This is a genomic window from Methylobacter sp. (assembly GCF_030680395.1).
GTDB lineage: Bacteria > Pseudomonadota > Gammaproteobacteria > Methylococcales > Methylomonadaceae > Methylobacter_A.
The window spans coordinates 57672-173014 of sequence record NZ_JAUXVR010000025.1 but is presented as its reverse complement, the minus strand read 5'-3'; the positions used below and the strand labels follow the sequence as shown (position 1 = coordinate 173014).

Below are 115343 nucleotides of genomic sequence, written 5' to 3'. Positions count from 1 at the left end.
TTTTGTTTTTAATGTTGAAACCGGATTAACTGTTTAACGCATCCGCATAAGCCATATCAAAGTTAGGGATGTGGCTATCTAACCAGCCCTTAACCAGCTGACCGACGCCCTCGTCAACTTCTGCCTGACCCGCATGAAACTTTGCTTGCAGACCGCCGCAGATACCTACCAAAGCCTCATGCTCTTCCTTGTGGCGATCGTAGCCTGCATAACCTTTTGCCAGCATTTCTTTTTCTTCATGAGCAAAATGATCGACAACATATGAAATCAGATCATCTAGTTGCGCACCTATGGCAGAGCGCTCCGCTCCACCTGTTGCTAAATCATACAGCTTATTAAGCTTATCAAACAAAATCTTATGCTCATCATCTGCAAAGCCAACATTTGTGCCGTATTGACCAGCCGTCCAAGTAATTAAAGCCATAACGTCTCTCCTGATATTTTTTATATTATTGATTATTTACCGCACAAATATTATGGATTATATCCACCTCTAAATCCATATTTAATTTATGGTATAAATCAACTTATGACCGCCTATTTTTTGTTTCTTTCCAAGAGGTAAAGTCTATATCAGAACAACATTTACGTTAGTGTAACTTTGCCAAAAAAGAAAGATCAATTCGACATCCGCCAATTTCCGGCCGATCCAACAGATCCTGCTCGAAATCCCGGTAGGTAGACAACTGAAAAGCAATGCGCGTAATCTTACCAGCTGCAAATTCAAACTCCATAGCCCCACCTTTAACATGCGGACCGCCTTCTTTAATGGTGAACAATAAAAGCCCCGCATTGCTCACATATTTTCCCAAGCCGTCGGGGACCGGTCGCGCACAACTCAGCTCGTTGATCGACAGCCCTGAAAAAACTTGCGCTAATTGACGAGCACTGACAATAACGCCCTCGCCTGGAATAGCCGTCGATGCAGGTGCTGCTGCCACAACGGGAGCCGTCTTGGTAGTTGATACGTCCGCCGGAACAACGGGCGTTACAGGCGGATTGAGTAATAACTCCAAGCCAAAGTCACCTAAATGATTTTGTAGTAACACGCTACCGTCGCCATTTTTTGCCGTGTTTAGCAAGGGAAACAGCTGTTGCTCCATTTCCACCTTGTTTGGATTTTTCAGCACTGCGACCAACTGCCTCTCAATCGATTTAAGCGGCGTAAACAATTGCTCTTTTTTGTAGCTCGCCTCACCCATTTGGTCCCAGTCGGACTGCGTATTAACCGGCAAACCCATTGATTTCATAACCACATAATCATCGACTGCCAGACAATTAGCAAAATTTTTGCTACGATAATTTTCTATGACTTTGGGGCGTATTTCTTCACTCTGAGTCTTTTGCCGATTGATATTGTAGTTATTCCAATCTCCATTTTTAGCCAGAAAATAGTAAATCACCGCATTACGATCAAACTTGTTGAAACCCAAATCCTTCATCACCAACTTCAATTTCCGGCAGTTACCCTCCACTTCATGGTAATTATTCCAGTCAGGCTTTAAATTCGGCTTTGCCGGATGTTTCGATTGCTCAATCAATTGCTGAAGGTTTATTTCCCCAGTCGCTGATTTTATTGGCGAATAGCCTATTTCTTCGAACGACAAATCGCGCGCATCAGGAATGCCATCAGCAGTAGTCTTTAATAGCAAAGAAGACAAAATTTCCGGATAAATTTTTAGCTCACCCAACTGTTTGGTGTCTGAGCCAAACAGATTAAATCCGCCTTCCGCCACATCATAGACCTTAAATATTGTCTGATTAAGCGTTCCTGTCTTACCGGAAAAAGTTGTGACCGCGGGTAGCGAATGCGACTCCGAGCTATGCTTGGCTGATTGATGAGGCGCAGGTGTTGCTACAGTCGCTTGCTGATTACTCTTTACCCATTGCCCGGCAACCTGTCCCATGATGGCAACACCCATACCGACACCTGTTAAGGCCAGCAAATTGCTGGCCGTATTTACATCGCCAACCAAACTTGATACATCCACATCGCTATTGGCGTTAGTGTAAAAGTTATAATCGACCATAGTTTCCTTGCCAGAATCCAAACGTATCCACGGCGTCAGGTAAAGCTTTTTGGCATCGAAGGTAAAGTTACACTTGCCTGTCGTCGCCTGATACAAAAAACCCGTGGCTTCACGGCTAAGCTTAAGCGCCTCGTTACGCACGCTGTATATAAGAGCCGCAGATAAATCGCCTTTTTCATAAGACGGCGCCATATTGTTACAGCCGCTTTTTAAGACATTGTCGCCTTTAAAATCAAACTCCGAAATCAACCGCACATAGTAATCATCGCCATCAATGGACTGAAAACCTTGCAAAGGTTGAAACTGGCTCGCCTGAGTCGATGGATGATCAACCACAATTTGCCGGGTCGGCGTACATCCGGACAACAGCGTGCCGGCAACTAAAATTAATTTTACTGATGAGATAGTGCGAATCGACATGCATTAACCTTGTGCCGTAAGTTAACGGCGAATCTAACTGGAAAAAAACGAAAATAATAGGGCTATCAGAGAGACTTTGTCATGTTTTATTTTTAGTTAGTCGCCCGATAAATCATTCCTGTAACATTTATCAAGTGCGGTTACATCCTTACTTGCTCCGATAGAAAATTAAAATCGGCAACGTCCATGTAAGGCAACACAGCCAGCAAAGGTGCATCCACAGAGGCTTTTATGGCTTGGATATTCTCGCCTCTGCTTAACAAATCCGGGTCCGTGCAGACTGCAATCCAGCCCGCACAATTTACGCCCGACTGTTTTATCGCCTGATGAGTCAGTCTTGCATGATTAATACACCCCAATTTGATGGCAACTACCATAATGACCGGCAGCGCCAGCACCTTTGCCAAATCGCTGATAGCTTCCCGCTCATTTAAAGGCGTGTACCAGCCTCCGGCGCCTTCAACGACAACGATGTCGGCCAGGGTTTTCAATAGCTCGAATTTGACAGCCAAAAGATCCAGTCTGACCGGGTCTTTTACACCCGCAATATGAGGAGAAACCGGCAGTTCATAGGCGTAAGGATTGATCAAGTCGTAATCAATCTGCAATGATGCGTTTTCTTGTATCAGCAACGCATCTTCATTTTGCAGCCGCCCGTCCAGCATTAAACAACCGGCGGCAACGGGCTTCATGCCTACAACCGATTGCCCCTGACTTTTAAAATAACGCATCAGCGCAATCGTCGCCCAGGTTTTGCCGACGTTGGTATCGGTGCCGGTTATAAAGTAACCCTTTTTCATTAGCTTGCCGTGACCATAATGGCCTCGTAAGTCGCAGGAATCCGATCGTCGCTTCGACACCGCTCATAAGCCGCAATCATGCGCTGCATCTGGGTCTTGGTAGTGATGTTTTTATTGCGCCCGGCAATCATGTTATGCGCGCCGATGTGCTTTAGCTCCTTCATCAGCGCCAAAACCGAACCATAGCTCGACATATAGAGCTTGGTTTCAATTTTTATCTCGGTGTAACCCGCCAACTGGAGAAAACGGGTCAACTGCTGCTCGCTGTAAAAGTCATTAACATGATTGTAATCGTCGACTTCCGCCCACGCGGTTTTTAATTCCTGTAACGTTTGCGGGCCGAACGTTGAAAAAACCAGCCGACCACCCGGTTTCAATACCCGTTTAATATCGGTAAATACGCCATCGAGATTTATGCACCACTGCAATGCAAGATTGGAAAACACGCCATCGGCGATTTGTCCGGCGAGCGGCAGTTGTTCGGCATCGGCACATAAATAGCTGACATTCGACATATCGGCCAGTTTTGTTCGCGTTACCTGCAACATCGGCAACGCAATATCCAGCGCGATAACAGGCTGAGCAAACGCCAATAACTTTGCGGATAAAAAACCGGTACCGCATCCCAAGTCCAACAGCGGCCCAGCCAGGCTTTCGGTATCGATAGTATCCAGCAGAGCCTTACCGACAGTACGCTGTAGTTCGGCAACACCGTCATAAGTAACCGAAGCCGCCGCAAACGACTGCCTGATTTTGGCTTTATCTAACTGCATTGTTCATCCATAAATCGGGAAATAATCGCCAGCGTTTCCCGGCTGTGCGACAAAAACGGCACATGCCCTGCCCTGTCGATAATGTTTAACGTCAGGGTTGGCAGTAACTGTTGCATTTCTTGACCTACAGCCACAGGAACCAAGGTATCCAGGCTGCCTAAGATGACCGAGACAGGAATAGTCAATGCGGATAAAACCCGCCTCAAATCAGCTTCTTTTAGTATTTTCAATCCACCCTGCAAAGTATTTTCATCAGGCGCATCGCATTCAAATACCGATGCTTTAAGCGCTGTCAACAGGACTTTCCGGTTGGGCAAGCCGTTTACCTGCAAGGATAAAAAACGCAGCAAAGTCGCCTGACAATTTTTATTCAAATGATCGGCAAAATCATCCAGCAAACTTACATCCATGCCCGGCCATTGCTCTGTTTGCGTATACAAGGGATTGCCCGCCAGCAAAACCAGAGAAGACACCCGCTCCGGATAACGATCGGCTATATCAAGCACCACAGAAGCCCCCAAAGACCAACCCAGCCAGCAACAGCTCTGCTCGGGAACCGCATGAACCAGCTCGGCACTAATCAGTTCCAACGTAAACGGATCGATTTTGCCGCTACGCCCGTGTCCCGGCAAATCGATGCAAGTGACACGGTAATTTTGCGCCAATTGCTTTGCGAACTCGCGCCAGATACCGGTATGCATAGCCCAGCCATGGACCAGCACAATAGGCTTGCCTTTGCCGAATGTTTCCAGATGAATATTTGCCACTTGCGCTCCCCAGGTTATGCGATTGTTTTAGCTAGCGCGTCCAGCAACCGGTCGACATGCTGCTCCTCGTGCAGGGCTGAAAAAGTCACCCGCAACCTTGCACTGCCTTGCGGCACTGTCGGCGGACGAATCGCACTGACCAGAAAGCCGGCATTTAATAAAGCATTGCTGATGTCTACGGCCGTTTGACTGTCGCCGATCAGGATGGGTTGTATAGCCGACGATGATTGCATCACCTGCAATCCAATCTGCTCCGCGCCCAACCTGAACCGCTCCGACAATATTTTAAGCTTGTCCCGACGCCAGCTTTCTGCGACGACAATTTTCAAGCTTGCCCGAGTCGCTTCGGCAACCGCTGCCGGTAACGCAGTGGTATATATATAAGTACGGGCTTTCTGGATCAGAGTTTCAATCAGCACCTCGGGGCCTGCCACGAACGCGCCGAACGTGCCCAAACCCTTGCCTAAGGTCCCCATCAGTACCGGTACATCATCTTGATTAAGGCCGAAATGTTCAACAATACCGCCGCCGTGCTGACCGATTACGCCTAACCCGTGCGCATCGTCAACCATCAGCCAGGCATCATGGCTTTTTGCAGCAAAGGCCAATTCTTCCAACGGCGCAAAATCGCCATCCATACTAAATACACCATCGGTAACGATCAGTTTGTTGCCTGTAGCTTTTTCCAGATTTGCACTGAGATCGGCCACATCGGCATGGGCATAGCGCTTAAATCGCGCGCCGGACAACAGGCCGCCGTCCAGCAATGAGGCATGATTTAACCGGTCTTCAAATACCGTATCGCTACGACCCAATAAAGCCGAAATCACGCCGATATTGGCCATATAACCCGTGGAAAACAATAACGCTCGATCGCGACCCGTGAATGCCGCCAGCTCTTCTTCCAGCGCATGATGAGCAGCACTATGCCCGCAAATCAAATGCGCCGAGCCGCTACCGACCCCGTAGTGATTCGCTCCGGATTTAAACGCATTGACCACATCCGGATGGTTAGCCAACCCCAAATAATCATTGCTGCAAAAATTGACTATATTCCTGCCGTCAATTTCCAGATTAATACCTTGAGGGGATGCTATGGTCCGCCGAGAGCGATACAAGCCTTGCTGAGCAATATCGCCTAGGCTGGCTGCTAATTTCGGGAATGGGTGTGTCATTAGATTTAAAGCCTCTGTCCACGAAAAACACGAAAGTCAAAAGCAGGCGACTCCAGACGACACGAAATAAATTACTTTAAATATTTTCGTGCTTTTTGTGCTTTTCGTGGACTAATTGATTTTTCTAGGATGAAGCGTAACTTGAACCGCCAGAATAGACGCCCAGTCGCTCAAACAAAGCCAAATCATGGTTAGTCATCGGATTATCGGTAGTCAATAACTTATCGCCGTAAAAAATCGAGTTGGCTCCGGCCAAAAAGCACAGCGCCTGCATTTCATCGCTCATATTATTACGCCCTGCGGACAAACGCACCCGCGACTTGGGCATCATGATTCTGGCAACGGCTATGGTTCTGATAAAGATGATCGGATCCAGCAACTCTGTGCCCATCAGCGGCGTACCCTCAACCTGCACCAGCATATTGACCGGCACGCTTTCAGGATGCTTGGGCAGGTTTGCCAGTTCGATTAACAGCTTGGCGCGATCGACATCGCTCTCGCCCATACCGACGATGCCGCCGCAACACACGTTAATCCCCGCGTCCCTGACTCGCGCCAGGGTATCCAGACGATCCTGATACGTCCGCGTGGTGATGACTTCCGAATAATAATCTTCAGAGGTATCCAGGTTGTGGTTGTAATAATCCAGGCCACCCTCTTTTAGCCGGGCCGTTTGGACATCCGTCAGCATTCCCAAGGTTACGCAAGTCTCCATACCCAGCGCCTTAACGCCCTGAACCATTTCCACCACTCGCTCCACATCCCTGTCTTTAGGCTGGCGCCAGGCCGCACCCATGCAAAAACGCGATGCGCCTTGATCTTTAGCCAGCTGTGCCGCCTTCAGAACCGCATCAACCGGCATTAACGCCTCGGGCGTCAAATCGGAATCATAGCGGGCGCTTTGCGGACAGTAGCCGCAGTCTTCCGAACAAGAGCCGGTCTTAATACTCAGCAGGCTACTAATCTGGACTTCATTGGGATCGAAGTTCTCGCGGTGTACGGTTTGCGCCTTAAAAATCAGGTCATTAAAAGGCAACGCATAAAGCGCTTGCACTTCGTCCAACTGCCAGTCATGGCGAATTGCAGGGTTTGCAGACATTCTGTTAAGCTCCAGTTACTGTAATACTCAAACAAAGACAATCGATAATCTTGTCAACCTGTTTAAATGAAAATGGTATACAACTGGATCAATATTATACAGGATTACCTGCTGCCGCCTACCTGCATCTTATGCGGCAACCCAGGACATAATTCCCGCGACATTTGCCATTCGTGCTATACGCACCTGCCTCGAAATAGTCTGTGCTGTTATCGATGCGCCGAAATACTGGAAACCCCCACTACCGCTCCCGTGTTGTGCGGCCGCTGTCTGAGCAGGCATCAGGCTTTCGACGAGACTTACGCGCCATTCATTTATCAAGGAGCCATTCGGCATTTGGTCAGCACCTTAAAATTCGGAGCCAATTACAAGAACGCACGCTTACTCGGCATGTTATTGGCCGAACACCTGAAACAAACCGCCGAACGGCCCGATTTGATTCTACCGGTTCCACTGCATAAAGCCCGCTATCGCCAACGCGGCTTCAACCAAGCCATAGAAATCGGCAGAACCGTAGCCAAAGAATTGGAGATACCATTGGACCTGAGCAGTTGCAGACGGCACCGCGACACGCCCCATCAAACCCAACTACCCGCCAAAAAACGCCGAAAAAATCTGAAAAATGCCTTTTCCATCATTCAACCTATCCATGCCCGGCATATCGCGATACTTGATGACGTTATGACCACCGGCTCAACAGCCCATGAACTGGCCCACGTGTTGAAAAAAGCAGGCGCTAGCCGGGTCGATATTTGGGTTTGTGCGCGGGCTTGATTTGCATTCATGCTGCGCATATTTCTTAACAGCGGAGGGAGGCTGGAGATCCTCAGCCGACAGTTAAATCATTACTCATCAGGCGCCGACTCTGTTTCGCCACTAGTTTCCTGCCCAATGCTGTTGACTACGCGTTTCGTACCATGCCCGATTTCCTTGGCGGCATCCCGAGTACCATGCCCAATTTCCCTAGTGACATTGCGCGTCGTATGGCCTATTGTTCTTCCAGCCTCTTTAAACTCGGCACAAGACGACAATAATCCTGTAGAAAATATAACGAATAAGGCAACTAATTTTATAAATGAAATGGTCATTTTCAGCTATCGACATTAAAAAGTAAATTTTACAATATCACTAAATAGCATAATATCGCCGCTAATTTATCGAACAAAGAATTCACTCCAGGATATTTTGGGCAATAAAAAACCCGCTAAGCCTTATGACTTGCAGGTTTATGTACTTCTTTGAGTCTGTTGCGGGCTCTACCACAATAGCCTCTACATGGATTGGTTTTAAAGGCTTTGATTATTTCGATTTTTAAATATACCCCCAAAAATACCCCCATGCGCCCAATGCTGCCATGCATTTTCTTCACTATTTAGAAACACAAAAAGCCGCTTGATAGCGACTTTTGTGTTAATTCGAGCCGGTTATTTTCAAGGGGCACGGAAACCGGAAAACGTGCGCTATGACTGACGGAGTCGAAGCCGCCAGTTATTTAACTCAGCAACGCCATGATATGCGTTGCTTCTTCATAACTTTTGCAAACAAAATAAACGCCGTTATCGATCACAACAACAGGTCTCAAGCCTGCATGTTCCAGGCCTTTTATGATGCCGTTTGCTTCACTTCCTGATACTGATGTAATCATGACTATCCTTTGCTCAATTAAGCCGCGTCGCCTGTCGATTTAATCATGGCCAGCGGTGATAATGCTTTGGCGCCACAATCAAGGCGAACCTTCATATTCATGGCGTCAGTGCTAAAGTTGTTTTCAGTCTCGAAGCTGATGCCGTTATCGTTCAATTGCCCGACTTCGATTCTTTCAACGCCTTCACCCAACAAATACCAATCTGTTGCCGACTCAATGCGCGGCTCAACGATCAGTTTTATTTTGGCAAAGTCAGAACCCGGTACTGCGTTGGCGTTAGCCGTAGGGTTGCTTAGACTGGCCAGAATCTGCAACGCGGCAAGCTCTTGGTCTGGCGATACAATCAACCAGGCAGGACGTAAGCCCAAATAACCACGGTTGCCAATATCTTTGGCTTTTCTCAGAATGCTGATTGCAGCGCCAAGGCCCACGGCATCAAGAACATCATCAATCAAGTTTCCCCGTGACGCATGGAATAATTCAATCGTATCGGCCATCACATGGCTATCGGTAAGAATTGAGTAAACCAGGTCTGATTCGGTCCGTTTCGCTGAGGCGCCCATGCGAGCAGGCATATCGGTAAGCTGCGACAAATCATCATTAATCAGCATTTGGCGTGAGAAGCTGATTGCCCGTTGATAGCTTTTAATTTTGTAAGTTTCTTTAGAATCGGTAAGACCCGAATACTGAACTTCAGATAGTTCAGGGGTTTCCTGCAAATTTTCAAATGAAGACAGGGCAAGGCGGCTTTGCTCCTTAAAGTCTATAACTTGGCGGAAACTAACAAACTGGTCATGTGTAGTCGCAACCTCGGCAAAGCCCCCGATCATTGCTTTGTTAGCTATATTTTCAAGAATATAGGGCAAATCACTGGCCGACATTGCCCGTTTCAAAATATTGCTTGGCGATTGATCAGAACCATAATCACCACGATCTCTAAGCAACATTCCTGCTATTTGGACAATACTGGTGTTTTGGAAGTCTCGCGAGGCGACGTGTGGCTTTTCAACTTTAATTCCAGCCCTTAGCAAGAGGCCATCGGTAATGGCTTCGCGAACATCACCGTGACCGCCAAATGATTCAACCGAACCAATGCCAGCGTCTCCACGTATGCATTCACTATCAACTTCTTTTGACCAGGATTCAAGCATCCGTTCTCTTGCCGTATCCAAATCAACGCCTCGCGTTATAAATTCTTCGATAGTGGCCTGACTTGAGCGCGACATCTTACCGAATTTACGGATCGCATTAATGCGCTCTCGCTCCATGGTGGCGGCCCGCTTCATTATTTTGGGATCGATGACTTCATTTTCATCGACTACTGTATTTACTGGATCTGGCATTTGTTTATTCCTAAAAAAGCCCGCGTTTTGATCCGCAGGAACTGAAACAATGGAAACCTCTAGTGGTTGCCATCGGGTAACTTTGATTGTTTTGCCTTGCTCTTCGACATACTCCAGCCATTCGTAGCCCACACTAAGGCCGGTAATAATGCCGGTTTGAACATCAGAAAAAATCTGTTTTGCTTGATCTGATTCGCCGAACCTGATGTTTGCACGTAGCTTTCCGCCTGAAATAGCGGGATTTTCAGCAATGGCAATATTTAACTGGCCTGAATCATGGGAAACCAGCACAGGCAGGGGAAAGCGACTTAAATCAATCGAACCGGACGCGTGTTGTAGTATCTCTGTGTAATCGCCGCGCTGTACGCCGGTATCAGTCGATAACACTGCCGGAATAGTGCGCTGGTCTGTGTTGGCTGCTTCACGGGTAAACGAGGCATAGATGGTTTTTTCGGTCATGGCGGATTAAGAGAAAATTTACGATGCTTAATAATCGCCTACTGAAAATAAAATGAAAACGACTTAATTAATTTATTTGAGTCAATATCTTATGGATCATATTCTTGGTGGTTGGAATATTTACGCCCAATGAATGTAAGTAACCATAAAGCGGTTTTTCCTCGGCCGATATGTACGGCCATTTTTTGAGGCATTCGGCCACTGATCTAGCCTGATCCCATTCACTGCCGTCATACATTTTTGCAATTGAAGTAATACAGTCATTCCGGATTTGTAGTTTTTCGCGAGTGGCGACAGATGATTGTCCACGTTGACCGCGCAAGCCTAAAGCACCGCAAAGGGTTTTACAGTCGCCACTTTGAAACGCGTTAATACCGTTAACGATCCAAGCCGCTAAATCGGGTGGTAATGGCATTCCTGAGCAAAGCAATGTTTTTACTCGAATTAAATCATTCTGTGATTTCACTTTAAAATCCTATATAAACTTATCAATATCTCATTCCCCCACGCCCCGGTAAATTACGCCATATAGTAGCGGGCAGTTGTTTAGCACTGGCTACCAAAGTCTCCAGTCATAAGGCCAATAATCATAAATATACATTAATAATCAATGGATTATGAGAATACCCATAGCCGGTAGTCGAGACCTATAGAGACACAAAAACTCAAAAAATGTGCGGTTCGAATCACCCGCGACAGGCAACGCCGCTGGAAGTACCTTTTGCTCGCCCGTTTGGGCGAGCTGATTATGAAGTCGGGATTTTCCGACTTGAAAGGAATGGTTCAAAATCGTACCTTTCACTCCCCAGTTTTGGGTAGTCGATAAAAACATATACCCCCCTCATGTCTGGAAAACGTGGGGAATGCGGGGAGATATGCCTTAAGCCCATGCGCGGCGTGGCTTTCAGGCTCCCCGCAACCTTTTAAAACGTGGGATTTTTCCCCACAAACACCCCTCAATATCCCCACAAAATGGCATTTTCTGTGCACTTTCAATCACCCGGCGCTCTGTTTTTCTCTTTGGCTTATGTTTAATGCTCCCCACTTTTTGCGGGGAATCTCCACACGAATAAAACATACGCGGGGAGCTTGAAAACCATGCTGTATAAGGCTTATAGCTATATCTCCCCACATTCCCCACAAAATATATATAACCCCCTATCTATTTTTTAATCAGACAACCAGCCCAAGCTGTGAGTCGAGCAATATGCGACCCATAACAACCCGGTGGTGTAAGATCATGGGGTGCGGGGAATCTAATAGATAAGCCGTTATGACCGGTTAACCCGATTCGATTAGGTCGGCGGCCAGAATCATCACGCGCTTACTTTGACCGGCAACCGTCCTTTTCACCGCGAGACGCGGCTTGTTACGCATTGCGTCGGGCTCTGTATGCACTATCAAACCTTTCTCATGCATTCGCCGCCATAGACTGGCAGGACTCAACAAGAAAGCATCGCCTTGGCTTCGGGCAAACTGCTGAACGATCTTAAAGGCGGTGTCCTGCTGTAACCAGACTTCGGCGTGAGTATTATCTTTAGGGGCGGCGTAATAGCCGATACAGTCGCCCATCGGGTTGAAGTTCTTATCACCGACCATATCGGTGCCCGCATCCCGCCAACCCCAGGCGTAAGGCCTCGTTTCCGGTGGCCCTAGCTTCAGACGACAGGCAATATGGGCATTGCCTGAACTAAGCGCCGCCCGTAACAATTGCAGGAAGCGTTCTGATTCATCTTGGTCAGCCTGATAAGCGCCTTGCTCGCCGAATGCCTGCTGTAATCCCGTCTCTATCAACGATAACAGCACGTTGCTTTGCTCACTGCTAACAGCGCCGGCGCTTTCTAAAAACTCAAGAAAGGTTTCCGCACCCGCTACCAAGTTGGCATAGATTTCAGGCGCGCGAGGGTGGGAAGAGGCCAGACCATCACGAATAGCCGCATCGCGGCAGACCTCTACATTTTTGGGGAAGTCCTTTTTCAATTGATCCAGACGCGGCGCTAACCATTGCAAGTAAGCCGACATCAAGCCGGTAAAGTTTCCGCCCGCTGCGGCCTGCTGCAACCGGGTCAAGGTATTGTTATCGACATCGGTACCGGCCAATTCCAGAATCAACAAACGACCCAGCAACGATTGACCGCGCGGCAAATCCTCAGCCGTTATCAGCATCAGCGACCGGTTATAAGGCGCTGACTTGGCTTGCATGTTGGAGTCGCGCCTACCTCGTCCGGCTTGATTGCCGGTGTTTCTAACCAAGCGCTCGGCCATTGCGTGCAACTTACTGGCCTCGGCTTGACTGACACTCGGCTTAAAGTCATCCACGACAAACACCGCATCTTTGGCCTGGTGGCTCTTGGTCTCGCAATCATTGACAGAATCAGACCAATTACTCGGGAAGCTGCGGGCGGTGAAGTTGCCGAAAAACGCCAGGGCAATAGCGGCAATAGCCGACTTTCTCGAACCGGTCAGGCCATGCAACCAAACGGCAAAGTCTGTCGGTTGGCATTCGCCCAGCGGCGCACGGGCTACCGCTGCAAACAAGGACACGCCGATATGCGGCTTATTGGGACAAACATCCAGTAAAGCCAGGGCATCAGATACGGCTTGTTTGAGCGGCTCACCGGTTAATGGCTCCGGCAATTGATAGCGGCTCATGTGTCCAGCGCCTAAATCAACCTCAACGCCGCCGATCAAACTATCAGCCGTAATAGCGCCCGATCCGGTCAGGTAATGCCATTGGTCATTAATCTTTTTCCAGCCGGTAAACTTGAACACGGTACGGCGTGGAACATCACCATTCAATTGTGAATACAAGTGAATACATGCCCGCAAGTTATCCTTTTTGGCGGCTCCAGGATAGATAAACGGCAAAGTACCCCAATGGTCATTTGCCCAGTTGCCTTGTGACGAATAAAAGTTTTTCGCCGGAACATCCACCAACGGCAACGGCACCCCGTTAATCCGGCGCCCTTCAATACGCAAAAAAGTGGCATCAGCCAACCCATCATCAGAAGTAATCTCTTCCACGATCCGGCAGGTGAAGTCACATAACGGAAACTCAACGGTTGCGCTACTATCCGGACCAGCCTTAACCGCTTTAGTTTGGTAAAAAGCGCCATTCTTGATGATGTAGTCACCAAAGCGTTGCTCCTTGCTCGCGCCATTACCCCCACTTCCGCCCGTATTGCCGGGCTTCTTGCCGGTTGGTTTCTTGGCTGAATTAACCACCTCTAAAATGGGGCGGTTAGTTTTCTGTGTCATGATCCAACCCCTTTAAGAAAATGAAGTAATCGTTAAAATCGCCATGAATCGTCGGCGCTGCAAGCGAACCACGCACGGCTATCGCCGCTTCGGTGGCTTTGGTCAGTCCGGGATTGCCGGGCGTTTGGGTGTCGTTGTCGGCACAAAAAACGATTCCTGCATTGGGCCGTTTTTCACGAACAATGTTTCCGACCGCCATTAAGTTGTTAGCGGTGAAAGCAAAATAGACGCGATAACCGCATTCGTCGTACAACGTTGCCGCCGTGGCGAAACCTTCGGCAATCAGCACCAGGTCAGTTTTTATCCCGATCCATCCAAACAACCCGGCAATAGCACCTCCAGGCATAAAGTCCTTGTCTCGGTTAAGGATTGGGTGCTTTTCTGGGAATATAGCTTGTAGGCTTCTGATTGCGCCGGTTTGGTCAAACATAGGCAAAAGTAGCGCGTTTTCGATAATGAGCAGGTGATGCTTGCCTTGGTCATCTTGAACGGTACGCTTCCAGGTACCAACACGCGCACAGTGCGGCTTAATCTGCTTACGGATGAGGTAGGGATGATCTTCAGGCGCGGGTTTAGCTTCCTGCCAGATTGCCCGAGCCCTACGCGCCGCCTTGTCTTGTCGTGCTTGCTGCTCCACTTGGCGGCGTTGCTGTTCGCGCTGTATGCGCTCACGTTCGACAGGCGGGATGGCTTCGCGTGATTCACGGTTATTGTTAACGAAGAACGTTTGCTGTTCGTTGCTCTTGTGATTCCACACGATACCGCCTTGACGATCCGAGAAAATTTTTATTCGGCCATCGTTTTTGCCCCGGTGATCGTCGGTCAGGTCGGCCACATGAAAGCGGCCATCAGCGGGAACGCTTTTAAAATCTACGCCAATGCTTTCACAAGCAATGCGGCAAGCGTCTTCAATCGATTGAAAACTCATTTGAATATCTTCCTTGCCGGGTATGCAATCCGCTCCGCCATGAGTTAGAATAACCCTGCGATTGGTGGCAAACGGACTGCACAAAACCCCGGCTTTAATTATTAAAGTCGGGGTTTTTTATGCTTTGCTTTTTGGTTGTTCAGCTAGGCTAACGGGGATAACGTTAGCTTGCTTACTGAACACCAGCAACGAGTGCACTATCTCTTGATTCTCCATGACCAGTTGCGATAAAAGCTCACCAAGTCCAGCTACCAACCAGGAGTGATTGCTCAGGTGTTTATCACCTACTTCCCCTCGATCAACATATGCCAACATCATGCCCAGGGAGCTGATGGTATCGGCTATTGTGCGTATGACTTCACCACTCTTTAATTCCAAGCTTTTTAAACCTGCAATATCGGTGGCGTATTCATACCATAAGGCTTCACTGTTGTATTTGCTGGTTTTTGTTGATGCAAAAGCGCCGATCATAAGCAGGTCGCTAAAAACGGTAGCGCCTGAATTAAAATCGATCGCTCCACTTGCTGCATGTGTGAATTTTATTGCGCTGGTGTTAGGCTGGATTTGCTCTGAATTTTGAGCAGAATTGTTTTGTGAAATGTTCATGCTGCGGCTCCTTTGAAGATGGAATAACCGCCACGCAATATTGAGATGTATTGGGTGGCAGACTGTATCGGGTTCTCAACACCGGCAAAGGAACCGGCCGACCTTTTAAGGGGCCGCCCTATACAGCCCGCCATAACAGATAACACACGGTATAATGCCGCCTGTCTTTTTGGTGGGCACAAAAAAACCACTTTGTTAAGTGGCCTAATGTCTTGGCCTTTGCGCGGGATTGAGAAAGTCCCGACTTTCGTTTTTTGCGAAAGCAAGAACAGATTAGCTACTCGATAACAATCTGTCAAACCTGATTTTAATAAATTGGTAATTTTCCTGCGTTTCTTCCTGCGGCGATTTATCCGGGTTGGCTTGGTCAATGGCTCGTTCATACTGCCGCCTTTTGCTCAATCGAAGCCAGCAATGCACGAATTTCTACAACATTCCAAACGCGACAGCGCGGCGATAGTAGTTTTCCGGCTGGATATTTATCTTCCCTTATACCATCGAGAAAACTCGTTTTTGAAATCCCAAGCACAGCAAGCACACTTGGAAGCCTTATGTAGCCTTCTTCGGGAAGTGCCGTAGCAATGTATGTTTTTTTATTGCGGGGTTTTCGTTGGGCGTTTGCGGCATTGGTTGACATTTACAGTACCTCATTGATTGATTAATAAGGTTCTGCATTGTAGGCATATATTCTGCTTTTTGAAGAGGCGGACTTTTTAATTATTCACTTCAAGATGGTTTAGGCGTTTTTTGGTATCAGGATGATTTTAGGCTTTTTTCATCCCGGTTACTTCTTCGTAAGTTAATTGAGTTGATAGCGCGTTGTGTATCTCATTTTCGATTAACCATGTTGCAGTCGGCTTTGTTACCTGACGCAATCGGCCAGCAATTTCTATTTCAAAATCATTAGGGAAGATTAATTGGGCCATTTTATTTTGGGTGATCTTCTTATCTTCTATTTTGGATATAATAAATAAATCAAGGTATGGAATAACGCCATGCTTAACCCAATGATCAAAATCTTTCTGGGTGAATAACTTTTTGGGACTTTGGTAGCCTATTTCCTGTCGATAATGTGTTAGCCATTTGGCAAAATCATTTTTAATCTGCTCATCAGTTGCAGATAAATCAGCTACCAAGTGCGCTAAAGGATAAATATAAGGATGCTGATTTTTCTTAATATGAAAATCAATCGGCGTAAATGCTGTTTTTAAGCAATCACTATTGGTGTCATGTTCATAAACGGTGTCATGCGCATATTGGCAAGCATCCCATACAGGGAGAAGGTCTTTGTTTTTGGTAAGTCGCCATAGGTCAGCAGATGCAAGACTGTTAATTGACGTGGTATAAAACGGCTGGCCTTTTATTACTGAATCGGCTCTATGATGGTGTCTGTCATAGGGATATTCTTGATTATCTGGAATAGTGATACCGGCTTTTAATTCGGTTGCCATCAATAACAGGCGCTTATTTTCCTCATCATCTCTAAGGTGTACCGGGTTATGATGAGCGGCCAGGTAAGAATAATGCCGTATTTCAATTTGCCATACCCAATCGGCAACAGACATGGTTTTCAATGCTTCGTAATTTTTTAAATTAAACCAGCTTGTATCAAGCTCTCTAGTCACAAATAACACCTCGTCAAAGTGCAAGCCGTCCTTAATGGAATAACCGGAAGCGGGGGACGAGTCCCGCTTGTTGTTCCGTCGAACTATCCGGTTAATTTGGATTATATCAGGTGTTTTCACCCGATCTTCTTAAATGCTATCACTTGCGCGCCATTCTTCAAGCCGTCCAGATAATCAGACCATCGCTGCATCATCTTGTGACGTTCCGGCAGGTGCGCTGTTCTATTGTAGGCTCTGCCGTTCGGGTCTTTAACGGCGTGGGCGAGTTGATGCTCGATAAAGTCTGGCCTTACCCCAAGCACTTCATCAAGAATAGTACGCGCCATTGCTCTAAAGCCGTGTGCGGTCATTACGTCCTTACCGTAACCCAATCGTTTTAATGCGGCGTTAAGGGTATTGTCGCTCATGCACCTGTCACCGCGCGGGGTGCGCTCGGACGGGAAAATAAAGCGCCCATGCCCAGAAAATGGGTGCAACTCTTCCAATATTGCCACGGCTTGGGTCGATAGCGGGACGATGTGTTGAACGGATGTTTTAGATACGTAATAACGCCATTCTTTAGCGTCAAGGTCTATATGCTGCCATTCAGCCGCCCTTAACTCGCCAGGGCGAACAAATACCAATGGCGCAAGCTTTAACGCGCAAACGGCAGGCAATGAGCCTTGATAACTGTCGATTGCTCTTAATAGTTCCGCTACTTGTTTCGGCTCGGTAATGGCTGCGAAGTGCTCACCTTTGGCCGGCGGCAATGATCCGCGTAAATCCGGGGTTATGTCCCGCTCTGCCCGGCCCGTTGCGACCGCATAACGGTAAACCTGCCCGCATATCTGAAGGGTTCGGTGCGCCGTCTCGATAGTTCCCCGATCTTCAACGCGTCTTAAGCATTCCAGAATATCCTTAGGCAAAATGTCAGTGATAGGCTTGCTGCCCAGCCAGGGGAATATATTTCTTTCAAGCATCCGCTTGGAACGGTTATTTTTATCCGACCAGGTATCAACTTTTCTTGCACCCCACTCTCTGGCAATTATTTCAAAACTGTTTGCCGCACTTTCTGCCTTTGATGATTTGACCGCTTTTCTGTTCTCGCTGGGGTCGATACCATCAGCCAGTTGCTTTCTGGCTTCGTCTCGCTTTTCTCTGGCCTGTTTTAAGCTGGTATCGGGATAAACGCCAAGCGCTAAAACTTTTTCTTTACCCCCAAAACGATACTTGAGCCTGAAATATTTTGAACCGTTAGTATTAACCAGCAAATACATACCCTTTTCATCGGGTAGCTTGTAAGCCTTATCTGGATTGGGTTTGGTGTTCTTTATGGTGGTATCTGATAGCGGCATGGGGGTATCGACTCCGGGAAATTTGGATATACCCCCGTTTATACCCCCGCGAATAGATGAGTGTCAATACACCCTATTGCACTTCGTTGGACAATAAAAAACCCGCTAAGCCTTATGACTTGCAGGTTTATGTACTTCTTTGAGTCTGTTTGAATCCACTAATGGAGGCTGCGGGCGGAATCGAACCGCCGTAGATGGCTTTGCAGGCCACTGCATAACCATTTTGCTACGCAGCCCTAAAAGTGAAATAAAAAAGCCGCGATAGTTCGCGGCTTTTTTTAAAATTAATTGGAGCGGGAAACGAGATTCGAACTCGCGACCCCAACCTTGGCAAGGTTGTGCTCTACCACTGAGCTATTCCCGCGCTTCAATTTATTTGGTCATTATAAGCTCTTTTTAAATCTTGTCAACCTTTATTGAACGTCAATTGCCAAAACCCAACCAGAGCTACCTTTACACTCACCATCTTCAACCTGAACTTTAACAAATGCATTTTTCTTTCCTGCAAAATCCTGGAAGTCTACGATAGTTATTGGCGTTCCCTGCGCTATACGTCTGCAAGATTCAACCTTGCCTTTTTCTACATCTTCACTATCATCAAATGCCGCTATAGCTCCAGGCACTGCAAGCAATTGAATAGGGGATTCAATTTCGTAAGTATTGGGATTTTTCAAAACATATCTCTGCCCGGCAACAAGATTTTTGGCCGAAGGACCGGAAACAACGCCTGAATCACCGCCACTCATCATCATGACAATAAACAGTAAAACTATTCCCCCTATAACACCAAAAAATACTTTTGGATTTTTTTCTTTTAAGCTCATCATTGATGAAAACAGCTTGCCAGCCGTTTCTTTTGCTGCATCTACCGTTTTTTTAGCGTTTTCTTCATTACTCATTTCGTATCCTCACAATTGTAATTTTTTATTATTTTCAGGTTCTTGCTCGAAGCATATTACCTGATTGCCTCGATAACTCATATACATAAACAATCTAACGACGAGTTAGTATCCTGAGCTTTATTTAACTATCCACTTTTAAAAGCCGATAATTCAACACCAATAATCAACTTGACATGTCAACTTACCACGATAAAAAAACTTTTCAAGTGCTATATACATATAACATTATATTTCAACAGCATGCCTTATTTAAATGAAATCGTAACCTTTTTTAGCCTGTACCGATATAGGCTTACTCTTTTCCGCTACCCGTCGACATTCAAACTGCCAGTAACCCAGCCCGACATTTTTCCTGTTACTCAATACAACAGGAAAGTCTTCGTTATTCATAAACATCCGAATAATATCGCTATCTTTCAACATAAAACTATCGGTAATGATGTAGTTTTTTTCATCCTCCAATTCTTTCGCGCTATAAAACAGGCCTTTTTGCGGGCTATCTTTCCCCGCCTCATCCACTTGAACATAGGTGACGGCAATGGATTGATGCGCCAATAGCTGCATACCAAAGTTTATTCTGCCGCTTTGCTTATCGACAATAACCTTGTTGACAATCCCTAATGAACGCTTATGTTCAGGACTGTCTGTTTTTCTAAAACTAACCAAGCTTCCTACCGACAGAACACCTGTTTTCTTAAAAACACCGGACAATAATCTGTCAGACGCCGATTGAACCAGAAACTCCAGATCTTTTTCGCCGACGGATTCCATCGCATTTTGCAGCTCATGGGTTGACTCCAAACCTACGGCAATATATCGATCCGTTCTATCGCTAAAAAAGGGCACGCCTTGCAAATCAACTCCCAACCATCTTTGTTCAAGATAGTCGAGTAACTCCGCCGAAGGTTTTCCGATATCGTTTTTCAATACATGCATCGAACTAAATCTAGCCTCTACAGCATTAATCAACTTTTCTTTCTGCTTAAGCGCTTTGAACAATTTGGTAAAGTCCAGATACAACATCGCTGAATCGTTTTTAGCGCTAGCTTCAAATTGGTAATGCGGCGCTTTATCTTCGTCTGTTAACACAATGCACTGTATTGGCTGACCATTAACCGGCTCCCTTTTTAGATCTACCAAAGAACCTATCGTTTCTATAAAGCTATAAACAAGCAAAAGTTCCTTTTGCATTAAGCCGGTCGGATCAGCAAGACTGAGCAACAGAATCCGTCGATAGCACTCTTCAGGACTACTGGCTTTACTGGACTGGCTTATATTGTTGGCGACTTTGGTGGTGCTGTTTTTTATTGTCACACTCAGGTTGTAAAGTGAATGCAGATCTATCCAGACCCAGTCAGGAATCGGCATCCCCATAATAAAATGACTGACAATAATACTGCCCAGCCCTTTAATACAGCGCTGGATCGCTAATGCCGCATTCTTCCCTTGAAACCAACCGACATCACGTTTGGTTAACTCCTTAAGCACTATCCAATAGCCGATAGTGAACTCTTTTTCAATTGAGATCAGTACAGTTAAAATTTTCTTGTCATTCTCCTCTTTTGGGAAACCCGCTTTAATTAGTCTGGATCGAAGATAATCTTCAATGACATAAACACTTGGGCTTAAAAGCTCCAGCGCATCCAGCCTTAACTGGACATTCATTTCAACAGCATTGAAATCTATAAGGAAATCGTGAAGCAGGCGCGTGGCTAACCCAGGATTAGCCGTAGGCAATTCAGCCACCCAATGTTGTAGCGCCTTTGCTTCAAATTCTTTAAGGCGTTGGGGATTATTTTGTTGCGTTGGAATAACCAGAAAAAAAGAGTTCTTCACATATTCACCGAATTTATTTTAATGCTTTACGTTGCCTACAGGGACAGATATTTGCTCCTGCAATATCCGCATTCACCACATCCCTGCGGATTATGTAGGTAAGGGGCGCGAGCACGACTGCATGGATGCAGGAGGTAGAGCCACGCAGGAGCAGTTGCCGAGGAGCGGAAGCTTTGTCTAATAAAAACTTGCGATTGTCTTACCCATCAATATCACTATCTATTGCTTAAGCTATCAAGCCCCGCCTTTTCTCATCATCATCCCTTTTGATGGATTATAGCCAATGATTGCCGCTGTCATGAATACGATAAAGGCGACAAACGTATAAATAAGCGCCTGGCTGTTAAGCTGACCGTACAAGGCAAAGCGGATCAACTCAACGGCTTGGGAAAATGGATTATATTGCGCCAGATTATAAAGCAGCGCACTGGACTCTTTGATTTTCCATAAAGGATACAGTGCGGTGGACATAAAAAACATAGGGAAAATCACAAAGTTCATCACACCGGCAAAATTTTCCAGTTGTTTGATAAAGGACGACAACAATAAGCCCAGAGCACCCAGCATTAATCCTGACAATAACAGAGCCGGCAGCACCCATAAATAACCCTGCCACGGCGCCTGGATGTCATAAAACCACGCAATCGCCAAAAACACATAGACTTGCAAAACCGATACTCCGGTACCGGCCAGTAATTTACTGAGCAATAAAAACCAGCGCGGCAAGGGGCAAACCATCAATATGCGCATACTGCCCATTTCCCGGTCGTAAACCATTGATAATGAACTCTGCATGCCATTAAATAACTGAATCATGCCGATCAGGCCGGGGGTAATATAAACCTCGTAAAGAATATAGGTTTCGTAAGGCGGCGTGATCGCAAGACCTAATGCAGCTCTAAATCCGGCCGCAAAAACAAACAGCCAGACTAAAGGCCTGACCAATGCGGAAATAAACCGTTCGCGCTGAGTTACAAAACGCCATAGTTCACGCCAGATGATGCCCCACATGGCGCGCCAATAATGAACCACATTCATGCCTGCTCTCCTTGCGTCAACGTATAAAAAACGTCTTTAATTGTTAAGGCATTGTTTATTTTAAGAACGTCATCAACCGTTCCGTTGGCTTTGACCTGTCCTTTATGGAGCACGATTAAATGATCGTCCGAATAAATTTCGTCAATTAAATGACTCGCCCATAAAACCGCCAATTTTTCTTCGACGGCTAGGCGATGCACATATTCGACGATGGAAAGCCGACTGGGCACATCCAAACCGACAGTGGGCTCATCCAGCAACAGCACCGACGGCTTATGCAATAACGCTCGGGCAATCTCTACGCGCCGTCTGTGTCCGCCATTTAACTGTCGTACCTTCTCAAAACGCCGGTCATACATATTTAAACGCTCCAGCTCCTGCTGAATCCTTTGCATAGCCTGTTTTCGGCCCATGCCATGTAAAGACGTGTGATAGCGCAGATTTTGCAGCACTGACAAATCCATATCCAAGGTGGTTTGCTGAAAAACTACGCCCAGTTTTGCCAGCGCCAACAGCGTTTGTCGCTTAATATCAAAACCGCACAGCTCGATACGCCCGTCGCGCGTGTCATACAACCGCGTAATCAAGGAGAATAAAGTACTTTTACCTGCACCGTTAGGGCCTAACAAAACCGTGCATTCGCCCGGCCGAATCTTGAAATTAACTTGGGTCAGTGCTTTTTTTCCGCCATAGGAAAAACTCAGATCTTCGACGGACAATGCTATGGACGAGTTCATGGTTTTACTGCAACTCCCCACGGATAAGTGCCCACGCCAATCGATTTAGTGACTGTTTGAGTTTCAAGGTCAATTAGCGAAATATCGTTACTGGTGCCGTTAGTGGTATAAAGCCTTTTTTGATCAGGCGAAAACGCCAGATTCCAAACCCTCTGACCCACCAGCAAATATTTTTCCACTTCAAAGGTCTGGGCATTAATCACTGCGACACGGTTTGCGGGCCCCAATGCCACATAGCCGCGCTTTCTGTCTTTGTCGATAACCACGCCTACCGGCTGGATTTTATCGGCAGTAACGCCTTGCACATCAAACTTGATAGTTTTGACGATCTGCTTGGTTTTAACGTCCAGAATCATCAAGGTGCCGGCCATTTCCGAGGTGACCCACAGCTGCTGGCTATCGGCAGTAAAACCCAGAGCGCGGGGACGCGGATCAACCAGCGTGTTTTCTACGATAGCGTTGGTTTTGGTATCGATCCAATGCACCATATTGGTCGTTTCGGAAGCACTGGCCACCCATAGATTATCAGGGCTCACGATAATGCCCTCAGGCTCCACGCCCACCTTAATCTGTTTGACCGCTTTTTTATGCTTAATATCAATGACGGTGACCAGACTGTCATCTTCATTTGAGACATAAAGCCGGTCACCCGCAGGATTTAATGCAAAGGTCTCCGGGTCTTCGCCGGACGGCAACTTTCCCGTTTCCTTGAGTGTCTCGGTATCGATAATTTTAATGGTGTTATCATCGCTGACTGCCACATACAAAAACTTATTGTCGGGACTGATGGCGATGCCTCGGGGGCGCTGACCGATTTCCACCGTTTTGATTAACTTGCCGGCGATCGGGTCGACAACCGCCAGCGCATTATCTTTTTCAAGCGTAACAAACACAGTTTCGGCTTGCACGGCTCCGGCCAGCACAACCGCCGTAAACAGTCCCAATACATTCTTTTTCATCATTTACTCCATTTACAGGTCGATTCAGGTTGATCGTAACCCAAGGTATCAAGTTCGGTTTTAGGATGCAAAAAACCTTCAATCGGCGCGACCGCAACCGATGATCTGGGCGCTGCCAGCAAAACCGGCTGCCGCAACTGCCCGTCCCAGGATCGAAAAGACAAAGGATTGCCTTTATAACCCTGCAAGGCAAACGCATCGCTCAACATATAATCCTTAAGCCGATTTATATCATTAGATTTGGTACGGGTAGCTGCTTCGCCGATAGCCCTAACCGCCAGATAGGCGGCATAATCCTGCTCTTCCATCCAACGCCCTGCTTGCTCCTTGAAACGATTTTGAATCTGCACCGCCCCCCATTGTTCATGAGTTCGATGCCATGCCACAGCAACTAATCCCTGAGTACCAATCACCGGCCTTGCATTCCAGGTTCTGTATTCAAGATATTCACCAAACTGGCCTTGCTCATCGGCAACGACCAGCACATCATAATCATCCACCTGGGTAAATACCGCCACATCCGATTGCGCCGTACGCCGCGCATCGTAGGTGTGTTCCCAGTTTTTTTCCTCGACTATTTTCATGCCGAAACGTTTAGCCGACCGCCTGAGAGCATCGGCAAATAAACGATCTTCCTCTGTAACACCTATGACTAAAAACCACTTATTCCAGCGTTTTTTCATCATATACTGAGCCAACGCATCGGCACGCATTGCCCTGTTAGGCAAAAGATGCAAAACGTTATTGCGGCATTGCTCATTGCGTAGCGCATCATCAACCGTTGCCACGTCAAACAGCAGCTTATTTTTTGCAGCCGGTAAATCAGCAACGCTTTTTATTTGTTCGGCAGGCAAGTTAACGACAACATACGAATATTGATCGCCAATACCTTTATTAAACGTATCGACAACATTGCCGTCCAGCGGCACGATAAATTTTTTCAGCACAAACTGCTGCCCGGTAAACTGGCCGGTCGTATTATTGTCATCAACCGCCAATTGCACGCCCAGAACCCCCTTATCTTTAATAAAAGCATCCAGGTTAGACAACGGCGGAGGGACTTTCCGGTCTTGCGTTAAGTAAGCAATATTGATCGTCTGTTTAGCTTCGGCATAGACAACACTCACACTAAGCAAATGAATAATAAATAAAAATCTAATAGTTATTCGGAGAGACAAGTTAATTGACCGCATCGTTTCCTAACAATAATAAAATGCACAGACGCTAATTTTAACGGATTCATTAACTTTGTTTTGTTTTTCGATGAAGCTCGCTAAAACCGGCGAGTGTAATCATAAAATAATTTACGCTAATGTTCCCACATCCTCCTGTAACAACAGTCTGTTTAGCCTTGTTTTATTAGGCTAAACAGCTCAACTGTAAATAGGGTATTGACTTCGATCAACAAAGAGCTCAGCATCAATAAAAACAATCCTGATTCCAAGGTTGAATTTTAAAATCAGGACACATTCCCCGCCGTTTCTTTACGGCCTTCAACCAATCTAAAAGGACATAAAAATGGACGCCAGTACAATACAATCACGACAAGGCACACTCATTACTCCGGCATCATCCCAGAGACCGAAAAGCGTGGAAAACAACGAGCCGTCCATAGAAACCAGGTCGGATAACGATCAGAGCGACAGCCTGCAAGTTTCCAAGGAAACAGTAAAGCTTTCCGATACATCATTAAAGCTATCTACATCTTCACCGGTAAAAAGCAGTGACCAAGCCGCCTCAATAGAAAATAAAGACCAAGCTCAACAAGCGCTTAGTCAGCTTATCGCTAACATTCAAAGCAACCCGTCTCAGGCACAAGGAGCTCATAGCAACATATTTGACGGCGCTGTAAAATCATTATTAGGCTAATAATCCTTGCCAATGAGACACTTCATATTAAGTGGGATATACCTCTATCCCGTAAAATCATTAGCAGGAATTAGCGCAAACAGCTGGCCTGTCACTGAAAAGGGTTTTCAGCACGACAGAAAATGGATGATTATCGACAATGACCGGCAATTCCTCAGCCAGCGGAAATTGCCGAAAATGGCTTTAATTAAAACCGCACTGACCGATAAAAATCTGATCTTGTCCGCACCGGGCAAGGAAAACCTATCTCTTCCCCTTGAACCTGTTGACGGCCACATCATTAACAGCACCATCTGGCATGACCAGTGCGACGCCCGTAGCGTTTCAACGGAAGCCGACCAATGGCTCAGCGATTTTTTAAAACTGGATTGCCGACTGGTTTACCAGCCCGACGAAGTCGTTCGACCGGTTGATCCCGATTATGCCAAACCTGTCGATAAAGTAGCATTTTCCGACGGCTTTCCCTTCCTGATTATTTCAGAAAACTCGCTGGTTGCATTAAATCATGAAATGCAGCTGAATTTGCCAATGACCCGTTTCAGACCCAATCTGGTTATTTCCGGTTGCCCCGCCTATGCAGAAGACAGCTGGCGCGAAATCAGGATTGACGTTATAGACTTCAGACTCCCCAAACCCTGCTCCCGGTGTTCCGTCCCAACCATCGACCCTGAAACCGCGCAAATCGGCAAAGAGCCGCTCACTACACTCAATCGCACCAGAAAATGGCAAAATAAAGTCTATTTCGGACAAAATGCCCTGCATGATCAATGCGGCCAATTGACTGTCGGCGATGCTGTATATATCAAATTGACAGGCGTAAAACAACCGCCTATCTAGCCTGTTTGGGCGAACAGTCCCATCGTCCTTCATTTAAAATAAATCTTCCAATAACCATGCATAAAGTCCTTTTGCTGATTGTCATCCCGTTATTGTCTTACGGCTTTTGGCTAAGCGATGCATTTAAAGGCATCGCGGCAGGCGTCTCGATTTTCCTGTTCGGTATGTTATCTCTGGAACAAGGATTTAAAGCCTTTACCGGAGGCGTGCTGGAGCGAATTCTACAAAAGACCACAGACACTGCCTGGAAAAGTTTCGGCTTTGGTTTTGTGTCGGCTGCATTGATGCAGTCCAGCGGCTTGGTCTCAGTCATCACCATTTCATTTCTGAGTGCGGGTTTGCTTGATTTAGTCGCCGGCATCGGCATTATTTTCGGTTCCAATCTGGGTACGACTACCGGCGCCTGGCTCATCGCAGGGCTGGGGCTGAAAGTTAATATTGCCACCTACGCCATGCCGCTGCTGGTTTTTGGCGTTTTATGCGTATTTCAAAGCGGCAAACAGTTAAAAGGCATAGGCTATATCCTGACCGGCCTGGGCTTTCTGCTCCTTGGCATACACTACATGAAAGAAAGCTTTGAAGCTTTCGAAAACACTATAAATCTGGCCGAATACGCCATGCCCGGCATCAAAGGACTACTGGTCTACACTGCCGTAGGAATCATCGCCACCATTATCATGCAGTCCAGCCACGCTACGATGCTATTAACCATTACCGCGGTTTCCGTGCATCAAATTACTTATGACAATGCGCTGGCGCTGGTGATAGGCGCCAATATCGGCACCACCGTCACCGCGATCATTGCTTCTTTCGGCGCCAACATTCAGGGCAAACGCCTGGCGGGCTCACATCTGTTCATTAACCTGTTTACCGGCATCTTTGTACTGCTGTTTATTAAACAATTCGGCATCGCTGTCGACGTCATCAGCGCAAATTTGGGTATTGCCGTCTCGGACAATGCTATGAAACTGGCCACATTTCATAGCCTGTTCAATCTCGCAGGCATTATTCTATTTTTTCCGTTTATCAACCGACAGGTTATGTTGTTAGAAAGAATATTCATAGAAAAACGCCCCGCTATTTTTAAACCGAAATATTTGGATTCCTCCGCCATGGATTTCCCTGAAACAGTCGTTGAATCGGTCAGACTGGAAAGCATTCATTTATATGAAAATGCTATCCATATTATTTTGCGCACTTTTGGCCTGCGTAAACCTGATCTCCAAAAAAACGACTTACTCAAGCAACTCATAGAACAACATAATCATCCCATTGAATACGACATTGATGCCGGCTATGAGAAGAGAATAAAAGGCATTTACAGCGCCATTATTGCTTTTATCAGCCAAGCCAACTTTACTTGGGAAATGACCCAATCTTCGAAGCTTTCCTGGCTACGCGAGGCTAATAAGCACACTGTAGAAGCCATTAAAGACACCAAGCACTTGCAAAAAAACTGGACTCGCTTCAGAACATCAAACAATCAAGCCACCATAAATGAGTACAACAAAATCGCCTACCAAATAGTCTTGCATATCAAGCAGATTGAAAATTTCAGACGTGAAATTGAAAGCAACGAATTACCGTTATTATCGTTAGATGCATTAAAAGCGACTATTAGAAATGACGACATGCAAATGAATCGTGCCATTGAGACACTGATTAGAGAACAGAAAATAACCCCAGAAACCGGCTCTTCTTTGATTAATGACAGCTCCTATATGCGCAGCATTAAAAAAAATCTGCTAAAAGCCGCCGAAACACTGTTTTTACACGGCGACACCGGTACTCCCGGGGCTGAACAACAATTAACCCTGAATGACACTGAAATTAACGATGTTGTACAAACAGTCGATACGCAATAGAGTTATCCATACACCTGTTAACTACTCCCCTACTCTGTCGGACCAGCCATGAAAATAGAAAAGTTACTCCATAAATTACAGGCATTCTTTAACACCGACAGACACAAAAAAAGGCAACATATTGAGGAGTTAAGAAAAATCCTGCTTAAACTCAAGAAAAAAGAGAGAAAAATTACCCTCGCCCTGCACCAAATTGACGACGATGATTTAAGCAAACATTATCAAACTGAATTGGAAGTTATCAGGATACAGCGTAAAAAAGGCATTGAAGTTTTGCAACAACTTAAAGAACGAAAAAAAACCTAACCCACCTGGCACTTCCAACACCCGTTCTACCACGGCTGCTCACTTCTCGCTCCGGTCATTTATTAGCACAGGCCGATGCTGTTTCAAATATAATAATACTGATTAAATTAGTCTAGAATCTCCACTTTCCCGCTAATCTTTTGTACTTTTGTGAGTTACATATGCAGATTGAAGTATTTTTATCCGTTTTTACCTTATTGATACTTACATTATTGCCCATCAAAATAAACATGCCGGATATAAACAACTTTACTGTATTTCATGGCCGGCCTTTTAAGTTGCTGAAAATGGCGCTTTGCTCAAAATATAATCCGTTGTTGCTTATCCTGCTTTTTCCTTCCCTCGCAATGGCCGCAGAAGAGTCGGGGACTGCCAGCCAAATGCAACCGTTGAATCTGACTCAGCATTGGGCCGGCTATTTGGCTTTGATAGTTTTTGCTGTTGCCTACATCCTTGCCATGACCGAGGAAGTGACCGAGTTAAAAAAATCAAAACCTATGGTGTTTGCGGCAAGTCTTATCTGGATATTTATTGCTGTTTTTTATACCAAGGCCGGGTTGAGCGAACAAGCCGGAGTTGCGTTTCGCGCTACGCTTGAAAGTTATGGTGAACTATTTTTGTTCATCATGGTCTCGATGACTTACTTGAATGCAATGGAAGACCGAGGCGTATTTGACAGCCTGCGGGTCTGGCTGTTGAGCAAGAACTTCAGCTACCGGCAATTATTCTGGATTACCGGTTTCCAGTCGTTCTTTATTTCGTCCGGTTGTAACAATCTCACTACCGCACTGCTGATGGGTTCGGTTATTCTGGCTATGGGCAAAGATTGTCCGCGTTTTGTTGCCTTATCCTGCATTAATGTTGTGGTAGCCTCCAATGCAGGCGGCTCATTCAGCCCCTTTGGCGACATCACCACGTTATTGGTATGGCAAAAAGGCGTAGTGCCTTTTACCGATTTCTTTTCGCTGTTGATTCCAGCCATCGTCAACTTCGCCATTCCGGCAGCAATCATGCATTTCTTTATTCCGCAGGAAAGACCCGCAGCGGTCATGGAAGCACAGGATATGAAGCGGGGCGGATGGACAATCATCTTTCTGTTCGTATTGACCATTATTACCTCGGCTTGCTTCGAAAACTTCCTGGGCCTGCCGCCCGCTGCCGGGATGATGATGGGACTGACCTATTTGAAGTTTTTTAGTTATTACCTGCAAAAAACCAGCGATTCCCACCCCGTATTGATACCCGTGGATTTGACCGATATCAAAATCGATCATTTTGCGCCGATGAAATACATGAACAATCCGCAAGCAGAGACCAATCAACAACTGGCGAAGGAGCTGCCTTTTGATATTTTCCAGAAAGTCGCCAATCTGGAATGGGACACCTTGCTGTTTTTTTACGGTGTGATGGTCGGTGTCGGAGGCTTGAGCTTCATTGGCTATACGGAAGTGGCATCCCACCATCTATATGGCAGCATCGATCCTACTATCGCCAACGTTCTGGTGGGCTTTGCCTCGGCGCTCGTGGATAACGGCACCATTATGCTGTCTGTGCTGACGATGGCGCCAGATATTTCCCAGGGCCAGTGGTTGCTGGTAACATTGACGACCGGTGTGGGCGGCAGCATGTTGGCGGTCGGTTCCGCAGCAGGAGTGGGCTTGATGGGACAGGCTAAAGGAATTTACACCTTCACCAGCCATTTGAAATGGGCACCGGTCATTGCGCTGGGGTACTTCGGCAGTATCGCTGTCCACTTTCTTATCAATGGTCGCTATTTTTAAGCCTATCCTGAAATAGCGAATACAATTGCCTGGATAGAGTGATCACGATTTTTATCGTTTATCCAGGCAGCAATAGCGGCTCTCCGATGATGCTACAAACCCATCATCAAACTGCTTCCATGTTTTTTCAGCCAGTGCCTTCGGCTTTGATAGTCCGGCAAATGTTCAGCGACCAAAGCCCAAAAATGCGCAGAGTGGTTCCTGATCTTGATATGGCAAAGCTCATGTACCACCACGTATTCCAGAACTTCGGGAGGGGCTATGATCAGCAGCCAATTGATATTGATGTCGTTATGAATGCCGCAACTGCCCCATCGGCTTTTTTGCGTTTTGATTTTAATGGTCTGGGGAAACAGCTGTTTTCTTTCCGCATGCTGTTTTACCACCTGCTCTACCTGACTTTTCGATTCCTTTTTCATCCAGCGCATTAACGCTTCTTTTATCTCGGCACTGTGCTCTTTAATCATCAATGCCTCAGGCATGTGGACTATAAATTCCCGGCTAAACTCTATTTTTATTCTTTTTAATTTTGAGGGTAACACTGCCAATTTATACGATGCCCCCTGATAAGGAATTTCAGCGCCATGCCCGTAAACAGCCGGAGCCAATTTTTTATGATGTAGGCTCTTGGCTTCAATTTTAGCCAATGTTTGGACTATCCACTGTTGCTTGCTCTGAACAAACTGATGGATTTTATGTTCGGCGACTCTGGGTGGAGCGACAACTTCGACTTTGCCGAGCGTTACGATAATTCGCATCTGCGTGGCCCGTTGACTGCGCCGGATTTGGTAGGAAAATGCTGGATTAGAAATGACGGCTCTCGATTTTATTGGGGACAACACATTTTTGCTAAAATTTAATCATCCTGATTAATCATATGGGTTGCCAACTGCTGCAATGCCTGGCGTAAATTTTCCCTTAAATTTACGTCCATGGCTATTTCATTCAGGGCTTTATTCATGCATAACATCCACTGATCTCTTGCAACCTCGTCAATTGCAAAGGGAAAATGCCGCTGCCGCAACCTTGGATGCCCGTATTCCTGAATAAACAGATCGGGACCGCCCAGCCAGCCCGACAAAAATTTAAACAACTTGGTGCGCGCATCCGACAAGTTCGCCGCGTGCATAGCTCGAATTCCGGCGGCTTCAGGCAAAGTGTCCATGAAAAAATAAAACCGTTCAACCAGACTGAGTATTGTCGCCTCTCCGCCTGCCAGTTCATAAGGCGTAGTTTGTATGTTTTCTGTCATAATCCAGTGCTATAAAAAATCATTCTTTCAATAATCTGATATTCTACTAAATATTCTTACCAAGACAGCCAAACTCTTGTAAGATTTAGAGGTCTATCTTTTCTGTTAACCATTTATTTTAAGGAATTCAAATAAAATGAGCTTAAATACCGCTATTTCACGCCCGGAAGCCGATATTCTGGCAACCAATAAAGTACTGAGAAACACCTATTTGTTATTATCAATGACATTGATTTTCAGCGCTATGACAGCAGGCGCCGCAATGGCTCTGAATCTGCCGCATTTTAGCCCTATCATTACCCTGATCGGTTATTTCGGCCTGCTGTTCTTAACCACCAAATTCAGCAACAGCGCTTTGGGCCTGGTTTTTGTTTTTGCATTGACCGGCTTTATGGGATTAACTCTCGGCCCTATTTTAACGATGTACATTAAGGCCTTCAGTAATGGCCACGAACTGATCATGACGGCATTAGGCGGCACAGGCGTTATATTCCTGGGTCTTTCAGGCTATGCCTTAACAACGCGCAAAGATTTCAGCTTTATGGGCGGCTTCCTGATGGTGGGCGTACTGGTGGCATTCCTGGCGGGTCTGGGCGCGATGTTTTTCGCTATACCGGCTTTATCGCTGGCGGTGTCGGCCATGTTTATCCTGCTGATGTCCGGCATGATCTTATTCCAAACCAGTGAAATAATTCACGGCGGCGAAACCAACTACATTTTGGCGACTGTTTCTTTATACGTGTCTATCTACAACCTGTTCCTGAGCTTGTTGCAGTTATTAGGCGTATTCAGCGGCGACGACTAAATCATTTTTTACAAGCGTCCTACATAAAAAAGCCCGGCTTACTGGGTAAGCCGGGCTTTTTTATGTATTGCTGTTTTATGACTTTGTTTTGGAACCATGTAAACGAATCAATAAAGCGGCCTCATCATGACTTAATCCTGAGTTTTGCATTAATTCATTAACACTCGCCCCGCTTCTTACTTTTCGGATATCTCCACTGTACGGGTGGGAAGACTGGTCGCTTTGCTCAACTTCAGCAATCTTTGCCGCCAGATCATCGATTTGCCCGTCGGTAACGGCTATCCGACTATCCACTGTGGCTATCCGGCTATCGACTGTCAAAGCGGCCGAACACAAACCGGCAATGTCATTACTGTTGCCGTGAACAATATCATTAAGAACCTGATAATCGTGTTTAAGTTTCAGTTGCGTACGCACCAGCCAAAAAAGCACCACGAGCATAACAACAATAGTTACGCCCTCAATGATAAGAACGACCATCAAAGGATTAGTCATTAAACAATTTCATCAATATGTTGAATGGGTTCAGCATCTTGTTCTTCCACTTCTTGATTTTTTCTACGTTGTTGTTTCTCTGGGCGATGGTCATCCCGGTCAATTCTTTTGGGCTTTACGACTGGAAAAGAAGGTGCTAAAGGTTGTATTTCTAACATACCGGCCTCTTATAACTGATATTGGCGCGCGAGTAATGATTCCGTTTTTTAATATTAGCAGTCATTTCATTTTATGTTAATTAAATCAGTATTATGGTTGACCAACAGCGGCGGCTGTCGGAGCCAGATTTAATAACTTGGCGCGTTCTTCATCATTAGCGCCATAGCGGGCAAAAGCCTGCGACATTAAAACCAGGACCACTCGCCTGTTTTTAAACCGCCCCGCTTCTATTTTGTTATCGTCAATAGGATGAAATTCTCCATAACCGATCGCTGACAAGCGAAGAGGATTGATACCCTCCTTAACAAACTCATGCACAACACTGGTTGCCCGAGCGGATGACAAATCCCAATTCGACCTGAATTTTATGTTATCGATAGGAATATTATCGGTATGCCCTTCAACATTAATCATATTTGGCAATGGATTAATCACTTCAACAATCTTTTTCAGTACAGGTATCGCCTTTTTGGATAATTCCGCCTCACCACTCAAGAACAGCATTTCGCTGTTCATTTCCAGCTCTATCCAATAGTCATTTTTCTTGACGGAAACCAGATTGTCATTGATAAAAGGCGCTAAAACCTGTTCGAATTGGTCTGACACTTGACCCAACTGTTTTCGTTCTTTTAATATTTCTTCACTCAGCTCGCGTCTTTCCTCAACTTCCATCGTTGCTGGATTTTCTAATGGAATAGGCTGAATAGTCGTCGGCAAAGCGCCTATCGGAACGGGGTCAATCTCATTACCCTGTTGCTCTTTGTTTGAAAACGCGTCGCCTAATGAATCGGCCAGTGTCTTGTACTTCCCTTCATTAACCGAAGAGATCGAATACATGACCACAAAAAAGGCAAGTAATAAGGTTATGAAATCTGCGTAAGACACCATCCATCGATCATGACTATTAGTCTCCACTATGCGTCTTTTTCTACGCCTCGCCATAGCCTAGTCTTTATATGAGCCATGCAGATAGCCGCCCAATTTCAGCTTGATATTTCTTGGGTTTTCGCCTTCTGCAATAGAGATAATACCCTCAGCCAGCATTTCTCTGGCCTGGGTCAATGCAAGCACATGAGCTTTTAACTTATTGGCAATCGGCAAAAAAACCAGGTTGGCTGAACCTACGCCATATATTGTCGCGACAAAAGCTGTGGCTATTCCTTGCCCTAAAAGCTCAGGGTTAGTCAGGTTCTGCATCACATGAATCAAGCCCATCACGGCACCGAGAATACCGATGGTCGGCGCATAACCGCCCATCGCCTCGTATAATCCTGCCGCCTGTAAATCCATGCTTTCCTTTGAATACATATCCAGATCCAATATGTCGCGTATGGCGTCAGGATCATTTCCGTCAACCAACAACTGTAAGCCTTTTTTTATAAAGGGATCCTTTTCATTGGGTAGCGCATTTTCAAGACCTAACAAACCCTCTTTTCGCGCCAGCAAGCTCCAGTAAATCACCTTGTCAATTTGCGCTGAAAGATTCATTTCTTTTGATATTACCACCCACGAAAACATTTTCATGCTTCTGACAAAAGTAGCCGGTGGGAATTGCAAAAGTGTCGCCCCGAATGTACCCCCAAACACAATAATAAGCGCAGGTACGTTGACCAATGAGTTGATGTCGCCACCATCCAGCATGATCCCCAACAAAATCGCACCGATACCGATACAAATACCCGCAATACTTAAAATATCCATTTTTAGTTTTCAGATTGCCAGCTAAAAACCATCAATCATTTGTCCATTCGGATAGTCTTGAGCGTAATCTCAACACGGCCTGCGTACTGATTTGGCTGACTCTGGATTCACTAATGTTTAAAACTTCACCGATTTCGCGCAAGTTAAGTTCTTCGTCATAATAGAGTGAAATAACTAGGCGCTCGCGTTCGGGTAATCCCATGATGGCGTTTGCCAATGCCTGCTGAAATCCTTCACGACTCAAGCCGTCTGCCAGTCCTTCTTCATGATTCAGGGCTTCATCCAGATAATGATCTCCATCTTGCGCCAATTCTTCGACGCTAAACACGCGGCAGCTGCTTGAATCATGAAGAATGTGATTATATTCGTCAATAGCTATGCCTAAATGCTCAGCTACATCGATGTCTCTTGCCTCGCGCCCGGTTTTATTTTCGATCGTCCGTATGGCGTCAGAAACCATTCGCGATTTTTTATGCACGGAACGAGGCGTCCAGTCACTGCGCCTGACCTCATCCAGCATGGAACCGCGGATGCGAATACCGGCATAGGTGTCAAAGCTGGCCCCCTGCGAGGAATCATAATTCTTGATAGCTTCCAGCAAGCCGAGCATCCCTGCCTGAATCAAATCATCGACTTGAACGGAATCGGGCAGTCTGTTCAATAAGTGGTAGGCAATGCGCTTAACTAACGGGGCATGCTGTATGACACGTTCATCGGTGCCTCCAGCCTGTACCGAAGTGTACATTGCCACGCCGCTCATGCGACATCCTTTTGGGACCCGTATTGGATCATTCTTTCAATAAAAAACTCGATATAGCCGCCCGCTTGGGATTTCAGCGGCCAACTGTCAATTCTTGCGGCTATCGTTTTCAGCGCGAGAGATGCCTTGCTTCTGGGAAAGCCCATAACAACCGGCGTTTGTTTTTGAACTGATTTTCGTAAATATTCGTCGTACGGTACTGCGCCTGCAAACTTCAGGGTAACATCCAGATAGCGATCCGTTACTTTACTTAATTTCTGGAATAATGCATGACCTTGCTGAACGGTTTGAACCATATTGGTTATCACATGAAAATTGGACAGCCCATAATCTCTGTTAAGCAACTTGATAAAGGCATAAGCATCGGTTAACGAGGTCGGCTCATCACAAACAACAACGATAATCTCCTGGCAGGCGCGGGCAAAATTGACCACGCTTGCCGATATGCCGGCCGCAGTATCGACAATCAATACATCGATATCCTGATCGATCTCGCTAAAAGCATGGATCACTGCCGCTTGCTCAATTGTGGTCAATTCAGACATCTTCTGAATGCCGGATGCGCCGGGGATCACCCTCAAACCCGACGGTCCGGCAATCATGATTTCATCTAATGTTTTTTCTCCTGACAGCACATGCGAAAGGTTGAACTTGGGGTACACGCCTAGCAAAATATCGACATTAGCCAATCCCATGTCGGCATCCATTAACACCACCCGCTGCCCCATTTGTGACAGCGCTATGCCGATGTTAACCGACAAGTTTGTTTTGCCTACCCCACCCTTGCCGCTGGTGACTGCGATAACCCGAACAGGTTTTATTTTATTCATTCTTCTTATCCCCGCTGCTTGATCAGGTTGCTTATGCATAGCCTTGCGCCGCCCAAGCCTCATTATTGACATCGTTATAATCGCTTTCCTGATCCAACTCAGCCACACATTGTGCGATTAAAGTCCGGGCGCAAGGGCTATGCATATCTTCAGGCACTTGCTGACCGTCGGCAATAAAGGACAGCGGCAGGTTATTCTCTATGATTGAAGAAACTGCCGAACCAATCGTGGCTGCTTCGTCAAGTTTAGTCAAAATACTCGCTTGCGGTTCAAAAACCTGGAAAGCTTTGATAATTTCATTCATAGCCTTGTATTCGGTGGCAGCCGACATCACCAGATAGGATTTAATGTCGATGCCGCTTTGTTGCAAGGTATTAATCTGCTCAACCAACTTCATATCACGTTGGCTCATGCCGGCAGTATCAATCAAAATAAGGCGCTTGTCCGAAAAACCATTGATAAGATTACGCAGTTCTGCGGCGCTGGATGCCACCCGAACGGGAACGTCAAGTATCCGACCATAGGTATTAAGTTGCTCATGTGCGCCAATACGGTAATTATCGGTGGTAATCAGGGCAACCTGCCTTGGTCCGTGTTTTAAAATAAACTTGGCAGCCAACTTGGCAATCGTTGTAGTTTTTCCTACGCCGGTAGGTCCTACTAAAGCGACAATGCCGCCATGTTGCAGCAAGTCATCCTCAGCTACAGGTAACACTTTAGCCAACAACTCTTGAGCCTGGGCAAAAACAAGTTCGGGATCAGTGTGATTAGTAAAGCGGTTAGCAATTTTAACACTCAATTTTCTTGAAATGCTCATTCCCGCCAAACGCTGTAGCAAATCCGCCCTGACCGGGTTGGTTTGCGACATTGCACCCCAACTAACGCTGGACAGTTTGGAGTCCATCGCAGACCTTAGGGATTTAAGTTCCTTGCTCATTTCCATTAGCAAATTATCAGACGGACTGCTCTGCTTTTCGGCTGGAATAGCTATTTGCATGGGTCTTTCTACTGGCTTGGGCCTTTGTGTTACCGCAGGTGCAACCGGCTTCGCGACTTTTGCCGTGACTGTTTCCATATTTCCGCGTAGATGCACCTTTTCTGCATAGCCGACATATTGGTCAATATTCCGGCGACTGCCGGGGATGGCGGAAGTGTCGCGATCGGTAGAGAACCGTTGTTGCGGCCGTACTGGAGAACGCTCAGGCAGAAAACCATCGGCACTTTGTTTTCTCTGGCTGCTTAATACGTGCAAACGATTTTTTTCCGCTTCAAAGTCAGGCAAATCCATTTTTCTAGTTTCACGATTGCCTGAAGTTTCGCTGTCGGCAGGGAATCGCTGCGAACGCTCAGAAGCCTGTTGTTCTGCGGCCTGTTTTTGCAACTTGCTCTGGATCAACTGCTCATCAAAGTCTCGCGCGGCGACAATTTCAACACCGCCATCAACGGATCTGTTTGACATGATGACTGCATCTGCGCCCAATTCCTCTTTAACCATTCGCATGGCCTGACGTATATCTGGTGCAAAAAAACGTTTAATTTTCATAACTTAGCCTCATGTACTATGTTCTTCGTCCGACAGTTGAAACCACTTTGATCTGACGATCAGCAGGTATTTCATTGTATGCCAAGACATGTAACCCGGGAATTGAATGACGAACGAATCGGGACAACCAGGGGCGGATATAAGAAGAAACCAGCAACACCGCCGTCTGTCCTTCCATTTCCATTTTTTGCATACTTTCTTGTAATGATGTGTGCATTTGTTCTGCTAGCCCTGGTTCGATCCCGACACCGCTTTCACCTGCCGTTTGCAAAGATTTATGCAACAATTGTTCCAACTCATGATCCAGTGTAATAACCGGTAACTCATCCTGCATGCCGCTGATTTCATGGATAATTAATCGACCCAAACCCGCACGTACCGCAGATGTCAGGATGTCGGGATCTTGACTCCTGAGCCCATACTCCGCCAAAGTTTCGACGATAGTACGCATATCCCTGATAGGTACATGCTCTTGTAACAGGTTTTGCAACACCTTAACCACCACACCCAACGGCAATGTTTTCGGGACCAGGTCCTCGACCAACTTAGGAGCAGATTTAGCCAGATTATCGAGGATCTTATGCGCCTCTTCATATCCGAACAATTCATGGGCATGCGACTGCAAGAGGTGACTCAGATGAGTCGCCACCACCGTTCCAGGGTCAACGACGGTATAACCCAGAGTTTGTGCGTGATCTTTCTGGTTGGGTTCGATCCATACTGCATCCAGGCCGAAAGCAGGATCCTTGCACTCTTTACCTTTCAAGGTACCAAAAACGCGGCCCGGATTAATCGCCATCTCCATATCCGGCATAATTTCAGCTTCACCTACGGTCACCCCCATCAGCGAAATCTTGTAGACCGTTGGACTTAAATCGAGGTTATCCCGAATATGCACCGATGGAATTAAAAAGCCCAATTCTTGAGACAATTTTTTCCGTACGCCTTTGATGCGAACCATAAGCTGCCCGCCCTGATTCTTGTCCACTAAGGGAATGAGCCGGTAACCTACTTCCAGTCCGACGACATCAACCGGCATAACATCATCCCAGCCCAACTCTTTGGCCTCGGGAGGGGGCGTATTAAGAGCCAGCTCCTGCGGATAATCAGCAGCAATCAACTCAACTTCTTTATGCTGCTTCTCAATTAAATAGGCGGATCCGGCTAAAGCCAGAGCCAGTAGAATAAAGACCATATTCGGCATGCCGGGAATGATACCCAGCGCGCCCACCACCGCCGCTGTAACCGTCAACGCTTTGGGATTTGCAAATAGCTGCGCTGTGACCTGTTGCCCGATATTTTCACCGCTGCTGCCAACCTTGGTGACCACCAGTGCGGAAGCTGTCGACAATAATAAAGAAGGAATCTGGGCGACTAAACCATCACCAATGGACAGTAATACGTAAATCTTTCCTGCTTCAGCAAAACTCAGATCATGCTGAAGAACCCCAATAGCCAAGCCGCCGATCATGTTTACAAATAAAATAATAATACCGGCAACCGCATCGCCCCTGACAAATTTACTCGCGCCGTCCATGGAGCCGTAAAAATCCGCTTCGGTAGCCACTTCGGCGCGCCGCTCACGCGCTTCATCCTGGGTCAGCAAGCCTGCATTCAAATCCGCATCAATTGCCATCTGCTTGCCCGGCATCGCATCCAGCGTAAACCTCGCCCCGACTTCCGCAATCCGCCCGGCGCCCTTGGTGACGACCATGAAGTTAATGATGATCAAAATCGCAAAAACCACCAGACCCACGGCAAAGTTACCGCCGATAACAAAAGCGCCGAAGGCCTCAATCACCTTACCGGCGGCATCGCCGCCGTTATGCCCGTCAATTAATACAATACGTGTCGAAGCCACGTTCAGCGCCAATCGTAATATGGTTGCGAGCAGAATAACGGTTGGGAATGATGCGAATTCCAACGGCTTAAGCGTATAGACAACAACCAGCAGGATGATTAACGAGAAAGCGATATTAAAGGTAAATAGCAGATCGAGTATGAATGCCGGCAACGGTAATATCAGCATCGACAATACCATGACGATAACTAATGGCGCACCCAGTTCGGCTTTGCCCAGTACCGCTAACGCCGCTTTTAATTTAGTAAAATCCATACCCTAATTAGTCCCGTTTAAATTCATCAGGCACGTTAATATCTTTCGGTGGCAATGGCACTCTCCAGTCATTTTTCTGTGCCGATTTCAGCTGATAAACATAGGCAAGTATTTGAGCCACGGCTAAATAAAGCCCCTGCGGTATCTCTCTATCTATCTCGGTCGAATAATACAACGCTCTGGCTAAAGGCGGAGACGCTACCAGCGGCACATCAGCACCGATCGCCACATTACGAATTTGGGCGGCTATCAAATCGACACCTTTGGCGACTAATGTTGGCGCGCTATTTGAGTTCTGATCATATCTTAAGGCTACCGCATAATGGCTGGGATTGGTAACAATAACATCGGCTTTCGGCACTTCCGACATCATCCGGTTTTGCGCCATATCCATTTGCATCCTGCGCTGGCGGCCCTTTACTTCAGGACTACCCTCGGATTCTTTATGTTCATCCTTGATTTCCTGCAAGGTCATTTTCAGCTTCTTACTGTGATCCCACAGCTGATAGGGCACGTCAATCATTGCAATTAATACCAATGACGCACTGAGCATTAAGAAGCACGTGCCAATAATATTTAAGGCATGACCAATTGCCTGCTTCAGCGGCTCGGCGCCCAAGCCGAGCAATTCACTGATAAAGGATCTGTACAAAACAGTTGCAACGGCAAAGACCAACAAGATTTTCAGTAACGCTTTGAGCATCTCCACCAATCCCCGCACCGCAAACAGTCGGGGTATGCCCTTGATGGGATCCAATTTTTCCATCTTCGGAGAAATAGCCTCCCAGCTAAATATCCAGCCACCCAATGAGATGGGCGCAACAATCGCGACAATAACCATGAACGCAAAAAACGGCGCAATCAAAATAAGCCCATCGCTCATCGCCTGCTTAAAATGCAGCGTAGCGCTGCCCGGATCAAAAATGGTTGCGCGACTCACCTGAAATTCAATCCGCATCATTTCTAACAGCCCCTTGCCGATTTTCTCTCCCTGCATAAGCAAGAATGTTGCACTGACCATCAGTATGGCAAACGTATTAAGCTCTCTGGAACGGGCAATCTGACCTTTTTTCCTGGCGTCTTCTAAACGCTTGCCGGTAGGTTCTTCTGTTTTTTCTTGATCTGAATCTTCAGCCATAATTTATAAGCGCAACAACTGCCCGATGAAACCATAAGCATCCGTTAACATTCCGGAAAACTGATCCAACACATCAGGCAATGTTTTCCAAACCAACAGTAGTCCCAACATCAAGGTTACCGGGAATCCCACCGAAAAAATTTGTAATTGTGGAGCCGCTCTGGCCGCCACCCCAAAAATGACATTAACCAACAACAAACTGGCAATAACAGGCATAGCCAACAATAAGCCGCCGGCAAATATCTGGCTGCTCCATAGGAGGATTGACCAGATATTCGCTTTATCTATACCGTCAATACCAATGGGCAAGGTCTTAAAACTGTCCAGCAGCATTTGTATCAACAACAAGTGCCCATCCAAACTGATAAAAATCAACGTAGTGGTCACTGTATAGATTTGTGCAACCACAGGCACCTGCTCCCCGCTTTGCGGATCGACCATCATCGAAAAACCCAAGCCCATACTTAAAGCGATACCTTGCCCTGCAAAAACGACTGAGGCAAAAACCAGTTGCAAAATAAAACCGCTCGTCAAACCGATCACAACTTGCGTCAGAGCCATCATAAATCCGGTGTAACTAAACATGTCAACAGCCGGCAAAGGAGGAAGCAAAGGCATGACAACCAGCGTTATTGCCACTGAAAGAATCAGCCTGACTCGAGCCGGTACTGATCGAATGCTAAACAACGGCACAGATACAAACATTGCACTGACGCGCATTAACGGCCATATAAATAATGCCACATGGCCGAGAATTTGCTCTTCGGTAAAATTCAAAGTTCAGCCAATTAAATGCGGAATATCCCGAATCAAGCCCTGAAAATAATCAAGGAACATTTGCAGCATTCCCGGCCCCATAATCATCAAAACAAGCCCTATAACGATGACCTTGGGCACAAAAGTCAATGTCGCTTCATTGATCTGGGTAGCCGCCTGAAACATTGCGATAATCAAGCCTACTGCCAAAGAGGGCAGCAACACCGGCGCAGTCAGCTTGATCGCAACAATCATCGCTTCCTGTCCAACCATGTAAACAGTTTCCGGTACCATAATTTACCTTGAGTCGCTATCAGCTAACATAAAAGCTTGCCGCTAACATTTCCATGATCAAAGACCAACCATCAGCAAGAACAAACAACATTATTTTAAACGGGAGAGAAATAATCATCGGTGACAACATCATCATACCCATGGACATCAGCACGCTGGCAACCACCAAATCGATGATCAAAAAAGGTAAAAAAATCAGGAAGCCTATTTGAAATGCCGTTTTCAACTCACTGGTTACAAAAGCCGGCAACAACAACGAAAACGGCACGTTTTCGGCTGACTCCAGCTCTGCATTGCCGGAAATCCTGATAAACAATTCCAGATCGGCCTCTCTGGTCTGTTTTAGCATAAATTGCCGGAAGGGTTCGGACGCTTTTTCAATGGCGACAGTAACGTCGATTTTCTCTTCGAGATAAGGCTGAACGGCTTCGGTATTCACTTTGTCAAAAACCGGCATCATAATAAAAACAGTCAAAAACAGTGACAAGCCTAATAACACCTGATTACTCGGCGCCTGTCCGGTACCTAAAGCCGTTCGCAGTAAACTTAGAACAATCATGATCCGGGTAAATGAAGTCATGGTCAACAACAGCGCCGGCAACACGGTTAACAAGGTCATTAACGCCAGAATCTGGATCGTTACCGTATAAGTTTGGGCGCCTTGCTTGCCCGTCGTAACGGTGACTGCTTCAATCCCCGCTACGGCGTAAGCGGGTGTCTCGACCAACAAAAATGCAATGCTAATAATCAGCAACCGGAACAAGATGCTTTTATGCATTAGAGTGTCCTTTCATCACTTGCTTCACAATTGCACTAAATCCGCTATCTTTACCGATACACGAAGGTTCATTGGCAACTGTTCCCCCATCCTTGCAGCCGTTGCTGTTCAAACAATCGTCGCCCTCCAACACATGCAAAGCGTCTATACGCCCCGGTGTCACACCTAAAATAAGCTGTTTTTTTCCGACCTGGAGCAAAATGACTTTTTCCCGCATACCCAACGACAGGCCGCCGACAATGCGCATTTTTTCTGCGCCGTTGACAGAGATTCCGCTTAACTTGCGCATTCCCCATACACAGAAAAAAAAGATGCCCAAGACCATCAGCAACCCAACGCCCCAATGCAGCATATCTCCGGAAGAAACCGTCCTGACTGTCTGTTTTGGAACATCGGCGCCCGGTACAGCAAAGCAGACAGGAAACCACCAAAACATCAACCACGCGACAATTATTTTTTCAGGCATCAGGCTAATCTTTTAACCCGTTCAGATGGACTGATGACATCGGTTAAGCGAATACCGAATTTATCATTGATCACCACCACTTCACCATGAGCAATCAATGTGCCGTTTACCAGCACATCAAGCGGCTCTCCGGCAAAACGCTCCAATTCAACAACCGAGCCTTGGTTTAACTGCAAAAGATTTCTGATATTAATCTGTGTCCGGCCGATTTCCATAGAAATAGTAACGGGAACATCCAAAATAACATCAAGATTGATTTCATCACCTGAAGCTGAAGACGATCTTTTGTCTTCAAACTGACTATTAAATTCCTGGAATGCAGCAGCCTCAAAATCATCAATCGTTTCCGCACCCTCAGGTGTATTCGGGTATTCACTCATCTTATTTCCCAACTTAATATTGTTATAATCAAACCCTAAAGTGCGTCAGTTTGATTCAAGACCTTACTTTATCGATAATTTGTATTGCATAATTACCGTCCGATATGCCGACTTTACCTTCAAACACAGGAATTCCTTCTGCTTTAAGAATCACAGTGTCCGGCATATCAATAGGTATTACATCACCTTTTTTTAAACGCATAACGTCTCTTATAGTCATGTTTTTTTCCACCAGCAGACTGTTGACACTCACTTCCGCTCTTAACACTTCTCCACGTAATGCAGCCTGCCAACCACCATCTACCTCGCCACTGTCACTACTGATGGCATCCAGCAATTCGCGGATTGGCTCAAGCATCGCATAGGGCATAGCAATATTGACATCACCGCCCCCACCTTCCAGCTCAACATGAATGGTAGAGATCACAATAATCTCTCCAGGCCCTATAATATTGGCAAATCGCGGATTAATTTCTGCGCCCACATATTCAAAATCAAGCTCCATGACCGGCTTCCAGGCTTCTTTCAAGTCCTTGAAAATCATATCGATAATGATCCTAACCACCCGCATTTCAGTCGGTGTGAATTCCCTTCCTTCGGTCTGATTATAAAATTGTCCTGCACCGCCAAAAAAATTGTCTACCACGGTAAAAACAAGTCGCGGATCGATGACTATCAACGCCTTACCACGCAGGGGGTTAAACCGAACAATTGTCAGATTGGTTGGAACCAGTAGCCCTTGTATGTATTCAGAAAATTTTTGAACCTGAATGCCGGATATAAAGATTTCTGCCGAACGGCGTAGAAAATTGAATAACGAAATACGGATAAACCTGGCAAACCGTTCATTAACCATTTCCAGGGTCGGCATACGCCCGCGAACAATTCTTTCCTGACTGGCAAAGTCATATTCCCTGACTACGCCTTTTTCATGAAATTCTTCGGTACCTGCTTCAGAATAAAACTCGGAATCATCCTCTGTTTCAATATCTCCGTCGCTTACACCGTTTAGCAGTGCATCGATTTCTGCCTGCGAGAGTAAATCACTCATGTTATTGCATTACAAATGAAGTAAAAAATATCTGTTTAACCTGCCCTTTCCCTGCCATTTTTACTAAAACGGCGGTCACATCATCTAACATGGCTTTACCTAACATCTCCTTTCCTTCACGACTATTCAAACTGGCCGGATCCTGTGCACCAATCAGCATCAGCAGATTATTACGTATCATAGGTTCATTTTTTTTCAAAACTTCAATAGTCTCAGCACCCTCGACCAACATAGACACCGTAATTCGTCCGTGCTTGACTGTCGAACCCTTGGGGAAATCGACAACAACGGGTTTACTCATATCAAAATAGAGTTTTTCTACATGAACTGCCGCCTCATCCTCGCCACCATGTTCAACTTTTTCGCCGTTAGATGAATCTCCTTTCATAAGGAAGAAAGTGACACCGCCACCCGCTGCTAATAAAATTACTGCCGCGACAATCATGATGATCAGCGTTTTAGGAGATTTTTTTCCCTCTCCGCTTTCTTGCTCAAGTTCAGCCATGTTTTAACAAACCCTTTAGTTTTTAATCAGTAATTAAGCAATTTAAAGACCACAGAATAATAATACGTGCAAAAACAATCTAATAAAATATAGCTGCAATCCGCTTACCTCTGTAAATATCATTAACAAACAGCTGAATGCTATTATTGACCGACAGCATAAAACCAAATCATACAAGAAAAAAGATCCTTTTAAAAGAATAAGATAGCAATACTTGTAAATGTTAATAATTAACTACGCCAAGTATTAATTATAAGTCTCGAATAGTTAAGCAAATAAATACACTCACAGAACTGCGGCCTTAAAAAATGAAGCCGCCACAAAACCGACACCCTATTACGCGCAATGAAATTAAATAAAACTTTCTATTACAGCCAAAACTATCAAACTGTTCCACGATAAATATTCTTGATCGTTATATGCAATTCCTCATCAAAGCAACATCTTTCCTTGGAAAAATAAAATGGCATTGAAACCAAAGCAGCATGACCAATTTATGGTACTAATGACTGGTAATATCGATATTAATCATTTATCACTGAAACACCGGTATCAAAATATTATTGTAACCACCGCATACGATGATATTTTAATGTGCATTGAAACGACCCCATTCAACTTGATACTGCTTGACTTGACTGTAAACTTTTCGATCGCAGCTGTTCCCGACCGATTACGGCATTTCCGCCCTCCATGGATGGAGGAAATGCCGAGGACTGCCGGGAGCAGTCTCGACCTTCATCCATGGCAGACCGAACTTATCACTCGAATCAAAGATCCTCTTGGCATAAACAACAAAACACCGGTCATTGCCATCATTAATCCGACGAAAGACGCCCAGAGCGATCAACAATGCTCGACAGAGTTTGATGGTAGCCTGACTGGACCAATAACCGAGCAACAACTTAATAAGCTTATAGATCTTTGGCAAACAAAGGCTTCAGCTCTAGATTACATCCAAATAATCCTGAGTAAAGCCAAAAACAACCGGCGCCTTACTCTAACCCTGTTTGAAAAGTTGTTCGAGGAACTACCTTCGCAGGTCATTGACATTAAAGATGCACTGGAAAATAAGCAATATAATCTTGCCCGGGAAATTACGCACAAACTGAATGGTTCGGCGAGTTTTTGTGGCTTAATGGACATTCAACAATCGGCAAACGCACTGGAAAGCTGCTTGTTGAACAATAATTATGCAAGCGCACATCAGCACTTTCTCATGCTGCAGCAATGCATCTTAAATTTTACATGTCACCAAAAATTTATCCTGACAAATCTTGGCAAATGCTAAGCCCATAAAAAAAGCCCATGAAGGGCTTTTTTTATGGGCTGCAAAAACCGATTTTAGTCCAGCTCGTCAAGCAACGCTTGGGCTGCTTTTTTTTGCTCGATCGTACCTTGTTCAAGTACTTCTTTGGCAATATCTTTGGCCGCATCGGCATCGCCCATATCGACATACGCTTTTGCCAAATCCAGCTTCGTTTCCAACTCATCCATATTGGTAAGATCAGAAACACCAAATTCATCATATTGAGTGGACTGTCCACTGGTTGTTAGAGGCATATCCAAATCAAAATTAAAGTCAAAATCGTCGCCAAAATCATCATTAAAATCTAGTGCCTTATCCGTAGAAAATTCAACATCCTGTTGCTTTTTATTGCTATTTTCTAAAGCGCTAAAATCAAGACTTTCGATTTCATTTATTTCAGCATTATTGGAACCGGAATCAAATATATACGCTTCGAACTCCTGCTGTTTGTTGGGTAGCTGTGTCCCTGATGGCATGTCCAAAAAAACATTGGAAGCAACAAAGTCTTTCTCCGCTTCATCCGATTCCTTGGTGTCCATTGAGAATGAACCTAAATCAAAATCAATGCTTTCTATCTGCGCATCTGAGGATTTATCCGCAAAAACACTGGAAGCGACAACATCTTTCTCCGCTTTATCCGATTCCTTGGTGTCCATTGAAAATGAACTTAAATCGAAATCAATGTCTTCATTATTTCGCTGCTCATGAACAAAAGAATCAGCTTCAGATAAAATTAAATCAATATCCAGCTCTTCACTCTTTGGTGCCGTTGTTTCCTTAGCAAAACCCACACCGGCCGCCGCCCCGAAAGAAGTCGTTCCAGCAAATAGGTTCTCTTTATTGAACCCGCCATTTCCGCCGATACTTTCATTACTATTTTCAACGGATGCATTGTCAGTCACTGCAAACAGATCTTCTCCTGAAGAAAATAATGGCAAGTCAGGACAAATCTCACGCCCCATTTCAGCCGCTTTTTCCCAAAACTCGACCTCATTCTGCTTACCTGCCTCTACCAGTTCATTGGCATAGACTTCAAAAGCCGCTTTGTTTTCGTTAGCGTAAAAAATTTCCAGCAATTTCAACTTACATTCATCGCGGTTCGGCTGATCTTTAATCGCTTGCCGTATTAGTTCTTCGGCCTGCTGATAACGACCGTAAGCAAGATAAACATCAGCCTCGGATATAGGATCAATTTCTCCCTGATCGGTATCAAATGAGTCAAAATCACTCGGTGTAAATTCACTTAAGAAAGAACTTTCGCCTACCGTGCCCACATCATGAATTGCGCCATCTTCGACAACCGGTACAGAAAGACTTTCATCGGCTTCAGGCATGTTGATCATGCCCGAAGAGGCAAACATGCTTTCTGTATTCGTTTCCTCGTCAACCTTGCTTTTCCGCCACCAAAACCATCCCATCAACGCCAAAATCACCGACCCGGCACCACCCGCACCCAGATAATACGGATCGAATAAGCCACCTGCTTCAGGTTCCGGTTGAGCCACTGGCTGTACTGGCTGAGCGACAGCTTGCTGGGAAACTGGAGGAACTTGATCTACAGGCTTTGTTGTCACAACATCGCCTGACACTGACTCAGGCGGCTGAGGAACTGGCATTACTTGGTCAGCAGGTTGGGGCGCCACAATCTCGCCTGACGCTGCCTCAGCCGATTGAGGAACGAGTGTGACTTGGCCGGCAGGTTTGGCCTCAACAATCTGGCCCGGCGCTACATGCTCTTGAACAACAGGATTTTCCTTAGACTTATTCTGCAAAGCTGCGAGCTGTTGATCCTTTAAAGCGATCAATTCCTGCATCATCGCCAGCTGTTTTTCCAACTCTGCTATCTTGCTTTGCGTCCCACCGTCGGCCGATACGGTTTCACTTGCACCCCTTTCAGTTTTACCTTTAACAATCTCCGAGGTTACCGAAGATGCATCGACTGCTTTCTTTTCAGTACTTGCCTGTTCATTAACCGACGTTACAACAGCGTGATCGGCGACCGCCGCTTTAGTGGGGGCAACCAGAGTTAACTGATTATCGCCAGACCCTTCGGCTCTGCTCAGGACAGACTTTTCCTTTGCGACTCCATCGTGAGCGGGCGCCGAATGATTCTTCCAGGCTTTTTTATGCCGGTTGAATTCCGCTAATGCCTGATTTCGTGATAATTTTAGAACAGCTTCTCTTTCAGGAATCCTCAGCATTTTTCCAGCAGTTAACGCATAGACATTTCCTTTATAGAAAGCATCAGGATTTGCGTCATAAATCGCAATCATCATTTGCTCTACAGAAACGTCGTTCTGTCCTCTTGCACGTTCAGCCACACTCCAAAGCGTATCATTTCCAAGTGTAGGCCCATATTCGCCCTCGCTGCTTTGTCCATTTGCATGCGACTGACGCTGCGGCATAGCGACCGGGGGTTGCGCATAGCGTTCAGTGCTGGTTGAAACGGGAATAGTTGCCTGGTTATAAACTGAAGGAGGGTCCACCAATACAGTAAACTCACGATACAAATTGCCTTTTGGCCAGCTGACTTCGAGCAGAAAATCCAAAAAAGGTTCCTTTAACGCTTCCTTCGAAGTCAGCTTAATGACTGCCGTACCATTTGAATGAGTAATGGTTTCAAGTTTAATTTTCGATAGAAAATAAGTCCATGACACTCCCGCCTCATCAAATTTTTCAGGTGGAGCCAGGTTTACCTTAATGTCAGATACGCTTTCGCCTGACAATGTTAACGCAATCTCAGCATCCAGATTTTGATTAAGGGCCGAATGTAATTTAATCTCACCAATGCCTAAAGTATGGCCACTAGCCGGTGCCAGTAACGATACAACCGCTAAAGTTTTAGTTAAATTGCGCACCTTGCTCTTCTTCACAATAGTTACCACAGTTTCTTACCGCATCCAGTCAAATATGTAGACAAGCTTAGACTAGATGTAATTTTTTACCAGCACTTCTGCTATTTGCACACTGTTTAATGCCGCGCCTTTTCGAACGTTATCACCCACCACCCACAGATCAATTCCTTGAGGATGCGATATGTCTTCCCGAATACGCCCTACAAACACATTATCATTGCCTGACGACTCGGTTACTGCTGTTGGATAACCACCATCTTTACGCTCATCCATAAGCATCACGCCGGGCGCTTTCTCAAGTAACGCTCTTACTGTCGCCACATCAATTTTTTCACGGGTTTCAATATGCACGGCCTCGGAATGTCCGTAAAAAACAGGAACCCGCACTGCGGTTGCATTAACCAAAACGCTGTCATCACCCAGGATTTTTTGGGTTTCCCATACCATCTTCATTTCTTCTTTGGTGTAGCCGTTATCCATGAATACGTCAATCTGCGGCAACACGTTAAAGGCAATCTGTTTAGGGTAGACGTTTGTGATAATGGGTTGCATATTTAGAAGACTGGCTGTTTGTTTAACCAGCTCTTCTATAGCCTCTTTACCGGTGCCGGAAACAGCCTGATAAGTACACACATTGATGCGCTCAATCCCCACTGCATCGTAAATAGGCTTTAACGCCACCAACAGCTGAATAGTTGAACAATTCGGGTTAGCGATAATGCCACGATTTTTATAATCGGCTATTTTTTCGGGATTAACTTCCGGCACCACCAGCGGAATATCGTCGTCATAGCGAAACTGCGAGGTATTATCAATAACGACACAACCGGCGGCGGCAGCCTTTGGCGCGTATTCTGCCGAAACAGATGCACCCGGTGAAAACAAACCGATTTGTGCCTTTGAAAAATCAAAGGTAGCCAAATCCTGCACAACTAAAGATCGTCCTTTAAAAGGAATTCTTTTTCCCACTGAATTGCTGCTGGCCAAGGCATAAACCTCGCCGACAGGGAAATCGCGCTCTTCCAGAATAGACAGCATGGCTTCACCCACCGCACCGGTAGCGCCAACCACAGCGACGTTATATAGCTTGGTCATCTTATCCACCCTTCTGTGCAACTAAAACAGGTATACGCACCAACAGCATGGCAACGTAGCCCAAGCATATACCGGCCGGTAAAACTACAACTTTCTTTGTCATTAACTTTAAAACCTTTTATTCTGAAATTTGAATACTGATGATAACGGAATGTTTTTGAGTGCCCTGTTTATTAGGCTGGGTTACGCTTTTTGCATCCCGGCATTTAGTGCTCCAACTATACTGGATTAACAGCAATACCCTCTGGAGCACAAAAGCCGTCAATTCAACCTATGCCCCACCTAAAACAGCAAAAACTTTTTTGGTGATTTCATCGACACTGCCGACACCGGTTATGGAACTGAACTTGACCTGCTGCTCTGGTGCTGAATAATAGCCGACCAAGGGTTTAGTCTGTTCATGATAAACGCTGAGTCGTTTACGCACGGTTTCTTCTTTATCGTCGTCGCGCTGAATCAAAGGCTCACCAGTCACATCATCAACCCCCTCAATTTTAGGCGGATTAAACTCAACATGATAAGTGCGCCCTGATTGTAAGTGCACCCGTCTACCGGCCATGCGTTTTACAATCTCCTCATCTTCCACCACGATTTCAATAACCGTATCGACGCTGACGCCCATTTCATTCAGACCTTCAGCCTGAGCAATGGTTCGAGGAAATCCGTCCAGCAAGAAGCCGTTAGCGCAGTCGGCTTGGGTAATCCGTTCTTTAATCAATCCTAAAATAATGTCATCCGAAACCAGACCACCGGCATCCATCACTTTTTTTGCTTCAACACCCAACGGTGTCCCCTCCCGCACTGCAGCTCGCAACATATCACCCGTTGAAATTTGCGGAATAGCGTATTTTTCAGTAATAAATTGAGCTTGAGTTCCTTTACCGGAACCGGGACTCCCCAACAGGATGATGCGCATAACTAACTCCATTGTGTCGCTAAGACAGATTTAGACTTTAACATAACAGCTCGCGTAAGTCGGGTTAGCTTAATCCGACCTGCAAAACCAAACAAAAGCGTGACTGATTATTTTATAACACATCAAATTTTATCTCTTGTAAAAATACGTTTATTTCCCTATTCTTAATCAGTTTTTTTACATTTAGAGGAATAATAATGCGTGTTGAAGATTTAATGACTTCAAAAGTATTTACAGTCGAGCAACATGATTTGATTGATCGTGTCTTTTTCTTAATTCATTACGAAAGAATTCGTCATTTACCTGTCGTTGAAAAAGGCAAGGTTATCGGCATTGTATCCGACCGGGATCTGTACAAAGCCCTCGGCCCTAAAAGCAACTCAAACGCAATTGAAGCGGCAACCGGCACCGGCACTACAGAGCTGCATGTGATCCCGAAAAAAGTGCAACATATCATGCACCGGGGCGTAATAACCGTTACCCCCGACACCTACGCATCGGAAGCGGCTGCAAAAATGGCCGAAAATAAAATCGGCGCATTGCCCGTTGTCGATAAAGACAACAAACTGGTTGGGATATTATCTTCCACCGACATTCTGCGGGTTTTCTCAAAAATCGAAAAAGCAAGTGAAGAAAGAGAGAAAAGAATCGCAGCCGGCGTCAGTCATAAATAGAATGACCTAACTTGTGTCACCCCAAAAGCCCCAGCGTACCGGGGCTTTTTCGTTTTAACCGGCAGTAAATCACCATGACCCATAAAATCCTTCCAGACCATGACATTAAAGCCTCAACAATAGCTTGGTTAAAATCCGTTATCATTGAATACAGCATCTGCCCTTTCGCAAAGCGCGAACTGGACCGTGGCAGCATTTATTTCAGCGTCAATCACGACACAAAAACCGAACAATGCCTGCTGCATCTGATGGATGAATGCGATCGACTGGATACCGAACCCGGCATTGAAACCGCACTGCTGATTTATGCGGATGCCTTTGCAGAATTTGACGACTATCTGGATTTCCTTGATGTCGCCGAATCACTATTAGCCGAACAAGGTTATGAAGGCATTTACCAGCTGGCAAGCTTTCATCCCGACTACTATTTTCAAGGTGTTGAGCCGGGTGATGCCGCAAATTACACCAACCGCTCCCCCTTCCCGATGCTGCATCTACTGCGGGAAACCAGCATAGAGCAGGCCGTAGCCGGCCACCCTGATCCTGATAACATCCCGCAACACAATATTGAATTAACCCGAAAACTGGGGTTAGCCAAAATGCAGGCACTATTAGCGGCGTGTTATCCGATTAACCCGTAATTCAATCTTGCTGCTTAATACTCTCTAACTCCTTAGCCCGCGCGGCAGTAGCCGACATGAAACAGTCATTTGCACTGACTCCGGCTATCGTTCCGCCATCGGGATCGTAATAAAAATCACAGTTAGCGGTTCTATATTTAAGCCATAACCGCTGCGCTTCCTGCAACTGCTTCTTACGTTCGGGAGAAAGGCCGCTCATAATGTCCTTATAGGCGTTGTTTAACCGCACATCTTGCCGTTCAGCTTCCGCATTCATGCATTCAATCATTGATACGGTAACGCCGCCGGATTGATCCATGCAGGCTAAAAATGTCTGGCTTAAACCATTATCATCAGCAAAGACCGGTTGAATCCCTGCGGTTATCATCGCGGCAATTACTACATATTTAAAGGACTGCATCATTTCTCTTCTTCCCATTTTAATGTACTCATCGTGCTTCAAAATTCGGCAATAACAATCTCCTGCCGGAGAGCCGAGGAGAAGCTATATAAAAAACCGATTTTTGAAGCGTTATCGCTCTATATAAAAGCGGACAAAGAATTATTTAACTTCTTCCCCTGCTTCGACAGCTTTAACTGTAGCCTCGGTTCTTTCTGTTGCAGACTCGTCTTCATCGGCTAGCGATTCATGTTCAACAACTTCGGGTTCGTTAGCAACCGATTCATCTTTAACCACAACTTCAGTTCCTTCACTTACAGGAGCTTCTTCAATAACCGCTACATCTTCTGCATAATCATCTTCAACTTCGGTTTTTTCATTTGTCGGCGCGTCTGCAACAACTTCAGGTTCGGCGACAGCTACCTCTTCAGCAACTGGTTCCGGCTTTTTATTTAAAGACTCCAGAAAGTCGACAAACCAGTCCTGATACTTCACGCTATCAAGATCCGGGTCGGCAAGAATATCGGCGAGGATAGGTAAACTGCCCTTCCCTTTAGAGATTTCCAGCGCAGTCAAGCAAGCCTCTTTATCGTTTCTTAAGCCATAGATGCAAGCCAGATTATAAGAAGCCGATCCGGCCTGAATTGCGTTAGCCTTTTCAAAATAGCTTTTGGCCATTCCATATAAGCTATCATTGGGTTCAACCGATTTAACCCGGGCCAATTCCATATAAGCAACGCCGCCATCGATTGCCGCGCCAAGATAAGCCGACTCCACAGTCAGGCAAAAAGAAAATTTAGCAATGGCGTCCTGATAAAGATTGGCCGCAGCATCGCCTGATTTGGTTCGCGCCTGATGCAGCAACGCAAATCCCCAATTATATAAAGCCTCAGCAACCAGAGGTTCATTAGCGACGACTTCGGCATAATCCTGATAGACCTTTTTAAATAGTTGATCGGCCGTATGACCTTCGCTGCTACGCGCTTCCGCTGTTTGCTTGATAGCGGCTTTCAATTTGGATTTCTTTGTTATTGACTCAAAAAACGACATGACTTATCTCTCTTGACTTAGTGGTTTATAATCGCACGCTATAGAATAACAGCTGACCTGATAACGACACCATGCAAATGTGTAAATAACACATTACAGGTACACAATAAAGAGAAAATCATGAATGAATCAAACGGTTGCGATATTGCCAGAGAAAAAGTAAATATGGAAACATCGCAAATTGCCTGGAAAGAACTGCAACGCTTTTTTGCCGCCGGCGCTGCAGTATTCGTCGCCCCAGATCTGGATTTAGTCGACGCGGCCTACCAGTTTTCCATCGACAATAAAGATCAGGTTGCATTATGGATGCAAAATAATCAGATTGCGCTGGTTTCCGACCAGCAGGCAACCGACTGGTTTGAGGCGGATGTTGCTGTATGGGCTGTTGTGGTAAAGCCCTGGATACTGGTTCAGAAATAAGTTACACCGTTTAAGGCACGGCAACTACTCCTGCGTTGTCTAAAACACCTATTTTGGTTTTCATCCATGTGGGCAAACATTTCCGCTCCTTTGCCTTAATCTTTCCCTCTTGAACCGGATCTTCCCTTACCCCTTGATTCGATGCGCTTACTGTCAGGCTGCTTAGCCCCACGAACAGTCGGTTTGGCGCCGCGAACCGCCGGTTTTTTAGTATGCCGCATATCCTTTTTGCCGGTATCTTTATTGGGCGCGTTCTTTTTAGGCGCATCGATAATTTTCAATGAAACAGGCTCATAGCCGGTGTCGGCCACGCGCGGGATTTGCCGCTTGAGCAGTTTCTCAATTTCCACCAGCATCCAGGCTTCTTCGGGACACACCAGCGACAAGGCCTCGCCGCTTGAACCGGCGCGTCCGGTACGACCAATGCGGTGTATATAATCTTCCGGCACCTGCGGCACGTCGAAATTCACCACATGCGGCAGATCGTCAATATCAAGACCGCGCGCGGCAATATCGGTAGCAACCAATACTGAAACCTTGCCGGTTTTAAACTGTTCCAACGCCTTGTTGCGTGCGCCTTGGGTTTTATCGCCATGCAAAGCCGCCGTGCGGATGCCATCCTCAATCAACTGTTTTTCCAGACGATCGGCTCCGTGTTTGGTACGCACAAATACCAGCACCTGCTTCCAATTATTGCTGCCGATCAGGTAAGACAGTAATTCACGTTTGTACTCGCGGCCGATGCCGTAAACCCGTTCCGAGACATTTTCAGCCGTAGCATTTTGCTTGGCAACTTCGACTTCAACGGGATTGTTCAGCAACTGCGCTGCCAGCGATTTGATCGCATTGGGCACGGTCGCAGAAAACAACAGACTCTGCCGCTTCTTGGGTATCAGCGCCATAATTTGCTTAATATCGGGCATAAATCCCATATCGAGCATACGATCCGCTTCATCCAGCACCAGCACTTCCACGTTGGACAGGTTGATATTGCGCTGCTGCACATGGTCGATCAAACGCCCCGGCGTTGCCACCACGATGTCGCACCCCCGGCGTAACTGACGGGTCTGGATGCCGATACTCGCACCGCCGACCACCGCTTCCGCATGCAAAGGCAAATGTGCGCCGTAAGTTTTTACGCTTTCATAGACCTGCGCGGCCAATTCACGCGTCGGCACTAAAATCAACGCGCGAACACGGCGCGGCTTTTGATGCGGGTCATGATTTTCGGCCAGCCGTTGCAATAAAGGCAAGGTGAAACTGGCGGTTTTTCCGGTGCCGGTTTGCGCGCCAGCCAACACATCCTTGCCTTCAAGGATCAATGGAATGGCTTTTTGCTGTACCGGTGTAGGAGTGACATAGCCTTGATCGGCTACGGCTTTAAGGAGTTCGTCGGCTAAACCGAGCTGGGCGAAAGACATTTTAAAAATCTCAGGTAAAGGGTGAAAGAAGGCTAAGGGCGAAAGACTAAAGGCCCTTAGCCAGACGGGGCATGTTGTCCCGCTCGAAACGTTTTGCTTTGGTTAAGTGTAACTATTGAGCTTTGGCATCACAGAAACGTTAGGGAACGGAGTTGCAAACCCAGTCCCGCTTGTTCAAGATTCAAGGCTTTTTCGCCTTTCGCCTTGAACCTTTCGCCTGCTTTTCAGCCCCCCGTCATACTCATATAACGCAATATAACCGGCTGCTCGTTAATATTAAATTCGTGTTTTTCCGGCTTAATCAGCATCGCGTCGACAATGGCCTGTTTCAACACCGCCATGTCGCCCGGATTAGTCCTGATGACTTGCTTTAAATCGACCGAATGCTCATTGCCCAGACATAACAGCAAGCGCCCTTCAACCGTTAAGCGCACCCGGTTACAGGTGCTGCAAAAATTTTCACTGTGCGGAGAAATAAAACCGACGCGGGTTTGTGTGCCTGACACATTAAAATAATTTGAAGGCCCACCGGTTTTTTCAGGCGTAGCGACCAAAGCAAAATGTTGCGCCAAATCGGCCTTGATCAAATCGCTGGAATAATAGGCGTCTGCCCGGTCATGCTGACTGACGATACCCAGCGGCATTTCCTCGATAAAGCTGATGTCGATGCCGTTATCGACCGCGAACCGAACCAGGTCGCTCACTTCCTGATGATTCCTATCCTTAAGAATGACCGCATTGATTTTTATCCGCTCAAACCCTGCCGCCTTGGCGGCCTGGATACCCCTAAGTACCTGCGCCAAATCGCCGGTTCGGGTTATCGCCTTAAACTTGTCGGCATCCAGCGTATCCAGGCTGATATTGATGCGTTTTACACCCGCCTCTTTTAACGACGCCGCCATCGTTTCAAGCTGGGAGCCGTTGGTCGTTATCACCAGCTCATTCAGGCTTTCGATACGGCCGATATTCTGCAACAGCTCCAATGCACCTTTTCTGACCAAAGGTTCGCCGCCGGTGATCCTGATTTTCTTCACCCCCAATTCGGCGAAGGCTTTAGCCAGCGTATAAATCTCTTCCAGCGTTAGAATCTGCGCACGCGGCAAGAAGGTCATATCTTCAGCCATGCAATACACGCAACGGAAATCACAGCGATCGGTAATCGAGATTCTCAAATAATCAACGATTCTGCCGAAGCGGTCGATTAATTGAGCGGGGGGAGACATTTGAGTCATTAGGGCGGCGATAAAAAATCCAAGACGCCAATATTAACATAGTATTGGCGTTTTATAGAGAGCTTCTATGTTCCTGACCGTCGGATTTGGAAACGGTTGAGCCGTTATGATGGATTATTTATAAATGTCTTTCCGGTGTCCAGTTTCCAACAGCAAGATGATTAACTCGCCGTCTTTTATCTGACAAATCAGCCGATAATCTCCAATTCGATAACGCCATAATCCGGCATATCGCTGCCTTTGTACCGGTATCGAGTGATTTTAACGATTTAGCCGCACTGCCTCTTTAACTTGACTCGTCATTTACTCACTGATGTTATGCATTGTCCGCGAAAATAGTGACTGAATGACCATGACAAATGAGGTAATAGGGCGCGCACGACACACCCTACGACTCATTAATTTAACTCAAGTCAAAAAAGCCCTGATCGCCGCTATCCCCTGGCCTCCGCTTTGCCTCGCTGTAGTTAGGCTGGATTCGGTCATGCCGCCCAAGGCGTAAACAGGCAGGTTGACCTTGGCGACCAAGTCGGCAAATTGCTCCCAGCCCAGCGAAGGAGCGCCCGGATGGGTTTGGGTCGGCAGTACCGGGGCCAGAACGACGAAATGCACGCCTATGTTTTGCGCATGTTGCAGTTGTTCAAGGTTGTGACATGACGCGGCGAGCCATTTGCTGTTTTCGGGACGCGTAGTCAGGGCCATTAAGTGGTTGCTGGTCAGGTGGATGCCGTCTACTTCAACTGAACACTCAACGGCGGAATTCATCAACAGCATCGCTTGTTGCTGCTGGCATAAGGGGTAAGCCTGTTCGACAAACTTTACGACGGCGGCAGGCGGCAGATTTTTCAATCTGGCCTGGATCAGCTTGACGCCCCGGTTCAATATTTTTTGCAGGTTGGTCAGCAATAAGGCTTCATCTGCGTCATCCAGAATCGCGTAATGATGCGGCAATCGGGCGGCAGTGATAATGGGCCGGTTGGCGGCGGGGAATGCGTAGTGTTCCAGTTCAGCCGGGGTTACCCATTTAAACGGCTGGCCTTCCAAGCTTTTGACCTCACCTGAGAACTGCTCGACCAAGAAAACGTTTAGCTGCACAAACCGGTCGGGGTACTGGTGCTTGACGGTAATCAGCGGGGTTGCCGCTGTTACGGTGATGTTGAGTTCTTCCTTGAGTTCACGAGCCAAAGCAAATTTCGCTGTTTCCGATGCTTCAATCTTGCCGCCGGGGAATTCCCATAAGCCGCCTTGGTGTAAATCGGCATGGCGCAGGGAAATCAGGATTTTTCCTTCCGGGTTTTTGACTACGCCTACGGCGACTTGGAGTGGATTCATTTATTTAGTGGGACGCAGGAACGGTCATCGTAATACACAAGTTTCTGAGGTATACCGTCATTCCGGCAGGGATTGCCGAGATGACGTGCTTTAAAATATCTGTGTATATCGACGAGCGCCAGAGCGTGGGAACGATGGAATCTTTCGCCTTGTGCCTTGTGCCTTTCACCTGCTTTTAAGTCCTGTATTCCGCATTGATCTTCACGTACTCATACGACAAATCGCAGGTTAACACTTCCTGCACTGCATCGCCGCGACCCAGTTTGACGGTCACGGTGATTTCTTCCTGGCTCATCACTCGCTGCCCGGCTTCCTCGGTGTAATCGTCGGCTCTGCCGCCGTTCCTGACGATGCAGACATCATCCAGATACAGCTGCACGTTTTCCAGCACCATGTTTTCGACACCGGCGCGACCGACTGCCGCCAGTATCCGACCCCAATTTGGGTCACTGGCGAAAAAGGCGGTTTTAACCAGCGGCGAATGGGCGATGGTTTTGCCGACGCGCACCGCTTCTTCATCGGTCAAGGCCTGCTCGACCACGATGCGCATCAGCTTGGTTGCGCCCTCGCCGTCCCTGACGATGGCTTCCGCCAGTTGTTTGCAGACGGTCATCACGGCGTCGGCAAAAATTTGGTAATGTTCGCTGTCCTGTTTAATTTCGGGAGCCCGCGAGCAGCCGCTTGCCATCAATACGCAGGCGTCATTGGTCGAGGTGTCGCCATCGACGGTGATGCGGTTGAACGATTGCTCAACGGCCAGCGCCAGGCAGTTTTGCAGCAAGACTTGGTCGATTTTCGCATCGGTTGCGATAAAGCCCAGCATGGTCGCCATATTGGGCTGGATCATGCCCGCGCCTTTGGAAATGCCGTTGATGGTGATGGTTTGACCGTCAATTTCGATGACCTTGGATACGCCTTTGGCAAAGGTATCGGTAGTCATGATCGCCTGGGCGGCTTTCGCCCAGTTGTCGGTATTCAGGTTGCTTACGGCTTCCCGCAAGGCGGCTTTGATTTTGCCCACCGGCAGCGGTTGGCCGATAACGCCGGTCGAAAAAGGCAGCACCTGGGTTGCAGCGCCATCCACCACTTCGGCAAGATCGGCGCAGGTCGCCAACGCATCCTGCATGCCCGGCTCGCCAGTGCCGGCATTGGCATTGCCGGAATTGATCAGCAACCAGCGCGGCGCATGAGCCAAGTTCGCTTTTGCGACATGCACGGGCGCGGCGCAAAAGGCGTTTTGGGTAAACACCGCCGCACAGGTTGAATGCTCGGCCATTTGTATCACCAGAATATCATCCCTGACGGTTTGCTTGATGCCTGCATTCGCTGTGCCCAGCGTTATGCCTGATACCGGGTGCATGGTGGGAAAACTGCACTGCCCTACTGCCATAAGTTAAGCCTCATTTGCTGGTTCCCAATCTCCAGATTGGGAACCTCGAAAGCGAAGCTCCAGCTTCGCGAAACAGGAAGCTGGAGCTTCCCTTACCGAGGACACAAAGTTTTTGTTTCTTCGTGTCCTTCGTGGCTTCGTGGTGAGTTTTTTAATTTCTCAAAACACCCGTCAGACTTTAAAAAACACAAACACATTATCGATTTTTTTAACTTCCACGCGCATCAGTTTGCATTGCTTTCTTATTTTTTCCAGCTGTTGCGGCTGTTCACTGATCGCAAAAGGCAAAATCACTTCCACTTCAATCTGGCCATCCAGATAATGGATTCTGAAATCGTCTATAGCCGACTTAAAATCAATCAGGTAACGATCCAATAGTCGCTGCACTTCACCGCGAGACAGCGGCCTGGAATCAAACTGCAAACTTTCGTCATCTTCGGGATCGACATGCACCAGCACATCCATCACGTCATCAAAACGCCTGATCAAATCATCCCTGACGATATCGCCAATCATGTGCCCTTCGGAAACGGTGATGCGGGGGTCAACGACGATGTGCGCATCGATCAGCGCATCCTCGCCCATTTGCCGGGTACGCAATAAATGGATGCCTTCGACACCGTCAATGGCATGAATGGCCGCCCTGATGTCGGCTACCAGCGCGGGCGGCAATGAGGTGTCGACCAATTCCTTGATGCTCTCAAACACCAGATTCAAACCGATTTTAGCCACCATCAATGCGACTACGACGGCGGCAATTCCGTCGGCCAACGGATAGCCCATCATCACCGCGCCTATGCCGAATAGAACCACCAGCGATGAGATGGCATCACTGCGCTGATGCCAGGCATTAGCCAACAGTAATTTGGACCGGGTCTTTTTGGCGATGCGCTTGGTGTATTGGTATAGCCATTCGTTAATCAGGATTGACAGGCTCGCAACGCCCAATGACAACACGTTGGGCACAGGCAGATGCTCGGGATCCGCCATGCGCTCCATGACCGACCAGACGATAGCGCCGCCGATCGCGATTAAGCTCCCTCCCAAAATAACCGTCGCTATGGTTTCAAATCGGCGATGGCCGTAGGGATGATCATGATCAGCCTCGCGACTGCCCAACTTAACCGCAATAATCACCAAAAGATCGCTGAGCAAATCCGATAGCGAATGAATACCATCGGCAATCAGTGCCGCAGACTGTCCAAGGATGCCGAAACCAATTTTAATCAGCGTCTGGAAAACATTAATCGCCGCGCCGACATAGCTGGCTCTGGCTTTTAGTTTATCCATTTTTACGGCATCTGAAACTTCAGCCATTATTCGCCCGCTGCCAAACTAATTTCCCGTTCCGTCCTGTAACAGAGCACCACTGCTGACGAATAGGGTTGCTCTCCACGGCCTCACGCGGCGCAGCGCGCCGATACTGTATTCCCACGCGGCGCGTGGGAACGAGGACCATAGCGAGTGAACATGAGGTCACGTGTAAAACCTCAGCCACTACGCGCCCACTTCCAGGATAATAATGTACTCATGATCACCCGAAATCGTTTCCAATACCTTATGTCCGTTGATTCGGCACCAGGTCGGAATGTCCTGCATCACACCCGGATCGGTGCAGATAACTTCCAACTGATCGCCCGCTTTAAGCTGTTTAACTTTATCCTGGGTACGAATGACCGGCAACGGGCACAGCAGGCGTCGGGCATTGAGTATTTCTCTGTTCATATAAACCATTCCTGCGGAATTTCATCCGAGGCAAACGGCTTGACCTGAATAATCCGTTCAGAACCGTCTTTGTCGGTAATACTCACATCGACTTGTTCGGCCTCGCGTCCTTGACCGTAGCGGGCCGTAATTCTTGCCGCCAGGAACAAATCCTCCGCGGAAGGCGAGCCGTCCACCAACACCAAGGGACCGGCATGGCTGGCGCAATGCAGGGTGATAAATTCTTTTTTGTAACCCTGCATAAAACGACCTTCGCCTTCTTCTCGGGCGACGATGACTTTAAAGTTTTGCTCCGGCCTGATGTGTCTGCCGACTTTCAGCAACATTACATCATCCAGATCATATTGCTTGTCGCCGTCACGCGCTTTCCATAGATCAACCAGTTTTGACGAATAGCTGGCGTCGGTCAGAAAACAGCAACCGCCCGCAGGCTGGGCATATTCATCAAAGCCGAAACCCTCGGCCATCGCCATCTGCGGCTTGCGCGAGCGTCCGCTAAAATCATGCAGCTTTTCCCGATCGACCCAGCCTTCGCGTTCCGGCAGGGTTGCAGGCAGATTCTTGGCGCATAAAGGCCGCAATAACAAATCGTCGGCGCCGGATTCTCTGGATATGATCGGCATCGTCGCTTTACGTTGCGACATCGGCCTTTGACCGATCACTTCGCCGGTGATGATGAAATCGAAATCGTTTTCCACGATCCATTGCTTGGCCTTGTTGACCATGAAAATCTTGCAGTCCAGGCAAGGATTCATGTGCGCGCCGTAGCCGTGTTTGGGATTGATCAGGACGTCTTTGTATTCTTCGATGACATCGACGATATGCAGCTTCATGCCCAGCTGTTCGGCGACCCATAAGGAGTTGTTGCGTTTAGGCTTGGCCTTGTCATTGGCCCTGATCGCATGGGTATGGCCTTCCACGCAAAAACCGGTAAAAAAGTTGATGCCTTCGACATGAACGCCCTGTTCCATGATGGTTTTCGCCGCCAGCATGGAATCCAGTCCACCGGAAATTAACGCCACTGCTTTTCTTTGTTTACTCATATCACTCAAAAAATTTGGAAAGTTTATTTATTATACCGGCTTATGTTTCAATTTGGCTTTCAATCAACAGCATTCCAACGCGCGAATACAGATTAATTGACCACGAAAACACAGAGAACCGCAAGGATATAGAAGGTAGAGCACCCATAGTCGGCGCTTTAGGTGACGCAAGGAGCAATGCAGGAGCACAGCGGGTGGTGCCGGGGACATGAAGCTGCGCTGATTTCCAAACTTCAGCCTGAAAATCAGCGCACGTTTTTACCTTAGCTTTTCTTCGTGTCTTCGTGGTGATATGCCCTTTAAATCAACCGAAATTAATTTTCGCTTCCAGATCATTACTTGAATCGGCATTTTTCAACGCTTCTTCCAAGCTGATTTTTCCATCTTTGTACAATCCGAACAGGGCGTCGTCAAATGTCTTCATGCCTTTGCTGCCGCTTGATGTCATGGCTGTTTTAATTTCGTTCAGCTCCCCTTTTAAAATCAGGTTTGCTATATGGGGCGTGTTGATCATCACTTCAATGGCCGCACAACGCTTCCCTGCAATATCGGGAATCAAGCGCTGGGAAATAACGGCATTTAAGTTGGTGGCAAGATCCATAAACAACTGCGCATGATGTTCATGAGGGTACATATTGATGACCCGCTCCATAGCCTGATTGGCATTGTTGGCATGCATGGTCGAGATACATAAGTGGCCGGTATTGGCCAGCTCCAAAGCGGCCGACATGGTTTCCTGATCGCGAATCTCGCCGATCAGGATAACGTCGGGCGCTTCCCGCAAACAGGCTTTTAGTGCCCTGGCATACGAGTCGGTATCGACGCCGACTTCGCGCTGATTAACGATTGATTTCAGGTTCGGGTGAGAAAACTCGACCGGGTCTTCAATAGTCAAGATATGGCCGGCCGAATTGGCGTTGCGGTGGTTAATCATGGCCGCCAGCGTGGTCGATTTACCCGAGCCGGTGCCGCCAACCATCAGTAACAGCCCCCTCTTGACCATGATGAGTTCCATTAAAATATCCGGCGTGCCTAAATCCTTGCCGGTTGGGATTACCGAAGGAATCAAGCGCATAACCAGACCTACGGTTTTACGCTGAAAAAAGGCATTGGCGCGAAAACGCGCGCTGCCGTCCGGCAGACTGATTGCAAAATCCAAATCCCTAGTGACTAAAAACTCGTCGATTTGCTCCTGAGTCATAATCCCGAAAGCGCCCGATTTGGTTAACTCGGGCGTCAGCATAAAGTCATCCAGCGCTACGGCACGGCCATAAATTTTGGCTTTAACCGGCGCACCGACCGTTAAAAACAAATCCGAAGCATTCAACTTGGTCATTTCCATCAGGTACGGCAGAATGTTTAAATCATCTTCCGGCGCTGCTCCCAGAATCCGGTAATTGTCGGGCTCCGGCTCCGCAGGTTCGGCTTTTGCCAACGCCGAATCAGGAACTATAAACAGCACCAAGCCGTTATCCTCGACCTTGGCGCTAGCCATGAATTTCTCGCCGTCAGGCGCGAGGCAATTGAATTTCAGCGCTTTATTCTGGACCAATTCCTGCTTCTGAATGTCGTTGATCAGGCTAAAAGTGATTTCCTTGATGATATTTGAGGTTAGTTCATTTTTTCCCAGGGGATACTCTTCCCCGGCTAATCCCAACAGTGCCGGAGAACCCGCTTTCAAAGACAGGCTATCTGCATTTTTTTCCAGCATTAATTTTAAATAAGGTGTCAGGGTCATGTCAGTATCTGATTTTGTGAGATGGGGAGTTAAGAATCTGCCTGTATTGATCTGCGGATAGCTTTATCACAGCGGAGTATTCTATTCTTCGTCACTGCCGTCGCCTTTCGATTGCAACGAAAGCCCGCCGATTGACCGGTCTTCGCCGGATGCCAACTTGATCTGCAAACGTAGCTCATTTTGAGAATCGGCATTTCTTAAGGCTTCTTCATAATCTATTCTGCCCGCCTGATAAAGCTCCAATAAGGCTTGATCAAAGGTTTGCATGCCCAATTCACGGGATTTAGCCATTAACGGTTTGATGCTGGAGGCCTCGCCTTTGGCGATATAATCCGAAATCAACGGTGTATTTAATAAAATCTCAATGGCTGCACAACGCCCACCATCAACGGTTTTAACCAGACGCTGAGAAATAATGGCGCGTAAATTGACCGAAATATCCTGCATCAGTTTTGTCTGAGCCTCCATGGGAAAGAAACCTAAAATCCGGTCGATGGCCTGATTGGCGTTGTTTGCATGCAAGGTAGCCAGCGCCAAATGGCCGGTCTGGGAAAACTCCAGCCCGTAATTCATAATCTCGGCGCTGCGGATTTCTCCCAGCACAATCACGTCAGGAGCCTGCCGCAAGGTATTATGCAATCCGGCTTCCCAGCTCTTGGTATCTACGCCGACTTCCCTTTGCATCATCACGCAATTTTTATGGGCATGAACATATTCGATCGGATCTTCCAGAGTGATGATATGCCCATAACTGTTCTCATTGCGATGGTCGATCATTGCCGCCATAGACGTTGATTTACCTGAACCGGTGCCGCCGACCATGATAACCAGGCCGTTCTTGTTCATCATCACATCTTTTAAAACAGACGGCAGACCCAGCTTATCGAAATTGGGTATTTCTGCGGCAATTACCCGGATAACCAAACCCTGACAGCCTTGCTGGACATAGGCATTGACCCGGAACCGGCATAATCCGGCAGGAGAAATGGCAAAATTGCATTCTTGTGTTTCTTCAAACTCCTTAAGCTGCTTATCATTCATGATGCATTGCGTCAGGGCCTTTGAATCATTAGCCGATAATGCCTGCTGCGAAACCGGCGACATCTTGCCTTTGATTTTTATTGCAGGTGGAAAACCAGCGGTAATAAATAAATCAGACCCTTCTTTATGTAACATAAGTTTGAGTAACTTAATCATAAAGTCCATCGCTTCTTTTCTTTCCATTGACTTCCCCCTGTATTGGTTAGCTGTATATGTTTTTACCTGAAATGAGGTAACACTTTTTGATTATAATTTAATTTTTAAAGATACCTACAAAAAACCAATAATTCCAAACATCACCGTTTTGGCTAAAACATTCGGCCAAAGTCAGCTTGCGACCCGAGTAAAATATTATGAACGGACTGAGGCATGAACAGCAGTATGTGCCAAGAAACAAAGGTGAATCATTCGCTAATATTCCGAAACCGGACTGATTACTTGTATACTGGTACCATTGATAACATTGCCAAATATTCAATTTCCTGCGCTATATACTAAAAATCCCGGACATATATAAGGACAACAGTTAGATGTTTACAGAAGAGACTCAAGACGATCCGGATGACTGGATGACAGCATTATTAAGGTCGCCGATTTTTCAACGCCTGCCGCCTGTCAATTTACAAAAAATATTAATGAGTCTGGAAGCCGTCCATTTTGTTAAAGGGGACGTTATTCTCGATCAAGGGGGTATGGGCGATTATTATTATCTGATTAAGAAGGGGCAATGCGAGTTAACACGCAAACCATCGCCTAACGCAAAAGAGATTAGATTAGCTCAACTGGCAACCGGCGATACCTTCGGCGAAGACTCATTGCTTTCCGATGCGCCCAGAAACGTAACGATTACAGCATTAACGGATATTTCTTTATTACGACTGAATAAACAACAGTTTGTCTCTTTAATAAAAGAACCCTCGCTAACGTTTATTACTTACATCGATATGCAAGAAGCGGTAAAGCAGGGCGCTATATTGCTGGATGTACGTACGCCGGACGATTATGAAAACCACCATCTTGACGGCAGTATCAATGAACCTTTTTTCTCATTAAGGATGCAACTTAAAACATTAAACCGTGACAAGCCCATCATTGTGGTTTGTGGCGATGGAAAAACCAGCGAAGCCGCTGTATTTTTGCTGCTCCGCAATAAAATTAATGCCATGATCTTGAGCGGCGGGATGGCTGGCATCAATCCCGAACCGGAGCATGATATCGTCCCTGCAACTGATATTCAGGTTATTACCGGCAACCCCGAAACTATTCATCAAAAACACGAACTCAAGCAGTCAGTCGATGACTCCGTAAGCATCTCCAGCAACGTACAGAACAATCAAATAAGAATGCTTCAATCGGAAATTGAAGCGCTCAAAATGACAAACCAACAGCTCAATGATAAGTGCATGAAACTGGAGTTTGACAAGCAACATGCTGAAAAACAAGCCAGAATCTTGCACAAACAGTTGGAAAAATTAACCCAGGTACTGGACAAGTTTAAAGGGGGATGATGATTTTGCATAAAAATCAATCACGTGCCAACGGCTTCAGTTTATAATCAGCCCTAAAATCAAGATAACAACATCCACATTAAAAGCCTTTGTTTTACAACATTAAAATAAAACACATACTGAAAAACTTCAGCCTTTTACTCAGATTAATGCTACTTGGCATTTTGGGGTTCGGGATGGGAACTACAGTTGCAGCTACAGATAGAACTGACTTGAACAAGGCAACTTTCGCCGGCGGATGTTTCTGGTGCATGGTGTCGGCCTTTGATAATTTACCGGGAGTAGTTGAGGTCATTGCCGGCTACACGGGTGGATCTGCCGAGAATCCAACTTACGAAGAAGTCTCGGCAGGTGGAACCGGTCACGCCGAAGCCATACAGGTGCTCTACGATCCAGGTAAAACCGGTTATTCCAAATTGCTGGAGGTCTTTTGGCACAATGTTGACCCTACTGTGACTGATCGCCAGTTCTGCGACGTCGGCCCCGAGTACCGTGCGGAAATTTTTTACCATGACAGGGAGCAGCAACGTCTGGCCGAACAATCGAAGGCTGAGCTGGCGCTGTCCAAACCCCTCAAGGAGCCGATCGTCACCAAAATCACGGCCGCCTCGGCCTTCTATCCCGCCGAGGAATATCACCAACATTACTATCGAAAAAATCCGGTACGTTATAAGTATTACCACTACACCTGTGGCAGAGCTCAGCGTTTAAAGGAATTATGGGGGAATTCATCACTCGAACGCTAAGAAGCAAGCACCCAGAAGCTTGTTAATACAGCCAATCATCGCACCGATTTTCCGCCCAAAAGTAAACTTGATTAGCAAGATGCCTCAGCTAGCACCGTCATACTGGCAGGGATGCCAGTATCCAGAGCCAGGGATGGTAACTTTCCAATACCGCTGTGGCATGATTTAGGCTTGATGCCAAGCCATAGTCTCACATCCATGTGACTGGATTCCGGAATCCCTGCCAGAATGACGAGCTTTTTGGCGCTAGCTGAAGCATCTTGCTAATCAGGAAAGTAAATGTAATCCGCCCTTAAAAATGTTCAAGCTATTTAGAATAAGCAAGCGTTCCACCTCCGGTATTTTTTCAGTTAATCTGATTCCTAAATAACAGATGCCTCTGGTTTTTGCCATTCAGAACATTGTTCATGGTCGCAGACAATCTGTGCCATGTCCGTATTAGCGTATTTTTAAGCCGTTGTTCACCATAAACCGATCTGATAATTTCACTTTTTGCTTCCAGCCAATCTCTAAGCTCATTGCCTGGATAAAAGCCGCGTTTTTCAGCTTTGTAGTAGGCAGCTTCAGCGATCATTACCTCAAGGCTGGCAGGCAGAGCCGTTGAGCTGTCGGTCCTCGTAAAACCGCACTTTACCAGACTGATAAGGTCTTGCTCTGTGCTTCCCTTGACACCTATTTCCGCAGGTTTTAGCTCTGCCAAAGTGCCGAACAAGTGATCCCATATTGACAAAACCGCGCCGTAATTACGGTCATGCTCGTCACGCCGGGCTGAATGGTGAACACGGTGCAAATACGGAGTAATAATGACCCGACCAAGAAACCGCTCACCCCAAAACGAAATATTAGTATGATGCAGCATAGTGAAAAAGATAATTATCGCCTCATTCGCAAGCAGCAATGTCCACTCTATACCTAAAATAACAACCAACACCGCTTTCATGAGGCTGATGATTCCTATTTCCAGAAAATGTACCCGGAATGCCGTTGAAACATTCAAATAACGATCGTTGTGGTGTACCTTGTGAAACATCCACAAGCAACCGAAGCTGTGACTGGCTTTATGCAAGAAATACAGCAGCAAATCCATCGCTAAAAACGAAAGGACGGCTTTCCATATCGGATTTTGAATATAGTTGAGCAGCCCTTTATCAGAGAATTTTTCGGCCAGAATCAGTAATGATGGAACCGATAATAACGACATAACGATACTGTTAACAATAAACAGCTCGATGTTCGCCCGGTAGGACTGTCGCAACTGTTTTGGAAGCATTTTCTCTCTGGGAGAGCAAAACTCAATCGTCAAAAAGAGGATAAAAAACATGAACAGGATATAGCTTGCCCCTCCTGACGATATATTGATAAGCCAGGTTAGATAGGATTGAAGTAAAGTCGTTGAAGCTTTAAGTTCGTTTAACATTGTCATCTCCTCATTACAAACTAACGTAAATTATTAGAGCAAAGTTATCTTAACTAAAAATTATAAAAGGCTGGAAACAAGCAAATTTAACGCGTTTGGCTGTGTTCGCCATCAGGCAACTGCGTCGCTACTGGATCTATACTGCGCATAAAACGCGCTACTACTCGGAGCGTCATGCTCGCCGTCGCTACCGGGGAAAACAGCGGGACTCACTTGTTATTTTAAATAACCCGGCGCCGATCACGATAAAATCATAATCGACACCCGGGTTATTAACTCATGACTGCTGTTTTTGAACGTTTTTTCGCCTCAACATACTGCTTGCTCAGCCGGCTCAACGGTGTCACCTGCGATATTGCGCACAGATAATGCATGTCTGCTCTCACCGTAAAGCGCCTGATGAAAGAGTCTGTCTGTTTATATTTAACGCTCTCTGAATTTATATGATATTACCTGCCGCTTGAGCCTAGAAAAAACCCAACGGATTGATGGCGTAGCTGACCAGCATATTTTTAGTTTGCTGATAATGATTTAACATCATCTTATGGTTTTCACGACCCACGCCCGATTTCTTATAGCCGCCGAAAGCCGCATGAGCCGGATAATGATGATAACAGTTAACCCACACCCGACCCGCCTGAATGCCGCGTCCCATACGGTAGGCGCGGTTCATATCGCGAGTCCAGACACCCGCGCCCAGACCGAACTGAGTGTCGTTGGCAATCTCTAACGCTTCAGCCTCATCTTTAAAGGTGGTTACCGAGATAACAGGGCCGAAAATTTCCTCCTGAAAAATACGCATCTTATTGCCGCCTTTCATAATCGTCGGTTCAATATAATAGCCTTCAGAGAATCCACCGCCTAAAGACTCGGCCTTACCACCGATTAAAACTTCAGCGCCTTCGTCTTTACCAATTTGCAAGTAACCCAGAATCTTGTCAAATTGTTGTTTAGACGCTTGCGCGCCCACCATCGTTTCGGTATCCAACGGGTTGCCGCGTTTAATCTGCTTGGCGCGTGCAATGACTTTCGCGATAAATTCATCGTAGATGGATTCCTGCACCAACAAGCGTGAAGGACAGGTACAGACTTCGCCTTGATTGAAAAATGCCAGCACCGCGCCTTCGATGCATTTGCTGACAAAATCATCTTCTTGATCCAAGACATCGGCAAAAAAGATATTCGGCGATTTTCCGCCCAACTCAACCGTGGACGGAATAATGTTTTCTGCCGCGCATTTTAAAATATGCGAACCGACCGGGGTCGAGCCGGTAAAGGCGATTTTTGCAATCCGTGTGCTGGTCGCCAGCGCTTGCCCTGCTTCCGCGCCATAACCGTTAACAATATTAACCACGCCGGCGGGCAGCAAATCGCTGATTAATTCCATCAGCACCAAAATGGATGCCGGAGTTTGTTCTGCCGGTTTCATGATCACACAATTACCTGCGGCCAAGGCCGGGGCTAATTTCCAGCAGGCCATCAGCAACGGAAAATTCCACGGAATGATCTGCCCCACTACGCCCAGCGGTTCGTGGAAATGGTAAGCGACGGTATTTTTGTCGATTTCGCCGATTGAACCTTCCTGTGCGCGAATGCATCCGGCAAAGTAGCGGAAATGATCGACGCACAGCGGTATGTCCGCGGCCAGCGTTTCGCGTACCGCTTTGCCGTTATCCCAAGTTTCTGCAACCGCCAATGTTTCAAGGTTTGCTTCAATGCGGCCGGCTATTTTTAATAAAATATTGGAACGTTCTGTAACCGAGGTTTCTCCCCAAGCCGCTCTGACAGCATGAGCCGCATCCAACGCCAGCTCAATATCTTCGCCACTGGAACGGGGTATTTCACAAAAAACCTTGCCGTTAATCGGGCTTGAGTTTTCAAAATACTGTCCCTTGACCGGATCGACCCAAGTGCCGCCGATAAAATTTTGATAACGGGATTTAAAGTTAACTTTACTGTCTGGCTGGTTTGGTTCGATATACAGCATGGCTTTCACCTAAATAGGGATGTAGAGACGATTGATTCTATCATTGTTAACCGATGCCGAATAACCTTCCTTGTTATTAAATCATGGCGCTATAAAATCCCGATTCGGTCACGAGTCATCATAGGATTTGCTCTGATAATGCGATAATTAACGCGTAACGCAAGCCTTTGCCCACGCCTACCAGAATTAGAAATATCCCAAGACGTACCTTCATGATGCCCGCAATAAATGTTAAAGCATCGCCACCTGCCGGTAACCAGGACAATAATAATGACCAAACGCCGAAATGCTGGTACCACCGCTGGTAGCGATGCAATGTCGAGATTTTAAACGGGAACCAGCGGCTGTTTTCGAAATGCAGCAGATAACGGCCTAAAAGCCAGTTTACGACGGCCCCTAACGTATTGCCTGTCGATGCAAACAGCCAAAGTAACCAGGGGTCATATCCGTTGGCTAACAAACCGACCAAAGCCACTTCGGAATAAAACGGAATCAGCGTGGCGGCCAGGAAACTGACCCCGAATAAACCCCAATAAGCAGTCATATCTGCTGCCGTGCGGATTGAACCAGTCCGCGAAAAAGATTACGTTGACGCGATAGGTAGAGCAGGTATTCCGGATGCCATTGAACACCCATCACGAAGGGTCGCAGCGGGTCTTCTACAGCCTGCACAATATTATCCAAATCCCGGCCGACAACTCTTAAGCCGTCACCCAACTGATCAACGGCTTGTGTATGAAGGCTATTGATCCGGCAACGAGTGGTTCCCAGCAGTTCCTTAATACGACTGTCCGGCTCCACCAGCAGGGTTTTTAGCGGCAATACCGTCCAGCGGTTGCGCGTATGGCGACGCAATTTGCGTAGATCCTGATGTAAACTGCCGCCCAGGTAGGTGTTAAGCAGTTGTTCGCCACGACAGATGGCCAGCATGGGTATATTTTGTTTCAAGGCTTTTTCGATATAAATTAATTCGAACATATCCCGTTCCTTGTCATAACGCGTATTGGGCAATATCTCCGATTCGTAAAGCGAAGGGTAAATATCATCGCCGCCGCCGATCACGATACCGTTTAACACCTCATGCAGATGCGAGTTCTTAGGCGTGAGCCTTAAGGGATTGCCTCCGGCCCAGATAATGGCATAACGCGTAAAATACCAGGCCCGGTCTCCGCCCTTGTTGGGCCCTGTTACGCCGATTACAGGCCGCAATAACGTTTCAGGCATATCTCAATTATCTCTTTCCAATCTTGAAACAGGTCGGCTACAGGCCTGTCCAGAAACTTTATATAAGCCCTGCATATTGCATCCAGACACTCGGGGTTACAGGCCAGCCTTTCGACCATTAGCCAGTTATGCCAATCCATGCCAATATTCCAGCCAGGCTTATCAATCTGACAGTTGGGTAGCCGGTAATGCAAGGTGGGCCTGGGATGAACACGCTTATCATCAATGACCGACAGCGTTCTGGTTTTATCAAGATAGGTGAATAACGGCAGCAGATCCAAAACCCGGTTGCGGGTAGGATTGGCTATCAGATAATCGTCAATTAACCGGTCCTGATCGGGATGGTAATCCAAATCAATCACCTGCCGGGTATAATCAGTTGGAAACGGGGAAATATAGCCGGTCATGGAGCGAGTCAGATTGACCTTGCTATGGCGAGCCAACCAATCATAAAGACAAAGAAAAGCCTTGAGATAACAAACGATAGTTTCATGATCCAGACTGGGCAGTTCCGGATTGAAATGCAGGCCAAAAGCATACAGAGTACGACTGTCGGTGCCTTGAGCGCCCGATTCGCGTAACCGCGGGATCAATAGCTCCAGTTCACCGAGACGATCCATAGGAATCGGCGGCGAGACGATTTCGAAAGGTACAATCTGTTCGGCCGCCATGCGCACAATAAGCTCGGACCATTCATCAAGCTGACTCAGAAAATCCTCTGTATCCTGCTTGTAACGGCCTTTTTCTTTCAGATATTGAAAATCCAGTTCAACTTTAAAATCACCCAAACTCGTGCCCGTAATCGTGTTTTCATAAGCGCTGTTAATTATAACTGTACCCCCGAATTGCTCGTTAATCAGCCGGGCAATGTTCTCAAGGGTCAGTCCGGAAAATTCAAGTTCTACGCCTACGCGCCGCATTTCCCCTGATGCTTTGGTGCTGATGGGCGGAAGAAAGAAATTAGAAGTCTGATACATAATCGCCTTTTGTTTTAATGGCTATTGATGGAGCCAAAAAGCCGAAATTAATCAAAATGGACTAATGTTAATCGCCGGAGAGGTCACTTGAGCGGTTTCTGAAAGGGCTACTCATTATCTCCCCAGTGCAATAAAGATCAATAAGTCTAATTACTTAGAGCGCATAGCAAAAAAAGCGGTAATTTCTGAAAAACATAGCGCTGAACTGACGAAGACAGCCTATCGTTGGCCATAAATGGACTATCAAAACCCGCTGACAACGCCAGACATCTCCTCTATTCATTCCCCGACATCCGCACAACATTAGTAATTGCTCGCTCCTTTGACGCCCTATTTTGGTGCGCACACCAAGGTAGCATCCTTAACAACATCACCTTAAGCCTTATATGCACGTAACGGTAGGCATGTGGCGTAGATATTGCTTACTCCATCGTGCATCTTGCCTTTTATCATTAATGTCTTGTCTCATTTTTAACGCACAACCAAGGATAAATTACATGCTGTCAGAAGCTGAACGTTTTGAAACCTTCTCCCCTTATATTCGAAGCGTTACCCAGTGCAAGGAAATTCTCCGCGACCTGAATGGAACTTGGGGACTGATTTCCGCCATTGCGGAAATCAGTTGCCCTACCGAAGCAGCAACCATACTGCCGGCAATGGAAGCCACAAAAAAAGGTTTTGGCGATCTTGAAAGCAAACTAACCAGCCAGCTGGTTTCTGAAGAAATTAAAAAAACCTGTCTCGAACTTGAATCCAAAGCGCAAGTTTCGATAGATATTCTGGTGCGCAACCTGTATGAGCGCACCGCAGACATCGGCTTTCTGGCGACCAATGCCGATATATGCAATTTTGTGCAAGCCACCGTAAACGGCGAAAGAACCGATATAGATTCGATTAACCAACTCCTTGACGAGTATGGTTCAAAATATACCGTATACGACGACATTATCGTCCTGGATACCGACAGCCGCATACTGGCCAGGCTTGACCGTAACACGCCAACCGTCGCTCAAAGTATTTCCGACCCGATTATCCGCCAGACGTTGAACTCGATGGAGGACTATGTTGAAACCTTTGGCAAAACCAGCCTCCGTCCCGGCATAGACCGGAGCCTCATTTATTCAAAACGTATCGTCGATCCGGTCGATGACGCGGTGATTGGCGTTTTGTGTTTATCATTCCGTTTTGATAACGAAATGGAAGGCATCTTTCGCAGCCTGCAAAAGAAAGGCGACAAAGCCGTCATGTTGCTGCTGAATGCCGATTCGGTGGTGATCGCCACAAGTGACCAGGATCATGTACCGATTGGCCGCTTCATTGAAGCGGTTCCTGAAGGAGATCACTACGGTGTGATCGACTTTGCCGGGCGTGAATATCTGTCGGTAACGCACAGAGGCCGTCCCTATCAAGGTTATGCCGGACAAGAATGGTACGGACACGCCATGATTCCATTGCAGTCGGCCTTTGGTTCTTCCGCATCCGACAAGGAGATCAACGCCGAAATTCTTCGGCATGGCGACTCGCTGTCTCCCGAGTTGTCCGGGATCATTGCCGGTGCAGCCGAGGGCATCAATATGTTCCTGCACCGGGTTATCTGGAATGGTCAGGTCATGGCGACTAACGAGCATGGCAACCTTTTATCGCTCAAGGCAATTCTAAAACAACTTCGTTCGATGGGTGCACGCACGGCCCAGGCGCTTGCCGACTCCAGCAGCAAGCTGCATACCACGATGATTACCTCCGAACTCCGTAATGCCGAATCCATCGCCCGGCTGATGATTGATATTATGGATCGCAACCTGTACGAGCGCAGCAATGATTGCCGATGGTGGGCATTGACTTCGGAAATCCGTCGCATTCTATCCGAAGGCCGTCTCAACTTGGATGATAAAGCGAAAATCACCGATATCCTGATCTACATCAACAAGCTTTACACCGTCTACACACGCCTTTTTATCTATGACATCAAAGGGACTATCGTGGCCGAATCCAATCTCCATAACGATCCCGTGGATGCTGTAGGCAGACAGGTGAATGCCGCCTACGCGCAGGAGACTTTTTCCTTGCGTTCGCCGCAGGAATACCGGGTATCGATGTTTGAAGAATCCTGGCTGTATGAAGGCAATCCAACCTATGTTTACAATGCCGCTATCCGTCATATTGATGATATGAACAAAGCAGTTGGCGGTATCGGCATTGTGTTTGACTCCACGCCCGAATTCAAACACATGCTTGAAGATTGCTTGCCCGACAAACCCGGCGCTTTCGGCCTGTTTGTGGAACGACCCAGCGGTCGCATCATCGCATCGACCGAGGGTTCCAATTACAAAAACGGTGAAGTTCTTTGGATAGACCCTGAGTTTTTTGAGTTGCAGGAAGGCACAGGAAAATCCAAAATCGTGCTTTATAACAAAAAGTATTATGCCGTCGGCTGTTACTCGTCACGCGGATACCGCGAGTTTAAAACCACAGGGGACTACCATAATGACGTGGCCGCTTTCGTGTTTATTCCGATCGGCGAGAAAGCCGAGACTACCGGCTCAGAACAGCGCGTAGCAATCTCTTATCCGCAAGAACCGATAACCGGCGATGTTGTCGATCTGGCAACGTTTTATATAGGCTCGGAAATCTACGCATTTCTTGCCGCCGACGTACTCGAAGCCATGGACGTTACCCTGATCAACAGCCTGCCCGGCGTAAAATCCTATATTGTCGGCAGCGTCATGTATTGCGATAACAGCCCCGATGGCATCAACGAAAAAATCCCGATTATCGTCATTGACGGCAGGATTCTGACCAACAAGACTGTTGATTTTGATCAGCCGGAAAAAACCGCCGGGGCAATCATTGTGGTACGGACTCAAGTAGGCCCGATTGGCCTGTTGGTTGATGGGCTTGATGCCATTCCGAGCTTTGAAAAATCGCAAGTTCAGCCGGTTAATGAATTATTGCGCGGCGACGGCGGCTACGTAAAATCATTGGTCAACATCCCTGAAAGCAACACGTCCGGAAAGATGCTGATCGTATTGAATCAAGATTTGATTCTTGCGTCGGTTCGTAAGCAATAATTAGAGCTGCCCGCAGTTGGGTGGGTGCGTAAAAGCCGTTGTGCCGAGCCTGTCGAAGCATGAGCGGCTTTCGCACGCTCCAACTGCATTTTTCACTGTCTCGCTTATTGGAAGAATTGTTGCCGCATCTACCAAGCAAGCCAAGCCGCGGTAAACATTGGCTGCGGTGGTTTAGAAATAGCCGGAAATAGCGATTTTGGCTTCATCCCTCAACTCAACGACAACTCCGCCCGCAAACGCTCCGCCATTAAATCGACGAACGAACGGACTTTCGCCGACGAATGGCGACCCTCGCGGTGCATGATATGGATTGGAATCGGCGGACTCTCGAATTCGCTGAGCACAATTTTCAGTTTGCCAGTCTGTAGCGGCTCGGCAATTTGGTAGGACAACAAACGGGTAATACCCAGGTCGGCCATGGCCGCGCTGGCCGCTGAGTCGTTGTCGCTGACGCTCAATATCGGTTGTAACTTGACCGTCTGCGGCAGGCCGCCCTGCAGAAAGCGCATTTCATTATTCGGATTTAAGCTGCGCGCCAGGATGATTTGATGCTTGAGCAAATCGTCCGGCGTTTGCGGAATGCCGTGCGTTACCAAATAATCCGGCGATGCGCACAATACCCGCCTTACCGAGCCGACTCGCAGCGCCCGGTACGACGAATCGGGCAATTCGGCAATGCGGATCGCCACATCCACGCCTTCCTCCAGCATGTTGACAACCCGGTCGACGAACAGTGCGTTGACTTCCACCGCCGGGTAACGGCGCAAATACTCGACGATGCCCGGCATCACGTACATGCGGCCGAACAAAACCGAGGCGGTGACAGTGAATTGGCCGCGCGGTTCGGCGTTAATACCCAGCGCCGCGTTGTCGGCTTCATCGGCCAAGGCGATGATGCGTTTGGCGTCCTCGTAATATTTCTGGCCGGCCTCTGTCATCCGCACGTAGCGGGTGGTACGGTTCAGCAATTTAACACCCAAGCGCTCTTCCAACGCCGCAACCGCACGCGTCACGGCCGGTGGCGACATGTGTAGCTTGCGAGCGCCGCCGGCAAAGCCTTCGGCCTCGACCACCGCGACATACACGCTCATTAAATGCAGACGACTCATTGATAGTTCCAGTTATCGGAATAGTAAATTGATAATTTTAACTATTCTTTAATATTTTGCAATAAGACACACTATATCCGCCTGCTGAATTTCACACAGGCGACTAACAAACCCTTTCATTATTTGGAGAACCCTCATGAGCCGTATTACCACCGTCAGTAACGAAAGTGCCAACACCGAACAACGCAGCCTGTTGGATGCGATCCAAAGCCAGTTGGGCATGGTGCCTAATTTCTTGCGGGTGTTCGCCCACTCGCCGGATGCCTTGAAAGCCTTCCTCGGCTTGCACCACATCGCCAACCACGGTTCGCTGGACACAGCCACCCGCGAACGCATCGCGCTGGCGCTGGCCCAGCAGAACGAATGCGAATACTGCCTGTCCGCACACACCGCCATCGGCCGCAAAGCCGGTTTGAACGGGGCGGAAATCGAAGCCAACCGGGCCGGCACCAGTCAGGACGCCAAGGCGGCGGTGGCGGTTAAATTCGCCCGCGCCCTGGTCGAGCACAAGGGCGAGGTCACCAATGCAGAGTTGCAGGCCATGAGTGACGCCGGTTTTAGCGAGGCCGACATCGTCGAGGTGATCACCCACGTTGGCATGAATATAATGACCAATATCTTGGGCAAAGCCAGCCGGGTCAGCATCGACTTTCCGAAAGTGGCGCTAAAACAGGCGGCTTAATAGTGAACCGGGCCAAGTCCAAGTGTGGACTTGCGCCCGGATTCTTGCGCTGAATGGAATTGGGTATTGCAAATTATGACTATTCAACGCGGCTGGCGGCTGTGTCACAGTGCACGCCAATGTTTCAATCCCAATCAGGAGCAAGGTCATGGCCCGAACTTTTGCCAAAATCAGTTTCACGCCCAATGTGCAGGCAGTACAAACCGAAATGGGCAGCCGCATGGCGTATCGGGCGGCCGAGCTCGGCGAGGCCGAGGAGGTGGCGCTGGGCGCTGCCGAGCAAGCTTTTATTGCCGGGCGCGACAGCTTTTATCAAGCCACGGTGAGTCAAACCGGCTGGCCCTATGTGCAGCATCGCGGCGGGCCGGTGGGATTCTTGAAAGTGTTGGATGACCGTACCATGGGTTACGCCGATTTCAGCGGCAACCGCCAATATATTTCGGTAGGCAATTTGCGCGGCGACGACCGGGTTAGCTTGCTGCTGATGGACTATCCGCAGCGGCGGCGTTTGAAAATCTGGGGTCGGGCGCGCGCGGTGGACGAACGTAGCGAACCGGCATTGCTGGCGAAACTAGAATCGCCCGACTTTCGCGCCCCGGTCGAGCGCGGCATCGTTATCCGAGTCGAAGCCTTCGACTGGAATTGCCCGAAATACATTACGCCGCGCTACAGCCAAAACGAAGTCGAAGCGCTGCTCGAACAAGCCCGACGCCAACCCACAGCGGCGGATAAACCAATCCCACGCTCATTGGGCTCTGGCGCGTTGCCGTTGACCATTACCGGGATTCGGCAATTGACGCCGCGCATTCGCGCTTACGAACTGCGCCATGCCGACGGCGAGCCGCTGCCTGGCTATCGGGCCGGGGCACATCTCCGCGTGCCGATTGCGCTGGCGAACGGCGACGTCACCAGCCGCACTTATTCGCTGACCGACGCGCCGGACGATCCGGATTGCTACCGCATTGCAGTGCTAAGAATGGACGATAGCGAAGGCGGATCGTCGGCATTGCATGACGGCTGGCAGCTGGGAACCCGCATCAACGTCGATGCGCCGGACAACTATTTCAGCCTGCATGACGACGGCCGCCCGGCATTGTTGATCGCCGGCGGCATCGGCATCACCCCGTTAAAAGCAATGGCCGAAGCATTGGCCGCACGGGGTGCGGATTTTCAACTGCATTACAGCGGCCATGCGCCGCAAGAAATGGCCTTTGTCAAAGACTTGCGGCGGCATTTTCCCAATCGGTGCCGGTTTTATTTCAGCCAGGCGCCAACGCCAACCCGGCTGGATGTACCGGCACTGATCGGTAACGCATCCGCCGATGCCGTCATTTACGTCTGCGGCCCAACCCGCCTGATCGACACCGTGCGCCAAACCGCCCGCCAGCTCGGCATCGCCGAACAGCGGGTGCAATTTGAAAGTTTTATTTAACCGAAGGAGAACAGGATGATAACGCTATACGACATGCCGCTGTCCGGCAACTGCCATAAAGTCCGCTTATTGCTAAGTTTTTTGGCGTTGCCCTATCAAACCCAGCCGGTCAATTTAGTCGGCGGCGAACAACGCAGCCCGGACTATTTGCAACGCAACCCGTTCGGCCAAGTGCCGGTGCTGGATGACGATGGCCTGATCATCCGCGACAGCCAAGCCATTTTGGTCTATCTGGCCAAACGCTACGGCGGCGAACAATGGTGGCCCGACGACGCCTACCGCTTGGCGCAAATCGCGGCTTGGCTATCGACCGCCGCCAACGAAATCTTCCACGGGCCCGCCATGCTGCGCGTACACCACAAATTCGGCCGCGCCATCGATACGGCAAAAGCCCTGCAAACCGCCGAAAAGGTACTGGGCATTATCGACCGCCACTTGGAAAGTCGCGATTGGCTAGCCGGCGACACGGTATCCATCGCCGACATTGCGATTTATCCCTATCTTGCGCTGGCGCCGGAAGGCGGCATTGACATCGGCGCATTTCAAAACATTGTCAACTGGTTTCAACGCATTCAAAGCTTGTCCGGTTACATCGCCATGCCGGGCTTGTAGCAAGCATAACCCACTACCACTCTATCGGAGAAAAATCATGACCCAAGAAATCAAAGCCCCAGTACCTCCCTTCACCGCCGAAACTGCGGCGCATAAAGTCCGCATGGCTGAAGATGCCTGGAACTCGCGCGACCCGGATCGGGTAGCCTTGGTGTATACCGAAGACACGCTATGGCGTAATCGTGCCGAATTTCCGCAAGGCCGCGAACAAGTGCGACAGTTTTTGCAACGCAAATGGGCTAATGAACTGGACTATCGCTTAATCAAGGAATTATGGGCGTTTACCGACAACCGCATAGCCGTGCGTTTTGCCTACGAATGGCGTGACGACTCCGGTCAATGGTTCCGCAGTTACGGTAATGAAAATTGGGAGTTTAACGGACAAGGCTTTATGCAACGCCGCTTTGCCAGCATCAACGATCTGCCGATCAACGCGGAGGAGCGCTTGTTTCATTGGCCGTTGGGACGACGACCCGAAGACTACGCCGGTTTGAGCGATTTGGGTTTGTAAATGGCAAGGCCAGTGGTTGTGACAAGCGCGGTCTGGTGGCTCGCAGATTGACGTCTACGCAGGCCGAATCACACGGCGAAGTCGTCGAATTGCAAAGCCTGGGTAGGCATGTCGTCAGACGCGAACCACTCGGTCAAATCGCGGGTGTCGCCCAGACCGCAGAGACGGCGATCGATGGCGTCCTGGTTGCCCCACACCACCCCGACCAAGGCGCCACCGGCCACGCGAGATTCAATGTCCTTACAGTAAAGCCCCTGGTCACGCTGGACATAGAACCCGTAGGTGCGGCAAGCCGCCGGGCGGTGGGCGTAGACCATGCAGGCTCCCGCCGACCGATCCAACAACGGGCAGACGATGGGGCGCGATGACTGCTCGGCCAGCGCGGCGATGTCCCGGCCAATTTCCCGAAGCCGCTCAGGTGACAGCGTGGCCAGTCCATCCCGCAGCAAATCCCATTCCGCCGCAGTGAGTCGGGGTACTTCGGCGAGCCGTCGACAACAGCCGTCACAGCCCCGGCGACATAGCCAATCGGGATTGTCGTCGCGGATGGCGCGTACGCGCGCTTCGATATCATCATGGAGTTGGGTAAGTGTGATCATTTTTGCATCCAGCCTTTTTAACTGCGCTTAAAAAAAACCTTTATTATGGGTTGAGTAATAATGGAACTGAAATTTCGAATCATCGAAATAATATCCTAAACCGACATTTACTGTTTAAGGATCTGAACTAATAGACTGGTTTAGGTCGAGTTCGGGCTTTCGCAAATACCGCAGTTCGGCCAAATGGAGACAATCAGTTTCATGGAGCGTTAATTTATTGTTTATTTAAGGAATGTAGTAAAATTATCTCATAATATAAGTCTTCAAGACCTAGACAACAACTTGTTTGTCATCCTTACATTAAATGGAACTAAATTGAACAAAACCCCATACCATGAAACTAAATTCAATGTAGGTAATACTATATTCCCCCAATTTAACGATAAAGGGGGATTAATGATATGTGGCTACGAATATGGTTATAACGAACATGATAAATATTTAGAAAAAGAGTGTTCAGATTTCATTAAATCGAAGACAAGTGAATTCCATACTTTTCATACTAAGACTAGCATCTATGACTCACCTTATGACAAGAAAATAATAAAATGGTTTGATTTTTTTGGGCATCCGCTTGGGCTTGATGGTGGAAACTCGAAATTCGATAAATGTATATTGCAGACCAATTGGTGTGACGGACAAGGGACTTATGTTAACGATTATGAAAAATTTCTAGCCGAAGAAAACGTTAATAATTTTTTAAGTCATGTAGAAAATTATAGACCTTCTTTACTAATATTTATGGGGTCAAAATTAATTGACTATTTACAGAATAGCTGTGTAAAAAATAGATTTACTGACATCTTTGGCAACGAAACGTCTAGCCTTGAAAAAATCTCAAAAGATTTTTCAGGGAGAAAATTTAGAATTGGGTTCCAGAGTTTTGAAAACACCACGATAATTTCATTTCCTCATCCAAGTGGAACTCGTGGGCTACATAATGATTATATAAAGTTATTTAAACCTGAAATTCATTCAATTATTCAGAATTTCAGGGTAAACAAAGGCGTATGATAAGCTTAAAGTCCGACAGTAGCTTTTTGGGCGGGTGTTATCTATCGAGAATAACTACAATCGGCCAATATGCATGACTTATTGTAATTTTTTAAATAGCCTCATAGGCTGCGGTGTTTTGATATGATGGTTAAAGACGAAAAATATACACAACACAGTGTCTTCTCAGAACTGGAATGCTATATAGAATTTTATAAGAGCCTATCAATGTCAATTTTCAGCTTTTGCACAAGAGGTACAACTAGTATCTGCAACATTGATACATATGTTTACTCGTCGATCCAAGGGACACTGGAATCAATTCTTACTATTTTGAAAATGGGAAGAGTCAATGATGCCTATGCGCTGCTTAGAAAATATCATGACTCGGCAATTATAAATACTGACTCAAACCTATATCTTCAAGATCATTTTAGTATTCAAAATTTCATTGTAGAACAAATAAACAATTGGTTGCATGGAAAAGAAAGTCTTCCAGAATATCGTGTTATGTCTAAATATATTAGAGAATCCGATAAATTAACTATTATCAATAATATCTTATACCAAGATGATAGATATAAAAAAATTAGAGATCGCTGTAACGACCATACGCACTATAATTTTTTTAATAACGTTATGCTGAATGACAACACGATTTTTATTAAAAATAGACTTCAATATTTGAATAATATTTCGAACGATGTGCAAAATTTATTCATTCTTCATTTAGCATATTTGTTTTATTTAAACGATCATTATATGGCATCAAGTGATTACATGGATTGCTTGGAATGTTCGGTAAAACCAGAAGAAGGCTCACAGTATTGGATTGCTCCATTTATACAAGACATTTTCGATGATGTTATAACAAAGGTGCGTCCAGATATTACCGCCGCAATAAAGATAAATACTGAAATGCAACTCGCGTAGATAGCTCTAATCTTTTGGCTGTATTATCAATAATATTTGATCCATATTTGTGAATTATAATTGTATTGTCGGCTCATTTTGAACGTCGCTTATGGGTCGAAAACGGCCAGTCAATGTCAGATTCAGTGCATAAAATATGCTGAACACAGCAGCCCGGATAAAGGGATTCGTCCCACGGCAATCCGCCCTGATCGGAGCCTTGAACCTGACTCCTGCCCGGTTCTTTCCATGCAAGGTTGTTTTGCTAACTGAGTTGCCAACGAGTTAGATGGATGACTAAACGCTAATCTTGGAGTATTCCAAAAGTATTTTTGAAAGCGATTAAAGAAGCAGCGTAAAGTTTGAAAAGCGCTTGAAAAAGGGTACGTGAACATAATTTTTTCACGTCCATGTGTTCTGGATACCGGCAATCCCTGCCGGTATGACTGCTTAAATCATCACCGCTCCGATTCTTTCTTGGCAACCTTATCCCGCAAGTAAACCGGCATGGCCTGTTCGACGGCAACGGCTAGGCCCTGTTCGAAACCTCGCGCGCCTAAACGGGCAATAGCACCGGCTCTGGGCAGCAGTTCGGCTTTATAGCGACTGACGCGCCCTGCCAAGCGAGCCGTCAATTCCTGGTTGTAAACGCCCCAGCCTGAGCCGATGCCTACGCCGGTCAAATCGGGAAACTCAACTGCGTCCGCCGGGGTCACGGCTTCTTCGCCGATCAGTTCGGCATAACCTAGTGTATCGCGCCGATAAACGCCCCAGAATATCTCGCCCATCCGCGCATCCATCGAGACAAAGGCGATACACTCATCATTGTTATCGAAAAAATCCTGAGCGATAGCGGCCAGGGTGGATACGGGGACTACCGGCAAATCCGCGCCCAAGGCGATACCCTGGATCACGCCGGTGGCGATACGCACGCCGGTAAACGAGCCGGGGCCGCGACTGAACGCCAGCGCATCCAGCTGTTGCGGCTTTAAGCCGGCCTCGGTCATTAATGAATCGATCATCGGCAAAATCAGTTTGGTATGTTCTTTGGGCGCGAGCTCAAAACGCTCGGTTACCTCGCCGTCAATAAACAGCGCTGCCGAGCAGGCTTCGGTCGAGGTTTCTACTGCCAGTAATTTCATTGTTCGGTCTCTTCGGCAACTGCTCCATACGCCGTATTATTTTCTGCATCCATGCCGTTATCCTGAAAAAATATCCGCACCTCTTCTATATCGCGGGTGCGCTTCATCGCCGGTACGCTGTCTAAAAATATCTGGCCGTATGATTTTTTTAACAAGCGCGGATCGCAGACCATCAATACGCCCCGATCCGTTACGTCGCGAATCAAACGGCCTATGCCCTGTCTCAACGCAATCACGGCGGTGGGCAGTTGGTATTCGAAAAACGAGTTCCGTCCCTGTTTGGTCATCGCGTCCAAGCGCGCTTTTAACACCGGATCGCCGGGCGATGCGAAAGGCAGCTTGTCGATAATGACGCAGGACAAGGCCTCGCCCCTGACGTCCACGCCTTCCCAAAAACTTGACGTCCCCAACAATACGGCATTGCCCGCCGCTTTAAACTGCTCCAGCAATAAAGCTTTGGGGCGACTGCCCTGAATCAGCAACGGAAAATCGATTTTTTTCTCCAGCAATTCAGCCGCCTGTTTCAGCGCGCGATGACTGGTAAACAGGAAAAACGCCCTACCCTTGCTGGCTTGCAATACCGGCACCGCAAACTCGACGATACGCGGAATGAATTCGGGATCATTGGGCTGCGGCAAGCCTTTTGGATGATAAAACAGCGATTGATGGGCGTAATCGAAAGGACTGCCCCAGCTTTCGCTGGTCGCATTGCTAAGCCCCAGGTTGTTGGCAAAATGATCGAACTTGTTCGCCACGCTTAAGGTCGCCGAGGTAAAAATCCACGCCGCCTGATGTTGCTGCATAAAAGAGCGGAATTCCGACGCAATATCCAGCGGCGTACGGCTCAAGGTAAAGGTGTTTTTATAGGTTTCATACCAGCGTATCCATTTGCCGCTGTTGTCTTCAAGGATAATCTTTAGCTGCTGCACCAGTTCGTCGGCGCGCTTGAAACACGAGTCCAGTCCTTTGGTTTTAACTGACGCCAGCTCCAGCTGATCGGCGAGGCGCTGCAACTGGTCTTTAACCGCAGTCAAGTTTGCCGCTATTTTCGGATTGTTTTCGATGTCCTGCCAATCGCCGCGTTTAAGCTCGATGCCGAACGCCAGCCTCAAATCCTTAACTTCATGTTCAAGATCTTCACAGGCGGTACGCAAGGCGGGCATGTCGGTGGCGTCTTTAAAATATTCCATCAACGCATCTTTGGCCAGATCGTTCAGCTGCTTGGCGCTGACGGTAATGCCTAAAAAATTGGAGGCGGTATCGGCCAGTTGATGCGCCTCGTCGATGATGACCACTTCGGCATTGGGCAACAGCTCGCCGAAACCGCTGTCGCGTATCGACCAGTCCGCGCACAGTAAATGATGATTAACCACCAGAATCTCGCTTTCCTGGGCTTTTTTCCTGGCTTTGACCAGGAAGCAGTCGGCGTAATCCGAACAATCCTGTCCCAGACAATTATCCAATGACGAAGTCGCTTGATACCAGACCGGGTCTGCCTCTGCCACGTCGGACATTTCCGAGGTATCGCCGGTTTTGGTGCGCTTCGCCCACGAACTTATTTTTGCCAAAGCGACCGCATCTTCCTTGCTGAAACCCAATGTGGAAGTTAACGCGTTTTTCAGCCGATAGGTGCATAAATAATTGCTGCGGCCTTTTAACAGCGCAGCAATAAACGGTGTTTTGATCGCCTTGCGGATTACCGGCAAATCCTTGTTAAACAGCTGGTCCTGAAGGTTTTTGGTGCCGGTCGAAATAATGACTTTTTTGCCGGATAAAATGGCGGGCACCAAATAGGCGAAGGTCTTGCCGGTTCCGGTCCCGGCTTCGGCGATTAAATGCTGGTTAGCTTCGATAGCATGGGCAATCGCTTCAGCCATTTCAAGCTGGGCGGCCCGTGGTTGATAGCCTGGAATGACTTTTGCCAATCCGCCGTCGCTACCGAAAAATGCTTCTAGTTCTGTCAATTTAGTCTCTTGCACTGCTTTTTATTTACTATTTTAAATTCAACCGACAAATGCAGTTCATTTTTTAACTGAATTGAAAAAAGCCGACCAAGCAACAAAGATACCAGATTGAGATTTTAAAGATAGTGGCTCGGGTATCTAAATCTATACTGATCAAATAGATCGATAATATATCCGAAAAAGATAACCGCAATCCTTGAGCAGCGAGCGGTATGCCGGAGCACATTGCTCAGGAAACGCGATTGTCGCCATAATTCAGCCTGTCGATGCTGTCTTTGTTTGCTCTGACTCTGATGGATTTCAGTATATTTCTATCCTTATCATTTTATCGGCCTGATGCGCCATAAAAGCAATTGATTGGATTATCGCTGACGGTAAGATCAATTACAGACCCGGGCCGAATCTGTCTGACTATCAACCTTTAGCTAACCACGCAGACCGTGGCCGCTGTAGATATTTATGGCGCCAGAGTACTTTTTAAAATTTTAAATAATATTTATTTGCGTACGTATTGAATTAGAAGATACTAGCACTTGAAAACATAAAGCAACTGGCTAAAATGGATAATAATTAATGAATATTATTGACTTTAAATAATGATAAACGATGACTTAACATTTCTCCCTAAATACGATGACACGCTGGAACAAAATGCAGAATATCTTCGGCAAATACTTCCCCTCATGTCAAAGAATAAAATCGCTACCGATCCTCTTAATTTTGCAATTTTCTATGAATATATTATCGGTAGAAACATTGACTTAAACAATGAACTGGATGAACTACTGGCCAAGCACAATGTTTTTACTTCTGAATTAAGCGCAAAACTCTTTAAAAAACATATTTGCGATACGTCACTCGACTCTCTGGAAAAAATAAATCACATCCTGTTGCAGCTTATCAATAAAACAGGTGAGGCCTTGGATACTACTGGCGAAAAAGCCAGTGCAGCATCAATAGACTTCCAGAACCAGAGTAAAAATCTGGAAAACAACCAAGACCTGACTGAAATCAAAATAGTCTTAACCGAAATCATCGCCGGAACTAAAGGACTTGCTGAAACCAGTATGACGTTGATGACGCAACTGGACGAGAGTAAAAAGGAAATGCAGCTGCTGCGGCAGGAACTTGCGCATGTACGCGAAACGGCAAAAACTGATGCCTTGACAGGTCTATTCAACCGCCGCGCTTTTGATCAAAAGCTGAATGAATATATTGAAATTCATAGACAAAACGATATTGAACTGTGCTTGCTTATTTTAGATATCGATCATTTCAAACAAGTCAATGATACGTTTGGCCACCAGATGGGCGATAACGTACTGCGCTATACAGCTAACCTGATGAAGCAACATATTACCGAACATCATTGCGCAGCACGCTATGGCGGCGAAGAAATGGCCATTATCATGCCCAATACACCGCTTAACAAGGCTATGGAAATCGCCGAAGAAATAAGAACTTCCTTAGCACAACATCCTTTAAAGCTTAAGGGTAGTAAAAAATCGATAGGAAAGGTGACCATTTCTATCGGCGTCTCAAGTTTTAAACTAAACGACTCGATCGAAAGCTTGATCGAGCGCGCGGACCAGGCAATGTATAGAGCTAAAGATAACGGCAGAAATCAGGTAATGGCCGAAAACTTTATCTAAGACGCTGAACATTTAGGGCCAGGCATAGCCCTAAATGTGCTTTCCGATCAGTTCTGATATTAAATAACAATGTTGCACTTATAATTACAGTTGTTGAGTACTCTCTTTCAATCAAATTATGAAAAAAATCCTGCTTTCGTTTTTAGCTATCTTCCTGATTATTGAGGAGTGGCTTTGGGATCTACTCACGGCATTTGGGCGCTCATTATCCCAATGGTTGAATCTGCAACAATTTGAACAATGGCTCAGTCAAACAACTGCGACCATGGCGCTGGTGGCGTTTGGTATTCCGATACTGATTGTTACGCCGATCAATCTCGCGGCATTTGGATTGCTGGCAAAAGGATTGATTCTGCAAGGCATCCTGGTGGAAGTGTTGGCAAAATTACTCGGTACTTTGCTGGTAGCCAGAGTGTTTGCACTGACCAAACCGCAACTATTAACTTTTACCTTTCTGAGAGTCATTTACACCACCATCACTGGCTGGCTGCAATGGGCGCATGCAAAAGTTACCGAAACCGGCATCTATCGCTGGGCGAAGCAATTGAGGAATAAAGCCAAGGGCAAGCCCATAAAGCATGAATGATGAGTTTTGTATCTTGGCTTTAGCCTTAGCCCTTCAATTGCTGCAATAATCCAACCTGTTATCAAGCCCCCTGCCGCTACTTTAGCTCCGTGGACCAGCAAGGCTACGCTATTGATTTAAGGTTGGTTTTCCTTCTGAATTCCAAAACAAGACCAAGGATTGGTCGTTAGATTGCAGTTAAAATCCTTCCCCTCTGCTTAACGGCAATGCAAAACCGGCTGCTAAGTGTTTCTACTAATTTAACGAACTGCTTATTTTCTGTACCCTCCGGCTGTTATCACCGTCAAAATCCGGTTTTTTGTTTAGGGCAAAGAAAAACCCGAGCACCGTATTGGCTAATCATTACCTCCAGTAAACCACGCGACTCCGATTAACGCACGTTGCAAAAACTATGGTACAAAGTCGCATATTACAATACGCTAATATTAATTGAATTGAGGGAAGTCCAGATGAAAACCACGATTAATTTGCAACGCCGCAAGCTATTAAAATATACCGCAATGGGTATCGCCGGAGCGATCACTTACCCAAGCTGGGCGCAGACCGGCGGCTTTGTCAGAGTCAATGCGCCATCCGCCGACTTTCTCCCTGATGTTGAAATTGAACTGACCATGAATACGGCTGATGTAGCTATTTTAAATGGCGACAAAACCCGCGTCTGGAAAATCACCGGCAAGGTTATAACAGGTCCTTCAGAGGTACTTGATAATAATGAAGGTACTTATCTGGCACCTTCCCTGCGTTTTAAAAAAGGCCAGAAAGTCAGGCTGATTCTTAATAATAATTTACCGGCGCAATCGATTCTGCATTGGCATGGACTGCATGTCCCGGCTAACATGGATGGCAATCCCATGTATGCGATCAATCAGGGCGAAACCTATGTGTATGAATTTGAGATACTCAACCGGGCCGGGACCTATTTTTATCATGCCCATACCCACAGCGTCACCGCCAGACAAGTCTATTCCGGCTTGGCAGGTTTATTAATTGTTACTGACGATCAGGAACAGGCATTGAATTTACCGAGCGGCAATTTAGACGTCCCGCTGGTGATTCAGGATCGCAGTTTCGACGGTCAAAACCAATTGGTTTATTCGGCGCACATGATGCAACGCATGCAGGGCTTTCTGGGCGACCAGATCCTGGTTAACGGCCGGCCTGATTTTGTGCTGCCGGTCGCAACGCGCGCCTACCGGCTCCGGCTGGTCAACGGCTCTAACTCCCGGATTTATAAACTGGCCTGGGATGACGGCACCCCCATCACCGTAATAGGTATTGATGGCGGCTTGCTGGCAGCTCCCGAGCAACACCCTTATGTCATGCTCGCGCCGGGGGAAAGGGTGGAGGCATGGATGGATTTTAGCGGACGCGCGGTAGGCACCGAGCTGTCCTTGCGTAGCCTTCAGTTTGATGTTGCCACGCATGGCGGCATGGGCATGATGGGCGGCGGCATGATGGGAGGGCGCGGACACCGGGGTATGATGGGGGGTGGAATGATGGGAGGCGGCATGATGTCCGTCAGCACCTTGCCTTCAGGATCGGACTACCCGATCTTAAAAATTCGGGTCGCTAAAAAGGAACAAGGCGACAACATTTTGCCAAAGACTTTAACGCCCATTCCCGCCCTACACGTCAAGAATGCTGCAAATGCGGCCAATCCCAGAACCATCGCCTTATCCATGCAGCACATGTCAGCCCTGCTAAATGGCCGTTCTTATAAGATGAACGACATTCAGCCGGACGAAATTATTCCGGTTAACAGTCTGCAACTAATAGAGTTCGATAATGGTTTTGACGGCGGTATGCATGGCATGATGATGAATATGCCGCATCCGATGCATTTACATGGCGAACAGTTCCAGATCGTCAAGCGGGAAGTGAATTCGCGCTCCAGCGATAGCTATGCCACCGTTTCGTCAGGGTTTATAAACGGCGGCTGGAAAGATACGGTTCTGGTGATGCCGGGCGAAAAGGTCACAATCTTAAAACCGTTTAATGATTTTAAAGGCCTGTTCATGTACCACTGCCACAATCTGGAACACGAGGATATGGGCATGATGCGGGATTTTCTTATTAAATAATTCCAGTTTTATCTCAGGTTGGCTGGTTCTGATGGCGGGTACATCGCTACTAAAGCGACTTCTACAGGAAGTTTGTTATGCTTAGGAACCACCTGACCTCAAAACAGCTTTGGGCAACGCAGGCAAAAAATCCATGCCCACCGGTTATCTTGTCATAAATATGAGTCGCACCCTTGTAAATATCATCATTGACTTGACCGCCGCCCTGCTGTTTCTCGGCATGATTGCGACAGGCTATATATTGCGTTTCCCATTGCCGCCAGGAAGCAACAAAGCGTTCAGCCTGTGGGGTCTTACCCGTCACCAGTATGGCGATATCCATTTCTGGATCAGTTTTGGACTGTTAGCGGTGCTTGTTATTCATCTGGTACTTCATTGGAATTGGATCGTTACCGTCATCGTCAAGCATTGTCATGCGGTGCAAACCTCGCACCCTTCACTACTCCGTAGCGGTCTATTAACGCTTGTTATCGTCACCATAACTTTCATAGTCTTCGCATGGATAGCCCAACATAGCGTCAAATCAATAACCCGGCCAATCCATGAACCCCGCGGACCTAACAGCCACCTCGACGGACAGACCGGCTCAGCATCAATTGTTCAATCAGAGAGCGGTGATTCGGAGGTTGCCTTTTGGAAAAACATCTACCCGATCTTTGAGAAAAATTGCCTGTCATGCCACGGACCGCAAAAGCAGTATGCCGGTTTTCGTGCTGACCGTAGCGAAGATTTCTTCAGGGACAATAGTCGGAAATCGCTGATTTTGCCGGGCCGGAGTGACGCAAGCCCTCTAATTGGAATAGTCTCAGGTGCAAGAAAAGATATGCCTATGGCTGACAGGCACAACCTTTCCGAACGCGATGTATTACTCCTCAGGGCATGGATAGACGCAGGAGCAAAGTGGCCTGCCTCGCCCCCTGAGAAATAATTGCCCATCCCCAACGGAGCAGCAAAAAACCATGGATGTTCCTCGGCGGTATAGTGAACTTGTGTAAATACGGCAAACATGAATTACACATGTTACAGCGTTTAACGAAGATCAAGTTTGCCGCATTACCCAGTGTTCAGTATGAATTCACGTAAAAATAGCGGTGACTCATTCCAATTTTCGTGACAGACTTACGACCTATTCAGACTCACTGTAGGTGAGTTTTATTCATGCTACCCGTTTAAAACCATGCCTGATACGTCAAGATTGTTTTTTGCCTTATGGCCTGACGATGAAACCCGGCAAGCGCTGGCGCGATTGAGTCAAGCCAACGCAGCGCAAGGACTGAAATGGGTACGGCCGCACAATCTCCATGTAACACTGGTTTTTTTGGGTTCTGTTGACGCAGACACTGAATTATTGATTAAACAGTCCGTCGCCGATATTACCGCCCAACCTTTTACTTTGAACTTTGACCGCTTAAGCTACTGGAGTAAACCCAAAATCCTATGCATGACCTGCCGGCAACCAGTACCGGAACCGGCGACGATGTTGGCATCCATGTTGGAAACAGTAGCTGCAAACTGCGGTCTGCATACTGACACCAGACCTTATACCCCTCATATTACGCTGGCCCGGCATGTCCGGTACTTGCCGGATATGCCAATTGAACCGATAGTCTGGCGCGCCGAAGCATTCTGCCTGCTTGAATCCTGTAGTGAACCGGATGGCGTCTGTTATAAAGTGATACAGCAATGGCCTTTTATCAAACCAACCGTTAATCCCGATCAATGACTTTAACTTGGCTGATGAATCGGCCTTGCGCGAGACGGGTTTGCACCATATCGCCCAACTTAAGTTGTTCGGTGGAGCGGATGATTTCCCCGGAAGACGGGTTGATTGTCATCGTATAACCACGGTTTAACGTTGCCAAAGGGCTAACCGCATGCAGGGTTTGACTGGAATTTAATAATCGCTGATTGAGCTGTTCCAGCTTATGTGCGGTTGCGGAAATCAGGCGCTTAGTCAAATAGCCCTGTCGTTGTTTATGGCTGCTTATGGTTATCGCAGGGTTGTGTTGCCATAACTTAGCCGTTTTTGCGTCGACAATGCCGGTCATATGTCGAAGCTTTGTATGTATAGCGTGATTAAGTCTGGCCTCAAGTTCATTCATGCGCCGCACATTTCCAGCCAGCTTTTGGCCGGGATGTTGCTGTTGCAGTCGCTGACTGAGCCAATCCAGAGCTTGCTGTTTTTGGTTCAGCTTTCGTTGCAGTTGTTGTTGCAGCCGCGATTCCAGATGCATGAATCGCGACAGCCATTGCTGCTGATCGGGACTGGCGTGTTCTGCGGCCGCGGAAGGCGTGGCCGCGCGCAGGTCGGCAACAAAATCGGCAATGGTAAAATCGGTTTCGTGCCCGATGCCTGAAATGATCGGAATTTCGCTGTCGTATATGGCTCTGGCAACAAGCTCTTCATTAAATGCCCAAAGGTCTTCCAGCGAACCGCCGCCCCGCCCGAGAATGATAACGTCGCAGTGCTTGTGTCGATTGGCGGTGGCTATCGCCTTGGCAATTTCATGTTTTGCGTTATCGCCCTGCACGGAAACCGGATAAACAATCACCGGTATCGCTGCAAAACGTCTTTGTAGCACGGTCAGTATATCTCTGACAGCAGCGCCTGATGGCGAAGTAATAACGCCAATTGTTTTGGGTAGCGTAGGCAAAGCTTGTTTGTGGGCGGCATCGAACAGCCCTTGCTCCGATAGCTTCAGCTTTAACGCATCAAACGCCCTGCGCAAAGCCCCGTCACCGGCTTCTTCAATATGCTCGACGATAAGCTGGTAATCGCCTCTGGGCTCGTACAGGCTGACTTGCGCCTTGACGATAACCTGCTTGCCGTTTTCCGGCTTAAACGCCAAGCGGCGCTGCTGAGTACGAAACATGGCGCAACGTACCTGAGCATTAGCGTCCTTCAGCGAAAAATACATATGTCCGGAAGCAGGGGTACTTAAATTGGATAACTCGCCTTCAACCAGAACAGACAGAAAATGTTCGGCAAGTAATTGACTGGTTTCGCGGTTAAGCTGGGTAACGGTGATGATATTGCGTCGTGTAGAAGCAGAAGTGGTGATCGTAGTCATTGCTTTGCGCGAGTTGAGAGTGAATTTGTTATTAGAAGCTTACCCCTATCCACTCATTTTTTGTATGCTTTCTCGTTGAAGTTGATTGATATAGCGCTGGACGGTCGATTCAAATACAGGGGTAATCCGGGTAAATAAACAGCCTATTTTTTGGATTTTGAGTGCGGCAATTTTATCCGGATTAATGATGAGCTTAGAACAGACCTTCAAGGAGATGATATCTTCACCTGCCCCTGAAAGTACAAGCCTGCACTTTTCTAATTGTGTACCGGGTATCAATAAGTTGGATATTTCAGTTGAGGTATTAAGTAGTGAAAAACCGGTGAGGCTAATGTCGTATAACATTAAATTGACGGGTTCTTGATCCTCCAGTATCAACTGGCAATAGCTGGCTTTTGAACGCGGTGATTTTATTCTAAAAAATTCTCTACGCTGCATCCAAAAAACTGACTCAGGAATCGGCATGGAAAACGCCGGTTCCCCATTATAAAGAATTTGTTCCAACATACTTCCTTTGAAAGAAGCTTTAATGCCTGCAAAATCGGCTTCGAAAGTGATTCTGGTAGCCTTAAGAAGCTGCTGATTTAAAACTTCTTTGGGTCCGTAATCGAAAATTATGGAATTATTTGCCTGATCAATCTCAAGTATTGCAGTAAGGAAGAATGCCTTACCTTCGCCAAAACGAATGCTGAGCAGACATTTGTTCTTAATCAATATAGATAAATTATGAACTATTTGTCTTGGATTGTGGATTGAAAAAGAGGAGGCGTCGCTCATTAATAATGACCCTGTATTTTCAGATGATTATCGGGCAACAACAAAAATGTGTAGTCATAAATATTTTACGGTATCGCTATATTAAAGTGAGTGACGGGTATTATAAAGAGCCGTTAACCTTACTCCTTTCAGTTTTTGTTGCTCTTTAATTTGAATAAATCACTCTTTCTGCAAGTCTTCCCGTTGGATCTGATGCATGTAACGCTGAACAATCTCTTCAACTGGACGCGCTAACTTGATGAACTTACAACCTATTTTTTGAATTTTTTGCAACTTCTCAGGGTTAATTATGTATTTGGCACAGATCTCAAAGGAAATCATGCCTTCACCTACATCTGAAAGTATAAGTTTGCCTTGCGAAATTGATGTACCCGGAATCAGGAGCTCGGAAACTTCTTTGGAAACATTCAGCATTGCAAAGCCTGTAAGACTGATATCGTATAACTTAAGGTTAACCGGTTCCCTGCCTTCTATTATCAATTGGCAATAACTGGATTTTGAAAGCGGCGATTTTACCCTGTAGTACTCTCTACGTTGCATCCAGTAAAGCGATTTAGGAATAGGCATACTAAATGCCGCATCCCTTTTATGGGTAATTTTTTTCAGCGCGGCACCAGTGAAAGAAACTTTAATGCCATTGTAATCAGTATCGAATGAGACCCTCCCCGCATTAAGGATGCGTTGATTTAAATCTTCTTTGGGTCCGTAATCTAGAATCACCGAATTATCGCCTTCATTAACACTGAGCAATGTGGTGATATAGGACTCATTATTTGTTCCAAAACGAGCGCTGAGCAAACATTTATTTTTAACTAATAATGATAAATGATTGATTATTTGCTTTGGATTTTGGACTGAAAAAGAAGATATGTCGCTCATTAATATGTGTTAATTAGTTATTGATTATTTTGCATTAAATGCGAAGCATTACATATTACGCAAAAACTCAGTCCTCCTGTAAGGCCTCTTGTTAAATCTGCTGTATATATGCTAAATGGCCTTGTTCAGATGCGAACGCTATCGGATGAATTGGCAGTTTATTCTCTGATCTTTCCTGAGTTTACCGGTGAAGGCTCATCTAAAGTGTTTTTAAATACTGCCAAGTTTAGTATATTGTAAAATATTTGGTATCCAAGCACAAAGAAAAGGGGTGTTCGTGGCGTGGTTTCTTTTATTTTCTGCGGGATTTGCAGAAATAGTATTCGCTTTAAGTCTTAAATACAATCAAGGCTTTACCAAGCTGTGGCCCAGCATCATAACGATGCTGTCCGGCGGCGTAAGTTTTTATTTGTTGATTCTGGCAATTAAAACCCTGCCGCTGGGAACTGCGTATGCCGTCTGGACGGGTATGGGCGCAGTCGGTGTAGCCGTATTAGGCATCATTTTATTTAAAGAATCTGCCGACTGGTATCGCTTGATATCAATTACGCTGGTAATTGCTGGAATTATCGGCCTTAAATTAACCGACAGCACTTAACGTGTTGCACCTTATTTTTCAATCGCCGATTGAAACTGCCATTTTAGAGCGTATTGATTCAGGCGATGTTGTGGTATTTCTTGAAAATGCCGTTCTGCGGGTATTACAAAATAGCAGCATAAGCGATACGTTAACACACCAGTTAAGCAACAATCGTCTTTGTGTGCTGTCGGATGACATCGCAATACGCGGAATTACCCTTGATGAGCTGATTAATGGACTGGAGGTGATAGATTATGCCGAACTGGTGGAATTGACGGTTAATAACCCGGTCATTCAATCATGGACGTAATGGATCCGGATTTGCACCTGGAAGTAACCGAACAGGGTTTTCTGATAAATCCTGCAGACTGGAATGAAGATGTCGCGCAACGACTGTCCGCATCAAACAATATTGATCTGAGCGATGATCATTGGGAAATTATTTTGTTTATTCGGCGTTATTATCAGCAATTTAAACATTTGCCTAATGCGCGGGTTTTTACTAAAGCGATTGCCAAGGAATTGGGCGAGACAAAGGGTAACAGTCGTTATTTGCACAAATTATTTCCCGAAGGTCCCTTAAAATATGCATGTAAGCTGGCTGGCTTGCCTAAACCACCTACCTGTTTATAGCGTTGTTGCCTACATGGATGTGGGTTATGCAGGAGGTAGAGCACCAACAGTAGGCGCTTTAGGCGACGCATGGAGCGGTTGCCGAGGGAGCCTAAGCTTTGCAAAGCTTACGTCCCTATCCCTATCCTTGCTTAAATTGGTGAATCAGGCGTCTTTCTTTCTTGTTCGGCTTATGATCCCTGCCGCTAAAATCAAATAATTCCCGCTGTTCACGATTTTGAATAATTTGCTTTTCGCGTTTGGCAAGGCTTTCAGCGCTTTCCTCATAGAGTAAAACCGCTTCTTTAGCCGAGCGCCGTTGACCATTAATGGCGATGATCGTGATGTCCCACCGATAATTATCTTTGCTGATGGAGACTATGGCGCCGACTTTGACTTCTTTTCCAGGCTTGGTGCGCTGATCGTTAACATGAACCTTCCCGCCGGAAATAGCCTCAGCAGCTAATTTGCGCGTTTTAAAAAAACGCGCAGTCCATAACCATTTATCCAGACGGATAACTTCCAGTTCAGCCATCTAGACTACTTCATTGCCACTGTCCGTCCATGCCTTAAATCCGCCGGCCATACTGACGGTATTGTTGAATCCCATTTTACTTAATACCTCTGCTGCCAAGGCCGAGCGGCCACCCGATTGGCAGTAAACGATGATGTGGGCGTCTTGTTTATCCTGAAAGTCGGGATGTGAGCCTATCTTGAATTCCAATACGCCGCGAGGTATGTTGAACGCTCCCGGCAAATGGCCCGCGGCATACTCAGCAGGTTCTCTGACATCAAGAATGAGGCTTGTTTCCAGGGAATTTTTTGCGGCATCAATATCAATTTCAACAATATTTTGTTTGGCTTGAGCGACAAGATCCATTGCAGTAAGTGTCATAATCATCTTTAGGGAAAATAAATGAATGGAAGCAATAACTTAGGAGCCGGTTTTCATAGGATTTATTTCCGGGCCGCCATTATTGACGTTAAGGTTGGTTTTACAGCCATGCCTATTTTAGATAAAAACGATAGTTTTTGTCTTTAATTTTAATTCGGACGCGCGGCAGGATAGGATCAGCTATCAATATCAGGGTATGCGGAAAAGAAGAGTCGGGGCGGCCACTGAAGCAGCCCCGCAGTGGAAAATGTTAGTTGATGTGTTTTTTTAACTCTCTAGGCAAAGAAAACACTACTTTTTCTTCTATGCCTTGAATCTCAACAGCCGATTGTCCGCCCCACTGTTTTAACTGATTGATAACTTCCTGAACCAGGACTTCCGGCGCGGAAGCTCCGGCAGTAACGCCGACCACGGCAATACCCTCAAACCAGTTCTGCTGCATATCTTTCGCGGTATCGATCAGATAAGACTGTTTACCGAGCTGTTCGGCAATTTCGCGGAGACGGTTAGAGTTTGAACTGTTGGGTGAGCCGACTACGAGGATAATATCAGCCGTTTTGGCCAGCTCATAAACCGCGTCCTGCCGGTTTTGCGTGGCGTAGCAGATGTCGTCCTTTTTCTGTTCCTGTATGCCTTTAAAGCGCGCTCTTAAGGCGTCGACCATAATCTTGGTGTCGGTCATCGACAAGGTCGTCTGCGTGACATACGCCAGATCATCCGGATTTTTTACCACCAGGCTTTTCACGTCGTCCGGGGTTTCTACCAGATAAATGCCGCCATTGTCAGTACAGCGTTCATATTGCCCCATTGTGCCTTCAACTTCCGGGTGTCCGGCGTGGCCGATCAGGATAACCTCGCGATCCTCTTTGGCATGCTTGGCAACCTGCAAATGAACCTTAGTGACCAGCGGACAGGTCGCGTCAAAAACCGTCAAATTACGTTCTTTAGCTTCCTGCTGTACTTGTTTTGATACGCCATGAGCACTGAAAATCAGATAAGAGCCGACCGGCACGTCGGTTAAATCTTCAATAAAAATCGCGCCTTTTTCTTTAAGCCCATCGACAACCGTACGGTTATGTACAACTTCGTGACGAACATAAATAGGCGCGCCGAAAGCCTCGATGGCTTGATCAACGATTTCAATAGCCCGGTCTACACCGGCACAGAATCCACGGGGGTTAGCGAGTACGATTTGCATATCTTGACTTCTTTACTAGGTTAATTTGAAGTTATTTTAACTCAACATTGTTTCTGATACGATAATTCCATCGGCATCAGCATATAAAAAATGATTTTGTTTGAAATTGACACCGGCGAAAGTGACCAATAAGTCGCGGTCGCCATGGTCTTTTTTATGGCTTTTTAAGGGATGCGTATGTAAAGCACGTATCCCGATAGGAAGTTGATCGATGATTGCAGAATCGCGGATACAGCCATGAATAACAATGCCCTGCCAGCCATTGCCGATGGCAAGCCTTGCCAGATCATTACCCAACAGAGCACAACGGTGAGAGCCGCCGCCATCAACAACCAGCACCCTGTTTTCAACTTTCTCTTCCAGCACCGCTCTGACCAAAACGTTGTCCTCAAAAACTTTTACCGTAGTGATTTGGCCGCAAAAGCTTGGGTGCCCTCCATAAGGTTTGAGCAGCGGTTCGGCAATCTGGAAGTGGTCTTCTTCTGAATGGGCATCGCAAAGATCGGCGGTAGTAAATGTCATGATTCAATTCTCAAAAGGATAAAAGGCGGCGAAGGGCGAAAGGCGAAGGACGAAAGGCTTTTTTCGCCTTTTGTCTTTCGTCCTTCGCCTATCTCAAGTATACCGCGCCAACAAGCCATTATCGCCGCATATTTCCGGCAGCGGTATTTTCACTTCATAGCCGCCGCCCGACGCTTCTTCCATTTCTTGTCCGTACATGCCTTCCATGCGCTCGACGATAATATCCTGATTGCCTTCGGGCAATATCAATTCGAGCTTATCGCCGACCGAAAACTTGTTTTTAACATCAACGGTTGCCAAGCCGGTTTTCTGGTCATAACTCCTGATCTCGCCGCAAAATTGCTGCTGATGGCTTTTGGAATAACCGGTTATATAATTTTGCTGTTCATGGGTATGGTGGCGCTGATAAAAACCGTCGGTATAGCCCCGGTTGGCGAGATTTTCCAAAACGCCGATTAATTCAGGCTGAAATGCCCGCCCCGCCAACGCATCGTCAATCGCCTGACGATAGGTTTGCGCGGTACGCGCCACGTAATAATGCGACTTGGTGCGACCTTCGATTTTAAGGCTGTCCACGCCGATTTCGACCAGACGCTGCACATGCTCGATGGCTCTTAGGTCTTTCGAGTTCATGATATAGGTGCCGTTTTCGTCTTCCATCACCGGCAATAATTCACCTTTACGCCCCTCTTCTTCCAGAAAATACACCTTGTCCGCCAACGGGTGCCGTTCCGCGCCGCCGCAACTGGCGTTGCTGATATCGGACATCGATAATACTTCGCCAACCGGCAGATAATCGCCCTCTGCATTTTCTTCGGCAGGCAATGTGTCGTATTTCCAGCGGCAAGAGTTGGTGCAGGTGCCCTGATTAGGATCACGGTGATTGAAGTAGCCTGATAACAAACAGCGGCCGGAATAAGCGATGCATAACGCACCGTGAACAAACACTTCAAGTTCCGTATCGGGGCAACGCTGGCGGATTTCTTCAATTTCATCCAGCGACAATTCGCGGGACAAAATGACCCGCTCAACGCCCATGCTTTTCCAGAAATTGACCGATGCATAATTAACGGTATTGGCCTGTACCGACAGATGTATCGGCATGTCCGGCCAGGCTTCCCGCGTCATCATAATCAAACCCGGATCAGCCATAATCAATGCGTCCGGCTTCATAGCGATAACCGGAGTAATATCCTTAATAAAGGTTTTAACCTTGGCGTTATGCGGAATCACATTAGTTGCCAGGAAAAACTTTTTACCCAGCTGATGAGCCTCAGCGATGCCTTTGGCCAGATTGTCTTCAAGAAAATCATTATTGCGCACCCGCAGGCTATAACGCGGCAGCCCTGCATAAACGGCATCCGCGCCGTATGCAAAGGCATAGCGCATGTTTTTAAGAGTTCCGGCAGGAGAAAGTAATTCGACTTGTTTCACGCAGGGCTGTCCTGCCCTGCGCCCTTCGGGTAAATGCAAATCCGCTCCCGGCGGATTAGTCACGTCAGGCTGTCCTGCCCTGCGCCCTTCGGGTAAATGCAAATCCGCTCCCGGCGGATGGGACACGTCAGGCTGTCCTGCCTTACGTCCTTCGGGTAAATGTAAATCTGTTCCAGACATATTTGTCATATTGAAGTATGTAAATGATCTATGTAGGGGTATTCTATCGTAACCCGCTTATGCAAGCCAAAGATGGGAGCTTCGAATGTGGATAATATTGTTTATAGTCGCACTGCTGTTTGTTTTGGGCGGCGCGTTAATTTTGTTACGGTCAGCGAACATACCGAAAGTGCCCGATAATGTAAAACCGCAACCTTATGAAAAAGATGAAGAGGATGACTGGTAGCGTGAATAGTATTAATGGGTCCGCAGAGTAAAAGTAACCGGCCCGTTGTTGACCAGCGAAACCTGCATATCGGCTCCAAACTGACCGAATTCAACATTAGCGTAAGTTTGCTTTGCCAACTGTTGCAGATAGTCGAACATTTCCTTGCCTTTTTCCGGCGGCGCGGCAGAAATAAAACTGGGCCGATTGCCTTTTTGGGTATCCGCCGCCAGCGTAAATTGCGGAATCAACAACAAGCCGCCGTTAATATCCCTCAAACTCAGATTCATGCGGTCATCGCTATCGGCAAAAATCCGATAGTTGAGGATACGTTCCAGCAGGCGTTGGGCATCTTTTTCGGTGTCCGCCTTTTCCACCGCAACCAGCGCCATAATGCCGGTGTCGATTTTTCCGATGTCCTGATTGTTGATGGTGACTTTAGCGGTAGTTACGCGTTGGATAATGGTGATCATAATGGTTGCTGAATAAAATTTGCCGACTCGACCAACTCCAAGCCTTCCGTGGGACGATTGTAGACATAAACCCATGCCGTAACGAGGCGTCCGCTCTTTAGCAACACAGATTGCTGCTGACGACTATATTCGTTAGGTTCGGAAAACTCCGGGCCGAATTCTTCATACCGATCAAGCAGAGGAAGCGCAACATCGGCTTGGTGAAGCAGATAGACTTCGCCCTGCACTACGTCATTGGGATCATCAGAAGAAACTGCACCTGGATAGCAGTCGACTTTATAAAGCCTGCCTTGATAGGTGGCATCATCCACAAACTCAGCATGCTTAGCCAAAAGATGAGGCATTTCGCTGTTCGTCGCACGCCTAAGCGTTCCGTAAACAAAAATATAGTCGGGATTCATGATGCGTTGTCTTCGCTAGCTCCCAAACTCAAGCTTGGGAGCTCGGTCTGGAACTCCAGCTTCCCGTTTCGCGAAGCTGGAGCTTCGCCTTTGAGGTTCCCAATCTGGAGATTGGGAACCAGCGCATCGACTTAAGCTTAAGCCGATGCTTATGCGGAGATATTTAGTGCCCAACCTCGACTTTAGAACCCTTAGCCTGACCGATTTCAGTCAAAGTTTTATTAAACCAGTCTGTATCCAGGTCAAAAGGCTTGCCGCCCTTGATGCGAGGAAACTCAATCGCACGCAGTACAAAATTTTGATCGTCATCGTGACCGATAACGCCTGATTCACGACGGAAAGCGCACTCAACAGCCAGATCGGCACAAGACTTGATTAGGCGTATATCTTCGACATTGGCCGCAGAAGCGCGAGCAAAATAACCTGATTTTTGCACCAGTGTTTTTTCCGCACCGATCATTTCTGCAAACTGATCGCCGAACCATTTGCCCGGATTAACAGCATCCAGCTTGACGTGACCGAATGCATCGCGCGGCACTTCCTGTCCCTTGGCTTGCATTTCAGCGACGATAGACTCAACGCCCGCGCCTTCCGATACGAAGATATTGACGCAATCGACTTTATCCATTACCGCACGAAGACGAGCCGCTTCAGCCGCAAGATCGATCGTCATTTCAGGGATAAAAACGCCATGCACTTCATAAGTGGCGCGATCCAAACCCAGCTCCGGCAACCATTCGGCACGGTCCAGCAGTTTGCGGTATTCCACAGCGGTCGCAGCAGTCAGCCAGCCGCAGCTGCGTCCCATCACTTCATGAACAATCAACATGCGCGGGTTGGAATTGTTTTCGGCAACCACGTTCCAGAAGTAACGCGCGCCTTGCTCGGCAGCCGTCCAGGCGCCCAGCGATTGTTTGATGGGGAACACGTCGTTATCGACGGTTTTGGGCAGACCGATAACGGTAAGTCCATAGTCGTTTTTCGCAAGGAAAGCGGCAAGATCGGCCGCAGCGGTATTGGTATCGTCACCGCCGATAGTGTGCAGAATATCCACGCCGTCTTTGACCAGTTGGTCGGCTGCAACTTTCTGCGGATCCTGACCTTCCTGAACCAATCCGCGTTTAATGCAATCTTTAACGTTGGTCAGCTTGACGCGGCTGTTACCGATCACCGAGCCGCCAAAACGATGCAAAAGCCCTGCTTTTTCGCGAATTGCCGGAGTGACGGTATAAAAATCGCCCAACAACAGACCTTTATAACCGCTACGGTAGCAGATGATTTCGATGGTAGGATCGATTTCAGTGTAACGCTCGATAAGGCTGCCGATGGCTGAGTTTAGGCAAGGGGCCAAGCCGCCCGCTGTGAGAATTGCGACTTTTTTAGGTTTGTTCATGGGAAAACTCAAAGGGTGAAGTTAAAAAAGCAAAATTTTATCATATAAGGGCGGCTGTTTTTTAGTCTTTCACACCGTTCTCAGACTCTCCGGCATGAGAACAGTGTAACGGTCAAAGCAAGCTTTGGACTCCAAGCGGCAACGGCGAAGGTACATAGCAAACCATTTTTTAGTCTTTCGCCTTGAGCCTTTTACCCGCTTAAATCAACCTTCCAAATGATACCCGACAATCCGCTCAACCTCATTTTTGGACCCCAAAATAACCGGAACCCGCTGATGCAGGCCTTTGGGTTTGATGTCGAGTATGCGTTCACGTCCGGTGGAACAAGCACCTCCCGCTTGCTCGATAATAAAAGCCATCGGATTGGCCTCGTACATAATGCGAAGCTTTCCGGCTCTTGAGGGATCGCGTAAATCATACGGATACAAAAAAACTCCGCCGCGCGTGAGTATCCGGTAAACCTCTGCAACCATCGACGCGACCCAACGCATATTAAAATCCTTTTCGCGCAAACCTTCCGTACCCTGCAAACATTCCTCGATATAACGCTGTACGGGAGGCTCCCAAAAACGCTGATTTGACATGTTGATAGCAAACTCATTGGTATCATTGGGAATCGTCATGTTGGGATGAGTCAGGATAAATTCGCCTATAGCCTGATCCAGAGTAAAACCGTTAACGCCCTGCCCTGTCGTCAAAACCATCATCGTTGACGGGCCGTAAAGCACAAAACCCGCGCAAACCTGTTCGGAGCCCTTACGCAAAAAATCCTCCAGAGCCGGTTCCACACCTTCGCAGCAACGCAGAATCGAGAATATGGTGCCTACCGCCAGGTTGACATCAATGTTTGAAGAACCGTCCAGCGGATCGAACAACGCCAGATACTTGCCTTTGGGATACTGCGAAGGAATGCTGATGATGTCGTCGATTTCTTCCGATGCCATACCGGCCAAATGACCGGTCCAGTTCAGCGCATCCACCATAATGTCATTGGTGATGATGTCCAGTTTCTTCTGCACCTCGCCCTGTACATTCTGGGAATCGGCACTGCCCAACACCCCAATCAGATTGCCTCGATTAACCAAATTTGAAATTTTCTTGCACGCTGTAACGACATCGTTCAGTAATGAAGTAAACGCTCCCGATACGCCCGGCAACTCGCGCTGCTGTTCAATAATAAACTGGGTCAAAGTAACATGTTTGGTCATTCTTTATCGCTCCGATGGTGTTGTCTTTTTCAAAAAATAGGTTCAATAATCACATACAGCTTCTGTGTATGCGAGGTTCATCATCAATAGCGCATTGCCGGACAAGAAGGCTATCTGTCTGCGCATAACTTACAAACCAATGCCATATTGTAAATCATAAAGGGCGGTATTGATGCCGCTAATATGGATGTTATTGCCTTCGCATCCATTCACGAAACAAGATCGCAGGTTGGTTTTGATGTTGCTACACACGTAGCATAACGATCCGCCAAGTCAAAAAGTAAATAACGTATAATTAATGCAGCTTTATCGTTTAGCGTCTCTCCATTAACATAAAGAGTTTGATATTCATGTTGCAAATATCCAATCAGGTCAGCATCCCCGACAATGAGATTGAAGTTCATGCGATTCGCGCGCAGGGAGCCGGCGGGCAGAATGTCAATAAAGTTTCATCCGCCGTTCATTTACGATTTGATATTAACGCGTCCTCATTACCCGAGCTTTATAAAGAAAAGCTCCTGGCTTTAAATGACCAGCGCATTTCAAAAGAAGGGGTGATTATCATCAAGGCACAGCAATATCGCACCCAGGAAAAAAACAAAGAAGACGCCTTAAGTCGGCTACAGGCATTAATTCAAAGCGTGGCTGTCACGCACAAAAAACGCAAAGCCACCAAGCCGACCAAAGGATCCAAGCTAAGGCGCCTGGATAGTAAAGCCAAACAAGGCAGGCTAAAGGCATTAAGAGGGAATATTAATTTTAATTAACCTCATCACACATCAATGCATTCGGAAAAGTAACCATGTTGATTTTGCAAATAATCATCAAACAATGGGATAAAAGCCAAAGGACAGCTGCGCATGTTTTGGAGCGAACTAATATCCCGGATAGATATCCAGTAATTTTCCCATCGGCTTTTTATGATTTTAATAAGCAATGTGTAATAGATCCGCATGGCGATGACAGACAAGGCGGGCGCTTAAAACATGCGCAGCTGGCAGACAGAAAAATCAAATTTGATCGATTCCAACTGAGTTTAGAGGACAAAGTTATTGCGTATTTTGGCGCAACTCAGTCTGATAAAACGCCTAGCGTAATCGGGTCATTGAATAATCAATGGGTACAATGCAAATACACAGACAGATACAGCGTTTTCGAGAGTGACTTCTATTATTGGCTGTATGAAGAAGTGACCTTAAACGCTATTTGTATCAGTGAATTTAACGAAAGAGTTTTTATCAATACTGAGCCTGCGTTTGTTTTTGAAGATTTTAATGATTAGGAGCCCGAAGCCCCTAAATACCGCCAAGCCCAATAAAAGTTCTACAAAGATCCACATCTACTTAACTTAAGTTAAGCCATTTGGTTTTAAAGCCCTCGTCCTGAGCCTGTAAAAGAATTAATGAAAAGCCAATCGGGATTGCAAGCAGCCCCACCCATTCTGATTAAATTCGATCTTTGATTAAGCTAGGTGCAGTTTGCGGGCTCATTGTATAATTCGACGCAATGTTTTTTACCGACCTCCTAAACCTAAAGGATTGATTAAAATATGCTTCCAGAAAAACGCTTGACTCGTCGTCGTGGAATTTATTTGTTACCTAATTTATTTACCACGGGAGCCCTGTTTTCCGGTTTCTATGCAATTACTTCGGCGATGGGGGGACGTTATGAAACCGCCGTTATTGCCATTTTTGTAGCAATGATTCTGGACGGCCTGGATGGTCGGGTCGCTCGGTTGACTAATACGCAAAGCGAATTCGGCGCTCAGTACGACAGCCTTTCAGATATGGTTTCATTTGGCGCGGCTCCCGCCTTGGTCATGTACTTATGGGCATTTTCCAGCATGGGTAGATTGGGTTTGTTTGCTGCCTTTGTCCATACGGCGGGCGGCGCATTAAGGCTTGCGCGCTTTAACACGCAACTTGCAACAGCCGATAAAAATTATTTTCAGGGACTTCCCAGCCCTGCCGCAGCCGCCATTCTTGCCGGATTTATCTGGATTTGCCTGGAGTATAAATACGACATTGAGCTATTCAAGTATTTTGCACTTGTCTTGACGATCAGCACCGGCTTGCTGATGGTGAGTAATTTTCGCTATTCGAGTTTCAAAAAAATCGACCTAAAAGGCAAAGTGCCTTTTATTGTCGCCATCGCCGTTATGTTGGGTATCGCTTTTGTGATGGCGCAGCCGCAAACAATGTTATTTCTGTTGTTTTTAGGTTACGCAATTTCAGGCCCGGTTATTACCTTGGTCATGCGTAGACGCCGGTTGCAGGGACGTAAATCGTAAAATCTGCTTGAGGCCGCACAGCCATTGGCGTATAGTCACGACCATGTTTATTCACATCAACCATGCATTTCAAAACCCTCTTTCCGGCACAATGTTTGCCGGAACAGACTTGTGCGCGTGGCTATGCCTGCCTTTAAGATTCCTGCCCTGACGGGCACCTATCTTTTTCTATATTAATGATTTAATCCCCCTATATCCGTGTATCAACCTAACAGTTGATAACCCTTCATCGACTGCATGGAGGCAGAAGGTAGAGCACCAACAGTAGGCGCTCTAGGCGATGCAGGACCTATTGCCGAGACGATGCAGGGAATAATTGCCGAGAATGGAGTTTTTATGAAAGACAAGTTAATAATATTCGATACCACCTTGCGCGATGGCGAGCAAAGCCCCGGCGCGTCAATGACGCGCGAGGAAAAAGTCAGAATTGCCAAGGCTCTGGAACGTTTAAAGGTCGATGTCATCGAGGCCGGTTTTCCTGCGGCCAGCCCCGGCGATTTTGAAGCCGTTCAGGCGGTAGCCAAGGTCATAAAAGACAGCGTGGTATGCGGATTGGCAAGAGCCCTGGACAATGATATAGACCGTGCAGGCGAGGCGCTTAAAGGCGCCAACCGGTCGCGGATTCATACCTTTATCGCAACATCGCCGATTCATATGCAAATGAAGTTGCAGATGCAACCGGAGCAGGTTATCGAATATGCGGTCAAAGCGGTTAAACGCGCACGGCAATATACCGATGATGTCGAATTTTCCCCGGAAGATGCCGGACGCTCGGAAGAAGACTTTTTATGCAGGATTCTTGAGGCGGTTATTGACGCCGGCGCAACAACGCTCAACATTCCGGATACTGTAGGTTACAGTGTTCCTCAGCAATTTGGTGCGACTATTGCGAACCTGATGCGACGTATCCCCAATTCGGATAAGGCTATTTTTTCCGTGCATTGCCACAATGATTTGGGCCTTGCGGTTGCCAATTCCTTGTCAGCGGTTATGAACGGCGCACGTCAGGTTGAATGCACCATTAATGGCTTGGGCGAACGCGCCGGTAACGCGTCGCTGGAAGAAGTAGTCATGGCGGTGCGTACCCGTAAGGATGTCTTCACCTGCCAAACCGGTATAGACACCCGCGAAATTTTGACTTGCTCAAAATTGGTATCTTCAATTACCGGCTTTCCTGTGCAACCCAACAAAGCCATCGTTGGTGCCAATGCCTTTGCGCATGAGGCAGGCATCCATCAGGACGGCGTATTAAAAAGCCGCGAAACTTACGAGATCATGCGTGCCGAAGATGTAGGCTGGACGGCTAACCGTATGGTGCTGGGCAAGCATTCCGGCAGAAATGCTTTTAAAAGCCGCATCACCGAATTGGGCTTTGAGTTCGGCTCGGAAGAAGAGCTGAACGAGGCTTTTTCCCGCTTTAAGCAGTTGGCCGATAAAAAGCACGAAATCTTCGACGAAGATTTGCAAACATTGATTTCGGAAGCCAGTTTTGAAGCGGAAGATGAACGCATCAAGCTTATAGCCCTGAAAGTGTGCTCGGAAACCGGAGAGATACCTAACGCAACCGTTACGCTACGGGTGGACAATAAAGAGGTCACCGGCAATGCCGATGGCGGCGGCGCTGTCGACGCCAGTTTAAAAGCCATAGAAAAACTAGTGCAAACCGACGCTACGCTGGAGCTTTATTCGGTTAACAGCATCACCAACGGTACCGATGCCCAGGGCGAGGTGACTATTCGTCTTGAAAAAGCAGGCCGGATCGTTAACGGCTTGGGCGCTGATACCGATATTGTTATTGCTTCAGCCAAGGCTTATATCAATGCCGTAAATAAGCTGCATAGCCCTGATCAACGTCGGCACCCTCAAAAAGGGGATGTTTGATTAAGGTGCAAGGCAAAATCTCATCATTCCCACGCTCCGGCGTGGGAGCTCTAAGTAGCCGAGTCGATTTTGGATAACGCAACACGACTGCAATACCTCGAAGCTATGGGCATTGATGTTTGGGTGCCTAGAGCTTTTTCCGATCATGCGCAAACTACAGCATCCGACGTTGTAGCTGATAGCGCTCAACCTGAACCGCTCGACAGCTGGGAAGCGTTGCAAGCCGAAGTTGCCCCATGCACTAAGTGCGATTTATGTAAAACACGTACTCAAACCGTTTTCGGCTCAGGCAATAAAAACGCCGACTGGATGATTATCGGTGAAGGGCCTGGGCAAAACGAAGATCAACAAGGCTTACCTTTTGTCGGTAAGGCGGGTCTGCTATTAACTGAAATGTTAAGAGCCATAGGCCTTGATCGGGAAGAGGTCTTTATAGCTAATATTGTAAAATGCCGCCCTCCCGCTAACCGTGACCCCAAACCCATCGAGATTGAAACCTGCAAACCTTACCTGATACGACAAATGGCGTTGCTCAAACCAAAAATCATCGTGGTTTTAGGACGGGTTGCCGCGCAGGCATTACTTAACACCGATGAACCGATCAGTAAACTGAGAGGAAAAATACACACTTTAAATGATACGCCAGTTGTTGTAGTCTATCACCCTGCGTACTTGTTAAGATCCTTGCTGGACAAGCGCAAAGCCTGGACGGATTTAAAACTCGCGCTGCAAACATATAAAACATTATAGGTTGATCATGTTGGGAATGATGTTAGATAAAATAAAAGAATTTGTGGTTTATGACGCCGATAGAGAATTCTACGCCAAATTATTTCCTGACTCGGTAGGCAGAAAAGATTTAATGCGTCTGAGAAAAATGAGAATTTCCGATTTACCCGGAGTTATGGCGATTGAAAGGGCAAGCTATCAATTTCCTTGGGGGGAAGACATATTCAGGGATTGCTTTAGAGCCAACTACAATTGCTGGGTCTGTGAAGAGCAGGATACCGTGCTCGGGTACAGCATACTGTCCATGGCTGTAGGCGAGGCTCATGTTTTAAATATTTGTGTAGCACCGGCCGAACAGGGACAAGGGATAGGACGTAAAATGCTGGAAAACCTTGTCGAACTGGCCCGAGGTCGGGCAGAAACCATGTTTCTGGAAGTCAGGCCGTCCAACACCGTCGCAATCGCCCTTTATGAGGACATGGGCTTCAACGAAATAGGTATCAGAAAAGGTTATTATCAGTCGGAGAATGGCCGTGAAGATGCCATTATGCTGGCGAAGCAGATTTTTTAAATCACTCTTTATAACAGCTGAATTGATAATAGAAAACGGATTGGGCAGATAAAAAGGCAAAGGACAAAAGGCGAAAAAACCATCTTTCGTCCTTTGCCTTGCGTCTATACCTTTATAAAGAAGCTGATGTTATCCGCATCATCTGCGTTCTATTTTTTCCAACAACCGATTATTTTAAATTATCGGTCACATGCGGCTCTATAAGCTGGTACATGATTTGATGCATTTTGGGACTTGCGGCGATAACGTTGCCCGACTCCAGATACTTATCATTAAAAGAAAAATCGGTAATTACTCCACCCGCTTCCTTTACCAATAAAATACCTGCGGCCATATCCCATTCCATCAGCCCTATTTCCCAAAAACCATCCAATCGACCGGCCGCCAAGTAGGCCAGATCAAGCGCCGCAGCACCCGCACGGCGAATCCCCGCAGAATCGGTCGCTAATGCGCGGAACATGCCCAAGTAAGCATTCATGTGCAAGTCGGTTTTAAACGGAAAGCCGGTGCCGATTAATGCACCTTTTAAGCTGGTTTGATTGGTCACCCGAAGACGACGACTGTTTAACATGGCTCCGCCGCCGCGTTTGGCGGTAAATAATTCATCGCGTAACGGGTCATAAACGACACCGACTTCAATCCTGCCCTTGTGCTTTAAGGCAATCGAAACGGCGTATTGCGGAAAGCCGTGCAGAAAGTTGGTAGTGCCGTCCAACGGGTCGATAACCCAGACAAAATCGTTGCCCTCATGCATACCGCTTTCTTCTGCCAGGATACTGTGATCAGGATAGGCAGCCTTGATAATGTTGATAATTTCCCGTTCGGCCATACGATCAATCTCGCTGGCATAATCATTTTTACCTTTTTGGTCGACTTTCAGGTGACCGATATTATCAGATGAACGAAGGATCAAGTCGCCGGCGCTTCTTGCGGCACGGACGGCAGTATTTAACATGGGTTGCATAGGCGGATTTATATTGAGTACGGATGTATGGACAGATATTTGCTCTTGCAATATCGGCATTCCCCATGTCCCTGTGGGTTATGCAGAAGTTAGAGCACCAAAGGCAGGCGCTTTAAGCGATGCAGAAGCAATTGCTGAAAACGCCATATAATACCAAATATTTTGCTAAACTTAGGCTCTTTTTTTAACTAAGGACAAGGCATTGCTGTCTACTATAAAAATTGTGCTGGTCGAAACAACGCATCCGGGGAATATAGGTGCCGTTGCCCGCGCGATGAAAAACATGAAGATGCATAACCTCTGGCTGGTTGCGCCTAAAATATTCCCCAGCGCCGACGCCACTTCCAGAGCCTCCGGCGCTGATGACGTGCTGGCGGGCGCAACCGTTTGCGCGACCTTGCAAGAGGCCATTGCCGATTGCCAAGTGGTGATTGGCGCCAGCGCCCGAGGCCGGACCATCAGCTGGCCGGAAATGACACCCAGAGAATGCGCGGAAAAAGTGCTGATCAATGAACCCGGCAACAAAGTGGCTATCGTTTTTGGCCGGGAAAATTCGGGCTTAAAAAATCACGAGCTGGATCTGTGTCACTTTTTGCTGCGCATCCCGTGTAACAGCGAATACAGCTCCTTAAATATTGCCGCCGCGGTACAGGTTGTTTGTTATGAATTATTCGTCGCATCCGGACTGGCCGCGCAAGAACAAATCGTGGTCGGCGACAAAGGCGAAGACCCTTTGGCTACGGCAACGCAAATGGAGTCTTTCTATACGCATCTGGCCGAAGCATTAACCGATATAGGCTTTATGCATCCCGCCAAATCAAAATCCATTATGCGGCGTTTACGCCGGATTTATAACCGGGTGCAAATGGATACCAAGGAACTGGACATACTCCGGGGCATCTTAAGGATGTCTCAAGGCCACAAGAGGAATAATGATGTTTAACCGAATAAAAGAAGATATTGCCTGCGTCTTTGACCGGGATCCGGCTGCGCAATCGGTCTTTGAAGTAATCACCACCTATCCTGGCTTTCACGCGGTTTTAATTCATCGGCTCAGCCATTTTTGCTGGATAGCAGGATTCAGATGGCTGGCCCGATTTATTGCCCATATCAGCCGCTGGCTGACCGGGATTGAAATTCACCCCGGCGCAATCATAGGCAGGCGTTTTTTTATTGATCACGGCATGGGTGTGGTGATCGGCGAAACCGCTATTATCGGCGATGATTGCACCTTGTATCATGGCGTAACCTTGGGCGGCACCAGCTGGGATAAAGGCAAGCGTCACCCGACCTTGCATAACGGCGTGGTGATAGGTGCCGGAGCAAAAGTCTTAGGACCTATTGATATAGGCGCAGATGCCCGAGTAGGCTCAAACTCGGTAGTCTTGAAACCGGTACCGGCGGGTGCAACCGTCGTTGGCATTCCCGCTCATATCGTCGACCCTAATAGCAGAGCCGCCGCCGCAGAGCGTGACAAAATTGCCTACAAAATGGGTTTTCATGCTTACGGCGCAACCACAGACATGCCCGATCCAATCGCTTACGCCATTAATCACATGCTGGATCATATTCATGCTATGGATAGGCAGATAGAAACCATGCAAAAAGCACTCAATGATGCCGGTATAAAGTACACGGAATCCCCCATCTCTAAATTGGATGGGTGCGAAATTGAGGATGGCTATGAATAAGGGTGAACGGTAAAAACGCAAAATGGCTTTAAAGTGACTTGCACCCAAGCTCCCTGCGAAGAGAAGAAGCCACCTCATTTGAATAAATACCAGTGCTTAGCAAGGGTATAATAGTTGACTATTTTGCTAGGTTAAGTATAGTAACAATATCTTAACGGTATTTATAGAGGATACTATTGTGCGCTTAACAACCAAAGGCCGCTATGCGGTTACTGCAATGCTGGACCTGGCTTTTCACAGTCAAATCAAGCCGGTAACCCTGACCGATATTGCGGCTCGTCAAACCATTTCCCTATCTTATCTGGAACAACTATTTGCCCGCTTACGTCGGGCAGGTATGGTAAAAGGCGTACGCGGACCTGGCGGCGGTTACAAACTGTGTCGTAAAACCAGTGAGATTAATATTGCCGATATTATCGCTGCCGTCAATGAACCGATTGATTCAACCAAATGCGGCGGAGAAGCCAATTGCCAGAAGGATCAGGCCTGTTTAACCCATGATTTGTGGATGGGATTGAGCGAACAGATTAAAGATTATTTGAAGAGTATTTCTTTGGCCGACCTGTTAGAAAAAAACCAGGTTCAGGAAGTTGCCATAAGACAGCATCACGATGCGCAACATACTATTGAAATTCACCATCATCAAGACTGATGCCTGCGCCGCGCCAGCTCCCGGCTGGCTTGCGGCATACACACCATCCCTGGCGATATCCGAATGATCTATTTTGATCATAATGCGACCACGCCAATAGATGATCGCGTTCTGGACGCGATGCTGCCTTTCCTGAAAATATTCTACGGCAATCCTTCCAGCTTATATCGCCACGGCAGAATCGCCGGCGGCGCCATAGATGCAGCTCGCGAGCAACTTTCGGCACTGCTTGGCGTTCAGCCCGGGCAAATAATTTTTACCAGCGGCGGCACCGAAGCCAATAATCTGGCGTTGGCGACACTAGCCCCTCAGGCCGGACTTGCTGTTTCAGCTATTGAGCATCCCTCTGTTATTGAGCCCGCCCTGCACTTAAAAAGCCTGGGACATGAGCTTACTCTGCTTAATGTCGATGCCAACGGCCTGATCACACAGGATGCTATAGACGAAGTGGTTCGGCTAAAGCCCGGCCTGGTTTCGATCATGCTGGCCAACAATGAAACCGGCGTGGTGCAGAATATCGCTCACTATGCTGATCAGTTAAGAGCGCACGGCATCGGGATTCATACCGATGCCGTGCAGGCGCTGGGTAAAATTCCCGTAGATTTTAATCGCCTCGGCGCGCATTTGATGTCGTTGTCCAGCCATAAAATATACGGCCCAAAAGGCTGCGGTGCACTGGTCTTTGAAAAATCTGTGGCGATAAAACCTGTCTTGCTGGGCGGAGGACAGGAACAAGGATTCAGGGCCGGAACAGAAAATGTCGCCGCCATCGTCGGCTTTGGCAAAGCTGCAGAACTTGCCAAAATCGAACTTGCCGAACGCCATGCATATCTGCTAAAACTTAGAACACTGCTGGAGCACAGCCTAAGCGCTATCCCCGGCCTGACTATTTTTGCTGAGCAGGCGGGACGACTACCGAATACTGTCCAAATCGGTATCGACGGCGTTGATGGCGAAATGCTGTTGATGCAACTGGATCAAAAAAGCATCGCTGTTTCCAGCGGTTCTGCCTGTGCCAGCGGCCAGAGAGAACCCAGCCCGGTATTGGTAGCTATGGGGGTTAAAGCTGTTCAGGCAAAAAGTGCAATCCGCATCAGCTTGGGAAAGGCCAACACCGAAGCTGAAATTTTTGAATTTATTAAACAATTGAAATCCTTAAACGTAAAAGGATAAAGAGGTCATTATGTCTGTCTCATTAACTGAAAGTGCCGCTCGGCAAATTAAAAAACAGCTAGAAAAACGCGGTAAAGGCATGGGTTTAAAACTGGGCGTAAAAAAATCCGGTTGCTCGGGTTATGCTTATACGATTGATTACGCCGACACGCTTAATCAAGACGATGCCGTGTTTGAAAATTTCGACGTAAAAGTCATCGTAGCTGCAAACGATCTGGAATTTGTGGATGGTATAGAACTGGATTATCGCAGAGAAGGTATTAATGAAGCCTTCCAGTTCAACAACCCGAATGTAAAAGGCACCTGCGGCTGCGGCGAGAGCTTTTCTGTTTAAACATTCGACACGAAGACACGAAGCATCAACCAAGGTAAAAACTTCGTGCATTCGTGGTGAGAAAACTTTTCTTCTGCCAAAGCCGGTCAGATCATTTTGTTTAAGCGCCGAGAATTAGCCTCGGCATCATTAATTTTGTGCGGCTACAATCTATTTCCAGCCGGCTTCCGCCTCGCACGCTGCCATTTCATTTGGGTGTGATTTTTCCCATGTTGAAATGGATTGAGTCTCACTCTCTGACATTTTGTTATTCATGCAACTACAGTACTTTGCCACGGTCTCAGCCGATGCTCCTTCTTTTGCGTTGTCTTTAACACATTGTCCGACCCATGCCGCATCATCAGC

At 47.1% G+C, this 115343-nt stretch carries 119 protein-coding genes and 2 tRNA genes (1 of these 121 only partly in view); 40 read left to right on the top strand and 81 right to left on the bottom strand.

What is annotated here, in order from left to right; translation table 11 throughout:
- Positions 1-25: 25 nt before the first annotated feature.
- From Q8L79_RS10455 to bioB, 7 genes are all read right to left on the bottom strand, one after another.
- The gene (locus tag Q8L79_RS10455; protein WP_305270744.1) at positions 26-424 is read right to left on the bottom strand and encodes a bacteriohemerythrin; all 399 of its coding nucleotides are present in this window, start codon (positions 422-424) and stop codon (positions 26-28) included.
- A 166-nt stretch (positions 425-590) separates the two neighbouring features.
- On the bottom strand, positions 591-2450 hold the full coding sequence (locus tag Q8L79_RS10450) for a hypothetical protein (protein WP_305270742.1): 1860 nt from the start codon (positions 2448-2450) through the stop codon (positions 591-593).
- Between the two features lie 140 nt (positions 2451-2590).
- Complete coding sequence (gene bioD, locus Q8L79_RS10445) at positions 2591-3250, bottom strand: dethiobiotin synthase (protein ID WP_305270740.1); 660 nt, start codon at positions 3248-3250, stop codon at positions 2591-2593.
- Positions 3250-4023 carry a malonyl-ACP O-methyltransferase BioC gene (gene bioC, locus Q8L79_RS10440; protein WP_305270738.1) on the bottom strand — a complete coding sequence of 258 codons (774 nt, stop codon included), beginning with the start codon at positions 4021-4023 and terminating at the stop codon, positions 3250-3252. The genes bioD and bioC overlap by 1 nt, the downstream gene beginning before the upstream one ends.
- A complete protein-coding gene (gene bioH / locus Q8L79_RS10435; protein WP_305270736.1) occupies positions 4014-4790 on the bottom strand; it encodes a pimeloyl-ACP methyl ester esterase BioH in 777 nt (258 codons plus the stop codon). Before bioH ends, bioC begins: the two co-directional genes overlap by 10 nt.
- A gap of 14 nt (positions 4791-4804) precedes the next feature.
- Positions 4805-5965: an 8-amino-7-oxononanoate synthase gene (bioF, locus tag Q8L79_RS10430; protein ID WP_305270734.1), complete on the bottom strand. Its 1161-nt coding sequence runs from the start codon at positions 5963-5965 to the stop codon at positions 4805-4807.
- A 124-nt stretch (positions 5966-6089) separates the two neighbouring features.
- Positions 6090-7064, bottom strand: coding sequence for a biotin synthase BioB (bioB, locus tag Q8L79_RS10425; protein ID WP_305270732.1), 975 nt, complete (start codon positions 7062-7064; stop codon positions 6090-6092).
- A 66-nt stretch (positions 7065-7130) separates the two neighbouring features.
- On the opposite strand from bioB, the gene Q8L79_RS10420 reads away from it, so the two are divergent.
- Complete coding sequence (locus Q8L79_RS10420) at positions 7131-7838, top strand: ComF family protein (protein WP_305270730.1); 708 nt, start codon at positions 7131-7133, stop codon at positions 7836-7838.
- A 71-nt stretch (positions 7839-7909) separates the two neighbouring features.
- On the opposite strand, the gene Q8L79_RS10415 is transcribed toward Q8L79_RS10420, so the two are convergent.
- From Q8L79_RS10415 to Q8L79_RS10330, 18 genes are all read right to left on the bottom strand, one after another.
- The gene (locus tag Q8L79_RS10415; RefSeq protein ID WP_305270728.1) at positions 7910-8152 is read right to left on the bottom strand and encodes a hypothetical protein; all 243 of its coding nucleotides are present in this window, start codon (positions 8150-8152) and stop codon (positions 7910-7912) included.
- Positions 8153-8556: 404 nt separating this feature from the next.
- Positions 8557-8709 carry a hypothetical protein gene (locus Q8L79_RS10410; RefSeq protein WP_305270727.1) on the bottom strand — a complete coding sequence of 51 codons (153 nt, stop codon included), beginning with the start codon at positions 8707-8709 and terminating at the stop codon, positions 8557-8559.
- A 17-nt stretch (positions 8710-8726) separates the two neighbouring features.
- Entirely contained in the window at positions 8727-10511 is a 1785-nt protein-coding gene (locus Q8L79_RS10405) for an HK97 family phage prohead protease (RefSeq protein WP_305270725.1), read from the bottom strand.
- 67 nt (positions 10512-10578) lie between these two features.
- On the bottom strand, positions 10579-10977 hold the full coding sequence (locus Q8L79_RS10400; RefSeq protein ID WP_305270723.1) for a hypothetical protein: 399 nt from the start codon (positions 10975-10977) through the stop codon (positions 10579-10581).
- Positions 10978-11792: 815 nt separating this feature from the next.
- Positions 11793-13769: a cell wall-binding protein gene (locus Q8L79_RS10395; RefSeq protein ID WP_305270722.1), complete on the bottom strand. Its 1977-nt coding sequence runs from the start codon at positions 13767-13769 to the stop codon at positions 11793-11795.
- A complete protein-coding gene (locus tag Q8L79_RS10390) occupies positions 13753-14697 on the bottom strand; it encodes a toprim domain-containing protein (RefSeq protein WP_305270720.1) in 945 nt (314 codons plus the stop codon). Before Q8L79_RS10390 ends, Q8L79_RS10395 begins: the two co-directional genes overlap by 17 nt.
- A 117-nt stretch (positions 14698-14814) precedes the next feature.
- The gene (locus tag Q8L79_RS10385) at positions 14815-15303 is read right to left on the bottom strand and encodes a hypothetical protein (protein WP_305270719.1); all 489 of its coding nucleotides are present in this window, start codon (positions 15301-15303) and stop codon (positions 14815-14817) included.
- A 379-nt stretch (positions 15304-15682) separates the two neighbouring features.
- Positions 15683-15940: an AlpA family transcriptional regulator gene (locus Q8L79_RS10380; RefSeq protein WP_305270717.1), complete on the bottom strand. Its 258-nt coding sequence runs from the start codon at positions 15938-15940 to the stop codon at positions 15683-15685.
- 127 nt (positions 15941-16067) lie between these two features.
- A complete protein-coding gene (locus tag Q8L79_RS10375) occupies positions 16068-16928 on the bottom strand; it encodes a DUF6387 family protein (RefSeq protein WP_305270715.1) in 861 nt (286 codons plus the stop codon).
- A 116-nt stretch (positions 16929-17044) separates the two neighbouring features.
- Positions 17045-18262, bottom strand: coding sequence for an integrase arm-type DNA-binding domain-containing protein (locus Q8L79_RS10370; protein WP_305270713.1), 1218 nt, complete (start codon positions 18260-18262; stop codon positions 17045-17047).
- 162 nt (positions 18263-18424) lie between these two features.
- Positions 18425-18498: transfer RNA gene (locus Q8L79_RS10365), tRNA-Cys, on the bottom strand.
- A gap of 53 nt (positions 18499-18551) precedes the next feature.
- A tRNA-Gly gene (locus Q8L79_RS10360) sits at positions 18552-18626 on the bottom strand.
- A 49-nt stretch (positions 18627-18675) separates the two neighbouring features.
- Positions 18676-19161, bottom strand: a complete 486-nt coding sequence (locus tag Q8L79_RS10355; RefSeq protein WP_305270711.1) for a hypothetical protein — start codon at positions 19159-19161, stop codon at positions 18676-18678.
- Between the two features lie 252 nt (positions 19162-19413).
- On the bottom strand, positions 19414-21000 hold the full coding sequence (locus Q8L79_RS10350) for a hypothetical protein (RefSeq protein WP_305270709.1): 1587 nt from the start codon (positions 20998-21000) through the stop codon (positions 19414-19416).
- A 234-nt stretch (positions 21001-21234) separates the two neighbouring features.
- Positions 21235-22038: an ABC transporter permease gene (locus Q8L79_RS10345; protein WP_305270707.1), complete on the bottom strand. Its 804-nt coding sequence runs from the start codon at positions 22036-22038 to the stop codon at positions 21235-21237.
- Positions 22035-22775 (bottom strand): ABC transporter ATP-binding protein, encoded by a 741-nt coding sequence (locus Q8L79_RS10340; RefSeq protein ID WP_305270705.1) that lies wholly within the window; start codon positions 22773-22775, stop codon positions 22035-22037. The genes Q8L79_RS10345 and Q8L79_RS10340 overlap by 4 nt, the downstream gene beginning before the upstream one ends.
- Positions 22772-23734, bottom strand: coding sequence for a PQQ-dependent catabolism-associated beta-propeller protein (locus Q8L79_RS10335; RefSeq protein WP_305270811.1), 963 nt, complete (start codon positions 23732-23734; stop codon positions 22772-22774). The genes Q8L79_RS10340 and Q8L79_RS10335 overlap by 4 nt, the downstream gene beginning before the upstream one ends.
- Positions 23734-24927 (bottom strand): ABC transporter substrate-binding protein, encoded by a 1194-nt coding sequence (locus tag Q8L79_RS10330; RefSeq protein ID WP_305270702.1) that lies wholly within the window; start codon positions 24925-24927, stop codon positions 23734-23736. Before Q8L79_RS10330 ends, Q8L79_RS10335 begins: the two co-directional genes overlap by 1 nt.
- 325 nt (positions 24928-25252) lie before the next feature.
- Between Q8L79_RS10330 and Q8L79_RS10325 the strand changes: the two genes are divergently transcribed.
- From Q8L79_RS10325 to nhaD, 5 genes are all read left to right on the top strand, one after another.
- The gene (locus Q8L79_RS10325; protein WP_305270700.1) at positions 25253-25603 is read left to right on the top strand and encodes a hypothetical protein; all 351 of its coding nucleotides are present in this window, start codon (positions 25253-25255) and stop codon (positions 25601-25603) included.
- A gap of 12 nt (positions 25604-25615) precedes the next feature.
- Positions 25616-26440 carry an MOSC domain-containing protein gene (locus tag Q8L79_RS10320; RefSeq protein WP_305270698.1) on the top strand — a complete coding sequence of 275 codons (825 nt, stop codon included), beginning with the start codon at positions 25616-25618 and terminating at the stop codon, positions 26438-26440.
- Positions 26441-26496: 56 nt separating this feature from the next.
- On the top strand, positions 26497-28305 hold the full coding sequence (locus Q8L79_RS10315) for a Na/Pi cotransporter family protein (RefSeq protein ID WP_305270696.1): 1809 nt from the start codon (positions 26497-26499) through the stop codon (positions 28303-28305).
- Between the two features lie 48 nt (positions 28306-28353).
- Positions 28354-28611 (top strand): hypothetical protein, encoded by a 258-nt coding sequence (locus Q8L79_RS10310; RefSeq protein ID WP_305270694.1) that lies wholly within the window; start codon positions 28354-28356, stop codon positions 28609-28611.
- Positions 28612-28898: 287 nt separating this feature from the next.
- Positions 28899-30392: a sodium:proton antiporter NhaD gene (gene nhaD, locus Q8L79_RS10305; RefSeq protein WP_370869928.1), complete on the top strand. Its 1494-nt coding sequence runs from the start codon at positions 28899-28901 to the stop codon at positions 30390-30392.
- 92 nt (positions 30393-30484) lie between these two features.
- On the opposite strand, the gene Q8L79_RS10300 is transcribed toward nhaD, so the two are convergent.
- Positions 30485-31150 carry a M48 family metallopeptidase gene (locus Q8L79_RS10300; RefSeq protein WP_305270692.1) on the bottom strand — a complete coding sequence of 222 codons (666 nt, stop codon included), beginning with the start codon at positions 31148-31150 and terminating at the stop codon, positions 30485-30487.
- 98 nt (positions 31151-31248) lie between these two features.
- Complete coding sequence (locus tag Q8L79_RS10295) at positions 31249-31644, bottom strand: group II truncated hemoglobin (RefSeq protein WP_305270690.1); 396 nt, start codon at positions 31642-31644, stop codon at positions 31249-31251.
- 136 nt (positions 31645-31780) lie between these two features.
- On the opposite strand from Q8L79_RS10295, the gene Q8L79_RS10290 reads away from it, so the two are divergent.
- Positions 31781-32449, top strand: a complete 669-nt coding sequence (locus tag Q8L79_RS10290) for a Bax inhibitor-1/YccA family protein (RefSeq protein ID WP_305270688.1) — start codon at positions 31781-31783, stop codon at positions 32447-32449.
- Between the two features lie 75 nt (positions 32450-32524).
- Here Q8L79_RS10290 and Q8L79_RS10285 read toward each other — a convergent pair whose 3' ends face one another.
- From Q8L79_RS10285 to Q8L79_RS10210, 16 genes are all read right to left on the bottom strand, one after another.
- The gene (locus Q8L79_RS10285; protein WP_305270686.1) at positions 32525-32944 is read right to left on the bottom strand and encodes a DUF2802 domain-containing protein; all 420 of its coding nucleotides are present in this window, start codon (positions 32942-32944) and stop codon (positions 32525-32527) included.
- The gene (locus tag Q8L79_RS10280) at positions 32944-33102 is read right to left on the bottom strand and encodes a hypothetical protein (RefSeq protein ID WP_305270684.1); all 159 of its coding nucleotides are present in this window, start codon (positions 33100-33102) and stop codon (positions 32944-32946) included. The genes Q8L79_RS10285 and Q8L79_RS10280 overlap by 1 nt, the downstream gene beginning before the upstream one ends.
- A gap of 91 nt (positions 33103-33193) precedes the next feature.
- The gene (motD, locus tag Q8L79_RS10275) at positions 33194-34045 is read right to left on the bottom strand and encodes a flagellar motor protein MotD (RefSeq protein WP_305270683.1); all 852 of its coding nucleotides are present in this window, start codon (positions 34043-34045) and stop codon (positions 33194-33196) included.
- Between the two features lie 3 nt (positions 34046-34048).
- A complete protein-coding gene (locus tag Q8L79_RS10270) occupies positions 34049-34804 on the bottom strand; it encodes a flagellar motor protein (protein WP_305270681.1) in 756 nt (251 codons plus the stop codon).
- A 31-nt stretch (positions 34805-34835) separates the two neighbouring features.
- Positions 34836-35564, bottom strand: a complete 729-nt coding sequence (locus Q8L79_RS10265) for an RNA polymerase sigma factor FliA (protein WP_305270679.1) — start codon at positions 35562-35564, stop codon at positions 34836-34838.
- Positions 35561-36394, bottom strand: coding sequence for a MinD/ParA family protein (locus tag Q8L79_RS10260; RefSeq protein WP_305270677.1), 834 nt, complete (start codon positions 36392-36394; stop codon positions 35561-35563). Before Q8L79_RS10260 ends, Q8L79_RS10265 begins: the two co-directional genes overlap by 4 nt.
- 31 nt (positions 36395-36425) lie before the next feature.
- Positions 36426-37937: a flagellar biosynthesis protein FlhF gene (flhF, locus tag Q8L79_RS10255; protein WP_305270675.1), complete on the bottom strand. Its 1512-nt coding sequence runs from the start codon at positions 37935-37937 to the stop codon at positions 36426-36428.
- 16 nt (positions 37938-37953) lie between these two features.
- Complete coding sequence (gene flhA, locus Q8L79_RS10250; protein WP_305270673.1) at positions 37954-40053, bottom strand: flagellar biosynthesis protein FlhA; 2100 nt, start codon at positions 40051-40053, stop codon at positions 37954-37956.
- A 7-nt stretch (positions 40054-40060) separates the two neighbouring features.
- Positions 40061-41191 (bottom strand): flagellar biosynthesis protein FlhB, encoded by a 1131-nt coding sequence (gene flhB / locus Q8L79_RS10245; RefSeq protein WP_305270671.1) that lies wholly within the window; start codon positions 41189-41191, stop codon positions 40061-40063.
- A 3-nt stretch (positions 41192-41194) separates the two neighbouring features.
- A complete protein-coding gene (gene fliR, locus Q8L79_RS10240) occupies positions 41195-41968 on the bottom strand; it encodes a flagellar biosynthetic protein FliR (RefSeq protein ID WP_305270669.1) in 774 nt (257 codons plus the stop codon).
- 3 nt (positions 41969-41971) lie between these two features.
- A complete protein-coding gene (gene fliQ, locus Q8L79_RS10235) occupies positions 41972-42241 on the bottom strand; it encodes a flagellar biosynthesis protein FliQ (RefSeq protein ID WP_305270667.1) in 270 nt (89 codons plus the stop codon).
- 19 nt (positions 42242-42260) lie between these two features.
- Positions 42261-43019: a flagellar type III secretion system pore protein FliP gene (gene fliP / locus Q8L79_RS10230; RefSeq protein WP_305270664.1), complete on the bottom strand. Its 759-nt coding sequence runs from the start codon at positions 43017-43019 to the stop codon at positions 42261-42263.
- Complete coding sequence (gene fliO, locus Q8L79_RS10225) at positions 43012-43485, bottom strand: flagellar biosynthetic protein FliO (protein WP_305270662.1); 474 nt, start codon at positions 43483-43485, stop codon at positions 43012-43014. The genes fliP and fliO overlap by 8 nt, the downstream gene beginning before the upstream one ends.
- Positions 43485-43865 (bottom strand): flagellar motor switch protein FliN, encoded by a 381-nt coding sequence (fliN, locus tag Q8L79_RS10220; protein WP_305270660.1) that lies wholly within the window; start codon positions 43863-43865, stop codon positions 43485-43487. The genes fliO and fliN overlap by 1 nt, the downstream gene beginning before the upstream one ends.
- Positions 43866-43920: 55 nt before the next feature.
- The gene (fliM, locus tag Q8L79_RS10215) at positions 43921-44916 is read right to left on the bottom strand and encodes a flagellar motor switch protein FliM (protein WP_305270658.1); all 996 of its coding nucleotides are present in this window, start codon (positions 44914-44916) and stop codon (positions 43921-43923) included.
- Position 44917: 1 nt separating this feature from the next.
- Complete coding sequence (locus Q8L79_RS10210; protein WP_305270656.1) at positions 44918-45421, bottom strand: flagellar basal body-associated FliL family protein; 504 nt, start codon at positions 45419-45421, stop codon at positions 44918-44920.
- Between the two features lie 463 nt (positions 45422-45884).
- Here Q8L79_RS10210 and Q8L79_RS10205 point away from each other — a divergent pair, with 463 nt between their 5' ends.
- Positions 45885-46712, top strand: a complete 828-nt coding sequence (locus Q8L79_RS10205) for an Hpt domain-containing protein (RefSeq protein WP_305270654.1) — start codon at positions 45885-45887, stop codon at positions 46710-46712.
- A 53-nt stretch (positions 46713-46765) separates the two neighbouring features.
- Here Q8L79_RS10205 and Q8L79_RS10200 read toward each other — a convergent pair whose 3' ends face one another.
- The 3 genes from Q8L79_RS10200 to adk all read right to left on the bottom strand — a co-directional run bounded on the left by Q8L79_RS10200 (position 46766) and on the right by adk (position 51596).
- A complete protein-coding gene (locus Q8L79_RS10200) occupies positions 46766-49603 on the bottom strand; it encodes a FimV/HubP family polar landmark protein (protein WP_305270652.1) in 2838 nt (945 codons plus the stop codon).
- A 54-nt stretch (positions 49604-49657) separates the two neighbouring features.
- Positions 49658-50680 (bottom strand): aspartate-semialdehyde dehydrogenase, encoded by a 1023-nt coding sequence (locus Q8L79_RS10195; RefSeq protein WP_305270651.1) that lies wholly within the window; start codon positions 50678-50680, stop codon positions 49658-49660.
- A gap of 271 nt (positions 50681-50951) precedes the next feature.
- Positions 50952-51596: an adenylate kinase gene (gene adk / locus Q8L79_RS10190; protein WP_305270649.1), complete on the bottom strand. Its 645-nt coding sequence runs from the start codon at positions 51594-51596 to the stop codon at positions 50952-50954.
- A 197-nt stretch (positions 51597-51793) separates the two neighbouring features.
- On the opposite strand from adk, the gene Q8L79_RS10185 reads away from it, so the two are divergent.
- Positions 51794-52270, top strand: coding sequence for a CBS domain-containing protein (locus tag Q8L79_RS10185; RefSeq protein ID WP_305270647.1), 477 nt, complete (start codon positions 51794-51796; stop codon positions 52268-52270).
- A 74-nt stretch (positions 52271-52344) separates the two neighbouring features.
- Positions 52345-52911, top strand: coding sequence for a DUF1415 domain-containing protein (locus Q8L79_RS10180; RefSeq protein ID WP_305270645.1), 567 nt, complete (start codon positions 52345-52347; stop codon positions 52909-52911).
- Between the two features lies 1 nt (position 52912).
- Here the strand turns inward: Q8L79_RS10180 and Q8L79_RS10175 are convergent, their stop codons facing one another.
- Positions 52913-53329, bottom strand: a complete 417-nt coding sequence (locus Q8L79_RS10175) for a lysozyme inhibitor LprI family protein (protein ID WP_305270643.1) — start codon at positions 53327-53329, stop codon at positions 52913-52915.
- Positions 53330-53452: 123 nt separating this feature from the next.
- Positions 53453-54340, bottom strand: a complete 888-nt coding sequence (locus Q8L79_RS10170; RefSeq protein WP_305270641.1) for a hypothetical protein — start codon at positions 54338-54340, stop codon at positions 53453-53455.
- 120 nt (positions 54341-54460) lie between these two features.
- On the opposite strand from Q8L79_RS10170, the gene Q8L79_RS10165 reads away from it, so the two are divergent.
- Positions 54461-54760: a DUF2288 family protein gene (locus Q8L79_RS10165; RefSeq protein ID WP_305270639.1), complete on the top strand. Its 300-nt coding sequence runs from the start codon at positions 54461-54463 to the stop codon at positions 54758-54760.
- Positions 54761-54855: 95 nt separating this feature from the next.
- Here the strand turns inward: Q8L79_RS10165 and Q8L79_RS10160 are convergent, their stop codons facing one another.
- From Q8L79_RS10160 to Q8L79_RS10115, 10 genes are all read right to left on the bottom strand, one after another.
- On the bottom strand, positions 54856-56181 hold the full coding sequence (locus Q8L79_RS10160; RefSeq protein ID WP_305270637.1) for a DEAD/DEAH box helicase: 1326 nt from the start codon (positions 56179-56181) through the stop codon (positions 54856-54858).
- Between the two features lie 224 nt (positions 56182-56405).
- Complete coding sequence (gene moaA, locus Q8L79_RS10155) at positions 56406-57413, bottom strand: GTP 3',8-cyclase MoaA (RefSeq protein ID WP_305270635.1); 1008 nt, start codon at positions 57411-57413, stop codon at positions 56406-56408.
- 114 nt (positions 57414-57527) lie between these two features.
- Positions 57528-57602, bottom strand: coding sequence for a type II toxin-antitoxin system RelE/ParE family toxin (locus Q8L79_RS10150; RefSeq protein ID WP_370869927.1), 75 nt, complete (start codon positions 57600-57602; stop codon positions 57528-57530).
- A gap of 219 nt (positions 57603-57821) precedes the next feature.
- Positions 57822-58745, bottom strand: a complete 924-nt coding sequence (locus Q8L79_RS10145; RefSeq protein ID WP_305270633.1) for a Nudix family hydrolase — start codon at positions 58743-58745, stop codon at positions 57822-57824.
- A gap of 175 nt (positions 58746-58920) precedes the next feature.
- Positions 58921-60135, bottom strand: coding sequence for a bifunctional glutamate N-acetyltransferase/amino-acid acetyltransferase ArgJ (gene argJ / locus Q8L79_RS10140; RefSeq protein WP_305270631.1), 1215 nt, complete (start codon positions 60133-60135; stop codon positions 58921-58923).
- Positions 60136-60306: 171 nt separating this feature from the next.
- Positions 60307-61452: a cation diffusion facilitator family transporter gene (locus Q8L79_RS10135; protein WP_305270629.1), complete on the bottom strand. Its 1146-nt coding sequence runs from the start codon at positions 61450-61452 to the stop codon at positions 60307-60309.
- A 180-nt stretch (positions 61453-61632) separates the two neighbouring features.
- Complete coding sequence (locus Q8L79_RS10130) at positions 61633-61860, bottom strand: sulfurtransferase TusA family protein (RefSeq protein WP_305270627.1); 228 nt, start codon at positions 61858-61860, stop codon at positions 61633-61635.
- Positions 61857-62903, bottom strand: a complete 1047-nt coding sequence (locus Q8L79_RS10125) for a tRNA (5-methylaminomethyl-2-thiouridylate)-methyltransferase (RefSeq protein WP_305270625.1) — start codon at positions 62901-62903, stop codon at positions 61857-61859. The genes Q8L79_RS10130 and Q8L79_RS10125 overlap by 4 nt, the downstream gene beginning before the upstream one ends.
- A 304-nt stretch (positions 62904-63207) precedes the next feature.
- The gene (locus tag Q8L79_RS10120; protein WP_305270623.1) at positions 63208-64641 is read right to left on the bottom strand and encodes a PilT/PilU family type 4a pilus ATPase; all 1434 of its coding nucleotides are present in this window, start codon (positions 64639-64641) and stop codon (positions 63208-63210) included.
- 81 nt (positions 64642-64722) lie between these two features.
- Positions 64723-65865: a PilT/PilU family type 4a pilus ATPase gene (locus tag Q8L79_RS10115; RefSeq protein ID WP_305270621.1), complete on the bottom strand. Its 1143-nt coding sequence runs from the start codon at positions 65863-65865 to the stop codon at positions 64723-64725.
- 347 nt (positions 65866-66212) lie between these two features.
- On the opposite strand from Q8L79_RS10115, the gene Q8L79_RS10110 reads away from it, so the two are divergent.
- Together Q8L79_RS10110 and msrA are read left to right on the top strand one after the other, a co-directional pair.
- Entirely contained in the window at positions 66213-67190 is a 978-nt protein-coding gene (locus tag Q8L79_RS10110; RefSeq protein ID WP_305270619.1) for a cyclic nucleotide-binding domain-containing protein, read from the top strand.
- A 212-nt stretch (positions 67191-67402) separates the two neighbouring features.
- Positions 67403-67936: a peptide-methionine (S)-S-oxide reductase MsrA gene (gene msrA / locus Q8L79_RS10105; RefSeq protein ID WP_305270617.1), complete on the top strand. Its 534-nt coding sequence runs from the start codon at positions 67403-67405 to the stop codon at positions 67934-67936.
- A 346-nt stretch (positions 67937-68282) separates the two neighbouring features.
- On the opposite strand, the gene Q8L79_RS10100 is transcribed toward msrA, so the two are convergent.
- The 5 genes from Q8L79_RS10100 to Q8L79_RS10080 all read right to left on the bottom strand — a co-directional run bounded on the left by Q8L79_RS10100 (position 68283) and on the right by Q8L79_RS10080 (position 73541).
- Entirely contained in the window at positions 68283-69353 is a 1071-nt protein-coding gene (locus tag Q8L79_RS10100; protein WP_305270615.1) for a sterol desaturase family protein, read from the bottom strand.
- A gap of 466 nt (positions 69354-69819) precedes the next feature.
- A complete protein-coding gene (locus tag Q8L79_RS10095; RefSeq protein ID WP_305270613.1) occupies positions 69820-71340 on the bottom strand; it encodes an aldehyde dehydrogenase family protein in 1521 nt (506 codons plus the stop codon).
- A gap of 118 nt (positions 71341-71458) precedes the next feature.
- On the bottom strand, positions 71459-71884 hold the full coding sequence (locus Q8L79_RS10090; protein ID WP_305270611.1) for a YqaA family protein: 426 nt from the start codon (positions 71882-71884) through the stop codon (positions 71459-71461).
- The gene (locus Q8L79_RS10085) at positions 71881-72564 is read right to left on the bottom strand and encodes a gamma-glutamyl-gamma-aminobutyrate hydrolase family protein (RefSeq protein WP_305270609.1); all 684 of its coding nucleotides are present in this window, start codon (positions 72562-72564) and stop codon (positions 71881-71883) included. Before Q8L79_RS10085 ends, Q8L79_RS10090 begins: the two co-directional genes overlap by 4 nt.
- Positions 72537-73541 carry an amidoligase family protein gene (locus Q8L79_RS10080; protein WP_305270607.1) on the bottom strand — a complete coding sequence of 335 codons (1005 nt, stop codon included), beginning with the start codon at positions 73539-73541 and terminating at the stop codon, positions 72537-72539. The genes Q8L79_RS10085 and Q8L79_RS10080 overlap by 28 nt, the downstream gene beginning before the upstream one ends.
- Positions 73542-74038: 497 nt before the next feature.
- On the opposite strand from Q8L79_RS10080, the gene Q8L79_RS10075 reads away from it, so the two are divergent.
- Entirely contained in the window at positions 74039-76609 is a 2571-nt protein-coding gene (locus Q8L79_RS10075) for a chemotaxis protein CheW (protein WP_305270605.1), read from the top strand.
- Between the two features lie 209 nt (positions 76610-76818).
- On the opposite strand, the gene Q8L79_RS10070 is transcribed toward Q8L79_RS10075, so the two are convergent.
- Positions 76819-77700: a LysR family transcriptional regulator gene (locus tag Q8L79_RS10070; protein WP_305270807.1), complete on the bottom strand. Its 882-nt coding sequence runs from the start codon at positions 77698-77700 to the stop codon at positions 76819-76821.
- 154 nt (positions 77701-77854) lie between these two features.
- Between Q8L79_RS10070 and Q8L79_RS10065 the strand changes: the two genes are divergently transcribed.
- The 4 genes from Q8L79_RS10065 to Q8L79_RS10050 all read left to right on the top strand — a co-directional run bounded on the left by Q8L79_RS10065 (position 77855) and on the right by Q8L79_RS10050 (position 80955).
- Entirely contained in the window at positions 77855-78400 is a 546-nt protein-coding gene (locus Q8L79_RS10065; protein WP_305270603.1) for a carboxymuconolactone decarboxylase family protein, read from the top strand.
- A 148-nt stretch (positions 78401-78548) separates the two neighbouring features.
- A complete protein-coding gene (locus Q8L79_RS10060; RefSeq protein WP_305270601.1) occupies positions 78549-79832 on the top strand; it encodes a pyridoxamine 5'-phosphate oxidase family protein in 1284 nt (427 codons plus the stop codon).
- A gap of 15 nt (positions 79833-79847) precedes the next feature.
- Positions 79848-80444 carry a glutathione S-transferase family protein gene (locus Q8L79_RS10055; RefSeq protein WP_305270600.1) on the top strand — a complete coding sequence of 199 codons (597 nt, stop codon included), beginning with the start codon at positions 79848-79850 and terminating at the stop codon, positions 80442-80444.
- Between the two features lie 37 nt (positions 80445-80481).
- Positions 80482-80955: a nuclear transport factor 2 family protein gene (locus Q8L79_RS10050; RefSeq protein ID WP_305270598.1), complete on the top strand. Its 474-nt coding sequence runs from the start codon at positions 80482-80484 to the stop codon at positions 80953-80955.
- A 68-nt stretch (positions 80956-81023) separates the two neighbouring features.
- Here Q8L79_RS10050 and Q8L79_RS10045 read toward each other — a convergent pair whose 3' ends face one another.
- On the bottom strand, positions 81024-81554 hold the full coding sequence (locus Q8L79_RS10045; protein WP_305270596.1) for a YkgJ family cysteine cluster protein: 531 nt from the start codon (positions 81552-81554) through the stop codon (positions 81024-81026).
- A gap of 315 nt (positions 81555-81869) precedes the next feature.
- Here Q8L79_RS10045 and Q8L79_RS10040 point away from each other — a divergent pair, with 315 nt between their 5' ends.
- Together Q8L79_RS10040 and Q8L79_RS10035 are read left to right on the top strand one after the other, a co-directional pair.
- Complete coding sequence (locus Q8L79_RS10040; protein ID WP_305270595.1) at positions 81870-82568, top strand: hypothetical protein; 699 nt, start codon at positions 81870-81872, stop codon at positions 82566-82568.
- 123 nt (positions 82569-82691) lie between these two features.
- Positions 82692-83480 carry a hypothetical protein gene (locus tag Q8L79_RS10035; protein WP_305270593.1) on the top strand — a complete coding sequence of 263 codons (789 nt, stop codon included), beginning with the start codon at positions 82692-82694 and terminating at the stop codon, positions 83478-83480.
- A gap of 437 nt (positions 83481-83917) precedes the next feature.
- On the opposite strand, the gene tsaB is transcribed toward Q8L79_RS10035, so the two are convergent.
- Together tsaB and Q8L79_RS10025 are read right to left on the bottom strand one after the other, a co-directional pair.
- Positions 83918-84601 carry a tRNA (adenosine(37)-N6)-threonylcarbamoyltransferase complex dimerization subunit type 1 TsaB gene (gene tsaB / locus Q8L79_RS10030; protein WP_305270591.1) on the bottom strand — a complete coding sequence of 228 codons (684 nt, stop codon included), beginning with the start codon at positions 84599-84601 and terminating at the stop codon, positions 83918-83920.
- Positions 84598-86565 (bottom strand): ATP-dependent DNA helicase, encoded by a 1968-nt coding sequence (locus tag Q8L79_RS10025; protein ID WP_305270589.1) that lies wholly within the window; start codon positions 86563-86565, stop codon positions 84598-84600. The genes tsaB and Q8L79_RS10025 overlap by 4 nt, the downstream gene beginning before the upstream one ends.
- A 596-nt stretch (positions 86566-87161) precedes the next feature.
- Here Q8L79_RS10025 and Q8L79_RS10020 point away from each other — a divergent pair.
- The 5 genes from Q8L79_RS10020 to thpR all read left to right on the top strand — a co-directional run bounded on the left by Q8L79_RS10020 (position 87162) and on the right by thpR (position 92607).
- A complete protein-coding gene (locus Q8L79_RS10020; protein ID WP_305270587.1) occupies positions 87162-88217 on the top strand; it encodes a GGDEF domain-containing protein in 1056 nt (351 codons plus the stop codon).
- Positions 88218-88335: 118 nt separating this feature from the next.
- Entirely contained in the window at positions 88336-88803 is a 468-nt protein-coding gene (locus Q8L79_RS10015; RefSeq protein ID WP_305270585.1) for a hypothetical protein, read from the top strand.
- A 449-nt stretch (positions 88804-89252) separates the two neighbouring features.
- Complete coding sequence (locus tag Q8L79_RS10010; protein ID WP_305270583.1) at positions 89253-90884, top strand: multicopper oxidase family protein; 1632 nt, start codon at positions 89253-89255, stop codon at positions 90882-90884.
- Between the two features lie 160 nt (positions 90885-91044).
- Positions 91045-91812: a DUF4405 domain-containing protein gene (locus Q8L79_RS10005; protein WP_305270581.1), complete on the top strand. Its 768-nt coding sequence runs from the start codon at positions 91045-91047 to the stop codon at positions 91810-91812.
- Positions 91813-92061: 249 nt separating this feature from the next.
- The gene (gene thpR, locus Q8L79_RS10000; protein WP_305270579.1) at positions 92062-92607 is read left to right on the top strand and encodes an RNA 2',3'-cyclic phosphodiesterase; all 546 of its coding nucleotides are present in this window, start codon (positions 92062-92064) and stop codon (positions 92605-92607) included.
- Here thpR and xseA read toward each other — a convergent pair.
- The 3 genes from xseA to Q8L79_RS09985 all read right to left on the bottom strand — a co-directional run bounded on the left by xseA (position 92591) and on the right by Q8L79_RS09985 (position 95611).
- A complete protein-coding gene (gene xseA / locus Q8L79_RS09995; protein WP_305270577.1) occupies positions 92591-93955 on the bottom strand; it encodes an exodeoxyribonuclease VII large subunit in 1365 nt (454 codons plus the stop codon). The two genes, thpR and xseA, sit on opposite strands and share 17 nt — an antisense overlap.
- A gap of 45 nt (positions 93956-94000) precedes the next feature.
- Positions 94001-94732 carry a flagellar brake protein gene (locus Q8L79_RS09990; protein WP_305270575.1) on the bottom strand — a complete coding sequence of 244 codons (732 nt, stop codon included), beginning with the start codon at positions 94730-94732 and terminating at the stop codon, positions 94001-94003.
- 159 nt (positions 94733-94891) lie between these two features.
- Positions 94892-95611, bottom strand: coding sequence for a flagellar brake protein (locus Q8L79_RS09985; protein WP_305270573.1), 720 nt, complete (start codon positions 95609-95611; stop codon positions 94892-94894).
- A gap of 277 nt (positions 95612-95888) precedes the next feature.
- Here Q8L79_RS09985 and Q8L79_RS09980 point away from each other — a divergent pair, with 277 nt between their 5' ends.
- From Q8L79_RS09980 to Q8L79_RS09970, 3 genes are read left to right on the top strand one after another with little or no spacing between them, the layout of a single operon-like run.
- Positions 95889-96209: a multidrug efflux SMR transporter gene (locus tag Q8L79_RS09980; protein ID WP_305270571.1), complete on the top strand. Its 321-nt coding sequence runs from the start codon at positions 95889-95891 to the stop codon at positions 96207-96209.
- 1 nt (position 96210) lies between these two features.
- A complete protein-coding gene (gene tusB, locus Q8L79_RS09975) occupies positions 96211-96501 on the top strand; it encodes a sulfurtransferase complex subunit TusB (protein ID WP_305270569.1) in 291 nt (96 codons plus the stop codon).
- A complete protein-coding gene (locus Q8L79_RS09970; protein WP_305270567.1) occupies positions 96492-96824 on the top strand; it encodes a TusE/DsrC/DsvC family sulfur relay protein in 333 nt (110 codons plus the stop codon). The genes tusB and Q8L79_RS09970 overlap by 10 nt, the downstream gene beginning before the upstream one ends.
- Positions 96825-96945: 121 nt before the next feature.
- Here Q8L79_RS09970 and Q8L79_RS09965 read toward each other — a convergent pair whose 3' ends face one another.
- The 5 genes from Q8L79_RS09965 to yegQ form a co-directional block, all read right to left on the bottom strand.
- On the bottom strand, positions 96946-97338 hold the full coding sequence (locus Q8L79_RS09965; RefSeq protein WP_305270565.1) for an RNA-binding S4 domain-containing protein: 393 nt from the start codon (positions 97336-97338) through the stop codon (positions 96946-96948).
- A complete protein-coding gene (locus tag Q8L79_RS09960) occupies positions 97339-97698 on the bottom strand; it encodes a rhodanese-like domain-containing protein (protein ID WP_305270563.1) in 360 nt (119 codons plus the stop codon).
- A 250-nt stretch (positions 97699-97948) separates the two neighbouring features.
- The gene (gene ispH, locus Q8L79_RS09955) at positions 97949-98896 is read right to left on the bottom strand and encodes a 4-hydroxy-3-methylbut-2-enyl diphosphate reductase (RefSeq protein WP_305270561.1); all 948 of its coding nucleotides are present in this window, start codon (positions 98894-98896) and stop codon (positions 97949-97951) included.
- Between the two features lie 36 nt (positions 98897-98932).
- A complete protein-coding gene (gene rraA, locus Q8L79_RS09950) occupies positions 98933-99418 on the bottom strand; it encodes a ribonuclease E activity regulator RraA (RefSeq protein ID WP_305270559.1) in 486 nt (161 codons plus the stop codon).
- Between the two features lie 93 nt (positions 99419-99511).
- Positions 99512-100852, bottom strand: a complete 1341-nt coding sequence (gene yegQ / locus Q8L79_RS09945; protein ID WP_305270805.1) for a tRNA 5-hydroxyuridine modification protein YegQ — start codon at positions 100850-100852, stop codon at positions 99512-99514.
- A gap of 265 nt (positions 100853-101117) precedes the next feature.
- On the opposite strand from yegQ, the gene Q8L79_RS09940 reads away from it, so the two are divergent.
- Complete coding sequence (locus Q8L79_RS09940; RefSeq protein ID WP_305270557.1) at positions 101118-101258, top strand: hypothetical protein; 141 nt, start codon at positions 101118-101120, stop codon at positions 101256-101258.
- Between the two features lie 11 nt (positions 101259-101269).
- On the opposite strand, the gene dtd is transcribed toward Q8L79_RS09940, so the two are convergent.
- The 4 genes from dtd to Q8L79_RS09920 form a co-directional block, all read right to left on the bottom strand.
- Positions 101270-101710: a D-aminoacyl-tRNA deacylase gene (gene dtd, locus Q8L79_RS09935; RefSeq protein ID WP_305270555.1), complete on the bottom strand. Its 441-nt coding sequence runs from the start codon at positions 101708-101710 to the stop codon at positions 101270-101272.
- Positions 101707-102111 (bottom strand): gamma-glutamylcyclotransferase, encoded by a 405-nt coding sequence (locus Q8L79_RS09930; protein WP_305270553.1) that lies wholly within the window; start codon positions 102109-102111, stop codon positions 101707-101709. The genes dtd and Q8L79_RS09930 overlap by 4 nt, the downstream gene beginning before the upstream one ends.
- Positions 102112-102274: 163 nt before the next feature.
- Positions 102275-103504: a pyrophosphate--fructose-6-phosphate 1-phosphotransferase gene (locus tag Q8L79_RS09925; protein WP_305270551.1), complete on the bottom strand. Its 1230-nt coding sequence runs from the start codon at positions 103502-103504 to the stop codon at positions 102275-102277.
- Positions 103505-103708: 204 nt separating this feature from the next.
- Complete coding sequence (locus tag Q8L79_RS09920; protein ID WP_305270549.1) at positions 103709-104713, bottom strand: class 1 fructose-bisphosphatase; 1005 nt, start codon at positions 104711-104713, stop codon at positions 103709-103711.
- Between the two features lie 350 nt (positions 104714-105063).
- Between Q8L79_RS09920 and arfB the strand changes: the two genes are divergently transcribed.
- The 6 genes from arfB (at position 105064) to rimI (ending at position 110184) form a co-directional block, all read left to right on the top strand.
- Entirely contained in the window at positions 105064-105480 is a 417-nt protein-coding gene (gene arfB, locus Q8L79_RS09915; RefSeq protein ID WP_305270548.1) for an alternative ribosome rescue aminoacyl-tRNA hydrolase ArfB, read from the top strand.
- A gap of 35 nt (positions 105481-105515) precedes the next feature.
- On the top strand, positions 105516-105995 hold the full coding sequence (locus tag Q8L79_RS09910) for a hypothetical protein (RefSeq protein ID WP_305270546.1): 480 nt from the start codon (positions 105516-105518) through the stop codon (positions 105993-105995).
- 267 nt (positions 105996-106262) lie between these two features.
- Entirely contained in the window at positions 106263-107003 is a 741-nt protein-coding gene (gene pssA, locus Q8L79_RS09905; protein WP_305270543.1) for a CDP-diacylglycerol--serine O-phosphatidyltransferase, read from the top strand.
- Between the two features lie 336 nt (positions 107004-107339).
- Positions 107340-108884 carry a 2-isopropylmalate synthase gene (locus Q8L79_RS09900; protein ID WP_305270541.1) on the top strand — a complete coding sequence of 515 codons (1545 nt, stop codon included), beginning with the start codon at positions 107340-107342 and terminating at the stop codon, positions 108882-108884.
- 69 nt (positions 108885-108953) lie between these two features.
- The gene (locus Q8L79_RS09895; RefSeq protein WP_305270539.1) at positions 108954-109634 is read left to right on the top strand and encodes a uracil-DNA glycosylase family protein; all 681 of its coding nucleotides are present in this window, start codon (positions 108954-108956) and stop codon (positions 109632-109634) included.
- Positions 109635-109641: 7 nt separating this feature from the next.
- The gene (gene rimI, locus Q8L79_RS09890) at positions 109642-110184 is read left to right on the top strand and encodes a ribosomal protein S18-alanine N-acetyltransferase (RefSeq protein WP_305270537.1); all 543 of its coding nucleotides are present in this window, start codon (positions 109642-109644) and stop codon (positions 110182-110184) included.
- 169 nt (positions 110185-110353) lie between these two features.
- On the opposite strand, the gene Q8L79_RS09885 is transcribed toward rimI, so the two are convergent.
- Positions 110354-111148, bottom strand: coding sequence for an inositol monophosphatase family protein (locus Q8L79_RS09885; RefSeq protein WP_305270803.1), 795 nt, complete (start codon positions 111146-111148; stop codon positions 110354-110356).
- Positions 111149-111350: 202 nt separating this feature from the next.
- Here Q8L79_RS09885 and Q8L79_RS09880 point away from each other — a divergent pair, with 202 nt between their 5' ends.
- The 5 genes from Q8L79_RS09880 (at position 111351) to Q8L79_RS09860 (ending at position 114998) form a co-directional block, all read left to right on the top strand.
- Complete coding sequence (locus Q8L79_RS09880) at positions 111351-112091, top strand: RNA methyltransferase (RefSeq protein ID WP_305270535.1); 741 nt, start codon at positions 111351-111353, stop codon at positions 112089-112091.
- Positions 112084-112839 carry a serine O-acetyltransferase gene (gene cysE, locus Q8L79_RS09875; protein ID WP_305270801.1) on the top strand — a complete coding sequence of 252 codons (756 nt, stop codon included), beginning with the start codon at positions 112084-112086 and terminating at the stop codon, positions 112837-112839. Before Q8L79_RS09880 ends, cysE begins: the two co-directional genes overlap by 8 nt.
- A gap of 178 nt (positions 112840-113017) precedes the next feature.
- Positions 113018-113491: a Fe-S cluster assembly transcriptional regulator IscR gene (iscR, locus tag Q8L79_RS09870; RefSeq protein WP_305270533.1), complete on the top strand. Its 474-nt coding sequence runs from the start codon at positions 113018-113020 to the stop codon at positions 113489-113491.
- Positions 113492-113554: 63 nt separating this feature from the next.
- Positions 113555-114664 carry a cysteine desulfurase family protein gene (locus tag Q8L79_RS09865; RefSeq protein ID WP_305270531.1) on the top strand — a complete coding sequence of 370 codons (1110 nt, stop codon included), beginning with the start codon at positions 113555-113557 and terminating at the stop codon, positions 114662-114664.
- Positions 114665-114674: 10 nt separating this feature from the next.
- Complete coding sequence (locus Q8L79_RS09860) at positions 114675-114998, top strand: iron-sulfur cluster assembly accessory protein (RefSeq protein ID WP_305270529.1); 324 nt, start codon at positions 114675-114677, stop codon at positions 114996-114998.
- A gap of 150 nt (positions 114999-115148) precedes the next feature.
- Here Q8L79_RS09860 and Q8L79_RS09855 read toward each other — a convergent pair whose 3' ends face one another.
- Positions 115149-115343, bottom strand: the 3' portion of a protein-coding gene (locus Q8L79_RS09855; RefSeq protein ID WP_305270527.1) for a hypothetical protein. 69 nt of this gene lie beyond the right edge of the window; the window shows 195 of its 264 coding nt (coding positions 70-264); its start codon lies off the right edge, out of view — the gene reads right to left on this strand; the stop codon is at positions 115149-115151.

Bases quoted from the DNA above. Each gene is read 5' to 3' on its own strand.
- Q8L79_RS10455 (WP_305270744.1), bottom strand. From the start codon at position 424: ATGGCTTTAATTACTTGGACGGCTGGTCAATACGGCACAAATGTTGGC.
- Q8L79_RS10450 (WP_305270742.1), bottom strand. From the start codon at position 2,450: ATGTCGATTCGCACTATCTCATCAGTAAAATTAATTTTAGTTGCCGGC.
- bioD (WP_305270740.1), bottom strand. From the start codon at position 3,250: ATGAAAAAGGGTTACTTTATAACCGGCACCGATACCAACGTCGGCAAA.
- bioC (WP_305270738.1), bottom strand. From the start codon at position 4,023: ATGCAGTTAGATAAAGCCAAAATCAGGCAGTCGTTTGCGGCGGCTTCG.
- bioF (WP_305270734.1), bottom strand. From the start codon at position 5,965: ATGACACACCCATTCCCGAAATTAGCAGCCAGCCTAGGCGATATTGCT.
- bioB (WP_305270732.1), bottom strand. From the start codon at position 7,064: ATGTCTGCAAACCCTGCAATTCGCCATGACTGGCAGTTGGACGAAGTG.
- Q8L79_RS10420 (WP_305270730.1), top strand. From the start codon at position 7,131: ATGAAAATGGTATACAACTGGATCAATATTATACAGGATTACCTGCTG.
- Q8L79_RS10415 (WP_305270728.1), bottom strand. From the start codon at position 8,152: ATGACCATTTCATTTATAAAATTAGTTGCCTTATTCGTTATATTTTCT.
- Q8L79_RS10410 (WP_305270727.1), bottom strand. From the start codon at position 8,709: ATGATTACATCAGTATCAGGAAGTGAAGCAAACGGCATCATAAAAGGC.
- Q8L79_RS10405 (WP_305270725.1), bottom strand. From the start codon at position 10,511: ATGACCGAAAAAACCATCTATGCCTCGTTTACCCGTGAAGCAGCCAAC.
- Q8L79_RS10395 (WP_305270722.1), bottom strand. From the start codon at position 13,769: ATGACACAGAAAACTAACCGCCCCATTTTAGAGGTGGTTAATTCAGCC.
- Q8L79_RS10390 (WP_305270720.1), bottom strand. From the start codon at position 14,697: ATGAGTTTTCAATCGATTGAAGACGCTTGCCGCATTGCTTGTGAAAGC.
- Q8L79_RS10385 (WP_305270719.1), bottom strand. From the start codon at position 15,303: ATGAACATTTCACAAAACAATTCTGCTCAAAATTCAGAGCAAATCCAG.
- Q8L79_RS10380 (WP_305270717.1), bottom strand. From the start codon at position 15,940: ATGTCAACCAATGCCGCAAACGCCCAACGAAAACCCCGCAATAAAAAA.
- Q8L79_RS10370 (WP_305270713.1), bottom strand. From the start codon at position 18,262: ATGCCGCTATCAGATACCACCATAAAGAACACCAAACCCAATCCAGAT.
- Q8L79_RS10355 (WP_305270711.1), bottom strand. From the start codon at position 19,161: ATGAGTAATGAAGAAAACGCTAAAAAAACGGTAGATGCAGCAAAAGAA.
- Q8L79_RS10345 (WP_305270707.1), bottom strand. From the start codon at position 22,038: ATGAATGTGGTTCATTATTGGCGCGCCATGTGGGGCATCATCTGGCGT.
- Q8L79_RS10340 (WP_305270705.1), bottom strand. From the start codon at position 22,775: ATGAACTCGTCCATAGCATTGTCCGTCGAAGATCTGAGTTTTTCCTAT.
- Q8L79_RS10335 (WP_305270811.1), bottom strand. From the start codon at position 23,734: ATGAAAAAGAATGTATTGGGACTGTTTACGGCGGTTGTGCTGGCCGGA.
- Q8L79_RS10330 (WP_305270702.1), bottom strand. From the start codon at position 24,927: ATGCGGTCAATTAACTTGTCTCTCCGAATAACTATTAGATTTTTATTT.
- Q8L79_RS10325 (WP_305270700.1), top strand. From the start codon at position 25,253: ATGGACGCCAGTACAATACAATCACGACAAGGCACACTCATTACTCCG.
- Q8L79_RS10320 (WP_305270698.1), top strand. From the start codon at position 25,616: ATGAGACACTTCATATTAAGTGGGATATACCTCTATCCCGTAAAATCA.
- Q8L79_RS10315 (WP_305270696.1), top strand. From the start codon at position 26,497: ATGCATAAAGTCCTTTTGCTGATTGTCATCCCGTTATTGTCTTACGGC.
- Q8L79_RS10310 (WP_305270694.1), top strand. From the start codon at position 28,354: ATGAAAATAGAAAAGTTACTCCATAAATTACAGGCATTCTTTAACACC.
- nhaD (WP_370869928.1), top strand. From the start codon at position 28,899: ATGGCGCTTTGCTCAAAATATAATCCGTTGTTGCTTATCCTGCTTTTT.
- Q8L79_RS10300 (WP_305270692.1), bottom strand. From the start codon at position 31,150: ATGCGAATTATCGTAACGCTCGGCAAAGTCGAAGTTGTCGCTCCACCC.
- Q8L79_RS10295 (WP_305270690.1), bottom strand. From the start codon at position 31,644: ATGACAGAAAACATACAAACTACGCCTTATGAACTGGCAGGCGGAGAG.
- Q8L79_RS10290 (WP_305270688.1), top strand. From the start codon at position 31,781: ATGAGCTTAAATACCGCTATTTCACGCCCGGAAGCCGATATTCTGGCA.
- Q8L79_RS10285 (WP_305270686.1), bottom strand. From the start codon at position 32,944: ATGACTAATCCTTTGATGGTCGTTCTTATCATTGAGGGCGTAACTATT.
- Q8L79_RS10280 (WP_305270684.1), bottom strand. From the start codon at position 33,102: ATGTTAGAAATACAACCTTTAGCACCTTCTTTTCCAGTCGTAAAGCCC.
- motD (WP_305270683.1), bottom strand. From the start codon at position 34,045: ATGGCGAGGCGTAGAAAAAGACGCATAGTGGAGACTAATAGTCATGAT.
- Q8L79_RS10270 (WP_305270681.1), bottom strand. From the start codon at position 34,804: ATGGATATTTTAAGTATTGCGGGTATTTGTATCGGTATCGGTGCGATT.
- Q8L79_RS10265 (WP_305270679.1), bottom strand. From the start codon at position 35,564: ATGAGCGGCGTGGCAATGTACACTTCGGTACAGGCTGGAGGCACCGAT.
- Q8L79_RS10260 (WP_305270677.1), bottom strand. From the start codon at position 36,394: ATGAATAAAATAAAACCTGTTCGGGTTATCGCAGTCACCAGCGGCAAG.
- flhF (WP_305270675.1), bottom strand. From the start codon at position 37,937: ATGAAAATTAAACGTTTTTTTGCACCAGATATACGTCAGGCCATGCGA.
- flhA (WP_305270673.1), bottom strand. From the start codon at position 40,053: ATGGATTTTACTAAATTAAAAGCGGCGTTAGCGGTACTGGGCAAAGCC.
- flhB (WP_305270671.1), bottom strand. From the start codon at position 41,191: ATGGCTGAAGATTCAGATCAAGAAAAAACAGAAGAACCTACCGGCAAG.
- fliQ (WP_305270667.1), bottom strand. From the start codon at position 42,241: ATGGTACCGGAAACTGTTTACATGGTTGGACAGGAAGCGATGATTGTT.
- fliP (WP_305270664.1), bottom strand. From the start codon at position 43,019: ATGCATAAAAGCATCTTGTTCCGGTTGCTGATTATTAGCATTGCATTT.
- fliO (WP_305270662.1), bottom strand. From the start codon at position 43,485: ATGCCTGAAAAAATAATTGTCGCGTGGTTGATGTTTTGGTGGTTTCCT.
- fliN (WP_305270660.1), bottom strand. From the start codon at position 43,865: ATGAGTGAATACCCGAATACACCTGAGGGTGCGGAAACGATTGATGAT.
- fliM (WP_305270658.1), bottom strand. From the start codon at position 44,916: ATGAGTGATTTACTCTCGCAGGCAGAAATCGATGCACTGCTAAACGGT.
- Q8L79_RS10210 (WP_305270656.1), bottom strand. From the start codon at position 45,421: ATGGCTGAACTTGAGCAAGAAAGCGGAGAGGGAAAAAAATCTCCTAAA.
- Q8L79_RS10205 (WP_305270654.1), top strand. From the start codon at position 45,885: ATGGCATTGAAACCAAAGCAGCATGACCAATTTATGGTACTAATGACT.
- Q8L79_RS10195 (WP_305270651.1), bottom strand. From the start codon at position 50,680: ATGACCAAGCTATATAACGTCGCTGTGGTTGGCGCTACCGGTGCGGTG.
- adk (WP_305270649.1), bottom strand. From the start codon at position 51,596: ATGCGCATCATCCTGTTGGGGAGTCCCGGTTCCGGTAAAGGAACTCAA.
- Q8L79_RS10185 (WP_305270647.1), top strand. From the start codon at position 51,794: ATGCGTGTTGAAGATTTAATGACTTCAAAAGTATTTACAGTCGAGCAA.
- Q8L79_RS10180 (WP_305270645.1), top strand. From the start codon at position 52,345: ATGACCCATAAAATCCTTCCAGACCATGACATTAAAGCCTCAACAATA.
- Q8L79_RS10175 (WP_305270643.1), bottom strand. From the start codon at position 53,329: ATGGGAAGAAGAGAAATGATGCAGTCCTTTAAATATGTAGTAATTGCC.
- Q8L79_RS10170 (WP_305270641.1), bottom strand. From the start codon at position 54,340: ATGTCGTTTTTTGAGTCAATAACAAAGAAATCCAAATTGAAAGCCGCT.
- Q8L79_RS10165 (WP_305270639.1), top strand. From the start codon at position 54,461: ATGAATGAATCAAACGGTTGCGATATTGCCAGAGAAAAAGTAAATATG.
- Q8L79_RS10160 (WP_305270637.1), bottom strand. From the start codon at position 56,181: ATGTCTTTCGCCCAGCTCGGTTTAGCCGACGAACTCCTTAAAGCCGTA.
- moaA (WP_305270635.1), bottom strand. From the start codon at position 57,413: ATGACTCAAATGTCTCCCCCCGCTCAATTAATCGACCGCTTCGGCAGA.
- Q8L79_RS10145 (WP_305270633.1), bottom strand. From the start codon at position 58,745: ATGAATCCACTCCAAGTCGCCGTAGGCGTAGTCAAAAACCCGGAAGGA.
- argJ (WP_305270631.1), bottom strand. From the start codon at position 60,135: ATGGCAGTAGGGCAGTGCAGTTTTCCCACCATGCACCCGGTATCAGGC.
- Q8L79_RS10135 (WP_305270629.1), bottom strand. From the start codon at position 61,452: ATGGCTGAAGTTTCAGATGCCGTAAAAATGGATAAACTAAAAGCCAGA.
- Q8L79_RS10130 (WP_305270627.1), bottom strand. From the start codon at position 61,860: ATGAACAGAGAAATACTCAATGCCCGACGCCTGCTGTGCCCGTTGCCG.
- Q8L79_RS10125 (WP_305270625.1), bottom strand. From the start codon at position 62,903: ATGAGTAAACAAAGAAAAGCAGTGGCGTTAATTTCCGGTGGACTGGAT.
- Q8L79_RS10120 (WP_305270623.1), bottom strand. From the start codon at position 64,641: ATGACCCTGACACCTTATTTAAAATTAATGCTGGAAAAAAATGCAGAT.
- Q8L79_RS10115 (WP_305270621.1), bottom strand. From the start codon at position 65,865: ATGGAAAGAAAAGAAGCGATGGACTTTATGATTAAGTTACTCAAACTT.
- Q8L79_RS10110 (WP_305270619.1), top strand. From the start codon at position 66,213: ATGTTTACAGAAGAGACTCAAGACGATCCGGATGACTGGATGACAGCA.
- Q8L79_RS10100 (WP_305270615.1), bottom strand. From the start codon at position 69,353: ATGTTAAACGAACTTAAAGCTTCAACGACTTTACTTCAATCCTATCTA.
- Q8L79_RS10095 (WP_305270613.1), bottom strand. From the start codon at position 71,340: ATGCTGTATATCGAACCAAACCAGCCAGACAGTAAAGTTAACTTTAAA.
- Q8L79_RS10090 (WP_305270611.1), bottom strand. From the start codon at position 71,884: ATGACTGCTTATTGGGGTTTATTCGGGGTCAGTTTCCTGGCCGCCACG.
- Q8L79_RS10085 (WP_305270609.1), bottom strand. From the start codon at position 72,564: ATGCCTGAAACGTTATTGCGGCCTGTAATCGGCGTAACAGGGCCCAAC.
- Q8L79_RS10080 (WP_305270607.1), bottom strand. From the start codon at position 73,541: ATGTATCAGACTTCTAATTTCTTTCTTCCGCCCATCAGCACCAAAGCA.
- Q8L79_RS10075 (WP_305270605.1), top strand. From the start codon at position 74,039: ATGCTGTCAGAAGCTGAACGTTTTGAAACCTTCTCCCCTTATATTCGA.
- Q8L79_RS10070 (WP_305270807.1), bottom strand. From the start codon at position 77,700: ATGAGCGTGTATGTCGCGGTGGTCGAGGCCGAAGGCTTTGCCGGCGGC.
- Q8L79_RS10065 (WP_305270603.1), top strand. From the start codon at position 77,855: ATGAGCCGTATTACCACCGTCAGTAACGAAAGTGCCAACACCGAACAA.
- Q8L79_RS10060 (WP_305270601.1), top strand. From the start codon at position 78,549: ATGGCCCGAACTTTTGCCAAAATCAGTTTCACGCCCAATGTGCAGGCA.
- Q8L79_RS10055 (WP_305270600.1), top strand. From the start codon at position 79,848: ATGATAACGCTATACGACATGCCGCTGTCCGGCAACTGCCATAAAGTC.
- Q8L79_RS10050 (WP_305270598.1), top strand. From the start codon at position 80,482: ATGACCCAAGAAATCAAAGCCCCAGTACCTCCCTTCACCGCCGAAACT.
- Q8L79_RS10045 (WP_305270596.1), bottom strand. From the start codon at position 81,554: ATGATCACACTTACCCAACTCCATGATGATATCGAAGCGCGCGTACGC.
- Q8L79_RS10035 (WP_305270593.1), top strand. From the start codon at position 82,692: ATGATGGTTAAAGACGAAAAATATACACAACACAGTGTCTTCTCAGAA.
- tsaB (WP_305270591.1), bottom strand. From the start codon at position 84,601: ATGAAATTACTGGCAGTAGAAACCTCGACCGAAGCCTGCTCGGCAGCG.
- Q8L79_RS10020 (WP_305270587.1), top strand. From the start codon at position 87,162: ATGATAAACGATGACTTAACATTTCTCCCTAAATACGATGACACGCTG.
- Q8L79_RS10015 (WP_305270585.1), top strand. From the start codon at position 88,336: ATGAAAAAAATCCTGCTTTCGTTTTTAGCTATCTTCCTGATTATTGAG.
- Q8L79_RS10010 (WP_305270583.1), top strand. From the start codon at position 89,253: ATGAAAACCACGATTAATTTGCAACGCCGCAAGCTATTAAAATATACC.
- Q8L79_RS10005 (WP_305270581.1), top strand. From the start codon at position 91,045: ATGAGTCGCACCCTTGTAAATATCATCATTGACTTGACCGCCGCCCTG.
- thpR (WP_305270579.1), top strand. From the start codon at position 92,062: ATGCCTGATACGTCAAGATTGTTTTTTGCCTTATGGCCTGACGATGAA.
- xseA (WP_305270577.1), bottom strand. From the start codon at position 93,955: ATGACTACGATCACCACTTCTGCTTCTACACGACGCAATATCATCACC.
- Q8L79_RS09990 (WP_305270575.1), bottom strand. From the start codon at position 94,732: ATGAGCGACGCCTCCTCTTTTTCAATCCACAATCCAAGACAAATAGTT.
- Q8L79_RS09985 (WP_305270573.1), bottom strand. From the start codon at position 95,611: ATGAGCGACATATCTTCTTTTTCAGTCCAAAATCCAAAGCAAATAATC.
- Q8L79_RS09970 (WP_305270567.1), top strand. From the start codon at position 96,492: ATGGACGTAATGGATCCGGATTTGCACCTGGAAGTAACCGAACAGGGT.
- Q8L79_RS09965 (WP_305270565.1), bottom strand. From the start codon at position 97,338: ATGGCTGAACTGGAAGTTATCCGTCTGGATAAATGGTTATGGACTGCG.
- Q8L79_RS09960 (WP_305270563.1), bottom strand. From the start codon at position 97,698: ATGACACTTACTGCAATGGATCTTGTCGCTCAAGCCAAACAAAATATT.
- ispH (WP_305270561.1), bottom strand. From the start codon at position 98,896: ATGCAAATCGTACTCGCTAACCCCCGTGGATTCTGTGCCGGTGTAGAC.
- rraA (WP_305270559.1), bottom strand. From the start codon at position 99,418: ATGACATTTACTACCGCCGATCTTTGCGATGCCCATTCAGAAGAAGAC.
- Q8L79_RS09940 (WP_305270557.1), top strand. From the start codon at position 101,118: ATGTGGATAATATTGTTTATAGTCGCACTGCTGTTTGTTTTGGGCGGC.
- dtd (WP_305270555.1), bottom strand. From the start codon at position 101,710: ATGATCACCATTATCCAACGCGTAACTACCGCTAAAGTCACCATCAAC.
- Q8L79_RS09930 (WP_305270553.1), bottom strand. From the start codon at position 102,111: ATGAATCCCGACTATATTTTTGTTTACGGAACGCTTAGGCGTGCGACG.
- Q8L79_RS09925 (WP_305270551.1), bottom strand. From the start codon at position 103,504: ATGAACAAACCTAAAAAAGTCGCAATTCTCACAGCGGGCGGCTTGGCC.
- Q8L79_RS09920 (WP_305270549.1), bottom strand. From the start codon at position 104,713: ATGACCAAACATGTTACTTTGACCCAGTTTATTATTGAACAGCAGCGC.
- arfB (WP_305270548.1), top strand. From the start codon at position 105,064: ATGTTGCAAATATCCAATCAGGTCAGCATCCCCGACAATGAGATTGAA.
- Q8L79_RS09910 (WP_305270546.1), top strand. From the start codon at position 105,516: ATGTTGATTTTGCAAATAATCATCAAACAATGGGATAAAAGCCAAAGG.
- pssA (WP_305270543.1), top strand. From the start codon at position 106,263: ATGCTTCCAGAAAAACGCTTGACTCGTCGTCGTGGAATTTATTTGTTA.
- Q8L79_RS09900 (WP_305270541.1), top strand. From the start codon at position 107,340: ATGAAAGACAAGTTAATAATATTCGATACCACCTTGCGCGATGGCGAG.
- rimI (WP_305270537.1), top strand. From the start codon at position 109,642: ATGTTGGGAATGATGTTAGATAAAATAAAAGAATTTGTGGTTTATGAC.
- Q8L79_RS09885 (WP_305270803.1), bottom strand. From the start codon at position 111,148: ATGCAACCCATGTTAAATACTGCCGTCCGTGCCGCAAGAAGCGCCGGC.
- cysE (WP_305270801.1), top strand. From the start codon at position 112,084: ATGTTTAACCGAATAAAAGAAGATATTGCCTGCGTCTTTGACCGGGAT.
- Q8L79_RS09865 (WP_305270531.1), top strand. From the start codon at position 113,555: ATGATCTATTTTGATCATAATGCGACCACGCCAATAGATGATCGCGTT.
- Q8L79_RS09860 (WP_305270529.1), top strand. From the start codon at position 114,675: ATGTCTGTCTCATTAACTGAAAGTGCCGCTCGGCAAATTAAAAAACAG.